Genomic DNA, 105,479 nt, shown 5'->3' on the forward strand with positions numbered 1-105,479 from the left:
CCATCTGCCTTTACGCTCAGGGGATATTCGGCAAGGCCTGCGATGGTCTCGGCATCGCCGGTGCGCATCGCCTGGACGAGCTGGCGCAGCGGCCGGTCGAAGCCGGCGGCATCGCCGTGCAATTCCTCGATGCGGTTATAGACTTCACTATCCGACCGCGCGGCGGCGCGACCGGTGAAGGGCGTCGTTGCCAGGAGCATCGCTCCGGCCAGGAGAAGAGCAGCAGGTAGACGCGACATAGAAGGCTCCCGGCAAATGACATTATGCAGCATTATGGAATCTCAATCCGGTGTCCGCCTATCCAATTCTGGTGCGCCACCAGCCTTTCCCGTATAAAAATCTGCCGGGCCTGCTTGACGGCCTGATCGGATTGCCGCATAAAGGTTGCGAACCGTACCGTACGGTACGTATATGGGAGCCGTGACCGTGTCCGTCGATATTGCTGAGCCGAGCGAATTTTCGTCGCGCCAGAACGCCGTTCTGGAGCAGGCGCTGCGGCTGCTCGTTGATGGCGGCGAGAAGGCGCTGACGACCTCGGGTGTTGCGCGCGCCGCCAATTGCTCGAAGGAAAGCCTCTACAAGTGGTTCGGCGATCGCGACGGCTTATTGTCTGCGATGATCGCCTATCAGGCGAGCAAGGTGCGCACCTTCGAGCGCAACGGCGAACGGCTTACGGCGACGAGCCTGCACGACCATGTCGTCATCTTCGCCCGCGACCTGCTGGAAGTGCTCGCCGGCGACGTCTCGCTGGCGCTGAACCGGCTGGCGATCGGCCAATCCCACCGCGACGGCTCGAAGCTCGGCAAGCTCCTGCTCGAACGCGGCCGCCGCCAGATTGACCGGCGCGCCATGGCGCTGATCGATGCCGGCAAGAGGGCAGGGCTCCTGCGCTTTGCCGATGCCGACGAAGCCTATCACACGCTTTACGGCCTTGTAGTTTCCGACCTGCATGTGCGCATGCTGCTCGGCGAACCGGGCCTCAAGGATACCGCACGCCAGGCGGAGAGGGCGGTGACCGCCTTCCTCCGGCTTTACGGCACGGAGAAGGTTCTGGCGGAGATGCCGGCTCTCGGCTGATTTCGCCTTAATGACAGTCAACAGGACAAGCACAAGGGAAGGAACTTCAAATGCGCGTCTATTACGATCGTGATGCCGATCTCAACCTCATCAAGGCCAAGAAGGTCGCCGTCATCGGCTACGGCTCGCAGGGCCGCGCCCATGCGCTGAATCTGAAGGACAGCGGCGCCCAGAACCTAGTCATCGCTCTCAAGGCCGGTTCGCCCACGATCAAGAAGGCCGAGGCCGATGGCTTCAAGGTCATGACCGTCGCCGAAGCCGCCGGATGGGCCGACCTGATGATGATGGCGACGCCGGACGAACTCCAGGCCGACATCTACAAGTCGGACATCGCTCCGAATATCCGCGACGGCGCTGCCATCGCTTTCGCCCACGGTCTCAACGTTCACTTCGGCCTGATCGAGCCGAAGGCTTCCGTCGACGTCGTCATGATCGCCCCGAAGGGCCCGGGCCACACGGTTCGCGGCGAATACCAAAAGGGCGGCGGCGTTCCCTGCCTCGTTGCCGTTCATCAGAACGCCTCCGGCAACGCCCTTGAACTCGCTCTCTCCTACGCCTGCGGCGTCGGCGGCGGCCGTTCGGGTATTATCGAAACCAATTTCCGCGAAGAATGCGAAACCGACCTTTTCGGCGAACAGGTCGTTCTCTGCGGCGGCCTCGTCGAGCTCATCCGCGCCGGTTTCGAAACGCTGGTTGAAGCCGGCTATGCGCCTGAAATGGCCTATTTCGAGTGCCTGCACGAAGTGAAGCTGATCGTCGACTTGATCTATGAAGGCGGCATCGCCAACATGAACTACTCGATCTCCAACACGGCCGAGTGGGGCGAATACGTCACCGGCCCGCGCATTATCACCGAAGAAACCAAGGCTGAGATGAAGCGCGTGCTCAAGGACATCCAGACCGGCAAGTTCACCTCCGAGTGGATGCAGGAATACCGGTCGGGTGCGGCCCGCTTCAAGGGCATCCGCCGCAACAACGACAGCCATCAGATCGAGGAAGTCGGCGCCAAGCTGCGCGGCATGATGCCCTGGATCGGCAAGAACAAGCTGGTCGACAAATCGGTCAACTAAGCTGTTTCAGCGAAGCAAAACGGAAAGGCCGGAGTAAAAGCTCCAGCCTCCAGACTGCAGATAACCCCCGGCTGAGCTGGGGGTTATCTGATTCATTGCGACATACTGAAGAAGGCTGCTCCCGAACCAAGAGGCGAGCTGCGGTTTGTTGGGAACGGAACTGGAGTTGGTCGGTTAGTGGAATCTATTCGATCTGCTTCAGGGACCAGATGTCTAAGGCCGGAATTCTTACCTTTCATCGCTGCATAAATTATGGCTCCTATTGGCAGGCACGCTGTCTGGCAGAAGGCCTCGCGTCCATGGGAGTAGAAGCCGTTCTTCTGGAACACATGTCTGATCGCGTGAACCGCGCGGAATGGCAATGCGCGCTGCAACCGCTGCTTCCTGCCGCAACGCCGAAGGAAGACTACCCGCTCTACAAAGCGAAGATCCGGAAATTCTTTCAATCGTTTGCGAGCTTGCCTCTTTCATCGCCTTTTCCCTTGGAGAACCCAGCCGCGATGGACGACTATTCGCTCATCGTCGTCGGCAGCGACGAGGTGTGGAACCTTCGCCATCCCTGGTATGGCGGGTATCCGGTGTTTTATGGAGAAGGCCTGCGATGCGGGCGTCTTGTCTCCTATGCCGCGACGTTTGGAAGTCTGACATCGTCGGAGCGACTGGAGGGGTGGGCGGAAAAGCTGCGAAAGTTCTCTCATATTTCTGTCCGGGACCTCCATTCGGAGCGGATCATCCGCGAGACATTGGGAATAGAGCCCGAACTCGTTCTCGACCCCTGCCTGCAATTTCCGCAGACGATGAAGGCGAGCCGGCATGACGGGGAGGCGGCAGGCTATATAGCCGTCTACGGCCACAGTTTTCCCACATGGTTTCAGGATACCGTGCGCCGGTGGGCAGGAGACCGGGAATATCCGCTCGTCAGCATCGGCTATCGGAACGATTGGGCCGATGAGCAATGGATTGACGCCGGCCCGGAGGACTTCGCCAGCTTTATTTCCGAAGCAAAGGCTGTCGTGACGAACTTCTTTCATGGATGCGTGTTCTCGCTTGTCAACGAGAAGCCGTTTGCATGCGTCCTCTCCGATTACCGTTCCAACAAGATTCGCGATCTAACGCGGCTCGTCCGAGCTGATGATCATGTTCTGACCGAAGATACGACTTCCACGCATCTGGATGGCATCCTCGGTAATCCCCTTCCTATGGGCATTTCGCAGCGGATATCTTCGCTGCGCGACACATCCAACGCCTATCTCAGCCATGCCTTGCAATAGCTCCGGTCAAAAGAATCGGCTCGCGCCGGGCATCGCTCCCAAGGATATTGCAGGCTCCGGCTGCTGCATCGGCTGCGGCTCCTGTGTCGCAAGGTCAGCGCGACCTGATGTGCACATGGAACTCGACCGGTACGGGCAGATGAAGCCGGCAGGCCCGAAGACGTGGTTGCAGGCCCTTGATGAAGATTTTGCGCGAATTTGCCCGTTTTCACCGGTGGCCCGGGACGAGGATGAATTGACGGCCGAATGTTTTGCCGGTGCGAAAAACCGAGACCCTCTGCTGGGTCGTTACGAGGCTGCCTTTGTCGGCCATGTCGAGGAAGGGGAATACCGTTCGAACGGCAGCTCCGGCGGCATGGTCACCTGGGTGGCAGCGGAATTGCTGCGCCTGGGGCTTGTTGACGGTGTTGCTCACGTCAAGGAGAGCGATGATCCGCAATCGGAACGGCGCCTGTTTCATTATTCGCTGTCACGTGATCTGCAGGAACTTCAGGCGGGTGCTAAATCTCGATATTATCCAGTCGAGCTTTCCGGAGTACTTCAGTCCATTCGCGAGGCGCCGGGCCGGTATGCCGTGGTTGGGATTCCTTGTTTCATCAAGGCGGTGCGACTGGCCTGTGCCGATGACCCAGTATTGAAGGAGCGAATTGCGTTCACGCTTGGGCTGTTTTGTGGCCACATGAAAAGCGCGCGAATGGCCGAGAGCTTCGCATGGCAGATGGGGCAGGACATTGGGAAGGTTAGACGGCTCGACTACAGGAAGAAAACCCAGGATCGGCCTGCGAATTGGTATCGGGCTCAGCTGACACTCGAAAACGGCGAGACGTGCGCCCAGGACTGGTGGCATCTGGTCGATGGGGACTGGGGTGCGGGTTTCTTTCAGAACTCCGCCTGCAATTTCTGCGACGACGTCGTGGCAGAAACCGCAGATATCGCTTTCGGGGATGCCTGGAAGGAGCCCTACTCCTCTGATGGAAGAGGAACGAACGTGGTGATCGTCCGCTCAACAGCACTTCTAGATGTGATCCATGCGGGGATTGCAGAGAAGAGGATCGCACTGTCTTACGTCGATTCCGACTTTGTCGTAGCCACCCAGGCCGCCGGATTCCGCCAGCGTCGTGAGGGTCTCGCATTCCGGCTGAGCTGGCCTCGTATGGGCATGCGCCCGCGAAAACGCGCCCGTCCCGGCAGACATGGCTTGTCCCGGCAGCGCATGGCGGTCTATGTCATGCGCTACTGGATCAGCTTCTGGAGTCATCGCGTCTTTGCAATTGCCCACTTCTTGCACAGCCCCAGACTTTACATTTGGTGGGCTCGTGCTGCCTTGGCATGCTATCAGGGGGTCGCCTATTCCCGAGGACCGATCGGCAGGATAGCCCAGAGCCTGGGTTTAGCCGGCTCCGAGGGACGCACGTGATTCAAGCCCCCAGCAGTCGAACTGCTGACTTGGCAACGCGCGACACATATCCGCTATCTCTGTGTGGTGCGTAACGTTCGACCATTTCTTCGCAGAAGCCGGCGAATTCTTCGGGCACCAGGGGCGCACTGGTATGGTGCGGCGCGATACCTCTATGCTCCGGCGTGAAGCAGAACGTCACCGTTACGTCGAAATCTTCGAGGGCCTGCATCTGCCGGTCGAACCAATCGAGGGCGTTGGGCCGGAATCGGTCCGCCCAGGAAAGTCCGGTGCGCACAGATTTCACGCCTAACCGCCTCATCCAGGCAGCAGCCTCATCCAGCCGCGGGTCTTCGAAGTGGAACCATTGCACCAGCCCTAAATCAGGCGTGTGTTTGGCAAACTCCTCAAGCGCCGGTTTGGGCGTTCCGTCTTCGCGCAGAATGCCCATATAGTAGTGCCGATAGTAGGAGGAGCCTTCGGCTTCGCGATGACGCGTTGTTGCCTCCCATGATCGAGGGAGGTCGTAGAGGCTGTACCATTGGCAGCGCTCGACTTTGCCCTTGAGCAACTCGGCAGTTCGTTGCAGGCCCCACAATTGCACTTCCTCCGCACCGAAGGTCGAGACGCCCACTTCGCTGACCCAGATCGGCAGATCGGTGACAGCGCGTATTTCGTTGATTTTCTCCGGCCACTCATGAATTTGCCAGAGATTCCAGTCGAGGGGAAAACCATGCAGCGCGACGGCATCGAGGTGATCGAGCACGCCGTAATTCTTCATGCGGCTGAGGAAGAAGGGGTCGATTGGAGATATTCCGCCGAGCACCTTCGTCAGTTCCGGATTTTTGGCTGCGATTGCATCGGCCGCCAGGATTGCCATTTGCGCAAACAGGCTCCATTCAGGATCGATCTCCGGATCCCAGTGCGATTTATTGTTCGGCTCGTTCCAGATCATCGTGGCTTCGATCATTTGACTTCCCCGGGCAGGATTTAACGAACGGGTTATAAGGTCACTTCGTTGAGCGTCATCACTTTTGCACCCCAGTCGCCGACCACAACGGTGGTGACGGAGGCCGGTGCAATATCAAATCTGGGCCAAGCGTCGATTGGCAGTCCCAGAACATGGCTGACAGCCGCCTTGATGACATCGGCATGAGACACCAGCGCTAAGCGCCTATCGTTGCCGCGACGGGCCAATGTCTCTATGAGCCCGAAAATCCGAGTTTGGACGTCCAGCATCGTCTCGCCTCCTGGCGTGCGGACGAGGCTGCGTGTGGTATTCCATCGGCGCCAAAGGGGATCATCATTGAGAACTTCGAAGGTTTTTCCGGACCAGTTGCCAAAATTCACTTCGTCCAAAGCATCGTCTGTTTGCGGCAGAGACAGGCCACAGGCTGATGCGATACCTACTGCAGTCTCCCGTGTTCGTTCGCGCGGGCTGGTGTAGATCTCATTGATGTCCTCTCGGCGCAGCCTCTCCCCGAGACGCTGAACTTGCGAGCGTCCGGATTCGCCAAGCGAAATACCGGCTGTACGGCCCGCCAGGAAATTCCCGACATTGTCGTGCGCTGCGTGACGAACCAGGAAGAAAGTTGCCGTCATTCCGCGGCTCCGCGCAGAACTTCCTCCTCATCGTCGATGAAATTCTGCGTCCGGCGGCGGGCCTCGTAATCGGTGAACTGCTGCGGCGGCGATTTCATGAAATAGCTCGACGGCCCTGTCAGAGCTCCGCCCAGGCCTCGGTCGAGGGCGAGTTTCGCGCAGCGTATTGCATCGATGACAACGCCGGCTGAATTGGGCGAGTCCCACACTTCAAGCTTGAGCTCCGCATTGAGCGGCACGCCCCCGAAAGTGGTGCCCTCGAGCCTGATATAAGCCCATTTACGATCGGTGAGCCAGGGGACGTGGTCACTTGGTCCGACATGTACATCGTCGGCAGGAAGCGGAATATCCAATTGGCTGGTGACCGACTGGGTCTTTGAGATCTTCTTTGATTCCAGCCGCTCGCGCTCCAGCATATTGAGAAAATCAGTGTTTCCGCCGAAATTGAGCTGATAGGTGCGATCCACTCGGACGCCCCGTTCGCGGAAGAGATTGACGAGCATTCGGTGGACGATCGTTGCCCCCACCTGGCTCTTGATATCGTCGCCAATGATCGGCAGCTTCCGGGCGGCGAACTTCTGCTGCCATTCCGGTTTGGAGGCTATGAATACCGGAATGCAATTGATAAAAGCGCAACCTGCCGCCAGCGCCTGTTCGGCATACCACTTGGTTGCTTCTTCCGAGCCAACGGGAAGATAGGAAACTAGCACCTCCGTCCCGGTTTGCCTGAGGATTTTCGCCACATCCGCCGGCGGCTCCGCCGATTCCTCGATCCGATCCTGGAGATACTTCCCTATCCCATCCATCGTCCTGCCGCGTTTCACCTCGACGCCAAGCGGAGCGACATCTGCGAAACGCTGCGTGTTGTTTGGTTCGGCGTATATCGCCTCCGCGACATCGCGCCCTACTTTTGAAGCGGCGACGTCGAAGGCCGCGGATATCTCAATATCGTGCACATGATATCCGCCGAGATCAATGTGCATGAGGCCTGGAACCGGCTCGTTTTCCCGGGCGTTATCATAGTAGGTAAGTCCTTGAACCAATGACGAGGCGCAATTGCCAACTCCCACCAATCCAACGCGAATGGATTTCGAACGCATGGTTCCCTCCAAGGGCTGCTTGCTGAGGCATCTACAAAGCTAACAAGCGGGAACTGCGCCGGTTCCCGACCTTCCCGTTTTTTTCGATCGCGTCTGACGATGATCCAACCAGCTCGGGCAGGCATTGCTGCAAGGAAGGAGGACCGGATGCTGGTCTATGGCGATGTCGAGCACATCGAGAACGCAGCAGCAGTACGCGCATTGATTTCAAGAATGATGATGGCGTGCATCGAAATGCAGCCGAGCCGGCAGCGCCACGAAACCCTGGTTCGAGCATTCATCCTGACTGGAGAACTGGTTCAGGGACTGGCCGATCAGGAATTCGGGGGAAAAGGCGCGGACGATATCTCCGAGCTTCAGGATGCAGGCGCGAAATTTCTGCGCATGCAGGCACGGGAGATCATGCGATCGTGGCGAAACGGATTTTCCGGCAGTTTGTCCTTTCCAGAGGATTGGACAACCAAACTCGAATCTCTCGCCAGCGCCGATCCGGTGCGAATGAAGCGCGCAGAGGGCTACGCCTTTTATGCTTTGTATCCCGAGAGCTATATCGAGGCGGCTTCGATCTCAAACTTGACGTCTAAAACAGTCGTCATCGGGATCCGAAGCATCGGGACCGGACTCGCGGCTCTGGTTTCTGCAGCCTTGGATGCCGAGCCGGCCTATTCGCTGCGCCCGACTGGCCACCCCTTCGAGCGGTACGTAAGCGTCACACCGGCTCTTTCCGAGCGGATTCTCGCCGACCATGGCACCGATTTTGCCATCGTCGATGAGGGGCCGGGGCTATCGGGGAGCTCGTTCGGCTGCGTTGCGGACTGGTTGCAGGCCAACGGCGTGGCGTCTGATCGGCTTCATTTTTTCCCGAGCCACACGGGTGAACTTGGCCCGCATGCAAGCAAGCCGCATCGGACCCGTTGGCGGGATCGGCTACGCCATGTCGTCAGCTTCGACGATCTTGCCCTCAAGACCCAAGATCCAAAACATCGTCTGCAGACATGGGCGGCCGATGTTGTCGGCGTTGCGCGTTCGTCCTGGCGGGACCTCTCCGGTGGCGCATGGCGCGCGGTTCGGTATCGTGATCCTTCACATTGGCCGCCGAGCTATATGCAGATGGAAAAACGCAAATTCCTGATGGAAGCCGAAGGAGGGGCGTGGCTTGTCAAGTTTGCCGGGCTTGGCGGGAGCGACTCGGACAAGGCCAGAAGAGGCTCCTTGCTAAGCGAAGCCGGTTTTGTTCCGAAGGTTGCCGGTACCTGTTACGGATTTGTCATCGACGAATGGCTGGATGGAACGCCGCTCGACAATAGTGGTGCAAGCAGGCGCGACATCGCGGATCACCTCGGACGTTATCTCGGTTTTCGTGCCCGTCACCTCCCGGCGCAAAATGGCGGCGCGTCGATCCAGAAACTGTGTGAGATGGCGATTTTCAATATTGCGGAAGCGGCAGGATCGGATACGGCAGAAAAATTGGGGTGCGTGATAAGCACGCCCGAGCGGCTAGCCGGACGATTGCGACGGGTCGATACGGACAACCGGCTTCACCCATGGGAATGGCTGACGACCACCAGCGGGCGCATCGTGAAGACGGATGCGCTCGATCACAACGCGGCCCACGATCTGATCGGGTGCCAGGACATTGCCTGGGACGTCGTGGGCGCCTGCGTCGAATTCGAACTATCGAGTAAGGAGCGTTATCGTCTTGTCGATCTCGTCGCTCAGGAAGCGGACTGCGATTTGCGCGATGATGTGCTCAAGCTTTTCGAGGCATGTTATCTCGGTTTCCAGATAGGTTTGTGGTCGCAGGCGAGGGCGAGCGTCGATGACGCCGAGAGGGAGCGGATTGAAAGCACCATCAAACGCTACCTGGACCGCCTGCCGCAGTTGATCGGAGCCTGACTGCGGAAGCGGTCTGGATCCGAAGTTTTTCAGCAAAGTGACGGAGGCGGTTCCGCCATCGGATGGCGGCTTCCATGTTCCACCAGATAAACTTCCCGTTCCGGATTGGCACGAATGACAAACCCGGCGCTTCTCAGCATCGCTTCGACCGCCGCCTTGTTCGGAATGAACCAATTTGTGGGGTCGCCAGCGTAACGTTCTTCCCAAGAAATACACTTTGGGAAAGCCGCGCTGCTCAAATATTGTCGTGTTGAAGAAGTCGTAATTTTCGCCGAGTGCCGCGATTTCCTCTTCACCCCGCTGCATGCATTGAAACAGCATCTGGCCGCCGACGACATGCTCATGCAGAAGGTCGAGTGCCAGCAGCGGATGCCGCAGGTGATAAAGGACACTCATGAAAAGGACCAGGTCAAATCTCTCCTTCAGTTTTTCCACCTCGTACACCGACATCAGCTTGAACTCGATATCCTCACCTGTCTGTCTGGCTGCGAACTCGGCTTGCCTGAGATAATGCGGGTCGGAGTCGATTCCGACGACCCGTCCGGCATTTCTTCTTTTCATTTCAAGCGAATAGAATCCGGCGTTGCAGCCGATGTCGAGAACGCTGCACCCCCCGAGATCTTCAGGCACAACCTGCTGAAAGTGGGCCCATTTGAAGGACGGGTAGTCACCAAGAAAATGATCAGGCGCGGTCTGAACGCCGCTAATTCGCAGGTTGTGAAACCATGGCCTCAGGGCTGCGATGTCCCTTTCCAGTCGAGCCTCTCGTTCATTCCGTACTCCAATCCGCAGCGTCGATCATTGCTTCGACTGCGCCGCCGAGACGTGTGTCCGGTTACGTTTGAATTTTCTGATCGCCGACCGTATCTGCTCGACGGACCGGGGGCCGATCCCCGCGAGCTTGAGGAGTTCGGCATTCTTCATATCTGCCAATTGGCTCATTCGGTGAATTCCGCTTCTGGCGAGCGAACGGGCGATCCATCCAGGGAGACAGGTGGTCAATAAGGGATCTTCGGTATCTCCCCCTCCAGTCTTCGTCCGCTTTTGAGATACCTGCGGCATGTTCAGCTTGAGCCGGCTTCGTCAGATGTGGTCGAACCCTCTTGATGGTTTTCGGTTCCCGCTGAAGAAGAAAAACCCGCCAATTGTGTGCGAGATTGTCCTTCTCGGCCGACACAAAGATCTCTGGACGGTGAACTTAGTCATCAGAATTGTGCGACGGATTGGTGTTGGGCGGCATATCTCCCGGACGGATGATGCGCGAATTACCGGTGTCGGGCGCCGGTTCCACCATTTCGGCGTCGCCGATGGGAGGGGGCCTAAGTTCGCCGTTGCAGTCATCCAGCTTCTTGGAGAGATCTTGATGGTCATCCGCTGAACCGCCACCCTGGTTTGGTTGGGACGGGGCGACGCATTTGTCAGGCGGCGCCTGTGCGTTCGCTTGGAGCGGTAAGGAAAGGATCGCCACGGCCAGCGACAGCACGGTGAGGAGTCGCTTGAACTTCCGGGATGTGCTCGGCATGAGGATGACGAGGTAGAGAAGCACCGACGGGAAAGCCGACCGCAGCGGACGGGTGCGGGGCCGTGCGAGGTCACTCAAACCAGGCAGAATCGCAATCAGGCCGAACGCCAGGCCAGCGCACAATAGCCAGGCGGAGAAGTTCTGCCACATGAGGTTGTTGCTCTGCCAGAAGGCGATATCGGTGGCGAACGCAAGCGTGAAGCAGACGAAAGGTAACGGGACAAAGAGCGACTGTATCGGATAGGCGGCCACGTCTCGATCGCTGGGAAAAATTACAGCCATGGCATGCTCCGAGAAGGCAAGAGCGCAGATATACGATCCAACCGTGGAGGCAGCGGATGGTTCCGATGCAGCGGCACTGGCTTGTCGACCGCCACATCGACAAATTGCGGCGGCCGCCTTTCGCATGCACTACCGGAGTGACCATGTAGGGAGACACTTACTCTCCGTTCCGTCATTCCTGTGAAAGGTGCGGGAGGAAGGAAGAGAGGAGGGTGGAAGGCGGATTTTCGCCTAAAAGCGCGATGGCGCCAAGACTGCCGTCGGACACGGGGCGAAGCTCCGACCTTTATCGTTGCGCACTCACGATGAGCCAGCGGGTCGGCTTGCCGTCATATCCGCCGCCATCGCTTTCCTCGACGGCGAGGTTGCGCCAGCCGCCTGCCGTCAGAAGCGCCGAAAGCCAATGGGCGGATGGATAGTTGTAATAGCGCCCGAAGCCATCATGCCCTTCGGCTTCTCCCGACTTGAAGCTTGCGTGGAGGATGCCGCCGGTTCTGAGCGCGCGGTGAATGCGGGCGAAGACGTCGGCCAGGGTCGTTCTCGGGACATGAAGGAGGCTCGCTTCGGCCCAGACGCCGTCGAACGCGGCCTCGGCGTTGAGATCCTCAAAGAGCATGACCCTGACCTCCCTGCCGATTCGCGCCTCGGCTTGTGCCGCGAGTTCGGGTGAACCGTCGGTTGGCGTCACATCGAAGCCTTGAGAGAGCATGTAGGCACTGTCCTGTCCGCCGCCGCAGCCAAGTTCGAGGATCGCGGCCCCCGGCGCAAGTCGGGCAAGAAAAGTGTCGAGCTTCTGTTTCGGCAGGCTGCGCGCGCGATTGGCGTATATCGCTGCGTTATTGTCGTAGAAGGCGGAGGTGCTGTCATGGGGTATGGGGAGCGGCCGGTCCGGATCGTCGGTTGGATTGGAGATGCCTTTCGGCAAGCCGGTCGGCGCCGATGATGTCGATGACGAGGATGCCGTCGGGTATTTGCCGGTAGAAGGCGACATGACGCATGTGGAGGAGGCGGCGCAGGCCGGCGCCAAGTGCGTCGCACTCATCGCCCATGGAGGGCACGCGCGAAAGAAGTATTAAAATCCGATCCCAGTCAAGAAGATAGGCATCCGCCTGCGCCTCGCCGAAATGTAGATTGGCATATTCGTCGATGCCTGACAGTACGGCGTCGGCCGTTCGGGTCAGCCTATAGGTTGATGTCACGCAGCTTCACCTTCGTTTCCAACAAAATGTCGGGAATGCGCCGGTCGCTGATACCGCTCTGCTCGGCCTGCCTCAGGATCTCGCGCAGTTCGTCGTCCTCAAGCTTACGATGGTCCTGGTCCTTCGCGATCAGCTCCGCCAGGAATGCGTCGGCGCTGTCGTATCTGCCGCTTGCGACACGGCGCGAGATGTAATCCGCCAGATTATCCGGAAGCGAGATCGTCATTTTCGCCATTGAATTCCTGCCGTCGGTGCGTGCCGGTTCAGCTGTCCCTGGTGCCTGTTACGATTCCCCACCCCGTGATAGAAGCGTTGCCGCCCGCCGTCGAGCGCTTGGGTCACATGAGGGTCAGTCTTCTTTAATGATTGCATCGCGTCGGCGAGTTCGAGAACTGTCGTCAGCCCGGCTGCTTTGAAGGCGAGGCCGAGAGCGGCGCCCACCATGTCAGTGCTGGCGCCGCCGTTCGCGTGAAAGGTCTGAAGGTCAGGCCGGGATCAGGCGCGTCCAGCCGTGCTCATCGTTCGTTACGCCCTTCTGCAGACTGACGAGCTGCTGTCGCAGTTCGCTGGTCAGCTTGCCAGTCTGTCCGTCTCCGACCAGAAACTCGCCGCCGGCATGTCGAACGAGGCCGATGCCCGCCAGGACTGCGGCAGTGCCGCAAGCGAACGCTTCGACAAGCCTGCCGCTGGCGGCATCCTCCTGCCATTCCGCGAAGGAATAGGGACGCTGCTCCACGCGCAAGCCCCTTTCTTCTGCGAGCACGATGACGGAAGCCCGAGTGATGCCCGGCAGGATCGTGCCGCCAAGGGGCGGGGTCACCATCGATCCATCATTCATCACGAAGAAGACGTTCATGCCGCCGAGTTCTTCGACCCAGCGATGCTCCGCGGCATCCAGGAAGACGACCTGATCGCAACCCCTCTTCGCGGCTTCCGCTTGCGCCACGAGGCTGGCTGCGTAGTTTCCGCCGCATTTTGCAGCGCCGGTGCCGCCGCTGGCTGCACGGGTGTATTCGGTTTCGACCCAAAGAGAGACGGCCTTCGCGCCGCCCTTGAAGTAGGCGCCGACCGGTGAGGCGATGATGCAGAAGATATATTCCTGAGCCGGACGAACGCCGAGAAACGCCTCGTTGGCGAACATGAAGGGGCGAAGGTAGAGGCTGGCGTCTCCAGCCGGAATCCAGGCCTTGTCGACGCGGACCAGTGCTTCGACCGCCTTCAAAAAGAGTTCTTCGGGCACGGGAGGCATCGCCATGCGGGTTGCCGATTGCGCGAAGCGGCGTGCGTTCTCTTCAGGCCGAAAGAGCAGAATCCGGCCATCGTCTGCCTTGTAGGCTTTCATGCCTTCGAAGATTTCCTGAGCGTAATGCAGCACGGCGCTCGCAGGATCGAGCTCCAGGGGTCGCCGGGGCGTAACCTTCGTATCATGCCAGCCCTTGTCGGCCGTCCATCGCGCCAGGACCATGTGATCCGTGAAGATCTTGCCGAAGCCGGGCGTCTCCAGTGCCTGGATGCGGTCGGCGTCCGAGACGGGGGTCTTGTGGAGTTCGATTTTGATTTCAGGAGAGGCCGACATCACGGTCATTGCTGGCACCTTGATAGTAAATTGAATAGTGGTGGCGACACTACCGCCGCCGAGCCGGTTTTGGAAAGGTCTGAAGCAGCCGGTTTCGGCTTGATCAGAGGAATAATCGCTTGAGGTGGCTGACGTCGAGCAACAAATTCGGAATCGAGCGCCTGCGATCGAGAATGGCGTCACCATCGGTCGATTCGGGAACTTCATTCTTATCGGGAATGACGTTCGCGAATTTCATACCCAGGCTTTGGAATATGTGATCTCCAACTTATCGCTATGACAAGAAAATAGGTCAGCATTATTGACATAATTTCCGCCGCATGATTTGTCGGCGGTACAGAAAATACGAGGAAACCTCCATGCTGAACTGGGACACCATGTTTGCGTCGCGCTCATCGCGCATGCGCGCATCCGAAATCCGCGAGCTCCTGAAGCTTCTCGACCAGCCCGACATCATTTCCTTTGCCGGCGGCATTCCGGATCCGGCGCTGTTTCCGGCCGAGGAATTCCAGCGGGCCTATGCCGATATCTTCGCAGGTGCCGCCGTCAATTCGGCGCTGCAATATTCGGTCAGCGAAGGCTACAAGCCGCTGCGCGAATGGCTGGTCAAGCAGATGGCCGCCCTCGGCATTCCCTGCGAGCTCGACAATGTCTTCATTGTCTCCGGCTCACAGCAGGGGCTCGATTATCTCGGCAAGCTCTTTCTTTCGCCCAATGATACCGCGCTCGTGACCTGGCCGACCTATCTTGGCGCGCTGCAGGCCTTCAATGCCTATGAGCCGGCCTATGACCAACTGACGCCGAGCGGCAACCGGACGCCCGAGTCCTACCGCGTGGCGGCTGCGGCTGCCGGCGGCAAGGTGAAATTCGCCTATCTCTCCGCAGATTTCTCCAATCCGACCGGCGAAACCGTCGATCTCGCCGGCCGCAAGCGGGTGCTGGCGCTCGCCGAAGAGCTCGACATTGCCGTCATCGAGGATGCCGCCTACCAGTCGCTGCGTTACTACGGCGAGCCGATCCCGCCGATCCTGGCGCTGGAGATCGCCGAGAAGGGCCATATCAACGACACGCGAACGATCTATTGCGGCAGCTTTTCCAAGACGCTGGCGCCCGGCCTTCGAGTCGGCTTCATCGTCGCCAATGCGCCTGTCATCCGCAAGCTGGTGCTGATGAAGCAGGCGGCCGATCTGCATTCCTCAACGATCAATCAGATGGCGATATCCGATGTCGCCGTGCGCGGTTTCGACAAGCAGGTTGCCAAGATTAAAGCGGCCTACAGCCATCGCCGCGACTGCATGCTGGCGGCGCTCGAGAAGTACATGCCCAAGGGCACGAGCTGGACGAAGCCGGAAGGCGGCATGTTCATCTGGATCACGCTGCCGGAAGGCATGGACGGCGCCAAGCTGCTGGCGAAATCGCTCGAGACCGCCAAGGTCGCCTTCGTGCCCGGCAAAGCCTTCTTCGCCGACGGCTCCGGCGCCAACACCTTCCGCGTCAGCTTCTCCTGCGCGAATGAGCAGATGATCGAGGATGGGATCAGCCGGCTGGGGAAGCTGATTTCAGCGGAGATTGGTGGGTGAGTGTTGGGAGTGGGGTGCAACAAAACTGTTGTGCCGTATGGCCCTATCCGACCCCTCGGGCCATCGACCGGGGTTGAGCCACGGGTCTCAACCCGTCCTTCGGACCCCCGCTGGGGAGAAGATGGAGCAAGCCGCTCGCTTCTCTTTCCACTGCAGACGCTTCTAGGAAACGAGACGATTCCGCTTCTCCCCGTCGGGGAGAAGATGCCGGAAGGCAGATGAGGGGCTGCATGGCACGCCCTCTCATCCCTCATTCCTGTGCTCGTCACAGGAATCCAGCCACGGCGCGTCCGCGCCGTGATTGAACTCCTATTCGTGAAAGACTCCCTCGTGCCCAAGGACTTGGGCACGCTGGACTCCTGTGACGAGCACAGGAATGAGGGAGGGGAGGGAACTGCTTCCGCCTTCTTCTCTGAGGAAAGGACCTGTCTTTCACCGTGTCATGCCTGATCTTCTCTCGCTATTACTGCAGGTGCGGGCCGAAAAGCTCGAGGTCGGCTTCGCCGAGCCGGTCGCTCGCCGTATTCAGCTGGTGCCAATAGGGATAGATCACCGGCGGCAGGCTGACTGCGTCGAGACGCTTGCGCTCCTCATCCGTGAGTTTCAGCTCGGCAGCGGCGATGTTGTCACGGAACTGGGCTTCGGTGCGCCCGCCGATGATGACCGAGGTGACCGCCTTGCGGCCGATCAACCAGGCAAGCGCCACCTGGGCCGCCGAGACGCCGCGCTCTTCGCCGATTGCCACCAGCGTCTCGACGATGTTCCAGAGGCGGTTTTCGTCGCGGATCGGCGGCTCGGTCCAGCCGGCGAACTGGCGCGTTCCCTCGGGAGCGGCCTGGTTGCGGCGGTGTTTGCCGGAAAGCAGGCCGCCGGCAAGCGGGCTCCAGACCAGCACGCCGAGGCCCTGGTCGATCGAAATCGGCAGCAGCTCGTATTCGGCCTCGCGCGCTTCGAGCGTGTAATGGATCTGCTGGCTGACGAAGCGCTGATAGCGATGCTCATTGGCGATGCCGAGCGCCTTCATAATGTGCCAGCCGGAGTAGTTCGAGCAGCCGACATAGCGCACCTTTCCCTGCTTGATCAGCGTGTCGAGCGCTTCCATCGTCTCTTCGAGCGGCGTCTGGCCGTCCCATTCATGCACCTGGTAGAGGTCGATGACGTCGGTCTTCAGGCGCTTGAGGCTCGCCTCGCATTCGCGGATCAGGTGGTAGCGCGACAGGCCGCGGTCGTTCGGACCGTCGCCCATGCCGAAGCGCGCCTTGGTAGCGAGCAGCACGCCCTGCGGCCGCTTGCCGGCGAGCGCCTCGCCGATGATGTTTTCGCATTCGCCATTGGAATAGACATTGGCGGTGTCGATCAGGTTGATGCCGGCATCGATGCACATGTCGATCATTTTCTTTGCATCGGAGACGCCGAGATCGCCGACCATCTTTGCCCAGCCGACGCCGCCGAACGTCATCGTACCCATGGTCAAAGTCGAAACCTTCAGGCCGGAACGGCCGAGCAGACGATATTCCATTGAAACTCCTCCTTCATCGGAACGCGATTGACGTACCTCAACGCGATAGAATGACAATGGCGGCGTGCTCACGCCTGCGTGAGGGGTAGGCGAGTTTGCGGCCGCCCGAGGCTGCGATTGATCGCGGGGCGCTCGGCCCCGAGCAGATCGTACAATATGCGATCGGCTTGTCGACGGAAATCGTCCTGACGTGGCGACGACGCGACGGGCGCCGCCTCGCGTCAGGTCTCGTTCCTGTCCTTCTTGTGAATGTTGTCGCGGAGGGAAGCGATCGTGTCCCGAATCTTGCCGACGGTGTCGGCGTCGAGGCCGACGGCCTTGCCGATGCAATCGAACACGTGGGCGGCACCGCTCTTGAGGGCGTGTCCCTTCTTCGTCAGGCGCAAGAGCACTTGTCGCTCGTCGGCGGGATTCCGGTTGCGGGTGACGAGGCCGACATTTTCCAGCCGCTTCAGCAGCGGGGTGAGGGTGCTGGAATCCAGGAAAAGCGTCTCGCCGAGATCCTTCACCGTGCGGTCGTCACGCGCCCACAAGGCGGTCATGACCAGGAATTGCGGATAGGTCAGATCCAGCTCGTCGAGCAGGGGGCGGTAAAGCTGATTGAAGGCGTGGCTTGCGGAATAGATTGAAAAGCAAAGCATCTCATCGATCTTCGGCACGTCGGCGAGGTCATTCATTAGGGTGTCTTTCATCACGCTCTCCTCTACAATCAATATAATTTGTGCGCGATCTGTTTGCAAGCTATTGACGTCGCGCATGAGGCTGGCTATTTATATTGCGTACAAATAAATCGTCTACAAATTACACGAAAGACGGGACTTGAAAGCACGTGAACGCCCCGTGCGGTTCGCGCTTCTGCTCCCAAGAAACTCAACCGACCAAAGGAATTGACCCATGTTCAAGTTTGCTGCTGTTGTCGCCCTGGCGGGCGCTCTTCTGTCCGGTGCTGCCTTCGCTCAGCCGGCCAAGCCGACCGTCGTCCTCGTCCACGGCGCCTTTGCCGATTCATCCAGCTGGAACGGCGTCGTTGAAATTCTCCGCAAGGACGGCTTTTCGGTCGTGGCTGCCGCCAATCCGCTGCGCAGCGTCTCGAGCGACGCCGCCTATGTGTCCGACGTCGTCGGCAGCATTGCCGGCCCTGTGGTCCTGGTCGGCCATTCCTACGGCGGGCAGGTGATCTCGACCGCGGCGAACGGCCATGACAACGTCAAGTCCCTGGTCTATGTCGCGGCCTTCGCGCCGGAGGCCGGGGAATCGGTTGCCGACCTCGCTGGCAAATTTCCCGGCGGCACCCTGGGCGCAGCGCTTGCAGCTCCGGTGAAGCTCAGCGCAGGCGGCGTCGATCTCTACATCGACCAGGCCAAGTTCCATGACCAGTTCGCAAGTGACGTGCCGGCTGAACAGGCGGCCCTGATGGCGGCGGCTCAACGGCCGATCACCGAAGCGGCACTGACCGAAAAATCCGGCGAGCCCGCTTGGAAGAAGCTGCCGTCGTGGTTCGTCTACGGCACCGGCGACAAGAACATCCCGGCGGCAGCCCTTGGCTTCATGGCCGAGCGGGCAGGCTCCAAGCGGACCGTCGTGGTCGAGGGCGCTTCCCACGTCGTGATGGTTTCGCAGCCGCAGAAGGTGGCGGAACTTATCGAAGAGGCCGCGAAGTAACGCCAGCGCAGTGGTGCAGAGTGCGGCGCAGCCGCTGCGCCCTGTCACATCTCTGTCAACGACCCCTAATATGGGAGGGGTACCGCAATTCCGAGGATCCCTCCCATGAAAACGATCGTTTCCGCCGCAGCACTTCTTGCCGCGTGCCTTTTTGCCGTTCCGGCTTCGGCCGCAAGCCTCGTTCTCTACACCAGCCAGCCTAACGAAGACGCGCAGGCGACGGTCGACGGCTTCATGGCCGCCAATTCCGATATCAAGGTCGACTGGGTACGCGACGGCACGCCGAAGATCATCGCCAAGCTTCAGGCCGAGATCCAGGCCGGCAATCCGGTCGCCGACGTCCTCCTCATCGCCGACATGGTGACGCTGGAGCGCCTCAAGGAAGACGGCAAGCTGCTCGCTTACAAGTCGCCGGAAGCCGCAGGATACGACGCCAGCCTCTATGACGCCGACGGCTATTATTACTCGACCAAGCTGATCACGACAGGCATCATGTACAACACCTCTGCCGCGATAAAGCCGACGAGCTGGAAGGACCTGACGAAGCCTGAGGCCAAGGGCTTCGTCACCATGCCGAGCCCGCTCGCTTCGGGTGCTGCGCTGATCCACGCCCAGACGCTGGCCGCGGTTCCCGGCCTCGGCTGGGATTATTACAAGGCGCTCGCCGAAAACGGCGCGATCGCTGCCGGCGGCAACGGCGCCGTCCTGAAGTCGGTCGCCTCCGGCGAGAAGGCCTACGGCATGGTCGTCGACTATCTGCCGATCCGCGAGAAGGCCAAGGGCGCACCCGTCGAATTTGTCTTCCCGAGCGAAGGCGTTTCGGCCGTCACCGAGCCGGTCGGCATCCTTGCCAGCACCAAGAATGCAGAGGCTGCCAAGAAGTTCGTCGATTACGTGCTCTCGGAAAAGGGCCAGGAAGGCTTCCTGAAGCTCGGCTATATCCCGGCCCGCAACGGCATGAAGCTGCCGGAAGGTTTGCCGGCGCGCGATACCATCAAGGTCCTGCCGATCAAGGCAGCGGAAGCGTTGAAAAATACCGATCAGGATCTGAAGACCTTCTCCGGTATTTACGGCTCGAACTGATCAAGCCATGCAAGGATATGTGAGACCGGGAAACAGCCAGCCTGGCTGGCTGTTTCCTTTTATCGTCATATCAGTCCTGATCTTCAGCGTGCTGCCGCTCGCCCGCATTGCCATGGTCGGGATCGCGGCCTTCGCCAGCGGCGGCGTCATCGATGTGCTGAGCGAACCGTCGCTCTGGCAGGCCACCTATTACACCATCGTCACTGCGGTTCTGGGCACGATTATTTCCCTTGCCATCGGCTGCCTCTTCGCCTTCGTGCTGACGCTGACCGATATCAGCGGCAAGGGGTTGCTCAGCTTCTTCTTCGTGCTGCCGATGATGATCCCGCCGCAGGTGACGGCACTTGCCTGGGTGCAGATGTCGGGGCCGTCGAGCCCGCTGTTGAAGGCGCTCTCGCTTGCGCCGCCGCTGGGTTCGCCGCAGCCGCTCTATTCGGTGGGCGGCATTGCGCTGCTCTACGGCGTGCAGCATGCGCCGCTGGTCTATCTGGCGCTGCGCGCCGGGCTGATGAAGCTGCCGCGCGACGGTGTCGAGGCCCCGCGGCTTTCCGGCGCCTCGAGCCTCAGGGTATTCCGCGACATCATCCTGCCGCTGTCGCTGCCCGGCATCATCGCGGGAGCGGCGATCTCCTTCGTCTCCTGCACCGGCAATTTCGGCATTCCCGCCATTCTCGGCATCCCGGCCTCGATCTACACGCTGCCGACGCTCATCTTCACCAAATTCTCTGCCTTCACCAGCCGTACCTTCGGCGATGTCGCCGTGCTCTCCGGCATCATCGCCATGATCTCGGTCGCAGGCTTGATGATCCAGGACCGGGCGCTCAGAGGCCGCGACTATCGCGTCATCGGCCTGTCGGGGGCAAGTGCCGTCTTCGAGTTCGGCCCCTGGCGCTTCGCCTTCACGCCGCTCCTCTGGGCGATCCTGTTCTTCATGCTGGCCGCCCCCTTCTTCGCGCTTGTTGCCGGTGCGCTGGTGCCGGCTTATGGCGTACCACTCACCTTCAAGACCATGTCGCTGCATGCCTTTCAGGAGATCCTATTCCGGCAGGCGGTGACACGCACGGCCTTTATCAATTCCCTGTCGCTTGCCGGCGCCACGGCCTTTGGTCTCCTTGTCGTGACGGTGCTTGCGGCCTATGCACTGACGCGACGCAGAGACATGGCGTCGCGGATCGTTTCCAGCCTGATCGAGATACCCTATTCGCTGCCAGGCATCGTCATGGCGGTCTCCTTCATTCTCGTCTTCGCGGCACCGATCCCCGTCCTGCACATCTCGCTGTACGGCACGATCTGGATCATCCTTATTGCCTATTTTTCCTCCTTCTTCGCCGTCAGCCTAAAGCCTGTCGTCAGCGCCTTCCATCAGCTCGATCCGGCGCTGGAGGAGGCCGCACGGCTTTCCGGCGCCGGCTTCTTCCGCAGGCTTTCCGATATCATAGTGCCGCTGATCGCGCCGGCCGCCGGCGCTTCCGTCATCCTCGTCTTTCTCATCGCCTGCAACGAGCTGACGATCTCGGCGCTGCTCTGGTCGGCCGGCACCCAGACGCTCGGCGTCGCGATCTACAATCTCGAGGACAGCGGCAGTTCCGACCTTGCCTCGGCACTTTCAGTACTCGTCGTGCTGATGGTCGCCGTCCTGATGCTGCTCTTGGAACTCCTGTCCAAACGCCTGCCGAAAGGGGTGGTCCCGTGGCGCAACTGATCCTCAACCAGGTGGCCAAGGATTTCGGCACCGGGCGGGCGGCCGTCAGCGGCTTTTCGCTCGATGTGCGCGATGGCGGCTTCCTGGCGCTGCTCGGGCCTTCCGGCTGCGGCAAGACGACGGTGCTGCGGATGATCGCTGGTTTCGAGACCCCCTCCGACGGCTCGATTCATCTCGGTGAGCGGCTGCTGGCAGATGCCGCCCAGTCGCTGCCGCCCGAGAAGCGCAACATGGCGATGGTCTTCCAGTCCTATGCGCTCTGGCCGCATATGAGCGTCGCCGACAATGTCGGCTATCCCCTGAAGGTGCGCGGCGTCTCGGGCGAGGCATACCGGGCGAAGGTCGGCGAGGCGCTTTCCACCGTGCGGCTTGCCGATCATGCCGGGCGCCGGCCGGCCGATCTCTCCGGCGGCCAGCGCCAGCGTGTGGCGCTCGCCCGCTGCCTGGTGACGTCGCCCAACGTCGTGCTACTCGACGAGCCGCTCGCCAATCTCGACCGGCACCTCAAGCAGGAGATGGAAGAGACTTTTCGCGAATTCCATCAGCGCTCGGGCGCGACGATGATCTACGTTACCCATGACCAGAGCGAGGCGATGGCGCTGGCGACCGACGTCGCCGTCATGTCCGAAGGGCGCCTGCTGCAGGTCGCGCCGCCAGCCGAGATCTATGCCCGCCCGGAAGGACGAATCGTCGGCGGGCTGATCGGGCGCGGCGCTATCCTGACCTTGTCTGTCATGGGCGGCGAACGCCATCTGGAATGGGACGAGCTGAAGGATGCGCTGCAGGCGGCCAATACCGATGGCGCCGATATTCTGGTGCGGCCGGAGGATGTGATCATCGGAGGAGAGGGGGCTCCCGCGACCGTCGACTCGTCACTTTTCGAAGGCGAGCGTTACGCCGTCAAACTGACGCTCGGAAACGGCCAGACGTTGCGCGCCTTCAGCCGCGCCGTTGTCGGGGCCGGCGAGACGATACGCGTCGTCATCCGCTCCGGGTGGCGGCTTTGACGGAGGCGAGTGACCTCACGGTCGTTGAAGCTTGACGATAATGTTGAAAGTCGCCGGTGCCTCGTTCCGAATCGCGAAGGGTCGAGCAACAGCAGCTCGTCCAGCAGTCCTGACGGCGGACACAGCCAACCTCACGATAACGCCACCTCAAGCCCACCAGCGGTATTTAAGCGCCGTGGAAAAACGCGTTGAGGCGATCTGTTCGCCGGGCATGCATTATTTTAGTTCGGATATTTGCGGGCTGTCGGGGCTTGTAGCCTACCAGACCCGCAGCCGTGCGGAACCGGATGCCGACGCGGCTTGTTTCGGTCCTGGAAGCCAAGCTTATCCGCAATTTTCTTGGCTCTGCCATCTTTTCCTGCGGCGATTGCCGGATAAGGTACTGCGCGCAACCGGACCTTTCTCATGTCGCTCCGCCTCGCCACCTTCAACGTCGAAAACCTGCTGACCCGTTTCGATTTCACGGGTTTTCGCAACCAGCTGCGCCAGGATCGCGTCATCAAGCTTTTCGAGGTGAACAGCGAGGGCGTCTACCAGCAGCTCGAGCAAGCGCGCGTGATCGCCGCCACCGATGATACGAGGCAGATGACGGCGCTGGCGATCGCGGATGCCGACGCCGATATTCTCTGCCTGCAGGAAATCGACAATATGGCCGCCCTTCAGGCGTTCGAATACGGTTATCTCTTCCGCATGGTCGGAAATGGGTATCGGCAGAAATTCCTGGTCGAGGGCAATGACAGCCGCGGCATCGATGTCGCCGTGCTGATGCGCGAGGAAACGCGCGATGGCCAGAAGATCGAGCTTAGAGATATCAGAAGCCATGCGATGACGACCTATCGCGACTTCGATCTCTTCGACGAGGAACTGGCGCTTACCAATCGTATCGACGACAAGATATTCAAGCGCGACTGCCTGGAACTCGACCTCCTGATCGGCGGCAGGCCTTTCTTGCTCTATGTCGTGCATTTCAAGTCGATGGGCAGTGCGCGCGACGGCCTGGACGGGCGGCAATCGACACTGCCGCTCCGTCGCGCCGAGGCGCGCGCCGTGCGCCGCGTCATCGAGGACCGCTTCGGCGCCGGCCACACAGCCTCGAAGAGCTTTGCCATATGCGGCGACATGAATGACTATCAGGAGCGCGTCGACGTCATTGGGCGGCGTGGCGCCGGCTATCGTTTCGAGCATCAGGTGGAGACCGAAAGCGCGCTCGACGTCTTCAGCCATGACAGCTTTGCTGAAAATGTCGTCCGCCGTCGTCAGCCCCTCGACCGCTGGACGCTTTATCATGCGCGCGGGCCGCAGGAGCAGCACCTCTGCCAGCTCGATTATATCTGGCTTTCGCCCGCACTTGCCGCCCTTAATGCAGGACGCCTGCCTGAGATCATCCGCAGCGGCCAACCCTACCGCACCATCTTCCCGCCGGGGCAGGAGGTGGAGCGTTATCCTCGTACCGGCTGGGACCGGCCGAAGGCCTCCGACCATTGCCCCGTCGTCATGACACTGGATCTCCCATGAAAACGAATTTGAAGATAAATTTTGCAAACACTGATTTTCCTGATGATTTCGCCGGCTGGCCGCCGGAAGCTACGGTCTTCCCCATCGCAGCCGTCGATCTCCGCGTCCTGCCCGGCACTCATCCTTTCGTCGCCGCCGAGGAAACGGCGATCCGCGAGAATTGGCTGAGGGAGATCGCCGCCAACCCGGCGCTCTTCGACGGGCGCCTGATCTTCCAGCAGCGGCTGTCGCTCGGCGAGGAGGGAATTTCGGGTGAGGGCTACGTCACGCCTTTTTCCGCCTTCATGTACTGGCGCCGCCAGCCGCAGCGCCAAGGCGGGCTGCACATCTTCGCCTATCCCGTGCTCGAAAGCTCCGACGGCGCGCTGGTTGCGATCCGCATGGGTGCGCACACCGCCAATCCCGGCCAGGTCTATTTCGCCGCCGGCTCGCTGGAACCCGAGGATATCTTCGACGGGCGCTGCGACATCGAGGCCAACATGCGCCGCGAGGTGCTCGAGGAAACCGGCCTCAATCTTTCCGATTCGGTGGCGGGGCAGGGGCTCTTTGCCAGCCACGCCAGGCGTACGGTGACGTTGCTGAGGCTCTTCCGTTTCGACCTGACGGCCGACGAGATGGTCGAGCGGATCGAGGCCCACATGCTGGTCGCCGAAGACAAGGAGATCGCGGGTGCGGTGGCGATCCGTTCGGCTGATCGGAACGCTTATCCGTATAACATCGCGATGCTGCCGGTGATTGACTGGTATTTCGGGAAGAGGGGCGCATAGGGCGCGGCAATCAGAGGCCGACCTCGTCCTTCGAGACCCCTTTCGGGGGGTACCACACTCGTCAAGCGCTTCCGAGAAAAATCGATTTTCATTAACGATCCCGCGCAAATTGCCGAGTGCAGACGTCTCCGGCCGGCGACGGGTTGTTCTTACCCGAGTTAGCGCCTTGCACTCGGTCGCACGGTCGGGCAGGTTGACGGCCCGACGATCGATTCAAGGAGGCCGATGTGGCGCGAAGCTACAGCGTCTATGACGTGTTCACCGATCGAAAGCTTGCGGGCAACCCACTCGCAGTGGTTTTCGACGGCGACAATCTCAGCGACGAGGCGATGCAGGCGATCACCCGGGAGATTAATCTCTCCGAAACGGTTTTCGTGCAGCCTTCGACCAATCCCGCCTACGCGGCGAAGCTCAGAATCTTCACGCCGGGCCGGGAGCTGCCCTTTGCCGGCCATCCCACGGTCGGCACTGCGGTGGCGCTGGCCGAGCGGGCTCATGGCGCAGCGGCGCTCGATCTCGTCATGGTGCTCGAGGAAAACGTCGGGCCGGTGCGTTGCGCCGTGCGGCTGAGGCAGGGTGAGGCGAGCTTTGCCGAATTTGACCTGCCGCGCAAATCGCAGCAGGCCGTCATGCCGCTCGACAAGCTCGGCATCGCCGATGCGCTGTCGCTGAAGGTCACCGAAATCGGCTTTGAAAATCACGTCCCCTCGGTCTGGAGCGCCGGCGTTCCGTTTCTGCTCATTCCGGTGCACGATGTCGGCACGGCTCAGCGGGTGGAATTCGATCCGCAGCTTTGGGAGAAGATCGTGCCCTTCGCCGATGGCGCGCTTGCCTCGGCCTATGTCTATTGCCGCGGCGGCGTCAACCACGTTGCGAAGTTCCATGCGCGCATGTTCGCCAGCGGCATGGGCATCGTCGAGGATCCGGCCACCGGCGCGGCGGCGGCGGCGCTCTCCGGAGCAATCCGCCATTTTGACCGGCTAACGGACGGGCACCACCCGATCATGATTGAGCAGGGCGTCGAGATGGGTCGTCCGTCCTTCATCCACCTGCATATCGATGTCGAAGGCGGGACGATTTCCAACGCGCGGATCGGCGGCCAGGCGGTGCGGCTGGCGAGCGGCACACTTGAGCTTTGAGTTTGCGAGAGCGCCGCGCTCCGTCAGCCGGGACGCTCTATCACCTTGAATTGGCGCATCATCCTTCTCGAAGATCGATTCCGAGTTCTAGGAGTGTGTGCCGCATTTCGGCGCTGCGGAAAAATCTTTGAGATTAACCAAAGAATTTTCGCTGATGCGCTGGACAAGCCTGCCGATCCTGTTTATACGCCCCGTCACACCGCGCAGCCAAGCGCGAACGGGTGATTAGCTCAGTTGGTAGAGCAGCTGACTCTTAATCAGCGGGTCGTAGGTTCGAGCCCTACATCACCCACCAAATCTCTTGATAAGATTGATTGAATAGCGTCAGCGCATGGTCTTGTTTCTAGGCCGACCGCATGTTTCGGCATGACTGGCCGTGTCGACCTGCGCACCCTATCTCTCCCCTATTAACGGGAGGGGTCATGAGAACCGTCATATTCATCGTGGCTTTATCCTTGCCGCTGCCGGCCTTTGCAGCGAGCGCAGTGGAGGTCAAAGCGGGGGACCACAGCTGCAGCGAGCTTGCGCAGATCATCCGGCAGAACAAGAAGGTCTTTGTCCGTGTCGGCCTCGGCGGCCGCAGCTTCCGCTACCCGCCGGCGCAGTGCGACATGGGCGACAAGCGCAGCACGACAAGCGTTGGCGATGCCGAAGGGAGGACTTGCGTTCTGGATTATGCCTGCGTGTTTGACCCGGCGTCGCCCTATAATTTCCCCTGAAGAATTCGTTCTCAGTTGCGTGGGATATCATCCAAAACCGCTCACGTTTTTTGTCGTTCATCACGCTCTCGCCTCCAGGAGTTCCCATGAAAAGCCTCTTTTTGGCCTTCGCCCTGTTGTTTCCGTCCGCAGCCCTTGCCGCCGAGGCGGTAGAGGTCAATGCCAGGGATCACAGCTGCAAGGAGCTTGCGCAAATCATCCGTAAGGACAAAGCCGTTTTCGTGCGCATGGGCATCGGCGGTCGCAGCTTCCGTTATCCGCCGGCCCGATGCAATCTGGGTGACAAGTACGACACTGCAACGGTGAGGGATAGAGACGGGAAGATGTGCGTTCTCGACTACGAGTGCGTGTACGATCCGCAATCCTTCTACAACAGGATTCCCAACTAACATCGGGCTGCAGGGGCGCTTCACGCGGCGAGCGTGAAATCGCCCGGTCTTCCCCGACAGGCCAAGAAAAAAGGCCGGGCGAAACTCGCACCGACCTTCCTCGATCTGTCTCAATGACGGCTGCCAGTACATCCGTGGTCAGCCGTCAGAGACAAATTTAATAATCTCTAAATAAGTGCCGATTTGCGGTTATTCAAGGGCCGGCCGTAGATAAGAAGCCGTGCCGGCGCGTCACCAGTTCCCCGGGACCATTGCATAGATCCTCCTTGGCGTGTCCTGCCGGATACGCCAAGGAGGCATCTAGCGCGACTCCTTACGACCGGGCAGCGATTACTGCTGGGCAGGAGCGGCCGGCGGGGTGGCCGGTGCAGGTGCCGGAGCAGGCGTTGCGCTGTTATCGGTCGGAGCGATCGGCTTAGCCGGGGCCGGCTCGGACTGGGTCGTGGAGGCTGTCGTATCCGGCGAAGTGCCGGGAGATGTGCTGCTCCACTGCGAATAGGCGAATGCAGCAACAGCGATCACGGCCAATGCAGCAACCCAAACAACCCACGTATTGCTGCTGCGCGCCGGCGGCGTCGTGCGCAGGTCCAGGTTCGGGTTCAGCGGGCGGTTCGGATCGTTGGCATTATTGGGGTCGTACGTCATGGTACTTTCTCCTCTTTCGGTGTGTGAGAAATGGACGAGCGGGACTTTTGTTCCATTCTGGGGGCGAAGCGTTTGTATTGCCGGGGTTTTTGGGGTTGGAGCGGCTTCTCGAGCGGCAGCGAAAGGCAATTGCGGGGGATGACACCTGAGGAGATCGCTGGCTGTCATATGTACGGCACAGCCGCCGTATAGACGGACCTAACCGCAGCGGAAGCGTCGTCCTTGACAGGACGGGGTGTCTTTGCCAATGCTTTGGTTCTGGGGTTGCGATCACCCCACGAGGCGACATGCTGAAGAATCGCGTCCGGTACAACCGATCAACGGAGGGACGCGTGATGCCGTCATTTCTCGAGATATCTCCCGACAAGCTCAGCCGCCTCATCGGAACACCCGGTGCGCCCTGCATCATCGACGTCCGCACGGACGAGGATTTCGCGCTCGATCCGCGCCTGGTGCCGGGCTCGATCCGGCGCGACCACGCCGAGGTTGCGTCGTGGGCTGATGGCATCGATGCCGATGCCGTCGTCGTGGTCTGCCACAGGGGAGCCAAACTCAGCCATGGCGTCGCCGCCTATCTCAGGCATGCGGGGATTGAGGCGGAAAGCCTCGAAGGCGGTTTCGAAGCCTGGGCCGCGGCCGGACCAGCGGTACCCGAGGCGAAGCTGCCGCGCCGCGACGGGCTGGGGCGCACCGTGTGGGTGACCAGGGCGCGGCCGAAAATCGACCGCATCGCCTGTCCTTGGCTGATCCGGCGCTTCGTCGATCCGAGCGCTGTCTTCCTGTTCGTGCCGGCCCCTGAGGTTGTCGCCGTCGGCGAGCGCTTCGGAGCTGCGCCCTTCGATATCGAGGACGTGTTCTGGAGCCATCGCGGCGAGCTCTGCACATTCGACGTGATGGTCGAGGAATTCGGGTTGGCGTCCGAACCGCTCTTGCGCCTGGCACGGATCGTCAGGGCGGCGGATACGGCCAGGCTCGATCTGGCACCCGAGGCGTCCGGTCTGCTTGCCGCCTCGCTCGGCCTCTCCAGAATGTATTCCGACGATCTGGAGCAACTCGAGGCCGGAATGCTTCTCTACGATGCCTTCTTCCGCTGGTGCCGTGATGCGACCGACGAGACCCACAACTGGCCCGCGCCGAAAAAGAGGGCATGAGATGGTCGATATGACGGAGAACGCGCCCGCCGGACAGGCGGGCAAGAAGGATGCGGGCGAGGGGCATCACCACGGCGTTTCGTTCGGGGAGGCCTTCCGGGTGTGGCTGCGCGTCGCCGCCTTGAGCTTCGGCGGCCCGGCCGGCCAGATCGCCGTCATGCACCGGATCATCGTCGACGAAAAGCGATGGATCGGCGAGCACCGCTTCCTGCATGCCCTGAATTATTGCATGCTGCTTCCTGGGCCGGAGGCCCAGCAGCTCGCCGTCTATATCGGCTGGCTGATGCACCGCACATTGGGGGGGCTCGTCGCCGGCGCGCTCTTCGTGCTGCCGGGCTTCCTGTCGATCCTTGGCCTCAGCTATATCTACGCGGCTTACGGCAGCATCGGCATCGTCGCCGGCCTGTTCTTCGGCCTGAAGGCGGCCGTCCTTGCCGTCGTCGTGCAGGCAGTCATCCGCATCGGCAGCCGCGCGCTGAGGAACCGCGTCATGCTTGCCATCGCGGCCGTGGCCTTCGTCGCCATCTTCTTCTTCCACGTGCCGTTCCCGCTGATCGTGCTGGCCGCCGGCATCGGGGGTTTCCTCGGCGGCCAGTTCGGGCTTGCTGCCTTTAGTCCGGGCGGCGGCCACAAGGCCGCAAGCGACGCGGTGCTGTCGGATGCCGAATCGGCGCTGGGCGAGGGTATTCCCGCGCATGCGCGCGCCAACCTCGCCTGGTCGCTGCGCATATCGGCCATACTGCTCGCCCTCTGGCTGGTGCCGGTCGCCGCCCTTTACGCGTTCTTCGGACAAGGTGACGTCTTCAGCCAGATCGGCCTGTTCTTCAGCAAGATGGCGGTCGTCACCTTCGGCGGCGCCTATGCCGCGCTCGCCTATGTCGCGCAGCAGGCCGTGCAGCATTTCGGCTGGCTGAAACCCGGCGAGATGCTGGACGGTCTCGGAATGGCCGAGACCACGCCGGGGCCGCTGATCATGGTGCTCCAGTTCGTCGGCTTCATGGCCGCCTTTCGCAATCCCGGCTCGCTCGATCCGATGCTTGCCGCCACCCTTGCCGCGATACTGACGACATGGGTGACCTTCGTGCCCTGTTTCCTCTGGATATTCCTCGGCGCGCCCTTCATCGAAAAGCTGCGCGGCAATGTGGCGCTTGCCGGGGCAATGTCGGCGATCACGGCAGCGGTGGTCGGAGTCATTCTCAACCTCGCCATCTGGTTCGGGCTGCATACGCTGTTTGCCGAAGTCGCGCAGGTCAGTTTCGGCAACCTGCGGCTCGATATTCCAGAGCTGCAATCTGCCGTACCGGCGGCAATCGCGCTTTCCGCCGCCGCCGCCATCGCGCTCTTCCGCTTCAAGACCTCGGTTATCACGACGCTCTTCGGCTGTGCGATCGCCGGCATGCTATGGACACTGGCGATGAATTGATCAGGCCTCTGCTCCCTCGACGGGAATGCGGGTCGCGAGCATCTTGTCGATGCGCATGCCGTCCATGTCGAGTACCTCGAAGCGCCAGTCTTCGAAGAGGAAGGTTTCGCCGGCTTCCGGGATATGTTGAAGCTGATGCAGCGCGAAGCCCGCCAGCGTATGGAAATCGGCGTCGGGGCGATCCTTGAGGCCGAGCCGTTCGAAGGCATCGAAGGCCGGCATCATTGCGTCGATCAGCAGCGAACCGTCTTCCCGCACGACGATGTCGGGCTCCTCGTCGGCGCCCGGCAGATCGCCGGCGATGGCCTCGAGCAGGTCGGTCTGGGTGACGATACCCTCGAGACTGCCGTATTCGTCGACGACGATGGCGAGGCGTACGGGCGATGCCTTGAAGCTGTCGATGACGCGTACGACCTTGGTACCCTCATGCAGCACCAGTGGCTGCTTGATCACCTCCAGCGGCCTGACCTTGCCGCCGTCGAGGACCTGATCGAGAAGATCCTTCTTCAATACCATGCCGATCGGTTCGTCGATCGAGCCGCGGGCGACCAGCAACTGCTCATGGCTGCACTCTCGGATCGTCTTCAGAATCTCCGCCTCGCTGTCGTCGGCATCGAACCATTCGATGTCGAGACGCGGTGTCATGATGTCGGAGATCGGCCGGTCGCCGATGTTGAATACCCGCTCGACGAGTTGCTGCTGCACCTGGTTCAGAAGACCCGCCTCCTGGCTCTCGGCGACCAACAGCTTCAACTCCTGCGGTGAGTGGAACGAGGATTCTCCGGTTCCGGCGCGAAGGCCGACGGCTCGCAGCACAAGGTTGCCCATGCCGTTCAAGGTGAAGATCGCCGGCTTGAACAATAGCAGGAAGAGGCCGAGGGGCCGCACGACCGCAAGCGAGGTGGCCTCGCTGCGCTGCAGCGCCAGACTTTTGGGCGCGAGCTCGCCGAGCACGATATGCAGCGCCGTGATGATGACGAAAGCGATGACGATGGCGACGGTATGGGCGCCGGTCGTTACCCATGGCTCAGGCAGCCAGGAGAGCAGCGGTTCGATCAGGTGGGCGAGTGCCGGCTCGCCGACCCAGCCCAGAGCCAGCGACGAGATGGTGATGCCGAGCTGGGTGGCGGCGAGATTGGCGTCGAGATTGTCGATGGCGCGCTGGAGAGCGGAGGCATTCATGCGACCGGCCGCGACGAGCTCGGCAACACGGCTGCGCCTCATCGAAACCAGTGCGAATTCGGCGGCGACGAAGAAGCCATTGGCAGCGACGAGAAAGAACACGGCTAGTATCCCGACAAAGTCGAAGAGCCCGCCCGCGGATTCGGACATATTTTGCTTACCCCTGAATTGATGCGAGTCCGAAACTACACGCTCGCACAGAGCTGGCAAGGCGCGGCCGCCATTCTTGCGATGCCGCGGCGCTTATCGCTTCGGCGCTTCGAAGAGCTCGACAGGGTTTCCGGCCGGGTCTTCCAGCAGGATCTGCTTGCCGCCGATGCCCTGGACTATGTCGTTGCGAAAATGCGCGCCCGCCTGGCGCAGCTTGGTGACTTCGGCTTGGAGGTCGGCGACTTCGATCTGGATGCGGTTCCATCCGCCGGGCTCCGGTTTTCGTCCGTCGGGCATTGCCTGGGAGGCGCCGCCCGGTCCGGTCGTGCCACTGACGAGCAGACGAAAACCGTCCCTCGTCAGAATGGCGAAGCCTGGGGCCGGGTGAAGCGCGACCGAGAAGCCGAGATGCCGAGTGTAGAATTCCAACGCGGCGTCGACGTCGTCAACGATATAACGCATGCTGATGCCAGGCATGATTTCCTCCATCATCTCTTAAGTCGAGCGATCCCATGCGGCGGGTCCAACGGCGCCCGCGCTCGAGCGAAGGCGCGGAGCAACGCTCCGTCATTTGAATCTGCGCCTAATTCCGCAGAAAATCGAATCTCGATCTTCGGGGCTATGCGTGGATTGCGTCGTGTCGGGAAAAGGGCTGTCCGCTGGAATGTATAAGATTGAACTAAAATATGAGGACAACCCTGCAGGCGCCGGATTCCATTACCAAAAGTTAAATTAAGTTTCAGTTTCGGTTTATGTTTTCGGGCCTAATTTGCTCCTGCGCCCAACATGAGGAACCCCACATGAAAAAGCTCTTCGCAGCTCTTCTTTCCGCTTCCTTCCTTCTCTCGCCGATCATCGCCTCCCAAGCCAGCGCGGATGATTTTCGCCGCCCGCCTGTCGTCGTCCAGAAGAAGGTGATCGTCGAAAAGACCGTCGTGCGGCCGCATTGGAAGAAGGGATATCGCGTCAATGCCCGCGAACGTCGCCAGTTTCGCGACGTCAACGACTATCGCCGCTACCGCTTGGCGCCTCCGCCCCGCGGCTATCGCTGGGTGGCACCGACAACGATTTCCTGCTGATCGGCGTTACCAGCGGGGTGATCTCCAGCATTATCGTCGGACGCTGATTGGGAATGGATGAGGGCGGCGGAGGCCGTCCTTTCCGGCTTTGGGGAGAGAGGAGAGGACGTGCCGTGTGGCCCCCTCCGGCCTGCCGGCCATCTCCCCCACAGGTGGTAGATCGGCTGGGCGCGACGGCTTCCCCAAGCAACTCAAGTATGGTGATTGTCGATGCCGTTGGAGAGGGAGCGATGGTCAAGCCTCCTGCCGATCTCCCCCCTTGTGGGGAGATGGCCGGCAGGCCAGAGGGGGGTGCCAAGCACGCCGAGGCTGGCGGAAGGAAAGGCATGGTGTTTAGCGGTGATACGCCTTTCCAATCCTCCAGCATCTCCTCATCACCCCCGCCTGCATGGCACCACCCGCTCCGCGATAATGCCGAGCAATCCCCTTGCTTTACGCCCCGGCTCATCGGCAGCCTCATGCGTCAACGGATGCAGCCCCTCGATCGGCGGCAATGGATCGCATTCTTCGCAGACGCAGCGATAGGGTTTGATCGCTGTCGCCTTCATGCCGCCTGCCGGCTCCAGCTGGCGAAGGGGTCGGGCAGGTTGCGCCAGAGTTCAGGTGTGAAGGCATCGCTTTTCACCAGACAGGCGTCGAGTTCGCTCCTGATCCACGCCTCGTCCATCGGGTCAGCGCCGATGAAGACGATTTCTTGGCGGCGGTCGCCCCAGACGGGGTCGAGATAGGGGCCGATGGCGCTGATGAAGCAGGGTTCCTCGGGCCATTGTTCGCGCGGCACAGAAGCCCACCACAGGCCTATCTTGGAGGTGCGGACGATCGCGCCCGCCTGGCTGACCTCGCCGACATGGTGCGGCCGCGTCGCCAGCCAGAAGAAGCCCTTGGCGCGCACCACGCCCGGCCATGTCCTGTCGAGAAAGGCCTGCAATTTTGCCGGATGGAAGGGCCGCTTCTCGCGATAAACGAAGGAGCGAATGCCGTATTCCTCGGTCTCCGGCACGTGATCCCTGAAGCCGTGCAGTTCCTTGTACCAAAGCGGATGGGTCTCGGCCCTCCCGATGTGGAAACGGTCGGTGCCGAGCACCTCCTTCAGCGCAACCTTGCCGAAATCCGCCTCGATCAGTTTGATGTCCGGATTGAGGCCGACGATGATCTTGCGCGCGGCGTCGCGCTGTTCCTCGCTTGCCGTGCCAATCTTGTTCAGCACCACCACATCGGCGAATTCGATCTGCTCGACCAGCAGGTCGACGATCGTCCTGTTGTCCCCGTCGCCCGCGGTTTCGCCGCGGTCGGCGAGAAAATCGGCCGAGGCGTAATCGGCGAGCAGATTGGCGGCATCGACGACGGTCACCATCGTGTCCAGCCTTGCAACGTCGGACAGGCTTTCGCCATTCTCGTCGCGAAATTCGAAGGTGGTGGCGACGGGCAGGGGCTCAGCGATGCCTGTGGATTCGATCAGCAGGTAATCGAAGCGGCCCTGATCGGCGAGAGCGCGCACCTCCTTCAACAGGTCGTCACGCAGCGCGTGCAGCAGATGCAGCCATTGGTCATCTCGACCAGCTGTTCCTCGGTGCGCGAGAGATTGGCGCCACCATCGCGCACGAGTCTGGCGTCGATGTTCACCTCGCTCATATCGTTGACGATGACGGCGACGCGCAGGCCCTCACGATTGGTGAGCACATGGTTGAGCAGCGTGGTCTTGCCGGCGCCGAGAAAGCCGGAGAGCACCGTGACCGGAAGTCTGTTGTCCATGGGAACCTCATTTCCGTTAATGTTATATCATTACAAAGGTGGTGACGAAAAAAGGCGGAACGGGGTCATCCGCCTCTTTCCGCCTCAGCATTCTCCAGAGCGTCGCATAAGAGTCATGCGCTGGAGAGGCAAGCCTTCATGCTGTCGGCGATGCCGCGCATGAGGGTGAAGTAGAGATCGGGGCCGGCCTTGAGGGTCGCGGCTTCGGGGTCGAGTATGCCCGATTTGGCGCTCGTGCCTTCGATGACGACCTTGACGAGGCGCGGCTCGAACTGCGGCTCGGCAAAAACGCAGGTTGCGCCGAGTTCGCCGACCTTACGGTGGATTTCCGATACGCGCTCGGCGCCGGGAATGGTTTCCGGGCTGACTGTGATCGAGCCGGCGACGCGGATGCCGTAACGGTGCTCGAAATACTGGTAGGCGTCGTGGAAGACGACGAAGGGCTTGTCCTTGACGGGGGCGACGGTGGCGGCGATCTCCGTGTCCAGCGCCGTCAGCTTGTCATCAAGCACCTTGGCATTGGCCTGATAGGTCAGTGCATTGGCGGGATCGGCGGCGACCAGCGTGGTGGTGATGACAGTGGCCATCGCCTTCGCATTCATCGGATCGAGCCAGAGATGCGTATCGAAGGCGCCGTGTCCGTGCTCATGCTCTTCATGATCATCGTGATGCGCGTGGCCATCGTCACGTCCGGGCTCAGCCGCATGATCGTGACCATGATCATCTCCGGAGGCATTTTCATGGTCCCCGTCGTCATGCGGCTCGAAGGCGCCGCCTTCGCGGAAGGGCAGCTTGGTCAGGCCTGGCGCATTGTCGAGTTCGACGACGCTGGCGTTCGAGCCCAAAGCTTCGAGCGGCTTTTCGAGAAAAGCCTCCAGGTTCGGGCCGACCCAGAAGATGACCTTGGCCTCCTGTAGCGAGCGCGCGTTCGAAGGCTTCATGCTGTAGGTGTGCGGGGAGGAGGCGCCATCGACGATCAGCGCCGGCTCACCCACGCCCTCCATGATCGCCGCAACCAGCGAATGGATCGGCTTGATCGAGGTGACGACGACGGGCGCATCGGCGGCCCGCATCGTGCCGGCAAAGAGCAGGGCGGGGATCGCAAGGGCCGGGATGGCGAGGGCAGCCGGTATTCTGAGGGCCAGGCTGTCCAGGGCAGGCCCCAAGGCGCGTTTCATCGTATGCTCCGCTTGAATTGCAAATGTTATGTTATTACATCAATTGCGTTATGCTATAACGTGTGCAATAGCAGGATGCAACAGCGCTGTCGGAAAATTTGATGCTCTCTCCCGCAAATACCAAGGGCGAACGGCTGGTTTCGCTCGAAAATGTCGGCGTTCTGCGCGGCGGCCGCTGGCTGGTGCGCGGCGTCGAATTTTCCGTTTCGCGCGGCGAGATCGTCACGCTGATCGGCCCGAACGGCTCGGGCAAGTCGACGAGCGCCAAGGCCGCGATCGGTGTTCTGAAGCCGGATGAGGGCAGGGTGGAGCGACGCCCGGGCCTCAAGGTGGGCTATGTTCCGCAGAAGCTTTCGATCGACTGGACGCTGCCGCTGACGGTGCGCCGGCTGATGACGCTGACGGGGCCGCTGCCGGAGCGCGACATCCAGGCAGCGCTCGAAGCCGCCGGCGTCGCCCATATGATAGGCGCCGAGGTTCAGCATCTCTCCGGCGGCGAGTTCCAGCGGGCGCTGATGGCCCGGGCGATTGCCCGCAAGCCCGACCTGCTGGTGCTCGACGAGCCGGTGCAGGGGGTGGATTTCTCCGGTGAGATCGCGCTTTACGACCTCATCAAATCGATCCGCAACGCCAGCGGCTGCGGCATCCTGCTGATTTCCCACGATCTCCACGTGGTGATGGCCGAGACCGATACGGTGATCTGCCTCAACGGCCATGTCTGCTGCCGCGGAACGCCCGAGACCGTCAGCCGCAGCCCGGAATATGTGCGCCTGTTCGGCAGCCGGGCAGCCCAGACGCTTGCGGTCTACAGCCATCACCACGATCATACCCACCTGCCGGACGGCCGAGTGCGTCATGCCGACGGCACTGTGACGGATCATTGCTATCCCGAGGATGGGCATCATGCTCATGCGGGCCATGAACACGCGCATGACCACGGGCATGAGCACGCACATGGCTCCCATGAGCACGGGCATGACCACGCTCACGACGATCGTCACGGGCACGATCATGCGCATGAACACGCCCATTCCCGCAGCGGGGAGGGCCGCCATGCTTGACGATTTCTTCGTGCGCGCCATCCTTGCCGGCGTCGGGCTGGCGCTGACGACGGGGCCGCTCGGCTGCTTCATCATCTGGCGGCGCATGGCCTATTTCGGCGATACGATCGCCCATTCGGCGCTTCTCGGCGTCGCGCTGTCGCTGTTGTTCGAACTCAACCTGACGCTGGCCGTCTTCGCCGTCGCCGCGCTCGTATCGGTGTTGCTGCTCTTCCTGCAGAAGCGCCAGGCGCTCTCGGCCGATGCGCTGCTCGGCATCCTCTCTCATGCCACGCTGGCGATCGGCCTCGTCATGGTCGCCTTCATGAGCTGGGTCCGGATCGATCTCATCGCGTTCCTGTTCGGCGATATCCTTGCCGTGTCCACATCGGACATCGCGCTGATCTGGGGCGGCGGGCTCTTCGTGCTGGCGGCGATCGCCTGGCTCTGGCGGCCGCTGCTCGCGGCCACCGTCAATGCCGAGCTTGCCGAGGCCGAGGGGCTGCGGCCCGAGCGGGCGCGGCTCTTCTTCATGCTGCTGATGGCGGTCGTCATCGCCATTGCCATGAAAATCGTCGGCATCATGCTGATCACTTCGCTGCTGATCATTCCGGCGGCCGCGGCACGACGCTTCTCGGTCACACCGGAGATCATGGCGGTGCTCGCCTCGCTGATCGGGGCAGCCGCCGTCGTCGGCGGGCTGTTCGGCTCGCTCACCTACGACACGCCGTCCGGTCCCTCGATCGTGGTCGCGGCGCTGATCCTCTTCATTCTCAGCCTGCTTCCCGTCAGGCGCCGCGCGCTCGCGCAAGGACAAGGCTCATGACAACACCGCAGCTCACCAAGAACCAGTCGCTGGTTTTCGAGGTGCTTGAGAAGGCCGAGGGGCCGCTCAGCGCCTATACTATTCTCGACAAGCTGCGCGACCACGGTTTTCGTGCGCCGCTGCAGGTCTACCGGGCGCTGGAGAAGCTGCTCGAATACGGCGTCGTGCACCGACTCGAAAGCATCAATTCCTTCGTCGCCTGCGCCCATCCCGGCGACAATTGCCATAGCCACGGTATCGTCGCTTTCGCCATCTGCGAAAGCTGCGGCCAGGTGATGGAATTCCACGACCACGAGGTCGACCACCGGCTGATGGGCTGGGTGCGCGGGCAGAAGTTCAAGCCCGAGAAGACCACGATCGAGATCCGCGGATTGTGCGAGGCGTGCGCTGCGTGAGGCGGGGAGCTCCGTCCCGCTACAAAGGACACGGCATTCAATAACATAGGGCCGCAAACCGGCCCTCCGTTTATTAACAACCTTTTCCGTCCGGGTCATCCTCGCGCTGGCTTGGAGGATCTGCTTCGTGTCGACCCTACGGAGATGCTCGCGACAATCGCGAGCATCAGGAAAGGGGGGGCGCCCGCTCTGCCCGCCAGCTGAGTGGCGGGGCCAAGCCGCCTTAACCGTTCCGATCAGTTTTTGCCGGAATCACCCTTGCCGGCACCGTCATTGCCGCCCTTTCCGGCCCTATCGCTGCCTGCGTTGCCCGCGCCGTTGTTGCCGCCCCTGCCGGCATCGCCGTTGCTGCCGCTGCCGGCACCGTTGTTGCCTCCGCTGTCCGCGCCGTCCTGACCGCCTTTGCCAGCACCGTCATTGCCTGCGCTGCCTGCGCTGTCGTTGCCGCTCTTGCCGGCACCGTCATTGCCTCCGCTGCCCGCGCCGTCGTTGCCGCCCTTGCCGGCACCGCCGTTGCCGCCCTTGCCGGCACCGCCGTTGCCGCCGCTGCCCGTGCCGTCGTTGCCGCTCTTGCCGGCATCGCTATTGCCGCCGCTGCCCGCGCCGTCATTGCCGCCCTTGCCGGCACCGCCGTTACCGCCGCTGCCTGCACCGCCGTTACCGCCGCTGCCTGCACCGTCATTGCCGCCCTTGCCGTCATCACCGTTGCCTCCGCTGCCCGCGCCGTCGTTGCCGCCTTTGTCGGAACCGCCGTTGCCGCCCTTGCCATGGGCGTGATCTTCCCCGTCCTTGCTGCCGCTGTGATGGTCTTTCCCACCCTTACCGGGTTCATCGCTGGCGTGGTCGTGATCCTTTCCGCCTTTGTCGCGGCCGTGATGATCGTGGCCCTTGTCGCCCTTGTCGCCCTTGTCGCCCTTGTCGCCCTTGCCGCCCTTGCCGCCCTTGTCGCCCTTGCCGCCCTTGCCGCCCTTGTCGCCCTTGTCGCCCTTGCCGTCCTTATCGCCCTTGTCGCCCTTGCCGTCCTTATCGCCCTTGTCGCCCTTGTCGCCCTTATCGCCCTTGTCGCCCTTGCCGCCCTTGTCGCCCTTGTCGCCCTGGTCACCGCTGCCGCCCTCGTCGCCGCTGCCGCCCTGGTCGCCGCTGCCGCCCTGGTCGCCACTGCCGCCCTGGTCGCCACTGCCGCCCTGGTCGCCGCTGCCGCCCTCGTCGCCGCTGCCGCCCTGGTCACCGCTGCTGCCCTGGTCGCCGCTGCTGCCCTGGTCGCCGCTGCCGCCCTGGTCGCCGCCGCCGCCCTGGTCGCCGCTGCCACCCTGGTCACCACTGCCGCCCTGATCACCGCTACCGCCTTGGTCGCCGCTGCCGCCACTTTGGCCGACGTCTTTGCTGTCACCGTCATCGCTACCGTTGCCATTGCTGACGTGCGAGTTGGTGTTGGATATCTTCTTGCCACCGACGTCACGGCTGCTGCGATCCTTATCATTCGGACCGAACTTGTTATCAGCCGTTACTGCGCGGGTGGGCATGCACAGCCTGTATTCGAGGCTACCGCGGACTGCGGCCTTGCAATTAACAACTGTGGGGGCTGCCGTCGCCAAGCTGCTGCTTGCCAGAAGGGACGCCACAGCAAGGCTGAACTTCGCTGCTCTGCTGATCATTTCACTGGTCTCCCAAGGTTAACTAACCGTTAATTGGGAGAATATTTATACTAACAAGGAATTAATATGAAGAACAAACCAGGATTAACCTGTTCCTTTCATATAATACGGTTAAATTCGCAAGTATAAAATTTTAATAAATTTTTATACTGGCTGTGCTATTCTCTGAAGACGAACTGAGGGAATCGGCTATGAAGCGTCTCCTTTCTCTTGCCTTCTTTTGGGTGATTTTATCGCATTTTCATGCAGTTGCCGGATCGTCACTGCCTGTGACGCGAAGCATCGGCGCGCCGGTGGGATTCGCTGCCGCCTGTGCCAAATACAGGTGGCTTTGCGGCAGGATGGCGTCACAACAGTTCGACGAGCAGGCTGGGATTGGGCTTCTTCAAAAGATCAATCGTGCCGCAAATCGGCGTATCGTTTCGGCAGAAGATCGCTCTCCCTCCGGAAACGGGGATGTTTGGTCTTTGCCGGTGGCCGGCCGTGGCGACTGTGAGGACTACGCCCTTCAGAAAATGAAGGACCTGGTCGACGCCGGTTTTCCATCGAACAGGCTGGCACTTTCCGTGGTGATTGGACCACACGATCAAAACCATGTCGTTCTGATTGCCCGCACGGCTCAGGGCGATTATGTGCTCGACAATCTCACCAGCGCCGTTAAGCCTTGGCGCACGACGGGTTATACGTTTCTGGCCACCCAGGATTTCCAGTCGCGCACCGGCTGGCGCGTGACGCTTGCCGGTCCGCGCGCCGGTGAGTTCTCGTGATCTGCAAGCCGCAAGGCGGCGCGCGCGCTATCTTTGCCGAAAGCTCAGCCGAGCCAGGAGCGGGCCCGTGACCAAAACCGAACTTGCCGATCTCTATCGCGGCTACATCGCCTGCCTGAACCGGCAGGACTGGCTCAATCTCGGCCAGTTTGTCGATGACGGTGCGGTTCATAACGGCCGGCGGCTTGGACTTGCGGGCTACATCGCCATGCTGGAGCGGGATTTCGATGAGATTCCCGATCTTTCTTTCAGCGTGCGGATGCTTCTTAGCGATCCGCCTTACGTTGCTTGCCGGCTGGGCTTCGACTGTTCGCCGAAAGGAAAGTTTCTCGGGCTTGATGTGAACGGGAGGCGCCTCTCCTTCGCCGAGAACGTGATCTACGAGTTTCGCGGTGGGAAGATCATCGAGGTTTGGTCGGTCATCGACAAGCCGACGATCGAGGCCCAACTTGGGGACGGGCTTTGACCGAGCGGAGCGGGACTTCGTCAGATGATGGCGACGCGCTCGCCGAAGGGCGTGTCCGCGTCGAAATTGCCGGTGCCGATCCGATCGCTTTCACCGGACAATAGCCGCTGTTCCGTCGCGTCTTCGCCGCTTTCTTCCCCTTCGCCGGATGGGGCGTGCCCATGCCGCTTTTCTGGATGTTCGTCTTGGTCGACGAGAAGATCCGCATGCGGAACAAGATTGCCCGCACCATTCGTGTCCGCAACTCCCTTCGATGCCTGCTGGTCAGCGGTGATACGCGACTGGCGGGCGGCAACCCAGGCATTGTCGGGTTCCGAGCCGATCGAGGTGCTGATGCCGAGCTTGGTGGGCTCCGACTCGGCGGTGGAGGAGATGCGGTTGACGGCTTCGACCATGGGGCACTCCTGCTGGTGTGAACCGGCGGACCAGTTGAGCCGTCATCCGACCGCTGATTGGCCGATCCGGGATTCAAATATTGGGCCTCAGCGGGAAAACGCAAGACGGCATGGCTACTCCCGGAAAGGCGGAATCAGGTGCAAAGGCGGGAAATTCGACGATGGATTGCATGGCTGGCAAGCTGCCTGGTGCGTGCAAGATGTAAGAATCAGAAACACTTTGTGACTAAGTTACTACAAAAGCTGCGCTTTTCGACTTGCGGGGCAAGTAGAGATGACGGATATTGCTCACATGTTGAGGACGCTCTCATGATCCGAATGATAGAAGACCCTGCCGAACTGGCTGGCGAAGACATCACTGGCAAATATATTCTCCGGAAGCTGAATTATCATTGGTTCGCTTACGGCAAGGCGGCCATCGTGACCGCCTGTAAAGGCACGATCCTCCATCTCGATCGGGAGGAAACGGTGTATTCCGAGCGCTGGGGTCGTCGTGCCTATACCGGGAGCGGTAAGCGTTATCCCGGCGGTATCTGTCCCATTTCGGCGGTCGCCTGCGTTTGCGATACCCCCGATGACGTCAATGCCGTCATTCAGCTGGATGTCGAAGCGCAGGACGAATTCTATCAGCTGATCGCCAAGACGGAAGCCAGAGTTCGGGCGCTTGCCGCTTCGTCGGGAGAGAACCAGTTTCTGGAAGCGGCCGAATAGGCGTTTTTCAACAATATCCAATATTGCCGCAACGACAGTCTGCGGCCACGCAACTTCGGAAACAATGACGTCTGTTATCAGGGGGGCGGGTCCGTTTGCGTCTTGCCACGGGTTGTTGCGGGCGTATCACCTCCTAAGTCAGGCATAAGACTGTCAGACTTTTGCGGCCGCTGCCGACAGCAGAAGGCGCTCGCCCCGGTGGAACGGAAAAACCGTCATGACGCAGGACCACAGCCAGCCGCGTCGCTCGTTTGCGGCGGCGCCATCGGTCAGATCGCTCGCGATAACCGTCGCAGTGATGGTTGTCGCACTGTTCTGGCCCGCCGGCACGTTCGCCTGGCCACGCGGCTGGATCTTTCTCGGCCTTTTCCTGGCGCTGACTGCAATCGCGCTCGTCTGGATCTGGCGGACGAATCCGGAATTGTTTGCGGCGCGTAGCCGATATCAGAAGGGAACCAAGCGCTGGGACGCCGTGGTCGCGACGCTGACGATCATTCTCTTTGCTGCCATTCTTCCGGTCGGCGCGTTCGACGACGGCCGTTTCCACTGGTCGCCGCAACCCTGGTGGGTCGTTGTCCTCGGCTATCTCCTGATGAGCGCGGGCTATCTCGGCCTCACCTGGGCGCAATCGGTCAACCGGCATTTCGAGCCGACGGTGCGCATCCAAACCGATCGCGACCACAAGGTGATCGACAGCGGGCCCTACGCCGTGATCCGCCACCCCGGCTATGCAACCGCCATTTTTCTCGCCGCCGGAGCGGCGCTGTCACTCGGGTCGCTCTATGCTTTGATTCCCGTGGGGCTGCTCGTCGTGGTGCTCTTTGGCCGGACGCTCGGAGAGGAGGCGGAGTTGCGCAAGGGGCTTGAAGGATATGCGGAGTATGTGGAACGGGTACGCTGGCGCTGGATCCCGGGTGTCTGGTGAGGGGACCGTAATATCCGATTACTTGCCCTTCACTTGCGCTCCTTGCAATCGCTCCTGTCGTCGCTCACCCCCTCATCTGCCTGCCGGCATCTTCTCCCCGCTGGGGATGCCCGTCAGGCAGATGAGGGGGTGAGGAGCGGAAGCGACGCACGCCTTGAGCGTAAGCGAAAGGTAAATGAGGCATATTTTCCTGGAAGAGGCGTCCTCTCAATCACCCAATCACCCTGAGATCCCGCGCAAACCGCTGCCAATTCGCCACATAATTTTCCGCCGAGCGGCGAATACCCTCGACAGCCGCTTCGTCAAGCACCCGCACCACACGGGCGGGCGCGCCGACGATTAACGAGTTGTCAGGGAATTCCTTGCCCTCCGTCACCAGCGCATTGGCGCCGACGAGGCAGTTGTTGCCGATCTTTGCGCCGTTGAGAATGGTCGCTCCCATGCCGATCAGCACGTTGTCGCCGAGCGTGCAGCCATGGAGAATGGCGTGGTGGCCGATGGTACAGCCCTTTCCCGTCGTCAGCGGAAAGCCCATGTCGGTATGGGCCATGACGCCTTCCTGGATGTTGGTGCCGGCGCCGATGGTGATCCTCTCATTGTCGCCGCGCAGCACCGAGCCGAACCAGATGCCGACATTTTCGCCAAGTTCGATATCGCCGATCACATGCGCATCCGGCGCGATCCAGTGGAGGCCGGCGGGCGGCAGTTTGGGGGTCAATCCGCCAAGCGCATAGACGGGCATCGGTCTCTCCTTAGATAATGTCGACCGAGAGCGTCGCAACACCGTCGATGCCGCAGGTGATGCGGTCGCCCCTCGCAACCGCGCCGACGCCGGCCGGCGTGCCGGTCATGATCACGTCGCCGGGCGCCAGCACGAAGAGCTTCGAGAGTTCGGCGATGATTTCCGGCACCTTCCAGATCATCTGGTTGAGGTTGCCGTCCTGGACACGTCGGCCGTTCTGCTCCAGCCAGATCCGGCCTTCAGTGGGATGGCCGAGGCGGCTTGCCGGGACGATTGCGGAGACCGGGGCGGATTGCTCGAAGGCCTTGGCAAGCTCCCAGGGACGGCCGAGCTTCTTGGCCTCGCCCTGCAGGTCGCGGCGGGTGAAATCAATGCCGACGGCATAGCCATAGATGCAGCCGAGCGCATCGGCGGCCTGAATGTTCGCCCCGCCCAATTTCAGCGCCAGCACACATTCGACCTCGTAATGCACGTCGTTCGACAGCGGCGGGTAAGGGAAAGCATTGCCAGCCGGCAGCAGGTTGTCGGGGTTCTTTTGGAAGAAGAAGGGCGGTTCGCGAGAGGGATCGTGACCCATCTCGATCGCATGGTCGGCATAATTGCGCCCGACGCAATAGACGCGGCGCACCGGAAAGCGCTCGTCGCTGCCTTCAACCGGCAGCAGAACCGGTGCGGGACGCGGGATGACGGTGGCGGGATGGGGCATAGCGGGCCTTTCCAGTACTTATCGAGTCTTTGGCTCATCTTAGACGGAAAACCGCACGGCGGGGAAGCGTTCCCGGCAGATTGACGCTGCCGCCGCAGGGCGATATCGTTTCTGCCATGAGCCGGATTTTCGCAGTCTGCACGACGTCTACGACCACCGTTTGGCGGTGGGTGGCAGACGCGTGAACTGATCCGTTCATTGCAGAAGACACCAACCTGCCGGAAACGAGCGGGTTTTTTTGTTGCCGCTCGTCTCCCGCATTCGAGGACGAGATCGTGGACGAACTCCAGAAACAGAATCTTGCCGAGCGGGCGCTTGCCGCTGCCGGCTGTTGTCTCGCCAGCCGCTATGCGGGGGCTGCCTTTGCATATGTCACCGGCTCCATCATGCGCGGTGAGGGGACCACGTTTTCGGACATCGATCTCGTCGTGGTGTTTCCGTCGCTCCAGACAGCCTGGCGGGAATCGTTCACCGAAGACGGTTTTCCGGTCGAGGCCTTCGTCCACGATCCGCAGACGCTGGCGCATTATCTCCATGCAGATGCGGAGAGCGGCTGTCCGATCATGGTCAATATGGTTGCGACGGGCAGCATCGTAGGGCCGAATATCGAGCGCGCCCGCGCTATCCAGGCAAAGGCGGCGAAAGTGCTGGCGGCAGGGCCGAAACCTCTCGACGGCCCAAGCTACGATATGCTGCGCTATCAGGTCACGGATCTCGCCGACGATCTGCGCGGCGCCCGCCCGCCCGAAGAGATCGCCGCTATCTCAGCACTTCTCTACCAGAAGCTAGCCGACCTCATCCTGCTCGGGCGCGGCGCATGGACCGGCCGCGGCAAGTGGGCGCCGCGCCTCATCAGGAAGCTCGAGCCGCAATTGGCGGCCGAATTCGATATTGCGTTCAGGCTTGCGGTGCAGGGTAACAACGGCCGGTTCCTCGCCTTGGCCGACAGGGAGCTCGACTTACACGGCGGGCGCTGTTTCAATGGCTTCAAGCAGGAGGCTCCGGTGGCGGCGCGGCGGTCGGAAGAGTATCTGTAACATTGGCGAGTGTTCGAGATTGGATGGAAGATGTTTGCGACCGAATTCAAGAATGCCTCTCAGCCGCGAGTGAGGCGTACCGGCAGATTGCTGCTCAGAATTCCCATGCAACGGGATCTCGAGTTCCTCACTCGACTTTTTTCGCGGCCGGAAGTGGTCGCGCATCGACCCGTGCCCCGGCCCGATACGCCGGAGGAAAGTGCAGCACGGCTTGCGCGTGACATCGGCCATTGGAAAGATCATGGGTTCGGGCGTTGGGCGGTCGAGTCAGACAATGCCCTTATAGGATTTGGCGGCGTAACCGTTTCCAAGGAATTCGAGGGCGTCAATCTTTCCTATCATCTGCAACCTGATAGCTGGGGACGCGGATATGCCACGGAATTGGTCAGGGAAACGCTGACCTTTGCCTTCGACGATCTGCAGGCGGAGAAGGTGATCGGATTGGTTCGAACCGCCAATGCCGCTTCGAGACGCATTCTTGAGAAATGCGGCTTCTGTTTCGAGCGCGAGGTGATCCTGCACGGCGCGCCCACCAACATGTACATGTTCGCGAGGTCGTCCAGACGCCCACAGTAACAGTGCGCAGGCCCAGGACGATCTCTGCTTGGCACCAGAAGCGGTCACTATGAAAGCCATTTCGCTCGTCCTCAGCCCTTGGTCGCCTCGACTCTGGTCGTTGGCTTCAGCAGGAAAAGGCGAGGATCGATCCGATCACCTGCCAGCGTCCCATCGGCTCAGCCAGAATGAACCGTGCAAGAATCATGGTGATGATCGGGATCAGGGCGATGATAATGCCGGCGGTGGTGGCATCGGCATATTCGAGGCCGACAAAGATCAGCCCCTGGCAGATGGCGAGCCCCATTTCGCCGATGACGAGCAGTTCGAGGCCGCGGGCCCGCACGAGTGCCACCATCGCGCCGAAATGCCGGTGCAAGATCGGCATCAGGATCGCCCAGGCGATCAGCACCCGCCAGAAGCAAAGCGCTCAGGGCGGCATCTCCGAAGAAACCCATTTCGCGGCGATATAGACGCCGGCCGACAGCAGCCAGCAGACCCCCCCACGGAATAGGTGCCTGCAAGCGAACCGCTCGCCGCCTGTTCCGTCTCGACCGTGTCGCGATGGACCGCCAAGACATGTATCGCCATGGCCCAGTTATGCCAAAATTCCCGAGGGCTGCACGATGAAGGCAACGGCACTTCGCCTGTTGCGCGAGGACGACGTTCAGCGTCGGCGGGCCGGCTACGATGAAAACGCAGCATTTCCCGATCGCTGGGCGCTTGGGCCGATCGCCGACGAGCCTCGGCCGCTTCGCGCCATAAGCCGCCATTCCGCCTCACGCGGGTGATTAGATCACGAATTCCTCTTGGTACGCCTGTGGCTCAGGGACGACCGTAACCTCCACCGGAACGATCCAATTTGCCACGTAGCTTTCGCAGTCGGAACGCTGGAGGTCGGGCTGCACGCACCCCGCCGCATCGACCGCGCGACATCGTAGCGTATATCGCCCCACTTCTTCAGGGGTCCACATGTACTCCCACAAGCGCCATGCAAAGGGGCGTTCTGTTTCGAGAAGCCTTGCCTCGCGCCAGCCCCTGCCATCTCCGGTGCAGACCTGAACCTGCCGGACAGCAGCCTCTCCGCTCCAGGCGGCTCCGAAAATCCGGTACGGTTGGCCGACGATGAGATGCGCCCCCTGTACGGGGCGCGCGATCTGCGCTTTGACCTCCATCTCCGCAAGGGGGACCAGCGTAGGTTCCCCGAGGCTGCGCTCCCAACGGAAATAGTCGCGCGCTTGCCAATAGCCAAGGAAGGGTTGCTCCACGACCGTGATATGCGTGATCCACTTGACCCAAGCCATGCCGTACCAGCCACCCACGACCGCGCGTAGCGGGTGGCCGTGATCGCGCGTCAACGGCTCCTCGTTCATCGAATAGGCAAGGATCGTGCTGTCAGCGATGGCCTTCTCAAGCGGTAAACTGCGCGCAAAAGCGATGGGGCCGGGAGAAGCCGTTTTCTTGTTCGTGTCGACGACGCCGCTGTCGGCGCCAATGAGCAGAACCTCACGTGCGGTTCGCTTAATACCGGCCAGTTCCAGAATCTCGCGCAGAAGAACACCTGTCCACGCGGCATTGCCGACGGCGCCGTTCTGCCACTGCAGCCCCTCCCGTGGCGGCACATAGTAGACGCGCCCGTTCCCCGCGCATTCGACGACTGCGGTGAATTTCGTGCTCCGCATCGCCTTGATGCTGTCGAGGTCAAGTTCGATCGGCCGCTCCACCGCCCCGTCAATACGCAATCTCCAGTCTCGCGCATCGAGCTCCGGTGACGGAAAATGGTTTCGCACGAAGAACAGCTCGGTTGGGATTAGCCCATCGGAGAGCGACGCAAACGGAAACTCGATGTTTGGTGGGGACTTCTGTCGAACTATCAGACTGGGTTGCTGTGGTGTCGGCATCGTCCTCGTCTCCCCTTCCAAGAGCACAACGTCGGCTCTCCATTGCGCGAATTCCCTCGGTCACATCGCTCCTCGCAGTGCGTCTGTCGCATTCCGCCTAAGGGCAGCATTCTAGCACATACCGCACCTTGCTCGGACCGACCTCGACCGGCAGCAAAGGGCCGATAGTGGTCAACGCGTCACGGCAATTTTGTACCAGCCGCGGACACCGCGCCCCCGCAAAGGACCAAACTAACCAAGAGCCCCTTGCTCCGCGCAAATCCTGTCGATCAGTGCATCGAGTTCACCTCTCGGCGGGCGGCTTTTGGCCAGCCGCTGCTTGAGGTGCATGATCGGTTCGGCGAGGATTTCATCGAGGCTCTCGGCACAGGTGAAGTCGCCCGCCACACGCTTGACCTTGGAATTGTCGAAAATTGCCGTCCAAGCCTTGTCGCCGAGGAGGGAGCCGATCCATTCCGGATTGTACTTGATCAACGTGTCCGTCGGCACATGGACGATCTTCGCCTCCACGCCGAGCAATCTTGCGATCGTCATTTGAATATCGTCCCAGATGTGGGCTCTGTCCGAGGTGATGTGGAAAATCTCATTCAGCGCGGCCTTTTTACCGAAAAGCCCGACGAAGGGCACGGCGAAGTCGACTGAGCGGGTGAGCGTCCAGGGCGTGTGGCCGTCCCCGGCCACGATGATGGGGTCGCCGTCGAGCATTCGCCTTGCCATGATATCGCTGTCGCCCATCATGATCGGCAGGCCGGTGCGGACGGTGTGGCTGGGGCGGACGATCGTCCACGCAAGATCGCCGGATTTCCTGAGCAGTTCCTCGCAGGCGATCTTGGCCTGGCTGTAGGGCCAGTAAGGATTCATCGCCGGGGTCTCCTCGGAGATCACGTAATGACGCGGCGGCTTTTCGTAGACCGAGGCCGATGAGATGAAGATGTATTGGCCGCAATTGCTCGAAAAGACCCCGATGTCACGCGACACTTGATCCGGCGTGAAGGCGATGAACTGGCAGACGACGTCGTAATTCGCCCTGGCGAGATCGACATAGGCGGCCGATCCAAGTTCGCCGACGATCGAGGTTACCCCCTCAGGCAAGGCGGCGCTTCTCAGGCCGCGATTGAAGACGCTGACATGATGGCCTTCGGCAACGGAGCGTTCGACGCATGGATGGGAGATCTGGCCGGTGCCGCCAATGAAGAGGACTTTCAAAGCCATGGAGTGACCTCAGGGTCTGTGGGCGGGATATGCGGTCACTCTTCATAGCGCGAAAGAGCTTGATCGTCTTCCGCAAATCGCAGGCCACACTGGCGGTCGGCCTTTCAACGGCGGCAAGCGGCTTCGTGCTTGCCGCCGCAGGACCGACAGCGTCTATGCTTGCGCCTTGCGATAGGATGCGACGACGAGCCAGATTGCCGAAAGCAGAAAGTAGAATGCTCCGAATGCCGCATAGGGGACGATATCCAGGATCGTCGGCGCCGTGGTGCCGAGGGACTGGCTGATCATGAAGCCGCCGGCAAGGGCCGATTGGGCGCCGCTCAGGATCATCACCCATTGGGCGCCGTAGAGGCGCCAGCGCCTGACGCCGGTATAGAGTTGCAACAGGCCGGAGAAGATCGCCCAAACGCCGAACGCGGCAAGAACCGCATAGGTGCTGCTGCTGACGGCGATGATGACGGTGAGTGTCATGATCGTGCTGACCACGACATTCAGCGCCTGGGACGGGTTGGCCTTCAGGCCGCCGTTAACACGGGCGTCGACCAGATCGGCCAGCGCATCCCATAGAGGGTAGGTCACCAGCAGAAAGGCGGCGGGGCCAGACTGACGCCCCAACAGAATGGCGGTGGCAATCCAGCTGACGGAGAATGCGGCACGTGTGAAATAATAGGATGGCAGCCAGTTGGACTGGCTTGAGGAAAAGCTTTGCATCGGCGGGTTCCTTGTGTTTGCCTACCTACTAGTAGGAAGTCTACTGTATCGAGTCAACGCATGGCCGGACACCTTCTTGTGAGGGATGAGGATTAGCAATAGGCTTGACAATCTGCCTACCAGAAGGTAGGCGACGCTATGAAATCAATGGCTTCTACTTCCGATAAAATCCTCGACATCGCGCAGTCTCTCATTGTTGCGGGAGGCTATAACGGCTTCAGCTATGCCGATATCTCGGCTGCCATCGGCATCAGGAAGGCGAGCATCCACCATCATTTTCCCACGAAGGCCGACCTCGTCTCGGCGCTGGTGGATCGCTACATCAAGCAGGCGCAGGCGGGTCTGCAGTCGCTGCGCGAGCAGGCCGCAAGCCCGGCCGATCAGCTGCAGTTCTATATCGACTATTGGCACACATGCATTCGGGATGCCTCGCAGCCCTTCTGCGTCTGCGCGATGCTGGCGAGCGAAATGCAAATGCTGCCGGAAGAAGTCGCATTCCGCGTCCGGACGCATTTCCAGAACCTCGCGGGCTGGCTTACTTCGGTGCTGCAGGCTGGGGTCGAGCAAGGCCTGTTTCAGCTGGACAAGCGGCCGGAGGAGCAGGCGCAAATGCTGATGGCATCGGTCCATGGGGCGATGCTGTCGGCGAGGGCTTTCGGCAATGCCGAGGTGTTCATCGCAGTCGTTGCCCCTGAGTTTGCGAGGCTGCGGTCAGCGGATCGCTAGGATTAACCCCTGGTCCGAAGCCGCCTGCTGGTGAAATCTAGTCCCTCAGGTCATTCCTTTCCATCGGCGGCCAGCCCATCCCGCACGATCGCGTAATAGCCGGCAAGCTCGGGAATATCGGCAGCCAGCTTGTCGAAGACCGGGTCCGACGGGGCGAGCGCGGCGGCATATTTGGCGTCGACGAATGCCTGGTGGGCGGCCAGCACTTTGGCGTCGGCCTTGTGCACGACGGTGAAGACGGGTGAGGGGGCGGTGCGGCCCTTGACGATGATGCGGTCGAGTTCGACGACGATATAGGTGTCAGCGACCAGCCTTGCGGTTTCCTCGCCGAGCAGCAGCGCCACGCCGTAATTCTTCGAGGCGCCTTCGAGGCGGGAGGCGAGGTTGACGCTGTCGCCAAGGCAGGAATAATCGAACCGGCGGGTCGAGCCCATGTTGCCGACGATGCACTCGCCGGTGTTGATGCCGACGCCCATCTTCAAGACATGCGGCTTGCGGCCGAGTGCGGCCGCCTCCCGCTCCAGCTGACCGTTCAGACGCGAAATCGCCGCCTGCATGGCGAGCGAGGCGCGCACGGCGTGAAGCGCATGGTCGGGGTCGTCGAGCGGCGCATTCCAGAAGGCCATGATGCAGTCGCCCATATATTTGTCGATCGTGCCACCGTGATCCATTACCACGTCTGAAAGCGGCGTCAGCAACCGGTTGATCAGGCCGGTCAGCTGCTCCGGATCATCTTTCAGCGTCTCGGCGATCGTGGTGAAGCCGCGCACGTCTGAGAACAGAACCGAAAGCGTGCGTCGCTCGCCGCCGAGCTTCAGCTGCGAGGGGTCACTCGACAGACGCTTGACGAGATCGGGCGAGATGTATTGGGCGAAGGCGCGGGTGATCTGGCGCTTGTTGCGACGCTCCTCGGCGAAATCGAAGGCGGCCTGGCCGAAGACGACAGAGATATAGGCGACGGTCGGGCCGAGCGGTGAAACGAATACATGAGTGAGCCGGATGCCGGCGGCACTGACTGCCGCGAAGGCGAGGAGGGCCGCCACACTGTTCACGACCGTCAGCCATCCGGTCGACCGCCAGACGGTGGCGGCAGCAAGCAGCACCGATATCAGGATGCAGGCAGCGACCGTCGGCAGCCGGGCTTCTGCGATCGACAGGCTTTTGCGGATATTGTCGTAGATCGTCGCCTGGATCTCGACGCCGGAGACGAGCTTGCCGGTGTGAACCGTATAGGGTGTAGCGAAGGCATCGACGCCGCCCTTGTCGATCGCAGGTGCGTTCTGCAGACTTAAACCGACGAGCACGACGCGGTCCTTGAAGTAGCCCGGCGGCAGCAGGTTCTGCGGGTCAAGCGCCTGGTAATAGGAGACCGTGGGATAGCTGCGGGCCGGGCCGAAGGATTGGATAAGCCGGCCGGCTGGCAGCGCTTCGGGCGCCACGCCCGAGGCCTTTGCCAGCATCGCCGCGAAGCCATCCTCATAGCCCGGGATGCGCCGGAAGATGCCGTCACCGCTCAGATCGATCGAGGCGATGCCGGTCACCGCGCCCGCTTCGGTCAATTGCGGCAGGGGTGTCGCCCGGATCAGTTGCGATGCCTGCGGCGTCTCGATCAGCGTCTCGTCGCCGGCCAGCACGACATCGGGGCCGACGGCCCTGGTGATCGCCGCGTCATTATCCGGTGCTGAGGGTTCGGCCATGATGATATCGAGGCCGATGACGCGGGCGCCGGCGGCGCGCAACTGGCTGATGAGCTCGGCATGCAGGCTGCGCGGCCAGGGCCATTGCGCGTTGATATCGGCAAGCGAGGGTTCGTCGATGGCGACGATGACCGGCCCGCCGGGTGGCGGACGGGGATCGTCGACGGTCGACAGATAGTCGAAGCTTCTGAGCTCCAGCAGCGACCAGGCGGGGAGGCGCGACAGGAGCGAGATGGCGATCAGCGTGGTCAGCGACAGCACCAGCAGCCTCAGGTGACGGCTCCTGATCTGCCTGGCCTGTCGGTGCTGGTCCCGCAACCGCATCAGAAGCGGACTTTGAGCGTGCCCTTGAAGGCGCGGCCCCAGCCGGGCACGCCGGGCGTGATCTCGAAGTCCTCGTCGAGGAGGTTATAGGCGGCTGCCTCCAACTCGACGCGCTTGTCGAACGGTTCCCAGACCAGGTGGGCGTCGAGGGTCCAGTAATCGTCGAGCTTGGTGCCAAACCGATCGCCGTCGCGCTCGCCGATATAGTTGGCGGCAACCGTCGCCTTGACCTTGGCTTCGTTGACCCAGGTTAGGGCAATCTGTCCGGAATTCTGCGGTATGAAGGGAAGGGGGCCACCGTAGATCGGCTCGAGCGGATCCCTATTCTTCGAATCCATATAGGCATAGGTCGCCGAAAGACCGAAACCGTGGCCGAGCGCGACGTTGGCAGTGACGGCAGCGCGATCGATGCTGCCGCGCGAAATCGGCAAGCTGGTATCCGAGGGAAGCGAGATCAGCGGAAAATCGATCGAGAAATCGTGGAGTTCCTGATGCTCGTACTCCACCGAAGTGAAGAAGCGGTCAGTCCATTCGGCATCCCATTGCAGGGCGAGCGTATCCGTATAGCCTTGTGGATTGGTGGAAAACTGATTGGCCTGCAGCCCGAGTATGCCGATCGGGGCAAGGGTCGGCACGGTAGTGTCAAAGCTCTGACGCATGAAGGCTGCACGAAGCCAGTGGTTTTGAACCGGCGCCCAGGCGAGGCCGAAGCGCGGTTCCAGCCGGCTGACATCGATGCCATCACCCTCGAGGTGCGTGGCAAACAAGGCGTATTCGCCCTTGAGATCGGGCGTGATCTCGTGAAGCACATCGACATAAGCGCGGCCGATATCGATGGTGCTCTCGGTGTGATCGAGAGGAGCTGTCAAGCCCAGGAGTGTCGTATCGACCGTGCTGCTGACATCCATCCAGCCGCCTTCGATACCGTAACGCCATGTCAAAGGTCCGGCGCCGATGGAATGGCTCAAGGCGCCGATATAGGTTTGGGATTCAGTCTCTTGGGTGACGTCGCTAAAGGGAATGATGAAGGGAACGCCTGCCCGAATAAATAGTGGGTCCAGGTCGACATCGAGCGCGCTGTCCGTATTCGATTTGATTCCTGAATAAAGCAGTGCTCCGTTCAACACGTTTTCATACGCAAACGTGTGGCTCCAGCCGATGCCGGCGAATGTGGCCTGGCTGACGGTCTCCTGTGTCGTGTAAAGAGGCAGCGGGAGAGGCACGCCGAACACGAGTTCCATAAACGCGGTGTTTGACGACAACGCGCTCAAGGACCCATCATTCTTGCCGTGGTTGACGAAGGCCACCATGCGATCATCAGGTGTGACCGTCGCGGTCAGATAACCGTTGGCGGCCAGCAACTTGTTATCAGTCTGAACGCCGCCGAAGTCCCGATAATCGCGATCGAGCGCCAGTTCTTCCCAGGTCAGATTACCGTAGAAGCTGATCGGAATGATCTCGTTGGAATAACCCTGAATATCCGCTTCGCCGATGCGCCTGGTGTGGCCGTCGACGCTATTGATGCCGCCGCCGAGCGAGCCTTCGATGAAGGGCACATCGAACAGCGTCGCAGAGCGCGAACGACCGGAGAGCATGTGCGGAGAGATCAGCAGGCCTTGGATGAACGAGGAATAGCTCGAGGCATCGCCGCGGTTCTGGATGATGTTGTCGTCGCTGAAATTCGTCGCGTTGACGAAAGGAAAGATGCTGCCCTTGATCGATTGGTCGATATAGCCGCTGCCTTTGAACGGATCGAAAACCGCATCGCCGTAATAGCGGCCCCAGGCATCCAGCCCCTGCAGGCGGAAGGCGTCGTTGAGTGTCGATCCGGCGCTCGCATTGGCGCCGAGGGCGCTGTAATCGCCGCCGCGGGCGCGCGAGCGGCGCAGAAACTCCTGCGCATTGCCGATCGCGCCGTCGGCGTCGTACTCGTCGATATCGACGGCGGTGCGGAAAGCCGAGATGGCCGGGTCGTTCTTGTCGAGCCGGTCGGCATTGTCGAGTGCCTGCTGTGAGGGGATGCGGTCGCCCTTTTCGTAATGGGCGGCCGCGAGCATCATCTGCGACTGCGAATGCGCCGGATTGGCCGTGCTTGCGGCGAGCAGATCTTGCAGCGCCTTATCGCGCTCGCCGATTTGCAGGTAATAGCGGCCGCGGACAAATAGAGCGATATCGAAGGATGGATCGAGGGCAACCGCGGTGTCGATCTCGCGCTTGGCTTCCTTCATACGCGACTGATCGAGATAGAGCATCGCCAGGTTCGCGTGCAGCAGCGGATCCTGGGGATCAAGCTCGATCGCCTTCTTAAACGCCTCTTCCGCTTCACCGTTGGCATCACGCGAGCTCTGCAACAGGCCGATCGAGTTCAGCGTGCCCGGCGAGCCGGGAGCAAGCTCGACAGCGCGGTTCAGATCGGAAAGCGCACCTTTGAGATCGCTCTGGTAGATTGCCTTGTAATTCGCGCGGGCGGAGAGCGCCATCGGGTGATCGGGATCGAGCGCCAGCGAGCGTTCTATCGCCTCCTTCATTTGCTCACGGTCATCGGTGAGCTGCGCCAGCTGGGCGTGAACCGCCGGCAGAGTCGGATCCTCGGGATAGCGCTGTTCCGCCTCTTTGATAATCTCAAGTGCTGCGCGAGGGTTTTCCAGGAACCCCGCGGTATAGGCTTTCATGATCGCGCCGTAGGGGCCGACGGTATTGGCCGGCGGTGGTTCGGTATGAGTGGGATCGGCAAGCGAACGGGCGAAATAGCCGCCATATTGCGCCATGTTGCGGCGTGTCGGATCGAGATGCGGCAGGGCCTTCTGGAAGAGCTTCGCGGCATCGCCATAGCGCTTCTCCGAGCCGGCGATGGTGGCGTCAATCAGGTCGACGCGTGCCTGTTGGGCGGCCGTCAGCTTGCGGCCGCGGATATTCTCCAGCGTTGCGGCCGCGGCCTGCCGTCCGTCGAAGGCGCTCTGCACTTCGGCCAGTTCCAGCCAGTCTTCAATCGTGCGGCGCTCCGGCGGCAGCGCCAGCAGGCGGCGGCGCTCCGTCGCCATGCGGTCGACCCGCAGCGGCGACGTCGGCATCAGGTCGAAGCCGTCGCGCAGATCGAGATAGAAGAGCATCTGCTCGCGGTCGTCGGGATTGACGCTGATGATCTTGTGCGGCGCCTGGCCGATGGTGGCGGCCGCCCCTTCGCCCGCGTTCACCTCGACGCTGCCCTGCGGGTTGCTGAGCGCTACGCGACCTTCCAGCACGATCATCGAGGTCTTGGCGCCTTCGACGGTCATCGTCCAGTCGGTGCCGCGGATAGCTGCTGCGGCAGCCGGTGTTTCCACAGTCAGGCCCTGGCCGCCGCGCTCGGCGCGTGCCCAGATGGTGCCGGATTGGAGATTGAGCACCGTATCGCCGCTCGCCGCCATCTTTTTGACCTGCAGCGATGAATTGCGGCCGAGGCGGACCTGCGTGTGATCGGAAAAGACAATGGCGAGCTGGCCGTTGGCATTGGTGCGCAGCACGTCGCCGGTGAGGAGATCCTGATTGATGTCAACGACACGCCAGTCCGACACGTCGATGAATCGCACTTCCTCACCGGTCTTGCGGGCAATGACTGAGCCGGCGACCGGCGTGGCGCGTGGCACTGGATCGGCCATTGCCGGCAGTCCGAAACCAGGCACGGCAAATGCAAGCGCCACCCCGATGCGACAGATGTTACTGGAATAACCCCGCATGTCCTCGACCCCATACCCCGCTTCCCCTTTGTCCGCGTAGAGTGGAAAAGTCAAGCATGTTGCACACGTGTTCTTGCTTTCGCCAACAACTGTAATATCAGGGAAACACTTTGAGGTATGGAGTATTCAGGTGAGCGAATTTGAAAGTGTCACTGAGGTAATGCTGAGCAATCCCTCGAGCGGGGACGTCAGTACCGAGTATTTCGATCATATCAAGAAAATCAATGACATATTTTATGATCAGATCAAGATATCCGATCAGAAGGCGGCTTATATCTTTACTTTCATGCTCGCCTTTCTGGTAAGCTCCAGCGAGGTGAGGGCCGTCTTCAGCCTGGGGCGCTACACCGGCGGTACGCCGGGCAGCATACTGTTCTCCGGCCTGCTTGCCGCAGCTTCGGTCTTCTCAATGCTGTCGGCGATTCTCGTGGTGCTGCCGCGGCGTCTCGGCACCTCCACGTCGCTGTTCTGGGGCGCCTGGCCCAAGCATCGCGACATGTTCTTCGAGGCGGCTGTCCGCCGTGACGAGCGCTACCTCTTCGACCAGTATTTCGAAAACGCCAACATCCTCTCCGCCATCGCCTGCAACAAGTATCGCTGCGTCACCTTTGCCTTTCGCGGGCTGATGGTGAGCGTGATCGCCTATGTGCTGCTCTTGGCGGCGGGGTGAGAGTGAGGCGGCGACCTCAGGGAGGCAGGGCGCGCCGAGGCACGCCCTGACCATTCAATCCTCGACTTCGAGGACGAGCTCGATCTCGATCGGCACACCTAACGGCAGGCTTGCGACGCCGAGGACGACGCGGCCGGAGAGTCTTTCCTCGCCGAAGACCTGGAGCAGCATTTCGGATGCTCCATCAGCGACCTTCGGGTGGTCGCGGAAATCGCCTTCGGTCGCGATATAGACGCCGAGCTTGACGACACTGACGACCCTGTCCAGCGAGCCGAGGTACTCTCTGGCGGCGGCGAGGGCGCTGAGCGTCGCTGTTTCGGCGGCCTTCCTGCCGTCCTCTGATGTCAACGCGCCGCCGACGCGGCCGATATACCGCGGCTTGCGGTCGACGACCGGCAGCATGCCGCTGAAGAAGATGAGATTGCCTGTCCGGATCGCCTCGACATAGGCCCCGAAGGGCGTCGGCGGCGGGGGAAGCGTGATGCCGAGGTCCCGCAGCCGCTGTTCCGCGCCGGCTGCCTGCGCTTTTTGATGGTTTACCATTTGCCCAGATGTGCGCCGCCGTCGACGTGCAGCACCTCCCCGGTGATGCGCGGGGCTTCCGTCAGGAAGAGGACCGCTTCGACGATCTCATTGACATTGGAAATGCCTGCTATCGGAGAGAGCGTGCTCAGGAAATCCTTCGGATTGTCCTTGTGCAGTGGCGTGTCCACGACACCGGGAGCGACGATATTGAAGCGAATTTTCTCGTTCGCATATTCCATCGCCAAGTTTTTGGAGATGGCGTTGATGCCGCCTTTCGTCATCATCGACACCGAAGCGGAGAAGCCGGCGATCGGATGATCGGTCAATGGCGTCGTGATGCTGACGACGCTGCCGCCTGACTTCTGCGCGCGCATCTGTCTGACTGCCAGCTGGGTCAGATGGATGAAACCTTCGAGATTGGTCGAAGACAACGTCCGGAAATCCGTCATCGTGAAATCAACAAACGGCTTGGCCAAGAAGATGCCGGCATTGTTGACGAGCGCGTCGATCGAGCCGAAGCGGTCGATCGCGGTCTTTGCAACCCGCGCCGCGGTTTCGGCATCGCCAATGTCGCCATCGACGAGAGCCAGCCGGTCGGAGGCCTCGAAGGCGTCCGAGGCGCTGACCTGGCGCGAGGTGGCGACGACATTGTAGCCGCGCGCGATAAAGGCGTTGACGAGGCCTGCGCCGATACCCTGGGAGGCGCCCGTAACGATGACAGTCTTATTCGTAGTCATGTTGAACTCCATGATCTGGTTCGGGCAACGTCGCCTGATCGGCCGGGTCGCTCGAGATGGGGCCGCCGCGATCGCGCCGCCATCTGGGTTGTGGTTGTTTTCGCAAAGTGAATATGGCGAAAACTCCATTCCCCGATTAGATGGAAATATCTGGATTCTCTTTTGCATCAATGCAAAAATGGGCGCATGGCCGATCTCAACGACATCGCCGTTTTCGTGAAGGTGGCGCAGTATGGCAGCTTCAGCCGTGCGGCCTATTCCCTCGGCATGCCGGTTTCAACCGTCAGCCGGAAGGTGACGTCGCTTGAAGAGCAGCTCGGCGTGACGCTGCTGCAGCGCACGACCCGCAAGCTCAGCCTTACCGCGCAGGGTCGAGCCTATTACGACAGGTGCAGCGAACCGCTCGCCCATCTTATGGACGCCGAGCAGGCGCTGACGGAGACGCAGAGGAAGCCGGAAGGCCTGCTGAAGATCTCCGTGCCCGTCATCTTCGGGCAGGACGTCTTCTACGAATTCATCTCGTCCTTCCTGAGGACATATCCCGATATCCAGATCGATCTCTTCGTCACCAACCTTTTCCTCGATCTGGTCGCCGAGAATGTCGATCTCGCCATTCGTTTCGGCGAACTCAAGGATTCTTCCATCGTCGCGCAGCGGCTCGGCCGGAGTGTGCGCTATCTGGTTGCGACGCCCGACTATCTCGAGGGCAGGGCCCTTCCATTAAAGCCCGAAGACCTGAAGGATCATCGATGCGTGCTCCTGAACGGCCGCAACGGCGAGGCGGATTGGCATCTCGTCAGCGGCCGCAAGTCGGCCCACGTGCGCGTGTCCGGGCCGGTCTCCAGTCGGGACTTCGAGGCGGTCAGCGCCTTTACCTATCGCGGCCACGGTATCGGGCTGCTGCCTTCGACCTATTGCGACGAAGGGATCAACCGAGGCGAGCTCATTCGCCTGCTGCCGGACTGGTCCTCGCCGGAAATCTTCGTGCACGCCGTCTATCCCACCCGCCGCTTCCTGCCGCTGCGCCTGCAGGTTTTTCTGGAAGCGCTGAAGGCGTGGAAGAACCCTTTATGGGCGCCTTTGCGTTGAGGTCCTGGAAAGCTGCATGGCAGGAGAGTCTCTCTGTGAGTTCCCCGCAGCGGCCTCAAGGGACAAGGCAGGCGCTCCTGATATCACCGAAAATTGAAACCCCGCACGAGGCCGGGCGTCCTTCGCGGGCCAAGTTGTGTTACATTTCCCTGCTCGATGCGCGGGGATTTGCCGATGCTGACCACGCTTGCGGTACTCATGGGTCTTACCGGAGTCGTGCCGACAGTTGGGGCGGGCGCAAACGAGGTTGATGTGACGCTGGTGCTTGCCGTCGACACCTCGCGGTCAATGGATTTCGAAGAGATCGGCATTCAGCGCGACGGTTATGTCGAGGCGCTCAAGCACAAGGAATTCATCGATGCGGTCAAAGGCGGGCTCACCGGCCGCATCGCCATCAGCTATTTCGAATGGGCGGGCTATGTCGTCCAGGATTCGATGATCGACTGGCAGGTGATTGAGACGGAAGCGGATGCGATCGCCTTCGCCGATAAGCTTGACGCCCGGCCGATAGCCACGCAACGGCGCACCTCGATCTCAACAGCCATCGATCAGGGCGCCAGCATGATCACCACCGGACCCTTTCGCGGCAGGCGTGAGGTGATCGACGTCTCCGGCGACGGTCCGAACAATTCCGGCAGCCCGGTGACGGCCACCAGGGACAAGGCGGTGGCGTCGGGCATGATCATCAACGGGCTGGCGATCATGCTGCGTCCTTCCGATGCTCCCGGAGGGCTCGACAAATATTACGCCGATTGCGTGATCGGCGGCCCCGGCAGCTTCGTGCTGCCGGTCCACAGGATTGAGGATTTCGCCATCGCCGTGCGCCGCAAGCTGGTGCTCGAGATCAGCGGCATTTCACCCTCGCCGACGGTGGAGAGGATAGCCGCCGACGCGCCGACGGCGGACTGTCTGATCGGCGAGAAGCAGTGGCGGGATATATTCGATCGGTGAGTCGCGACCTGATGAGCCCGGAGAGGGTATGCCGTGTGGTTGTCACATGGCATACCGACAAAGCAAAGAAGAAAGCATCTGCCGCTCGAAGAGCCTCACCTTGAGGTGCCGACGGGCAAGGCGGCTGCTCCGTGCCGCCACCTATAACGGCAGCTGCCTGCCGGCCTGTTCGCTGACCATGTATTCGGCGTACCAGTCCGGCCAGTTCTCGTCGTGTTTGCCTCCATTGCGCTTCTCGTGTTCGCCGTGGGCCTCGGCGGCGCGGCGGAGGGCGGCGGCGAGGTCGCTCGATGTCGAGAAGGCGGTCTCATCGGCGTCGATGCGTCCCGGCAGGCGTGTGGTGACTTCCTGGAACAGCCAGCCGTTGCCATCGGGATCCTTGAACGAGGCGAAGGAACGATAGCTGCGGTGGTCGGGGTCGCGGCCGGCGATGCGCAGGCGCCCGAAGAGATAGGGCTCGTCCTTGCCGGCGTAGACGCCTGAAGCATCGTGGAAGACCTCGCTCACCTCGACGCCGCGGGCGATGAGATCGCGCCTTGCGGCCTCGACGTCGGAGACGATGAGATAGAGGCCTTGGGCGGAGCCGGGAGCGGCGGCGGTGACATTCTTGCCGAAGATGATCGCGCAACCGGAGCCCGGTGGGGTGAACTGGATCACGCGGAAATCGGCATCATTGGCGAAATCGGCGTCTAGCCTCCAGCCAAGGCTCTCGTAAAAACGTTTGGCGCGGTCGACGTCGGAAACGGGAATGACGACCACTTCGAGCTTGGTGTCGACCGGTCGTGTTTTCATGGATTCGGTTGGGGGTTCACTGCGCATTGCATTGCTCATCTTCAGCTCCCTTGAGGTTTGGACGCATTAAGAATGGCGATACATGTCAGGATCGAGTGGACCACAGCGCGGGTGGAGCGTCGAATCAATTCTTCAGTCGACATGAAGAAGACGGCGGGCCATCCCGCCGTCTGTTGCGCTAGCTTTTAAGCAGCAAGGGCAGCGCGCGTTTTGCCGATCATCAGAGCGGCGCGCGCAGCCTCACGGCCCTTCTCGACGAAATGAGCGCGGTAGATCTGCGTGTGATGCTCGGTTTCCTGATAGTGATGCGGTGTCAGTGAGACCGACAGCACCGGCACGCCGGTATCCATGCCGGCGCGCATCAGGCCATCGACCACGGCCTGGGCGACGAATTCGTGGCGGTAGATCCCGCCATCGACGACGAAGGCGGCGGCAATGACGGCGGCATAGCGCCCGCTCGCGGCAAGATCGCGCGACAGCAGCGGCATTTCGAAGGCGCCGGGGACGTCGAATACGTCGATCTGTTCGGCGGGAACAAGCTGTTGGAAACCTTCGAGCGCACGGTCGACGATATCGGCGTGCCAGCCGGCTTTGACGAAGGCATAACGGGTGGGTGTCATGGTAATCTCCTTTGGCGTACAGACACATCACCCAAGGCGATCACGAGCATCCGCAGCCAGCCCGGAGGGCAGCAGCAGCGCACGTTCTCTTTCATCCGGACTATGACCGTCGGCTCAGGCATCTCACCTGATCTGCTGACCCTTCCGAGGAAGGCGCTCGCGGGCTCGCAATCGAAACTGCATACCGCCGGTAGGGACTTTCACCCCGCCCTGAGAACGGCGCGGACAATAGGGCCAAGGCGGCGGGCTGGCAATAGGGAAGACGTTTTCGTCCGAAGGGCACGTGCCCCATCGCCCTTGCGCAGCGTGCGCATCCACCTACATGCTTCCGCTGAGGACATCCATGTCGAAAAAGCATGCTGCTCGGCCTCATTGAGGGGTAGAGCAGCAACCATGGGAGAGAGCGATGCCAGAATCTTTCGTCGTGCGCCGCGAGGCGCATCTTGCGGCGCCGCCGGCGGCGGTGTTTGCACTGATGACCGATCCGGAGAAGATCCTGCGCTGGATGGGGACGGAGGCCGAGGTCGAGCCGGAGCCGGGTGGGCTCTATCTCGTCAACGTCACCGGCGCCCGTTTTGCGCGCGGCTCCTTCCGCGAGGTGGTGCCGGTGCATCGGCTTGCCTACAGCTTCGGCTGGGATGGCAGCGAGGTGGTGCCGCCGGGATCGAGCCTGGTCGAGATCGATCTGATCGAGCAAGGAGGCGGAACGCTTTTGCGGCTCACCCATAGCGGTCTGCCGAGTGCGGAGCAATGCGCCGGTCATGAGGAGGGCTGGGCGCATTATCTCGGCCGGCTCACGGAAGTCGCGGCCGGGCGGGACCCGGGTCCAGATCCTTTTTACGGAAGGACATGAACGGTTTTCGGCAGGCGACGGGATGCTCCCCAAGCGCTTGACCCTACGGGAAGAACGGTCCGCTGCGGTCAAAAAAAGTGCTGCTTTATCGTCCGCAAACATGAACGCGCAGTTCATCTCCAGTTCAATTTGGCGGTCCTAAGGTGATTGCGGCTGGATGAAATGGAGTTTTCGATGAAGGCACTTTCTATCGCGGCTGCCTTGCTCGCTGGCAGCCTCTCGATTGGCACAGCTCAGGCGATGCCGATCGGGGCAATCAAGGTTGAGAGCACTGTCACAAAGGTCGACTACGCCTGTGGTCGCGGCTGGCATCTGACCCGCTGGGGCGAATGCCGGCGCAACTGGCGCCGCCCGCCGCCTGTAGCTTTCTATGGCGGTCCGCCCCGCTGGGGCTGGGAGCGGCGTCATCGCGATTGGGATGGCCCGCGCTGGCGCTATGAGGGGCGCTGGGACCGCGAACGCCGCTGGCGCGATGACTACTAAAACTTTTGACAGAGGGAGACGAACGAGGGCCGGTGCGATGTTTCGCCCGGCCTTTATCAGCTGAAATAACGCTGCGCTCAGATGCGGCTGACGAGCCAGTGCTTTCCGTCGATCAGCTCTTCGAGCTCGGCCGGATCCTTGACACCGAACTCGAACCATTCGACGAGTTCCTTCGCCTTCCGTTTGCTTTCTTCGGCTGTAAACTCGATCCCATAACGCGCGCACCAGCGCCGAAGGATCGACGTCAGCAGGGTCATGTCATTCCCGTCCAGCGGGTCTTTCGGCCAGTATGTCGTGCCCATAGCAACCCCTCAATCGCTAGTGACAAGTTCGCACATAAACGAACGAATGTCGCGCAATTTAAAAGTGTTTATCGGGTTGTTTTCCACCATGATGAATGGTTTTCCACAGAGTTGTTGGGAGGTAGGGTTGACAGGGTTGCGGAGGGACTCGGCGGGGGCAAGTGCCGATAGGAAATCCACCACAGGTGTCCTGAGTGGGCCGATGAAGTCAGTCATGCTCTGCATTTGGCCAGGGCAATCATTAACAGAAAACCTTTATTTACATTTTCTTAACTGGATCGCCGCAGATCCTCTGCACAAGTCCTACGATGTCGTTGCGCATTTTTGGTTGGCAACAGGCGAATACCGGAGACCTCCTGAGAGGCCGCAGGAGTCTCCGTGGGGCTGATGTCGCGGGGTTGCCCCCGTCCTGTTGCAATGCCAATGTTAACCCATGGATCTGCCTTCCTCCATTGCCTGGCTGATTGACGAGGCTGCGGCTTCGCCCGGCCCCGAACGGTTTCTGGCCGAGCTCGGGCGCCGGCTGCTGGCCGACGGCCTGGAGCTTTCCGGCGGCGCGCTGACACTTTCGGTGCCGCATCCGATCATAGCGCGGCGTAGCTGGCTGTGGCGGGCGGAAACCGGAGCCGTCATCGAGGCGCTGGGGTTTGCCGCCGCACCGCAAAGCGATGCCGGGCGCGAATGGCTAGCCGGGCTCGGGCCGGTTTGGGAGGAGAGGATTGGAGCTTCGCGGGACGGCGCCGTGCTCGGCTGGGCGGGCATCGGCAAGGGGGCAGGGGCGGACGAATTTTCTCCTGATGAAGCCGCGCGGCTGCAGGACGTCGCGCGTTTTGCTGCGGCGCCACTCGCAGTCCTTGCTGCGCGGGAAGCGCAGGCGGCGCTGCTGGAAGCCTACCTCGGCCGGCGCAGTGCGGCTCGCGTTCAGGCGGGTGCGCTTGCCCGGGGCACCGGCGAAACCATTCGCGCCGCTCTTCTCTGCGCCGATTTGCGGGATTTCACCGCGCTTTCCCAAGTGACGGAGCCGCAGGCGATGATATCCGCGCTCGACGCTTATTTCGACCGCGTCGCCGGCGCCGTGCATGCCTTCGGCGGCGAGGTGCTGAAATTCATCGGCGACGGCGTGCTGGCGATCTTTCCCGTCACTGCTGCTTCCGGCAACGGGGCCGGAGCTGATCGAGAGGCCTGTGAGGCGGCGCTTCGGGCTGTAGCCGCCTGCCGCGCCGGCATGGTTCATCTCGATCGGATGCGTGAGGCTGAGGGGCTGGCGCCGCTGCCCTTCGGGGCCGCCCTGCATTTCGGCGAAATCCTCTGGGGCAATATCGGCGCCGCCGACAGGCTTGACTTCACCGCCATCGGCCCGGCGGTCAATCTGGTCAGCCGGCTGGAAGGGCTCTGCAAGCCGCTCGGCCACAGCGTGCTGATCTCAGGCGCCGTGGCGGCGAATACCCAGGCTGCGCTGACGCCGCTCGGCGAGCACGCCCTGCGCGGCATCGCCGAGCCGTGCGCCGTCTTCACTTTGGCTGAGGATTGAGCCTGAGATGGGAACTGACCGCTTGTGCAGGCAGTGCCGTCCCTTCCCAGAAACAGCGCAAAAGAATCATGATTGTTAAACTCCGCTTTTTTGGCTAAAGCCTCTGCCGGTCAGAGGGGAGTTTTCAGATATGACTCGATACGCACATAAATTTTTCTCGGCCCTCGGACTGTCCGCAATGCTCGTGGCAGGGGCCGCGCCGGCCGACGACGGCAAGAAAGTCTCGGTCGTCGACGATCGTGGCGTCACCGTCGAAGTTCCGGCACAGCCGAAGCGCCTTGCCTCGATTTCCTATTTCGCAGATGACGTCGCGCTGGCACTCGGCATCAAGCCGGTCGCCAGCACCTATATGACGAAAGGCCGCGAGCCCGAATTCCTGCTGGGCCTGACTTCCGGAATGAAGCAGATCGGCCAGCGCGCTAAGCCCAATCTGGAACTTCTCTCCGAAGCCAAGCCGGATCTGATCGTCGCGATCCGCCGCTATACGGTCGGCAATGCGGCGCAGCTTCAAAACATCGCGCCCTACGTCGCCTATAATATGGAACTGCTCGAAGAGAGCTACAGCGAGACCGCCGCCCTTTCTAAGCTGCTCGGCCAGCCCGAACGCGGCGAGCAGCTGAACGCCGAATTCCGCAAGCATCTTGCGGAATTTGCCGCCAAGGCGCCGAAGGGCGTTCACCCGCGCTTCCTGATCATGTGGGGCGGCGCGACACCCTTCGCCTTCCACACGGAAAATACCTCGGCCTCGATCGTCGCCGCGATCGGCGGCGACAATGTTCCGGGGCCGAAAAATCCGGGCGGCGAGTTCGGCATCGACCTCAGCCTCGAAACCATGCTCGAGAAGGATCCGGAGGTCATCTTCGTCTATGATTCGGGCCCGGATCGCCCGCATGAGAGCAACCCGATCTGGTCGCAGCTGTCGGCAGTCAAGAACAACCGCGTCTTCTACGTCGGCGACCAGTGGGTCGAGACCAACGGCCCGATCGCCCGCGAAATCGTGCTGCGCGAGGCTGCGCACTACCTCTACCCCGACACGTTCCCGGCTGTCGATGTCAAGGCCGAGGCTGCCAAGCTGATCCCGGCCGAACTGCAGAACTAAGTTCAAGGAAAAGGCCTGCGATGAGCCCCCGGCAATCATTCCTGGCCATAGGGCTCATTGTCGCCGCCGCGATGCTGGCGACGATGCTCGGCTTGCTGGTTGGCGCCAAGACGCTTTCGGTCGAGACAGCGCTGCGCGTGCTTCTGGCGCCCGACGGCAAGCTCGAATCTGTCCTCGTCTGGACGCTGCGGCTGCCGCGCAGCCTGGCGGCGGCCGCCGGCGGGGCGGGCCTTGCCGTTTCCGGCTACTTGCTGCAGACGCTGACGCGCAATCCGCTGGCCGATCCCGGCATTACCGGCGTGACATCCGGGGCGGTCGCGCCGATCGTCTGCTGCTTCGTTTTTCTGCCCTGGCTTTCACCTGCCTATTATCCCTTCATCGGCCTTGCCGGCGGGGTCTTGGCTGCCTCGGTGACATTCTGGGTTTCGCGCGGCGGGCAGGGGCGGCCGCTGCAGCTTGCGCTCGGCGGCGTCAGCGTCTCGCTGTTCTTAAGCGCGATCACCACCTATGTGCTGCTCTTGACAGGGCCGCAATCGGCATCGCTGCTCTTCTGGCTCGCCGGCGGCTTCCAGGGGCGCAGCTGGTCACATGTCCTCTATATGCTGCCCTGGACGTTCGCCGGGGTTGCCGGGACGCTCCTTCTGCGGCGGGTCATCGGCATGTTCATGCTGAGCGATCATGCGGCGGCCGGCATGGGCCTGCAGCTCGGCCTGTGGAAGCCGCTCGTTCTCATCCTTGCCGTCATTCCGGTCGCGGGCGTTGCGCCCGTCGCCGGGCCGGTCGCCTTCGTCGGTCTTGCCGCTCCCCACATCGCCCGGCTGCTGAAACCCCGCGGCACGGGTTGGGAGATCGGGTTGAGCGCTTCGCTCGGCGCGCTGATCGTGACGGTCGCCGATGTTTTCGCGCGCAGCATCGCCATCCCGCGTGAACTGCCCGTCGGCATCGTCACCGCAATGCTTGGCGGCCCGATCTTCATCTATCTCGTCCAGCGCGGGCGGCTGAGCCTTGCCGGTGAGACGCCATGAGCGCGCCGGCATCGATATTGGCCGGTCAGGCAAGCTTCGGCATGACAGCTGCGCTCGCCGTATTAACGGTCCTCTCAATTGCGGCGGCGATCTTTCTCGGCGTCGCCGACATTCCCATGGGAGACGTCGCGGCCGTTCTGAGCGGCGGCGGCTCGGCGGAGGCGCGGCTGATCATTCTGGATATCCGGCTGCCGCGCATCGCCACCGGCATCCTAGCCGGCATTCATTTTTCGCTGGCGGGATATCTCTTGCAGACCATCACCCGCAATCCGCTTGCCGATCCCTCGCTGATGGGCGTGTCGCAGGGAGCGACACTGTCGGTAACGATCTTTCTGCTGTTTACCGTCTATATTTTCGAGCCCGGCTCGAACACGCTGGCCGAACTGCCGGTCGCATGGCTGCCGGCGGCAGGGCTTGCCGGCGGCCTACTCGCCGGCGGCGTCATCTATCTGCTCGCCTTCCGCCTCGGCCTCAGCGCGCTACGCATCACGCTCTGCGGCGTGGCGGTCGGCGCGGTGCTGCATGCGGTGGCGATCGGCCTCATCGCCGGATGGGGATCGGCCCGCATCGAGATCATTCTCGAATGGCTGTCCGGCAGCCTTTACGCCCGCAGTTGGGATCATGCGCTCTTCCTGCTGCCCTTCACCATCGCCGGCCTCGCCATGCTGCCGGTGATCTACCGGCCGTTGATGCTGCTGCAGTTCGATGCGCCCGTCGCCCGGTCCTTCGGGCTCGGTTATCGCAGGCAGTTCTCGATCGTGCTGGTCGTCTCCTGCGCGCTTGCGGCAAGTGCCGTCGGCGCGGTCGGGCCGATCGTCTTCGTCGGCCTCATCGTGCCCCATCTCGCTCGCTTCCTGGCCGGGCGGAATTTTAGGCTGTCGCTGGCGCTGACGATCGTGCTCGGCGCCGTCGTCGTCGCGCTCGGTGATCTCATTGGCCGGCTACTCGGCCATGCCGAGGAAATCCCGATCGGCGTGGTCACGGCCGTTTTCGGCGTGCCGCTTCTGCTGGCGCTGCTGCGCAAAACCATGTGAGGCCGAAATGCCATTGTCCTGTTCCGACCTCTCGGTGATGTACAACAAGCGCAAAGCTCTCGACAGCTTCAGCCTTTCGCTCGAAAAGGGGGAGATCCGGGCGCTGATCGGGCCGAACGGCTCTGGCAAGAGCACGGCGTTGCATGCGCTGGCCGGCCTCATCCGGCCGGCGGAGGGCAGGGCGTCGCTCGACGGCGTTGCCGTCGCTTCCATGTCGCGCCGGATGCTGGCGAAGAAGCTTGCTTTCCTGCCGCAGCAGCCGACCGCGCCCGACGAGATGACCGTCGCCCAGCTCGTGCGCCAGGGCCGCTATCCCCATGTCGGTCTGTTCCGCTCTTACGACAGCCGCGACGAAGAGGCGATCGAATGGGCGCTCGAAAGCACCGGCCTGTCTGATCTGGCTGATCGCAGCCTGCGCGAATTGTCCGGAGGGGAGCGACAGAGGGCGTGGATTTCGGCCGCTCTCGCCCAGGAGGCGGAAATCCTGCTGCTCGACGAGCCGACCTCCTTCCTCGATATCGGCTATCAGGTCGAAGTGCTCGATCTCGTACATCGGCTGAGCCGCGAAAAGGGCGTCACCGTCGTCATGGCGATCCACGACATAAACCAGGCGATCGCCGTCAGCGACCGCATCTCGCTGCTCGAAAAGGGGCAGCTCAGGTTCGACGGCGCGCCGCGCGAGCTTGCGGAGTGCGGCCTCGTCCAGGAAATCTTCCGCGTCAGGGGCCGTTTCGTCCAGCTCGCTCCGAATAGTCCGCCGCATTTCGATGTGGAGCTGATGAAACTTCAGCCAGCAGTGTTTAGCGCTTGACCAGCCTGAAGACGATTTTTGTTTGCGTGTAGTAATTCAGCGCATCGGCAAAGTCCGGCGTCCAGCCATCCGCGACGAAGGGAATGAATCCGTCATATTCGAGTTTGCGGGCGGAGACGTCGAAGCCTGCCTTTTCGAAGGCGCGGCCGTAATCGGTGATCGACCGATCCTGAACAACGGTATTGGTGCGGTTGGCGACGAGCTCGCGCCATTTCGGCCAGAGCGGATTGTCCGTGTGGCAGCCGGTCACCGCATAATAGACGCCGCCCGGTTTCAGTGCCTGGCGAATATCGGCAGCGTGCGCGTCGATGTCGGGGACGAGGTAAATGACCTCGTGGCTGAGGGCGAGATCGAATTCGTCGCTCCAGCACTCCAGCCTGCCGCCGACCTGATGCTGGATCGGCAGATTGCCTTTCAGCGTCTCGGCCTTGGCAATAGAAGTTTCGGCGATGTCGATACCCAGCGCCTTGCGGAATGGGCGGATCGCATAGAGATGCCGCAGCAGGCCGCCCTGGTTGCAGCCGAAATCGAGCACGCTCTTTTCGGAAAGGTCCCGCTCGAGCATGAGATCGATCAGGTGGCGCCAGATCGGAGCATGCCCATCGGCCATCCTGTCTTCGGCATCGGGGTCGATATACCACGTGCCGATGTTTTTCTGCGCTTCCTCAGCCATCCCTTGCCCCTTGTTCATGCGGATCGTGGCGATGCTCTTAGGGCGCGTGATGATGCTTGACTAGGGCCGAAGCCGGTTTTCAAGCGCCTTTCGGAGGTGGATAGTTTTGCAACGGATTATTTGCAAAGATATGTTTGCAATTATATGATGGGTCATGAAAGAGCAGAAGTCCGAACCCGCCGCCGATGCTGTTGCCTCGCGCACCGTCAGCCGTGTCGTGCCCGAACCGACCGCGCTGAAGGCGCTGGCGCATCCGGTTCGGCTGCGCATGCTCGGCATGCTGAGGATCGACGGTCCCGCCACGGCGACGCAGCTCGCCGTTCGGCTAGGCCTGAACAGCGGCGCGACCAGCTATCACCTGCGCCAGCTCGCCCAATACGGTTTCATCGAGGAAGCGCCGCATGTCTCGCGGCGCGACCGCTGGTGGCGTGCCCGCCACGAACTGACCTCGGTTCCCCCGAGCGAATCCGAAGGCGAGGCGCTCGATCTCGACATGGCCTTCAACCAGGCGGCTCTCTCGCTGCAGGTCGGCCAGATGCAGCAGGCGCTGGAGGAATATGCCGAGCTGCCGGCGGAATGGCGCAGGGCGACAACGGCCGACGACATCATCATCCCGATGACGGCGGAACAAGCCGAGGCCCTGACGAAGCGGCTGACAGGCATCATCCTTGAAGCGATGCGGGCCGCCCCGCCGCTGGGGGAGGCGGCGTCCCGGAATCCTGGCATGGTTCCTTTCTATGTCATGCTGCACGCCTTCCCCTATCCGGGCCGGCTGCCGCACCGCGAGTGGGAGGACGAGCGGTGAGAGAAGGCAGGCCATTCCTGGCGCTTGCCGCCGCAGAGACACTTTCACTTTCTGGCACCCGGCTATCGACCATCGCCATCCCCTGGCTCGTGCTGAGCGCCACAGGCAGCCCGGTGCTGACCGGGCTGACGGCGATGATGGAGATGCTGCCTTATGTGCTCGCCAAGGCGCTCGGCGGGCCGCTGATCGACCGCATCGGCGCCAAGCGCATCGCGATCATCTGCGACACGGCCTCCGTGATCACGGTAGGGCTGGTGCCGCTTCTCGATCTCTTCGCTGTGCTGACCGTGCCGGTGCTGCTGCCCCTCGTCTTTGCCATGGGTGTGCTGCGCGGGCCTTCCGATGCCGCCAAGCAGGCCATGGTTCCCGATATCGCGACCCTCGCCGAAGTGCCGCTCGAACGGGTGACCGGCGTCTCCAGCGCCATCGAGCGGCTGGCCTCGACGGTGGGTGCGGCCGGCGCGGGCGCGCTGATCGGACTGATCGGCCCGGGTCAGGCGCTCCTCGTCAACGCCGCCACCTTCGCTGCGGCTGCCTTGGTCGTTGCATCAGGCATACCCGGCACCCGCCGCGTTCCCAAGATCCCCGCCGCGCCCGACTCGCGGCCTGGCAGAACGTCGTCCTATCTCGACGATCTTCGGGCAGGCTGGCGTTTTCTGCGCAGCGACGCCGTGCTCGTCAGCATTGTCACCATGGTGGCGATCACCAATCTGCTCGATCAGGCCTATCACGCCGTGCTGCTGCCCGTCTGGACGAAGAATGCCGGGCATGGGCCGGAGCTGCTCGGAGCGATGTTCGCCGCCTTCTCCGGCGCTTCCATCGCGGGCGCGGTGATTGCCGCTGTTATCGGCGAGCGCATGCCGCGTCTGATCGTCTATACCGTGGCCTTCCTCCTGACCGGATTTCCGCGCTTCCTGGTGCTCGCGGTGGATGCGCCGCTCGGCTCCGTGTTTGCAACACTCGCAATCGCAGGCTTTGCCTCCGGTTTCCTCAACCCGATCCTGTCGGCGGTGATCTTCGAGCGGATCCCCAAACCGCTGTCCGGGCGCGTCACCGCGATGAACACCGCCCTGTGCTTTGCCCTCATTCCCTTCGGCGGCCTCGTCGGTGGCGCGCTGATCAGCACAATCGGGCTTGGCGCGGCGCTGCTTCTCTGCGGCCTCGCTTACCTCGCCGCCACCCTCTCTCCGCTGGCGCTCAAGAGCTTTCGCGGTTTTGACAAGGCGGTGGCATCAGCGCCGCGCGGGCCTAGCCTTGACCTCCGAATTCCTCGATCAACAGATCGATGAAGCAGCGGACGCGCGGCTCCAACACGCCTTTGTCGGAATAATGCGCCAAGATTTTGGTGTCGTCGGTTTCTAGATCAGGGAGGACTTGCCGGAGACGGCCGGCGGTCAAATCGGCGGCAATGATGAAGTTCGGCAGGAGAGCGATCCCGAAGCCGGCCAGGGCAGCGTCGTGGAGGGCTTCACCGCTGTCGAGCCTCAGGCGGCTGCGCCCCTGCGCCTTGATCCAGCCGCCACCGCTGCGAAAGCGCCAGCCCTGCCTTTGGCCGCGGCTGGTGACGAACAGGCAGTCATGGGCGGCCAGATCCGCCATATCATTGGGGACGCCGCGTTCGGTGAGATAGGAGGGCGAGGCGCAGAGCAGCACCTTGTCACTCGCGATCACGCGCGTGATCAATCGGCTGTCGGCGGCCGACGACTTCGCGCCAATTCCGATCGCCAGATCGAAGCCATCCTCGACGATGTCGGCCGCGTGATCGGTGAAGCTCACTTCGACCTGCACGTCGGGCCACGTGCGAAGATATTTTTCGAGTAAAGGGAGCATGACCAGCGGCCCGAAGACATCGGGAACGGCAAGTCTGAGAACGCCTCGCGGCAAACCACTTCGCCCCGCAATGCTCGCCTCCGCCTCGTCGACCGATGCCAGGATCTGCAGCCCCTGGTCATAGAACACTCGTCCTTCATCAGTCAGGCTGAGTGTCCTCGTCGTACGGTTGAGCAGGCGCGCGCCGAGCCGCTCCTCGAGGCGGGTGACGGCCTTTCCCGCCGCCGAACGGGAGAGGCCCATGGCCTGCCCCCCGGCGATAAAGCTTCCGGCATCGACGACGGCCATGAAGATCAGGATGTCGTTCAGGTTCGTGCGCGGCATGAGGCAACTCGAGCGATTCGACTGCAGCCTTAAGTCGGTCGCGACGTGACCGATTCAAGGCTCGCATCATCAACGCCGACCGCGCCAGTTAGGTCCCGGGCGCATCGAAATGATGCCGGCCCAACGACAGCTGCCGTTTCGCATTACCACAGCGCATTCGAAGGCTCGCGCCAACCCTCGCCGTCAGCGCCAGCCGAGGGCCGGAGCGACGTGAGCGAGGATCGCCTCGATGACGTGGGCGTTGTAGTCGACGCCGAGCTGGTTGGGCACGGTGAGCAGCAGTGTGTCGGCCTCAGCAATCGCCTCGTCTTCCGCAAGCTGCTTGACGAGCACGTCAGGTTCGGCAGCGTAGCTGCGACCGAAGATCGCCCGCGTCTTCTCGTCGATGAAGCCGATCTTGTCGCTTTCGTCGTTGCCGTAGCCGAAATAGGCGCGGTCTCGGTCGTCGACCAGCGCGAAAATGCTGCGGCTGACCGAAACGCGCGGCTGGCGCGTGTGGCCGGCTTCCTTCCAGGCTTGACGATAGGCGCGGATCTGGCTGGCCTGCTGGACGTGGAAAGGCTCACCGGTCTCGTCGTCCTTCAGCGTCGAGCTCTGCAGGTTCATGCCCAGCTTGGCCGCCCAGACGGCGGTGGCGTTGGAGCTTGCGCCCCACCAGATACGCTCGCGCAAGCCTTCCGAATGCGGCTCGAGGCGCAGCAGGCCCGGCGGGTTTGGAAACATCGGCCGCGGGCTCGGTTTGGCGAAGCCTTCGCCGCGCAGCACTTCGAGGAAGACTTCGGCATGATGCCTGGCCATGTCGGCCTCGCTCTGACCTTCCGGCGGCGCATAGCCAAAATGGCGCCAGCCGTCGATCACCTGTTCGGGCGAGCCGCGGCTGATGCCGAGTTGCAGCCGCCCGCCGGCGATAAGATCGGCAGCACCGGCATCCTCGGCCATGTAAAGCGGGTTCTCATAGCGCATGTCGATAACCGCCGTGCCGATCTCGATCCGGCTGGTCTTGGCGCCGGCGGCGGCAAGCAGCGGAAAGGGCGCGGCGAGCTGCCGGGCGAAATGGTGCACGCGGAAATAAGCCCCATCGGCGCCGAGCTCCTCGGCCGCAACGGCAAGGTCGATCGACTGCAGCAGCGCATCACCTGCCGAGCGCGTCTGCGATTGGGGCGAGGGCGTCCAGTGCCCGAACGAGAGAAAACCGATCTTCTTCATGGCGCGCCTTTTATCCGTTGCATCTCTTGGTGGATTGGTCATCGCATAGTTTCGGTGCGCAAGACAATCGTAACCGGATGGAACGCTGCGCTTGGCCGGCGACTCTTGCAGAAGCGGGATGCGAGACAATGCTCGCAAATATCGGGAAACGAGTCGCTTTTCCGGGGCCGAGTATGCAGGCAGCGGTCGTCATTCGGGAACTCCGCTTTCACGGAGGTCTTTGATGGATGCGCGCTGTGGCGCCGGCGCTTTCCCCAGGCAGAGAGGCGGAACGATGTCTATCAATCTCGAAAATGCAGTGGTCGTCATTACGGGAGCATCGAGCGGCATCGGTCAGGCCACTGCCGAGGCATTCGCTCGGCGCGGAAGCAGGCTGGTGCTGGCGGCCCGCAACGGCGAGGCCTTGGAAAAGGTTGCCGAGACGTGCCGGGGTCTGGGTGCGGAGGCGATTTCCGTTGTTACCGACGTTACCGAGCCTGCTGCCGTGCGGTCGCTGGCCGACAGGGCAAAGGCTCTCGGCGATATCGACGTCTGGGTGAGCAATGTCGGCGTCGGCGCGGTCGGTCGGTTCGAGGAAACGCCGATCGAGGCGCATGAGCAGATCATCCGCACCAATCTGATCGGCCACATGAACGATGCCCATGCGGTGCTGCCGATCTTCTTGAAGCAGGACAGGGGCGTCTTTATCAACATGATTTCGCTCGGCGGCTTTGCGGCGGCACCTTTCGCGGCCGCCTATAGCGCCAGCAAATTCGGCCTGCGCGGCTTCTCCGAGGCGCTGCGGGCGGAGGTCGCCGACAAGCCGCGCATTCATGTCTGCGACGTCTATCCCGCCTTCGTCGATACGCCTGGCCTCAGGCACGGCGCCAATTATGTCGGCCGCCAGGTTTCCGCGCCGCCGCCGGTGCTCGATGCGCGCCGGGTCGCCGAGGCGATCGTCGGCGTCGCCAGATCGCCACGCGCAACCACCACCGTCGGCGTGGTCACAACTGCGACGCGGCTCGCCCATCTGCTGGCGCCTAATCTCGCCGCCAGGACGCTCGGCCGGCTGATGGCTGCCTATTTCAAGCGGGCGCCGCGCGCCGTCGAAAGCGACGGCAATCTCTACCGGCCCTCCACCGATACCGCCCGCATTGACGGCGGACTGCGATCGCCGCGCCGATATTCGGCGCCGCTCCTCCTCGGCCTTGTCGCTGTCGCCGTGCTGGCGCTTGCGGCTGCTGGGCCGAGGACGTACCCGCGCCGGCGGCTGGCCTTGGGCAGTCGGCACAGGTTTTGGTAGACAGGTTAGATGGCGTGGGTGCTTTGCCCACGCCATAAACGGACTTGTGAGGGCTGAACCATCATCTGCGGCCCAGCCTTTGACTGCCGGCGAGCCTTAGCCACGGAGCCAGATGAAAGCCGCTCATCAGCAGGTACATCGGCACCATCCCGCCGATCGGGAGGGCATCCGGCGTGGTCATGCAGATCATGTCGGGGCTGCCGGTTGCGGCCGTCAGCAGTGCCATGATGGCAAATGTCGGGGCGGCGGCAAGCGAGAGGTAGTCGGAGGCAGCCAGCGCCATGACGGTCACTCCTTGCCGTAGCGGTCGTGGTGGCGCCACCAGATGCCGGTTTCGTTGCGGCCTTTGGGCGCGCGGTCGAGCCATTGGTACATGCCCCAGAGCCCGTCGAGTCCGCGCGCATAGCTGGAATAGCTGTGGTAGACGGCGCCGTCGATCAGTTCGAAGGCGCTGACGCCGGGACGGTCGCGGGTATAGGTGGAAACGTCGGTGCCGGTCATGGACGCGATCTGGACGATGGGCTCCTCGCTGCCGCGCGGCTGCCATTCCGGCACTGCCTTGCCCGCCGGCGCTTGAGGGGCGGGCGGTTCGCGGCGGTAGTTATATTCGATCTCGCCCCGGCGCTGCTGCTCCGGGCTGAACCAGACGCTGAAATCGGCATTGAAATCGCTGCCGGCCGACGAGGCCCACGGAAAGCTCCAGTCCATCCGCTGCCGGAACGCCAGAAGCTTTGCGAGCGGCGCGCGCGAGACGGCCCAGAAGGCGACATCGTGGTTTTCCAGATGGACGAAGAAGCCGTTGAAACCGTCGGCGATCGAGGAGCAGGAGGGGCATCCGGCGCTGTAATCCGGCCCGAACATGAAATGGTAGATCAGAAGCTGCGAGCGTCCGCCGAAAAGATCCTTCAGCGAGGCTTGCCCGCCTTCGGTGTCGAAGCGGTAGTCCTTGTCGATGCGAACACGGGGCAACTGCTGGCGTTTGGCCGCCAGTGCATCGCTTCGCCGCGTCAGTTCCTTTTCTTCCTCGAGCAGATCGAGTCTCGCGGCCAGCCATTGCTCGCGGGTTGCGTTGAGCACTGCCGTCATGGTCTTCTCCTTTGCCTGTCTCTCGTCGTAGCATCCGGCGCGGATTGCCTGCCGGTCGAGAGAAGATTACGGCCGGACGGGCGAATGGTGGAGTGACAAGTATGACGGGATTTAAATGGACTCGCTGATCACGGCCGCCGCACTGGCGCTGGCATCGGGCGACGCGCTCGGTGCCCTGAAACGGGTGGCGCTGCGCGACGATGCGCCTGCTTTGGCCCTGCGCGGCATCGCCATGGCACAGCTCGGCGATCTCGTCCGCGCCAAGGCGCTGTTGAAGAGCGCGGCGCGCGCCTTCGGGCCGCGCGAGGCGGTGGCGCGGGCCCGCTGCGTCGTCGCCGAGGCGGAGATCGCCCTCGTCTCGCGCGACCTCACCTGGCCGGTCAAGGCGCTGGAAGCGGCGCGCAAGGTTTTGGAAGCGCATGGCGACAGGGTCAATGCCGCTCATGCCGGCAATGTCGCCATACGCCGGCTGGTGCTGATCGGCAGGCTCGACGAGGCCGAGCAGGCGCTTGGCCGCCTCGACCCAATGCCCTTGCCGCCAAAGTTGCGGGCCGCCCACGAGTTGGTCGCATCGGGCATCGCGGTCCGGCGCCTGAAGACGCAGGCGGCGCGCGCCGCCATCGACCGGGCACGGCTTGCGGCGCGGCAGGCCGATATCCCCGCCCTATCGGCGGAGGTCGAAACCGCAGCCCATGTGCTCGATACGCCGGCCGCGCGGCTGATTTCACGCGGAGACGAGCGCCCGCTGCTGCTCGGGCAGGTGGAGGCGCTCTTTTCGAGCGGCGCGCTCGTCGTCGACGCCTGCCGCCATGTCGTGCGCGATGCCGGTGCTGTCGTGCCGCTGGCGAGCCGGCCGGTCCTGTTTGCGCTCGCCCGCATCCTGGCCGAGGCCTGGCCTGCGGATGTGGCGCGGGGCACGCTGATTGCGCGCGCCTTTCGCGGCAAACATGCCGATGAATCGCATCGTGCCCGGCTGCGCGTCGAGATCGGCCGGCTGCGTGCCGCGCTTGCCGGGCTGGCGGAAGTCTCGGCGACGAAACGCGGTTTTGCCATTTCGCCCGGCCGCGCCGGCGAGATTGCCGTGCTCGCACCCCTCATGGAAGGACCGCACGGAGCGGTGCTCGCCTTTCTGGCCGATGGCGAGGCGTGGTCGAGTTCGGCGCTTTCGATCGCGCTCGGCGCCAGCCCGCGGACCGTGCAGCGGGCGCTGGATTCGCTCGCCGGCGAGGGCAAGGCACAGGCGATCGGGCGCGGGCGGGCGCGCCGCTGGATGAGCCCGCCGCTCTCCTTTTTCCCGACGATCTTGTTACTCCCCGGGCCGTTGCCGAGCGACTAGTATGGGCAACTCACAAGGAGGAAGAGATGAAGACATCGGCTGCAACGATCCTGCGTGAATATGGACCCTTTCCGGATGCCGACCGCGTCAACGGCGTCACCTTCGACGGCAGGCATGTCTGGTTCGCCTCGGGCGATAGGCTGAACGAACTCGATCCCGACAGCGGCGAGGTGGTGCGTTCCATCGAGGTCGCCTCCCATGCCGGCACGGCCTTTGACGGGCAATTCCTTTATCAGATCGCCGAGACCGTCATTCACAAGGTCGATCCGAAGACCGGCCAGATCCTTTCCACCATTCCCGCGCCCGGCAATGGCGGCGATTCCGGCCTCGCCTGGGCCGAAGGCACGCTTTGGGTCGGCCAGCATCGCGGCCGCCGGATCCATCAGATCGATCCCGAGACCGGCAAGATCCTGCGCACCATCGAATCCAACCGCGTCGTCACAGGCGTCACCTGGGTCGACGGCCAGCTCTGGCACGGCACCTGGGAGGGCGACGACAGCGACGTCAGGCGCATCGATCCCGAGACGGGCGAAGTGCTGGAGCGGATCGACATGCCCGAGGGCACCGGCGTCTCGGGCCTCGAATCCGACGGCGCCGGCCGCTTCTTCTGCGGCGGAGGCGGCAGCGGCAAGATCCGCGCCATCAGCCGGCCGAAGGGCAAATAGCCGAAGGGGCCGATACGGCATATCTTTTCCAGCGACGGTCAGCTCGCGGACAATTCGGCTGCCAAGTCGGAAGTCCGCATCAAGCGTCACGTTGTCAGAATTTCGATCGGGTGAGCGATTGATTTCGCCACCCGACGATCTAGTTTCGCGGCAGTGTCAAGGCTTTGTCGGGGGAGAAGACTCTGAAACATCTGCGCACGACGCTCGGGCCCAAGAGCAAATCCGAACTTGGGATGATCCTCCCGCACGAGCACGTCTTCGTCGACCTCCGAACACCGGACCAGCCGGGTTATGCCGAGGCAGAGATCGAAGACGTTGTTCGGCTGATGGCCCCCGAAATCGAGAAGATCAAGAAGCTCGGGGTGACCGCACTTGTGGAATGCTCGACGGGCGGTGTCGGACGCCGTGCGGATATCGATCTTGCCGTGTCGCTCGCGACGGATTTTCCGATCGTCGTTCCCACTGGCAATTACCGCGAGCCCTGGATTCCCGAATGGGTCCGCCATGCTTCCGAGAAGGAGCTGGAGACGTGGATGCTGCGCGAACTGACGGATGGCATCGGCGAGACCGGGTTCCAGGCAGGCTGGATCAAGCTCAGCGCCGGCGATGACGGCATGACGGCGCTCGAGACGAAAATCCTGCGCGCAGCCGCGCGCGCTGCGGCGCAGACAGGTGCGGTCATCGGCAGCCATACGATCAGGGGACGGGTCGTCATGGATCAGCTCGACGTCATCGAGGCGGAAGGCTATCGGGCCGACAGGTTCATCTCGATCCACACGCAGGAAGAGAAGGACTTCGGCTATAATGTCGCCGTTGCCGAGCGAGGCGCCTGGATCGAATATGACCATGTCGGCCGCGCCGGGGACGACGAGGTGGCCGAGCTGGTGATCAAGGCGCTGGAGGCGGGCTGCGGCGACCGCCTGTTGTTGAGCCATGACCGGGGCTGGTTCGATCCGGCGCTGCCGATGGGCGGGACACCCAAGCCGTACACCCATCTTTCCACGGTCTTGCTGCCGGAGCTGAAACGGCGGGGCGTGGACGACGGGACTCTGATGCGCCTGACCCACGAGAATCCGTTCGAGGCTTTCGCCAGATAGGGGGAGTGGCAACGTCCACAAGCTCTCCTTGGAAGATAGCGAGACACCCGGACTGGAGCGCATAATTCACTCTCCGTCAACTTTTGCGTGTCAATTTTCAGGCAACGGGCACCATCAAAAGGTTGCGAGTATTGAAGGTCGGGCTTACATCGCACATCACGCTCGTTCTGGTGGCACTCACCTGCGCGGCGGCCGTGTTGCTGTGCGGATTTGCCTGGCTCGCCGCGGTGAAGGTCGATGATTTCTACCTGCGCCGGCAGGCCGATTTCGTCCGCCAGGGATTGGCAGAGCAGATCAACGCGCTTCCCCGGGAGCAGGAAAGCGTCGCCAAATGGGGCGACGCCTTCCTTTATTCCAAGCAGCGGAACCATGAATGGTTGCTTGACAATGTCGGCCGCTGGACGAGCCAATATTTCGGACACGACAGAACCTATATCTTCGACGATAGCAATCGCCTGCTGTTTGCGTTTCGCGACGGGACGGACACCATGCCGCCGCGCCTCGGCAGCGACGACGGCGAGGAAATGACGGCCCTGGCCGGCGAGATGCGGGCGGCTCTCGTCGAGCGCAAAAGGACCGGTGACGAACCGCTTGGCCACCTGGCCAGGGTACGCACGATCATGATCGGCAACAGACCGGCGATAACAAGTCAGGCCGAGCTCACCCACCACCGCAACCATCTGGAAGAGATGGTGGCGGACCGAACGGCCGAAATCGAAAGACAAAGGCAGGAGCTGGACCGCCTGCTGGTGCACGAACGCCAGGTGAATGCGCTGCAGCGCCAGTTCGTCGCCATGGCTTCGCACGAATTTCGAACGCCGCTTGCCATCATCGACGCGGCCGCCCAGCGGCTCTGCCGCTCGACGACCAACGTCAGCGGTGAGTATGTTCACGAAAAAGCCGGAGTGATCCGCAGCGCGGTGGTGCGCATGGTCGATCTCATGGAGAGCATCCTTGCCAGCGGCCGGCTCGAAACTGGACAGATCATACTGAAGCGGAGCGAGGGTGATCTGAAAGTCTTGCTCATCACCTGCTGCGATCGACAGCGCGAGCTTAGCCCTTCGCATGTCTTTCATCTCGATCTCGAGCTCATACCTGGCATATTGACCTTCGACCGAAGCGCGATGGAGCAGGTCTTCACCAATCTGATTTCGAACGCCGTCAAATATTCGCCCGATCAGCCTGATATTTATGTGCGCGCGGGTTGACGAGAAAATGGTGGAAATCACCATTACCGATAGCGGCATCGGCATGGACGCGGATGATCTGCCGAAACTGTTTCAACCTTATTATCGCGCCCGCAGCGCGACGGGCATTGCCGGAACCGGCCTTGGCCTCAACGTCGTCAAGCAGGTCGTCGAGCTCCACGGCGGCACCGTCGAGGTGACGAGCGAGCTTGGCAAGGGCACTACATTTGCCATTTCTCTGCCAATAGAATCTCTATTGTCGGATCAACAAGTCGCAGCTTAAGGAAGAGCTTATGGTTACAGTCCTGTGCATAGAAGACGAAGTCGAGATCCGGAATCTCCTCGTCGAAGAGTTGAACGAAGCTGGCTACAGGACGCTCGAGGCCTCGAACGGCGCCGAAGGCCTGGAAATGATCCTGTCGAAATGGCCGGATATCGTCATCAGCGACATTTCCATGCCTGTTATGGATGGGCATCAGCTTCTGGCGGAAATCCAGATCAATCATCCGGAGCTCTCCAACATTCCCTTCATCATGCTGACGGCGCTGACAGACCGGGAAAACACGCTCGCCGGCCTGCGGGCCGGGGCGGCGGATTATCTGACGAAGCCGCTCGACTTCGACCTGCTGCTTGCCAAGCTGGAGGGCTGCGTGACGCGGCTGGAGAACGATAAGGCGCTCAATCGGTCGTTTTGATGGGTGGGCGAGACCAGCGCGTCCGAAATCGTTGGCTGATTCTACCGGCGTGCTGTGTGGCACCCCCTCTGGCCTGCCGGCTATCTCCCCCACAAGGGTGGAGATCGGCAGGAGGCCAGACCTTCGCGCATCACTAACGTTGCGCAGTTTGCGGCGCTTATTGTTTGGGGAAGCCGGCGCTTCCAGCCAATCTCCCTCATTGTGGGAGAGATGGCCGGCAGGTCAGAGGGGAGTGTCCCACTGCATGACCTTTCGGTCGCTCTGATGTCCTCACCGTTTTTCCGAGGGATGTGTTGTAAGCTTTATCGTGCGGCCTTTCCCAACACGTCCCCCAACGCCGCAAACACTCTCTCATCCAGCGTCTGCGACACATTGAACCGCATGAAATTCGTCGCCGATTGCGACAGGCTGAACGCATTGCCCGGCGCCAGCACGATCCGCTTTTGCAACGCCGCCCGCGCGACATCAGCTGCGTCGAGGCCGTCCGGCAGTCGGCACCAGAGGAACATGCCGGCCTGGGGCTCAAGCCAGGGTTTTATCCCCAAACTCTTTAGGCGCGCGGAGACTTCGCTCATGGCGCGCGCCAGCCGCTGCCTGAGCATTTCCATGTGTTTGCGGTAGCCGCCGTCGCTCAGGACGTTGAGCACCAGCTCGGCCATCATCCGGCCGCCGCCGAAGGAGGTGGCGATCTTGAGGTCGGTGAGGCCCTCGATCCATTCGGGCCTGGTGGCGATGAAGCCGCAGCGGGCGGAGGCCGAAAGCGTTTTGGAAAAGCTCCCGATATGGATGACCCGCTCGAGCCCGTCGAAAGCGGCGAGGCGGGGCGCGGCCACATATTCGAAATCGGCGAAGATATCGTCCTCGACGATGGTGAGATCGAACTGGTCGGCGAATTTCAGGAGCCGGTGGGCCGTGACGGGAGAGAGTGTCGCGCCTGTGGGATTGTGGATGGCCGAATTGGTGATGTAGAGCCGGGGCCGATGTTCGGCGAGCGTCTGTGCGAAGAGTTCGAGATCGGGGCCTGACGGTGTATAGGGCACGCTGACGATCTTCGCCCGGTGGGCGCGCAGCAGTGCGTGAAAGTTGAAATAGCAGGGGTCGTCGACCAGCACCGTGTCGCCGGGTTCGAGCAGGAAACGGCAGAGAAGGTCGATGGCCTGCGTGCCGGACTCGGCGAGCAGGATCTGATCCGGCGAGGCCTCGATGCCACGCTCGCCCATGCGCCGCGAAATCAGCTGGCGCAGCGGCGGCAGACCGAGCGGCGAGCCGTAATCGGCAAGGGCCTTCCCCTCGGCGCGCGCAAGCGTTCTGAGCGCCCGGCGCACGCCCTCGCCGGGTAGCCAGGAGGGCGGCAGCCAGCCGCAGCCGGGCTTCAGATCGGCTTCATCCGCCTCCAGCGATTGCCGCGAAATCCAGAAGGGGTCGACGGCGCGGTCGAGCTTCGGTCCGGCCTCGGTCAGTGCGAAGGGGGCAGCCTGATTGGCGACATAGAAGCCGGAGCCCGGCCGGGACATGATCGCGCCCTCGGCGACCAGACGCTCATAGGCGTCGACGACGGTCGAAGTCGAGAGCTTCATGCTGGCTGCGAGGCCGCGCACCGAGGGCAGCCTTGCCCCCGGCGTCAGGCTGCGACCGGCAATGCGCTGCCGGATCGTCGTCATCACCATCTCGACGCGCGTGCGGCCCGTTATCTCTTCCTTCATCCGTACTGCCTTTTGAACCATAACAGTTTTGCAAAATCGTATCAGACCGTCACTGTCGGGCTATCGGTGTTGGCGAATAAGACTGGACGGCCCGTTCTTGCGAATTCGATTCAACTAACGCGCCTCAGCTTATTGTTTATGCATGCCGTTCTCTCAAGGCCGCAGGGTTTCGACGGCATGCATCTCGGAAGGAATGCATGATGGAGCGAATGACGGCAGGGTGGGTCAATGGTTTGATCGGTGTGGTGATCTTCAGCGGTTCGCTGCCGGCGACGCGCGTGGCGGTGGCGCAATTCGATCCCGTCTTCCTGACCGTTGCGCGCGCGGCGATCGCCGGGCTGCTGGCGCTCTGCCTGCTGATCGTCTTTCGTGAGAGGCGGCCGGCCGGGCGCGATATCCTCTCGCTCGCCGTTGTCGCGCTCGGCGTCGTGGTGGGCTTTCCGCTGCTGACCGCGCTGGCGCTGCAGCATGTCACGTCAGCCCATTCGATCGTCTTCGTCGGTCTGCTGCCTCTTGCAACGGCCACCTTCGGCGTCATCCGCGGCGGCGAGCGGCCGAAGCCGGCCTTCTGGTTGTTCTCAATACTCGGCAGTACGCTCGTGGCGGGCTTTGCCCTGACGCAAGGCCTGACGGCCTCGCCGGTCGGCGACCTGCTGATGCTTGCGGCAATCCTTGCCTGCGGTCTCGGTTATGCCGAGGGCGGCAGGCTGTCGCGCACGCTCGGCGGCTGGCAGGTGATTTCCTGGGCGCTGGTCTTGTCGCTGCCGATCATGATCGCCGTCGCGTTCATCTACCGGCCGGCAAGTTTCGCCGGAATAGAAACGCCGGCGCTTGTCGGCCTTGCCTATGTCTCGCTGTTCTCGATGCTGATCGGCTTCATCTTCTGGTATCGCGGCCTCTCGCAGGGCGGCATCGCCGCCGTCGGCCAGTTGCAGCTGCTCCAGCCCTTCTTCGGTCTGGCGCTCGCCGCCACCCTGCTGCACGAGCCGGTGACGTGGGCCATGCTCGGCGTGACGGTTGCGGTCATTCTCTGCGTGATGGGCGCGCGGAAGTTCGCGAGGTAGTGGCTGCCTCAGGCCACAAAGCTGCCGCTCAATCGTCAGCAAATGGCCCTGTTATCGCCGCACCGAGCCCTTTTCAGCCTTCATCGTTGCGACCTCGCCAGCCTTTTGAGCGGCTGAGCGATCGACCGAGGCGGTCTTGCTGCCGTCCAAAATCACCGGAAAAGGAATGAAAATGATCACTCGTTATACATCCCTCGCAACGATGACGGCCGCGGTGCTCAGCCTGCTTGCTCTCAGCCCGGCATCTGCGACCGAGCTTGCCCAGGCACAACAGCAGCCGCCGGCACAGGGCCAGGCGCCCATGCAAGGACAGGGCGGTACCGGTGCGGCTTCCCCTGTCAGTGATCAGAAACTTGAGGCCTTTGCCGTTGCCTACGTGCAGGTCGATAAAGTCAGGCAGGAATATTCCGCCAAGATCGACGCTACGAAGGATCAGGCTTCGAAGCAGAAGCTGCAGGATGAAGCCAAGAAGCAGATGGTCGAAACCGTCCAGGCCTCTCCCGACATCTCCGTCGAGGAATATTCCTCGATCCTGACCGCCGCGCAAAGCGACCCGGCGCTCGCCAAGAAGGTTCTGGAAAAGATCGGCACCCCGCCGCCGGCGCAGCAGCAGCGATAGGCTGCCGTCTAAGGCGCAGTGCCCCGCCATTTGGCCGGGCGCTGCTTCGGCCCGGTCCGCAGCGCCGGTCGAAAACCTCGGCACGCAGTTTTCCAATCCTCGGGCGTGAAATGACCGAAATCGAAGTGGCGGACCGAGTTCCAAGCGCCCGCCCTAATCTCACGTGACCTCACTTGGCAGGCACGACGAGCGCCTCACCCTTGCGCACGATATAGGTCGCCAATTCCGATGCCTTGCCGCTGCCAACGTTCTTTGCCGAGTGCACCACGCCGGAGGGAATGAACAGGGACTGGCCGGCCTTCAGCGTTACCGGCTCCCTGCCTTCTAGCTTATATTCCAGCGTGCCCTCGAGCACGAAGGCGACCTCTTCGCCGGGATGCGAGTGGTTCGGTGCGAGCACGCCCGGAGCGATATCGACGCGCACCTGGACGACTTCGTGGCCCGGCACGTCGATATCGTTCTTGATGAGGTCGGTGCGCTCTATCGGCTGCTCCGCATGCGCTGCCGCCGCGCCGCCGAGAGCAAGGGCGAGCACCATGGCCTGGATCGTTTTCATTGTGTCATCCTTCCTGAATTGGTCGTTTCCGGCTCGTTGGCCGCGACGCCATTTCAGTCGATGATTGAACCAGGCATGTGTCGAAGAACCCGTATTTTTGTATGCTTGTGTATCTGCGAGTTACGCAAACCGCATCGCGGATCTCGCGCGCGCCTTCGCCGCCACTTCCTCGCGATCGCGAGGCGGTTGAGACGTCTCCATTGAATCGAGCATTTCGCGGGCGCAGGCAGCGATCGAGCTGACCGCGCGTTCGAACGCGGCCTCATTGCGCTTCGACGGCTTGGTCGTTCCACTGAGCTTGCGCACGAACTGGAGCGCGGCATCATGAATCTCTTCGTCCGTCGCCGGCGGATCGAAATTGAACAGGGGTTTTATGTTTCGGCACATGGCTTTGCTCACGGTCGTTTCTGCTTGCCGCTGAGGGGAGAGGGGCCTCGTATGAAAGGTAGTCGCATGGGCGTGAATTGCAACTGGCTTTCTGGGATGATAGAGGGGACACAATGTCCCCCTAGTTGCCCCAGCCGATTTGGAACCGATCAAATCGAAGCTCGCTCAACGGCCGGTTGGAGGGGTTTAGCCTTACCGAACGAAGAACGAGATGAAGCTCGGGGGAATAGTATTGTTCGAAAATAATCGGAGGCAATTCCGCCAATTTCAGACGGCTGTTGATGGCCCAGACTTTGTAGGAACAAGATCCAATCGTTTCCTCTCCGAAGCCGTCGAACCTAAGAGACGTCGTCCCGGAAACGGATTTTTTGCCATTGATGAAAAGCGTGGTGCCGGATTGCCAGTTCTTCTTCTCTGGTAGATCGTCCAACGCAATCGCATTCGCGTATTTCAGCTCATGCGTCCCGTTGGCAGTCACTCTCTTTTCGACGAGCAAGGGGTGGAGATAGACAACCGATGCCGGCTGCAGCGAACGGTCACGCTCCATCAGTCGTTGTTCGGTGAGGACCGGGCCGTCCGGCTTGTAGAAGACGGAATAGAAAGGCTCTTCTCTGGTCAGCAGCACGCCCTGTTTGGTCTCATTGGCGGTCAAGCAATTGCCAAGGGCCGGCACCGCTAAAGTTATTCCGACCAGAAGCGACAGATTTCTTAGCAAGATCGACATCCCAGATATCTCTCATGCAAATCCGCTACCATGGTGCTTCGGTCAAATTGCTCCATCTTGTTCAAGCCGTCCCATCCACTCCGCTGTCTTCGTCCAGATCATGAACCGGCGGATACGCATTCTTATCCAATAATCCGCCAACTGCTACCGTCCACCACCGACACAGTGTTTGATAATTCCATCAGACCAAAGTAAAAAATTTCGTCAAAAAAGAGCTTATCGCCACCGCAAAAGCATCGCGATAATAAACTTCGCTTTCGGCTTCGCAGGAGGCGATCATGTTCATAAGTTCCCCGGAGGATTGTTGGTGCGCAGCTCGGTGCTTGTTTTTCTGCTCGTTGGATGGGCGGGCGCAGCGGTGGCCGATGAGAGCGGCTTCAACGAGGAAACGTTCGAATATTACGCCTCGATCATCCGTCAGTTGCAGGAGACGCACAGCCGTCTCATCGACAACTGCGCGAAAAAGGCAATCGCGAAGATGGATGGCGATATGAAGGCCGAGGTCGAGCGCGAGACATCTCAACCGGTTGGGCAGGCGACGAGGGAAGTTTGCCGCAGAATGGTCAAAGGGATCGCTTCGGGCGCGGTGACCTACGAGATCTATCGAGCTTGGTACGACACGCCGGAAGGGAACGTCAGGATCCCCGATTACCAGTGAGTATCTGGGCACTGGCTGCTTCTCGCTGGAGACGCCGTGCTCCTCTCACCCTCGACAAGAGCTTCATGGCCGAGGTTGAAAGCAATGCCCAATCCAGGCGATCGTCCGGGCCATCCTCGCGCTCGGGGTGGGAGTGCAGCCCCTCATCCGGCTGCCGCCACCTTCTCCCCCTTTTTGACGGGGAGAAGGGACAAGGGGCGACCTCCCCGTTTCCACTCGCTCTCGAAGGGCACGTCCCCTCGCCCCGCAAGCGCGGGTCCGAAGGACGGGGTTGAGACGAGTGGCTCGACCCTGGTAAGGTTAGGGTGAGGGGCGGCCTTTGACACCTAGATCGAAAGCCCGCCGGCGATATTGATCTGCTCGCCATTGATATACCCCGCATGCGGGCCGGCGAGGAAGCAGATGGTTTGGGCGACTTCTTCAAGGGTCGCGATGCGGCGGATCGGGTGCAGGTCGAGGATGGCGTCGCGGTTCGGCAGTTCGCCGGCGACCTCTGCTGCCATGTCGGTCGGCATGATGCCGGGCTGGACGATGTTGACGGTGATGTTGCGCGGGCCGAGCTCGCGGGCGATGCCCTTGGCATAACCGACGAGCGCCCACTTGGTGCCGGCATAATCGGCAACGCCGGGGAAGGGCACGTAGGAGCCGAGCAGCGAGCCGACGAAGATGATGCGGCCGCCATCTGTCAGTCTCGGCGCTGCCGCCCGTGTGTTGGCGATCGTGCCGAGCACATTGACCTGCCATTGGCGGTTATATTTCTCCCCGTCGAGCGCAGGATCGTCGATATTCTGGCCCTGGATGGCAATGGCGGCATTGTTGACGAGGATATCGAGCCTGCCGAACTCTGCGATGACCCGGTCGATCAGCGGCTTGGCGGAGGCGAGGTCTGCCTGGTCGCTCTTGACCGCGATGGCGCGAACGCCCTTCGCCCTCAGCTTCTCCACTACCGCTGCAGCCTTGTCGGCCGAGGCGGCGTAGCTGATGGCGACATCAGCGCCGTGATCGGCGAAGGCTTCCGTGGTTGCGGCGCCGAGGCCGCGCGATCCGCCGGTCACCAGCACAACCTTGCCATTGAGTATATCAGACATGAGAATCCGTCCTTCATAGTGGCGGCGCCTGAGTTCGTCAGGTCGCCGCCTGTTTCATAACGAATGTTACGATAACGATCGGTATGAAATTTGACATCTTACGTCAAGAGATTTAATAACGGCTATTATGAAATTGCCCGAGCCGAGCTGATGGGACGCCATCGCGAATTTGACGTGGGAAAAGCGATCGATGCCGTCCTCTGCGTTTTCTGGCGCAAGGGTTACGAAGGCGCGTCCTATGCCGACCTGACCGAGGCGGCGGGAGTCGAAAGACCGGCGCTCTATTCCGCCTTCGGCAACAAGGAAGCGATGTTCCGCCAGGCGCTGGCGCGCTATTACGAGCGCCATCTGGATTATGTCCCGGCCGCGCTGGAGCTACCGACAGCGCGGGAGGTTGCCGCCCATATCCTCCGCAGCGCCGTCGATCTCAACACGCGCTTTGCCGACCACCGGGGCTGTCTCGTCATCAATGGCGTGCTGGCCGGATCGGATGAGGCCGAACCCATACGGCAGGCCCTGATCGAAGCGCGCGCTGCGAGCGAGGCCCAGCTTCGCGAGCGCTTCGAAAGGGCGAAAGCCGAGGGCGACCTGCCGGAGACCGCCAAACCCGACGTGCTTGCGGCCTTCCTTATGGCGGTGCTGCACGGCATGGCGGTCCAGGCCAAAGCCGGCTTCACCCGAGATACGCTCGAGGCTGTCGCCGAGCAGGCGCTGTCGACGTGGCCGGTGGGGCGGTGAGCCGATGTGCGCAGCCCGAGAGGGCGGAGCCTCGAAGCACGCCCTTCAACGCTGCTCCAGGCATCCGTCAACCGAGCGCCTGTCGGCACTTTGCGCCTTCTGTTGACAGTTGGGTGGAAGAGAAAAGGCGCACCCATCTGAAAGCTGAGCTGGCCCATGCGTAATGGCTGATAAGGAAGGCTTGGGCCGCCGGCAAACTGGCAAAAAAATAGAGCATTTCCGGACGCAGAGAGAAACGGAAATGCTCTCCTAGTTCGGTGCGAAGCAATGTCGGCTTCGCACCTCTCGCATCTCGCCAGGTGGCTATTCGTCTGGCGCCGCCGACGCGGCGTTTTCCAGCGAGCTGCGGATCTGATCAATCTTGCCGTCGGCATCGCCGACCCCGAGAATGGTCTTGGCTTTATCCAGGACCGCCGGGCTGACCTGACCGGTTTTCGTTGCGGAAGCCAAGGCGTCCTCCAGCGCCTGATCGCCCAGCAGGGGATCGTCGGCCGCAGGCTCGATACCGTTGTCAATTTCATACTGGGCATAAGCCACGGCATAGGCCGATATGGCAGCCATGCGCGGGTCCGATGTATGCATCAACGCCCTGTAATTTCGTTTCAAGGAATTCAGGCCGGCAAGCTGCGCCGACAGGTTCTTCTCCTTGGTGCTGGTCGTTGCGGTGTCTGACTTGCCAGATTTGGACTTGCCCGGTGCCTCGGACGATTTGCCTCTCACGGCTGACGAGTTGGAATTGCCGTGGTTTGAACCGCTGTTGTGGCCGCCACCGTTTCCGTGGCCGCCGCCGTTACCGCCGCCGTTGCCACCACCATTGCCGCCGCCGTTCCCGCCGTCCTTTGCCAGTGCGCTCATGTCGAGCCCCGCAATCGTTGCCGGGCTTGCTGCAAGCGTCAGCGAAAGCACGGCCAGGGACGCTAAAGTTGGTATCCGCATCGTTTCCTCCAATGAGACCAGATGCCGTGCAACTGCACGACGAGATCTGACTTGGAGGATAGATTGCTATCGCGCTCTGCACATCGGACGGAGGTCTGGCGAAGGGCCCCGGCTATGGTCCCAGAAGAAGCATACGAGACTCGGCCTGCGGGCGGCCATGGTCGAAGCTCTCGAAGGCGCGAGAACCGGTTCAGGGAAGACTATCGCGAGCTTTCCAGGTGGCTCTCGCTACGCAGAAGGTTCAGCCAGGCCTGCGACACTTTCTCTCCGGCTGTGCCCCCGAAGTGGCAATCGTCGTAGCGGTCGTCTCCATCGAGTAACGCGTCAGAATTGACGCCTTCTCGGATACCGTGGCCACTTCTTGATAGGGCCAGTTGCGCCCGTACGATCGCATTGTCGGGAATGTGCTCCTTGAAGCCGCCGTTGCTCGGTTCCAGGCATTTCGATGCGATCGAAATGTAAACGGGTGCTTCGACGCCGTGCTGACGCAATGTGTCGACCATCGACATGAAATGTTTTTGATAGGCTTCCCCGGTCGTGCCGTGAACGAGGTCTGCCTCTCCTTGCACCCAGAGGACGCTCGTTATCCGATAACCGGAATCGTGAAGCTGTTTCATTGTATCGACAAGCATAGAATTGAGGTCACCGCCTGTCGCCCATCGTGCGACCTCTGATCCGCCGTATGCGAGAGGTGCGAGGACGACGCTGTCGTTTTGTCCCGACGCGATCAATTTGTTCCCAAGAAGCGTCCAGTACTCTCCCTTGGTATTGGTCGAGCCAAGAAGCGGCGACGCCGCGATGAAGCACCGTTTGTCAAAGGCGTTTACAACGCGAGCGCCATAATCCGATCGGTGCCGTTGTCCACCGTAGTTGGCCGCGTTCGATTGGCCAAGAATGAGTAGGACAGCAGTTCGATCAGTTTGAGTCGGGCAGGTCACAGCGGTTTTTGATTCATCGGCAATGAGTCGTTCCTTATCGTCGAAAGTATAACGGCTTGGAGCTGCCGCCTGCTCTCCGGTTACCATTTTCTTCGCCGCGGAAAGTTGCGGCCAAGGAAAGATCTCATGTCTCGCGCTCGTGCCGCCGAGAAGGTACATGGCAATCAGGGCTGCCAGGCCGACTGCTACTGTTTTACGCATGTTGTTACCTTTAAAACATCATTCGGACTATTCGAAGCTAGTCCAGCCACGAAAGTTCCTTTACACCTGCCACATCTGCTTGCTCGGGCATGCTCTTTGCAAAAAGAGTTCTTCGCGAAATCCGAGCCCGATCGTCGACTAGTCGCGTGGCGTCGCCAAAAACCTGCTCTAAACTATAGATCGGACCAGTGATTACAATCATCCGGATGGGTGAGAAATCGTGCTCCGCAGCATCAGCTTCATGGAGAAAATTCCCGTTGCTCGTCCACTGAAAGACGATCACAGATTGTGGCCCGAGGACAACGTGGGAGCAGAGCACCGGCTATTCGTCGCGGCCAACTGGTGGGGTCGACGCGGGAGGGTCGATCTGGGAGGGCATCACCGCGGTCGTTGGCATTATTGCGCGCGACTGCATCTCCCGCGGGTCAGCCCGAGAGAGGAATGAAGAAGGAGAGTTGTTTGCCGCAAATCACGCCAGGCGTAAATCGAGCAGCGGGTGCAGCTTCTTCAGATTCGGCAGGGATTTTGCCTGCCACGGATGCTGATTAGTGCCTTTGACGATGAGCAGCAGGTCGTCCATCTTTCTGGCTTCGATGGTCAGCTTCGCCAGGAGGTTGATGCCCGAGGAGTTCAGGAATTCGAGGCCCGTCAGGTTGAACGTTACCTGTTTGTGTCCCTCACGGAGAAGGCCTGTTATCAATGAATAGATCGGCGCATAGGCGTCCGGTCCTGCCAGGCGGAAGACGCCATCGAAATACACCTCGTTTTTTTCCGCCCATACGCGGAAGCTTTCGTCGCTGATTTCCATTCTTCGCTCACCGATTGGAGGAGGGTGGCATCGCCACAGCTGCAGTCGTCGTCAGTATGATATGCTCGTCATTATTCTCTTCGAATGTCCATGCCATTCTCGCATCGTAATCGCTCAAAAGGGTGAGCAGGCCCAAACCGGAACCACTTTCCGGCGATATGGCGTTGGTTTCGATTTGCTCAAGAAGAAGTGCGCCGGGTTCCTTCGATTGAAGGCGCTGCAGGAGCTGCTGGAAGCGAGATGATGTCGCGCCGTCGATGGCATTCTTGACCCTGAACAGAAAGCTTCCATCGATAATGTCGGCTTCGATAAGGATCTCGCCAGGCTGTCGAAATTTGACGGCATTTTCGATCAGCTCGTTGCTGAGGTATCCGATATCATGATGCGCCTGCAGGTAATCTTTCCTCGACCGGGAATAGGGCAGCGCCATGATCTCCGCTATGAAGTCCGAAGTCATTCCTGAATGCTTCCATCCAAGCTGAAGCGGCCCATCACTCAATGTCAGGCGAGCGCCAGAATCCAGGCTTATCTCCGCCAAAGATTCGATGCCATATATTTTGGGCGCCATGTCTCACCTATGCCGTACTGCGAGAAGCGTGATGTCGTCGTAGATCTTCTGCGATCCGATGAAGTGCATCAGTGTCGTGACAATGCCGGAAACGACCTTCTCGGCGCTTTGACCCTTCAAGCGAAGCGCTTCGCTGCAGAGACGTTCGATGCCAAACATTTCCCCCGCGCCGTTCGCTGCTTCCGTTACGCCGTCGGTATGCAGGAGGATGAGGTCGCCTTTCTCGAACGTTATTTCACGAGTTTTGATGAATGCAGAAATATCGGCGTCCAAGCCGATCGGTATGCCGAGATCCATGGTGTCGACGCGTTGGATCTCACCGTTCGCCCGCACGATGACGACTTCTTCGTGCTGCCCGGACAAGATCATCTCCTTGCCGTCATAGTCGAGAAAGGCCAGGGTGAGATGCTTGTCTATTCTCGTCCTTACTAAGTTCTTGAACAGGGCGCTGTTTAGATCCGCCAGAAATTTGACGGCGTCGGTGTTCCCCGCCTCCTGAAGGGCGCGGGCGACAGACTGGACCATCAGCATCAACACGCCGCTTTCGAGCCCGTGACCGGTGACGTCGCCGATCCCGATCTTCAACCGCTTTCCGTTCTTCAAGACGTCGTAATAATCGCCGCCGACTTCTTCCGCAGGTCTCATATAGGCTGCGATCTCGATGTCCTGAAATTCCTCCAGCTCCTGTTGCAACGGAAGAACCATGAGCTGGATTCTTTCAGCGACGGCCACCTCTGTTCCGAGACGGCGATTTTCTCGCTGGAGCTGTGCATTCAACGCCGAGATCTCTTCCTTCTGATCTGCGATCTGGGCCGTTCGTTCTTCGACGAGTTGCTCGAGATTTTCGGTGTGATAGCTGATCTGTTCGGCCATCCGATTGAATGCTTCACCGGCAGCACCGACCTCATCCTTGCTTGTTATCGCCACTCTGACCGAATAGTCCTGCGCCTGAATCCGCTTGGCGGCCCCCGCAAGTGCGCTGATCCCGCTCGTTATGCGTTTCGAAGCCGCAAACACAGCGATCGTCACAATCAGCAGCGACATCAAGATCGCCAGGATCTGATAGATCACGATCCGGTTGGTGGCCTCGGAAATTTTCGCCTGGGCGGCATAGAGCGAGGCATCGATTTCCCGTTCCGGCACAACCACTCCCAGCAACATCGCCTCCTGCCGAACCGGGCCGCTGGACCAGAGATTCGTCGCAGGCAGTTTCTTGACGATGACGATATAGGGGACCTCGTTGCCGTCGCGCTGCAGCAGCAGATGTTGAATGCCCTGTTCCCGGTCGAGAGCCAGTTTCGCTATTGCAGGCTGCGCGCTTCCTTTCAAGGAACGCTCCAGCCCGGTCACGCCGGTTCCGCTCGCACCGCTCGCAGAACGCAGGCCGAGCGTCTGTTCGCCTGTGCCGTTGATCGCAACCACGTTTCCGTCGGACATGGCCAGGAAGCCGAAGCCGGACTGGGCCACTTTCACATTTTCAACCGTCTGGGCGAGCTGGTCGAGCGTGATATCGGCGCCGGCCGTCCCCGCGACGTCCTTGCGGTCGGCGGTCCAGAGCGGATGAAAGAAACTGACGATTAGCTTGCCGGTAATGGCATCCGTATAGGGAGCCGTCTGCGTGATATCGTCCGCGACGGGTCGCGTTTTCATGTCCCTGGCCCATCCCTGCCAGGACTCATACAGGCCGGGAAAAAAGAAGTTCCAGAAATCAGCTTCGTTATGCCCGGGATAAAGGCGGTCGAAGGTCTGAGCCTGATCGGTATAGGGCGCCGTCCTGAAGATCGGTCGTTCCCTCGGTCCGATGTAATACATCTGCAGCTTTGAAGCGCCGTGCTGTAGCAGGCTCGGCGCAACGAGATCGAGAACCGCGCTTGTCTCTATATCGCGCCTGATTTCGGGTTTCGGCTGATGGTCCTCACCGAGCAGGTAACCCCAGACGCTGACGACCGAAGCGGAGCCGGGGGCATTTTGCGACCATTTCCCCTTCTCATCGTAAGACAGACTGACACTGTCCGGCGATGTGCGGGCGATTGCCGCGCCGACATCGGAATTGCGCACGGGATTGTCGATCTGCGCCTGCAGCACGCCTGCCAAGGTGTCGACGTCGTTGTGAACCTGCCTCAGGAGCAGGTTCACCTGGGCTGCGGTCGAATCGGCATAGGTGCGGATATATTCCTGGCTTGCAGCTTCGAGGCCCTGGCCGACTTCCAGCGTTGCGTCACGCGACAGCCTCTGAACATTCCAAAGCGCCAGCCCGCCGCTGACCAATAAGTCGAAGAGAACGGCTCCACCGACGACCAGGATGAATTTCGCCCGAAACGAGCTCAGTCCAACCGGTCTTTTCGATGATTCCCTATCCATTATAGCGGCTTTCGACCAGAGGCTGCCCAGATCGGCCAGCCTGCATAACCCTTGGGGTGAAGAGCGGCAAAGACATGATCCTTGAACCCTTGCCGGAATTTGCGAATGAAATCCGGCGGGTCGCCGCGGCGCACCGCCATCTCACCCGCATAGACATTTTCCCACGCTTCGATGATATCTGCGAAATCCTGGGGGTCGCCGTCAAGGTTCGTCACCATGAAGCAGTCGACCTTGATGTCCTCGAAGCCGGCATTGAGGAGGAGATGGCGGCTTTTCGGGCCCATCTCGACGTCCATGTCGAAGTGCCTGAACAATTTTGCCACTTCCTCGTAGGTCCATCTTATCGAGTCGGCATGCGGCTCGCCCAAACAATGCGAATTCTTTTCATTTGTGATGTAGACACGGCCGCCGGGCTTGCAGATACGATAAAGCTCCCGCAGCAGCATCTCGGGGCGGTCGAAAATCTGTAGCGAGTGCCGGCAGGTTACAAAATCGAATTGATTGTCTCGAAGCAGCATCTGTGATGCATCGCCATAGGTGTACTCGATGCCATCCATGCCGAACTCGGCGGCGACCTTGCGGGCATAGTCGAGACTGCGCACGGAGTGGTCCAGTGCGACAAGGCGCGTCGGGTTGAATTCCCGTTGAACCAGAGCCGCAAAATCACCAATGCCACAACAGATATCGGCCATGACCTGACCGTTGCGCAGACCGTGGCGTGGTAAGAGTTCGCGTTCGTGCCGCCATGTCATTTTCGTCTGCGTGCGCAGAATGGGAATGAAGCTCTCGTCCTCGACAAAGCTTTGCCCGGGATAAAAGGCCGAATCATAGACTTCAACCGACAGGTTGGGTTGCGATGTCGTCAACGTCTCGAACAGCGAGGCAGACCACGCCATCACGCTCGACGTAATGATCCTGATCTGCCGTTCCGGCCTGGTTCGGCAGGCTGCCGCTACGACATCGGAGAGGGCGGCGAAGGCCGTCATATTGATGTGCGTCAGGCGTTTCACATTGAGGTAAACGATGCCGCTGTATCTTTCCAAACTTTGCCGCATCAGTTCGAGGGCATCGGCAATCTCGGCGGTGCTTTCGGGCCGCATCTTGCCGGACAACACGAGCTCCTGGTTTGTCGGATCAAACCGCACGGTGTAGGGCAGGGGAGGCAGGCTCATTGGAAATCCTCGGCCGAGGGGAAATCGGCAATGATTTCGATCCCGTCCTCGCCGTCTCTCTCGATGCGGATACCGGCGCCTAATATCGTCGCCAGGTTACTGAGCAAGGCCTCATTGGGCTTGGTAACCAGGTGACCGGAGCCGTTGTCGAGGCCAGGCTCTGTTTCGCTTGATCCTACCTTGGTGTGTTTGCGGCGGAATTCCTCATCACAAGGAAAGGCAATTCTCAGCCGGTTGAACGTCGCGTTGCGTGAGAGGCTGAAACGTATCTTTCCCCGTTCGTTTGTCGCGCGGAAGGCGAGCTCTATGAGCTCGTTTGCAGCGACCGAAAGAAAGTTGGAATAGCGAGCCGGATCGCTATGACCCTGGCCGAGGATATCGGAGAGATATTCGGTAATCTCGTCGCAAAACTGCCATTGAGATTTGAACATCGCAACGTTCATTTCCAGTGACACCATCGGCACAAATGCGTGGTCGTCGAAGCGGGATGCTTCCTCTTCCAATATGTCCTCCGTTCGTCTGTCAGGAGCGTTGGATCTGCATGCAATGTAGAAGCACGGCGAAAAGTTTCGAGCACTATCGTCGGGCGCGGTTTTTGAATGCTTCTGCCCCTTTGATGAATTCGTCAATTGCCTCGACGGGAAGCGGTCTGCTCAGCAGGTAGCCCTGAAGCCGGTCGCAGCCCACGCTGTGCAGCCATTCCGCCTGACCCGGCATTTCAACTCCCTCGGCTGTCACCTGCATGTCGAGGTCATGTGCAAGGTTTACGATGCAGCGGACGATTGCCTGACTTTTCAGATCGGTTTCGAGATCAGTGATAAAGTATTTGTCGATCTTGATCGTGTCGAACGGAAATGTCTTGAGATAGCTCAGGGACGAATATTCCGTGCCGAAGTCGTCAAGCGAAATTCGTATGCCCAGCACATTGAGCGTGTTGAGCGTATCAATGTTGTTGACGGTCCGCTCGAGCAGTACGCTCTCGGTTATTTCGAGCTCCAGACGCTCGGGCGGCAGTCCGACCAGGTCCAGCGTCTGGGAAATCCGGTCGGTCAGGCCGCTTGTCAAGAATTCAGCCGCGGACACATTGACGGCGACGAGGTAGTTGTCCGGCCATTTCATCGCCTCGCGACATGACTGTTCCAACACCCACGCCCCAATATCCGGCATCATTCCGTCCGCCTCGGCCATTGGAATGAATACCGACGGTGGAATTTTTCCAAGCAGGGGGTGGTGCCATCTCAGCAACGCCTCGAAGCCGACAATGCAGCCGCCCTCGGCAATCGGCTGGTATTCGACATAGAATTGCTGTTGGTCGAGTGCCATGCGCAGACTGCGGCGAAGCAGTTCCCGCTGCTCCAGCAATTCTAGCATTGTTGGGTCATAGGCTTTTGCCCGACCACGCCCCTCTTTCTTGGCGGCGTAGAGTGCGAGGTCGGAAGCCTTCATCAGCTGTTCCGGACTCGTGCCGTCCGACGGAGCGGTGGATATGCCGATGCTGGTGCCGACAAAGAGCGCAATGCCGTCTATCGTGAAGGGTTTTTTGAACGCGGCAACCAGATCTTCGGCCAGGAGGTGCGCTTTGGCAGGATGTCCTCCGCCAAGGGAGATCACCGTGAATTCGTCGCCAGCCAATCGATAGGCCCTGTCATCGCTGGAGAGGCAGGCTTGGATACGCCTTGCAGCCGATTGAAGAAGCTGGTCGCCCGCCGCGTGCCCGAGCGTGTCGTTTACGGGCTTGAAATCGTCGAGGTCGAGTTGCATCAATGAAAGAGTTTCGTTCGAGCTTGCAGTCTCCTGCAACAGCGCGCTCAGGTCCTCGCTGAACTGGCGCCGGTTCGGCAGTCCAGTCAGCGGATCATGTGTGGCGAGATGCAAAAGTGTTGCGCGCTCGTCGTCAACCTGTTCCTCGGATTGGAGCACGGCAAACAGATCACCGATCCGATAGATCGTCAGGTCATGTGATCCGCCGAGCGCGTCTGTTATTCGCAACGGCTGGGCGCTGTCACCCAGTGAACGGAAAGCCAGCATGACTGCTGATTTGTCCAGCTCCGGAAAATGCTCCCAGAAGGAGGCGGCTGGTTTTAAGGAGGTGGGCAGCGCATTGCCAAGCAAATTTTCAACGGGATTGAAATCGCGATCAAAGAACATAAGCCGGTCGACCGGGCCCCCCGAATCGATTGTCTCCGTTTTTTCGAGGGCCAAGCTGGCAGCAGGAATTTTCCGCATGTCGGAGGCTCTCCCTGATTGAATGTCCTACCAGATATTATAGCAACTTAACTGCCGCACAACTTGTGCACGTTAAGAAATACATTAGGCATTTCTGATTAACAATCCCCAACCTTTGCCAACGCACTCACCGCTGTGGACGCGCCTGCACTGATCTGACGGAGTCATTGGCCGCCACCTCAGAGTGGCGGCGGGGGTGACGAGAGAACGAATTGCCGCACGATTGTTCGTGCGCTGTGGCTCAGGCAATGGCAGCCCATAGTTCGCGCACCATCTGGCGCAGCGCCAGCGCCTCGGCCCATCTGTCCGTCGAGTCGTTGCCGTCTCTGGCGGTGATCGCATAGGGTTTGGGGCCCAATTCGCAGGTAAAGACCAGTTCGGCCTGATCGGCTGCGCGTGATCGCCAATGGCGAAAGCCGTAGTCCCACCACTGCAGGAAGAGATCGACCCAGGGCCGGTGATGCGCAAAGGAGATTTCGATCTGCACCTGTTCGCGTGAAGCGACGCGGCCGTGAAATGCATGGGCATTCTGCAGGATGCGCCTGATATGCGCGTGATTTTCCTCATCGACCGGAAAGGCGAATTCGCGCCCGACCAGGAAATGCGACAGATCCGCCAGCAACGGCAGATCGGGACGTCGATCGAGCAGATCGAGCGTGAAGAACAGGTCCGTCGTCATCCTGTCGCGATGGGTTTCGATGAATACCGGAATACCGGCATTTTCGGCGAGCCGCATCCAGCCATCGAGAATCGGCAGGCAATCCTCGATCCGGCGGGGGCGGATATTGGGCTGCAGGTTGATGTGGCTGACCGGAAAGGCCGCGGCAAGTTCCAGCGGCAGACGCAAATCCTCGATGCTGCGGGGAAAGCAGACCGCCTCGATCTTCAAGCCGGTGCCCCGAATGGCCTTGTTGAGGCGGATGACATCGTCGCGGTTGGTATAGTGCGCACTGATGCCATCGAAGCCCGCTTCGCAGATCGCAGCGATATTGTCGTCGAGGCTCGGCTCGAACCCGTCGGTGTGCCGGCGCTCCATGGCCCAGAGTGACTGGAAGATCAGGAGCTTCTGCATCATGCGGCCCGCGCGCCTTTCAGAAGGGTCTTGAGGTTCACGCCCGGATCGGCCAATGCTGCAGGCTCGGGACAGATACAAGCGGCGATCAGCATTTCGGCCAGCTTGATATGCTTGGCCAGGCCATTGCCGATGCCAAGACCCGCGGCAGCCACCAATCGCCCGTCATCGAGATAGAATTCGAGCTCTCCCTCTGGCGCCGATCGCCGGACGCTCTGATGCGCGGGCAGCGGCTGCCCCGCCACCTGGAGGCCGAGATCGTATTGGTCGGACCAGAACCAGGGAATGGCAGCGAAAGTCTCGGCGGCGCCGGCCATGTTCCGTGCTGCGGTCTCGGCCTGCGTTCTGGCGTTGCGCCAGCTTTCATAGCGGATGTGTCCTCCGCCGGGTTGGGCCACCGCGGCGCAATCGCCTGCGGCAAATATGTTCGCCGCGCTGGTGCGAAGACATGCGTCCGTCAGAATTCCGTTGCCCGTGGCCAGCCCCGATGCTTCCGCCAAAGTGGTTTCAGGCTGGACCCCGATGGCGCTGACGACGAGGTCAGCAGGCAGGATGGTGCCATCGCTCAAGACGACACTGTCCTTGCCGATCTCCGCAACGCTCCGATCAAAGTGGAAGCGCACACCTTCGGCGGCATGTCGGGCATGCAGCTTGTCGGCGAAGCGGGCAGGGACGGCGCGGCCTAAAGGTTTCGGCGCGGCCTCGATCACATCAACCGTAACGTCCTTTGCGCGAAGGACGGATGCGAGTTCCATCCCGATCAGACCCGCGCCGATGATCGCGACGCGTCGGCCGGGCGCGACATTGGAGAAGATCGCTTCGGCGTCGGCGTGGGTGCGAAAATCGAGCGCACGTTCCGCACCCGCGCATGCAAGCCGCCTCGGCCGTGCGCCGGTGGTCAGCAGCAGCTTTTCGTAATTCAATACCCGCCCGTCGCTCAAGCTTACGGTCGCGGCGGCGGGATCCAGCTTGGAGACCGAGCAGCCCTTGAGATAGGTGATGCCGGCCGCCTCCAGCGCTTCTTTCGGGCAGATCAGTTTCATCCGCACCATGCCATCGGGAGTTTTCGACAGAGGTGGCCGTTCATAAGGCAGATGAGGCTCGGCTCCGACCAGCGTGACGGCTCCGGAATAACCCGCCTCGCGCAGGGTGAAGGCCGCCCGGGTTCCGGACTCGCCTGCACCGATGATGACGATACCGTCCATTGCATTCTCCAGTAGAAAGAGCAGCCGGCGCTGGTGAGGAGGAGACGCCGGCCGGGGAGGATCAGTTCTTCTTGGCGGATTCCGCCAGGTTCTTTGGCCACCTAACCGAGGGCCACGCGCACTTCTCCGTCGACGACCTCCGCCGGATAGGTCTTCAGGTTCTCGCAGGCCGGCAGCCTCAGCGCTTCACCTGTTCGGTAATCGAAAGCGCCGGAATGCTTCGGACATTCGACCTCGAAATCCATGACCAGTCCGTCGGCGAGGTGGATCGCCTCGTGTGTGCAGAGCCCGGCCGTGCAGTAGACGCTGTCATCCGGGCCCCGGTAAATCGCGTAGGTGCGTCCGCCATGATCGAAACGGATGGCGCCTTCCTGTTCGATGTCGTCAAGTCTGCCAGCTGAAACCCAGGTCATTCGGCGGCTCCTTCCGTTTCGAGGCGAGCCTTGCGGGCTTGGAGCTTTTGCTTTCGCCTGCGGTAGCGTTCCTGCATCTGCGCTTCGCCTTCGGGGGAACCGTCGTGCCAGGTGCCGAACCACTTATCGAGCGGGATCAGGGCATCGCCGTAATTCACCTCGAAATATTTGTGGTGGAGGTAATGCGCATAGGCGTGACTATCGACCAGCCTCTCCTTGCCGACCTCGACCTTGTCGAAGCCGACATGGCCGGGAATCGCCCCGAAGCCGGCATAGTGCAGCTGATAGAGCATGATGACCGGGTTGGAGGGCAGGATCAGGTGGTAAAACGCCGTTCCCAGATAGAGCAGATGCTCGGCCGGATGCATCGACAGCGATGACCAGGGCGAAGGGTTGACGGAGTTGTGGTGGACCGAATGCACCCATTTATAGAGAAAGGGTGTGTGGATGAGCCTGTGAATGCAGAAGAAGTGGAACTCGTGAATGATCGGAACCACGAGCGCGACGAGCGCCAGCGTCCAGGGGTTTTCGGCAAAGCCGAGCCACGGCGCATAGCCGTTGGCATAGGCCCAGAGCATGCCGACCTCGATGGCGGTCCAGATGACGACGCCCGAAAGGAAAGTGCGCAGAATATTGTCGAGGTTCTGGTTCTGGAACCAAAAGGCGCTGTTTTTCTGTTCGGCGGGGAATTTGCAATTGTATTTGAAGCGATTTTCCTGGCGTTTCAGAACATAGAGATGCAACTCGAAGGCGCCATAGAACAGGAAGACGCAGACGGCATTTACGGCGTACAACCACGAGATCCAGCCGAGGCTCAGCGTCTGCATCGTCGCGACCGGGGGAATGATCCAGGCCCAATAGGCGATCGCAGACACCGCAAAAATGAGATTCCAGGGAAGGAAGTAGTGCGGCAGCCATTTCAGGATAGCCGTCAGTTGCGGGGGCAAGACGAAAAGCGGCGCGGTTTCGACCGGCTGGTTCGGCGCCCAATCGCCGCGCTTGTTACGCTTGCCGAAGTTCAGATCATCCATTGGCATCTCCTCCGGGCGCCTGATGTCTCGGTGCCCGCACACATTTTTAGTAAAGGTGAGCGCGGCTCACGCGCCTTGATCCGATGCGGCTCCTTGCGCGCCGGATCTTCTCCTGACGCAAAAGTTAGCAGGGTGCGTTTCGAACGGCGAAGGCTTCTTTGATCTAATTAGATCAAAGCCCTTCCTTGGTGATGGTGATGAAGTGGATCGGGCTCCGGTCCGGCTCGATCTCGGTCAAGCCGATGCGGCGCAGGATATGGTCGAGCGCCCTCCGCGCCTGAGCTTCCGGCGCCTGGTCAAGTACCACATCCATGATGCCGTCCTTCAGGGCCGCGCGGGTATAGTCCGTCAATTCATGTCCAACGAAGAAGACGTTGCCGCCGCGCGGATGGCGGCGAAGCACTTCGATCAGGGCGGAATTGGCGCCGCCGGCATTGTAGAGGCCGGCAAGGCCGGGATACATCTCCAGGGCCGACCACAAGAGATCGGCGCTGGCCCGCTCCTCATCGCCACCGAATCCTAGCCATTCGAAATTGGAGGCGCCGGGATGATCGCGAAAATAGTCGGAAAAGCCGCGGATCCGGTCGCGATGCACCTGATAGATGGGATGGCAGATCGCAACCACAGGCCCGGCTCGAACGGCCATTCGGCTGATATAGAGCGCAGCTGTCCGGCCAGCGGCATTGTTGTCGATGCCGACGAATTCTCCGACGCGGTCGGAAGCGCGGGTGACGACGTGGACCACGGGCAGGCCTTGCGAATTTACCTTTTCCACCGCGGCGCTGATCACCTGGCTGCTCGGCACGGCAAGAATCAAGCCGGCGCGTGAAAGGTCGGTGGACAGGATGCGTCGGGCAATTCCCTCCGGATTCATCTCGTCGGTGAAACTTCGGTGCACGACGACCAAGGGATCGAGGGTTGCCGCAATCCTTTCGAAGGCGTGGGAAAGGCGACGATAGAAGCTCGTTTCCGGACGAACCATCAGCACTTCGATCCGGAGCAGGCCGCGATGGGCGTCGGGAAGCTTGCGTGGGTAATCGAGGCGACGCGCGGCGGATATGACCTTCTCGACCAGTTCCGGCCGAACGCCCCCGCGTCCGTTCAGGACCCGCTCGACCGTGGCCGTTCCAACGCCGGCGTGGCGGGCGATATCCCGATAATTCGGCTTGCTCACTTCCAAGTCCTTCGGATGCTAACGCGATGTGGTTGATCCTATGGGCAATCTGTCGTTCTTCATACACCTGAGCCCCAAGACTCGCAGAGCTTGTAACGTGGGTGCAGCCGATCTATGGTTTTTCCCAGTTCAGCATGAGATTGCAGGCAGTATTTCACCATTAAACCGGACGCGAGAATTTTGTCCTCCGGCCGGGTCGAAGGAGCTGAGCAATGAAAATTCTCATGGTTCTCACATCGCATGATCAGCTGGGAAATACCGGCAAGAAAACCGGCTTCTGGCTCGAGGAGCTCGCCGCCCCTTACTTCGTTTTCCGTGACGCCGGGGCCGAGGTCGTGCTCGCGTCGCCGAAAGGAGGCCAGCCTCCGCTCGATCCGAAGAGCAATGAGCCGGCGTTTCAGACGGACGATACGAGGCGATTTGAAAAGGACCCGGCCGCGACGGCTGCGCTTGCCAATACGTTGCGACTGTCCGATATCGACCAGGCCGATTATGACACCGTGTTCTTCCCCGGTGGCCATGGCCCGCTTTGGGACCTGACGAACGACCGCAATGCGCACGCGCTGATCGAGGAGACGCTTGCGGCGGGAAAGCCGCTGGCGCTCGTTTGCCACGCGCCGGGAATCCTGACCAATGTCAAGGCGCCAGACGGCGGCCCGATCGCGAAGGGGCGGACGGTGACCGGCTTTACCAATTCCGAGGAGGCGGCCGTGCAGCTCGTCGAGGTCGTGCCCTATCTGCTCGAAGACGTGTTGAGGGGGCAGGGGGCGAAGTTTTCGGCGACCGAGGACTGGGCCGTGCATGTCGTCCAGGACGGGCTGCTGATCACCGGACAGAACCCGGCATCGTCGAAGCAGGCCGCACGGCTGCTGCTCAACGCAGTGGGGGAGCAGGCGGCTGCATGACGCGAACGGGGAAGCGTATTTGCGGTGCGGTGCAGTTCGGACGTGAGTGATTTTTTCTTAAAGAAAATTTCGGCTCACTGTCGGATCGGCGAAGACTTGTCCGTCCTTAGCTCGTTCATTCCGTCCAGACAAGGATCACCACTATGCCAAGCACCATACGACTGCACCGCGTTTTCGCCACGAGCCCGGAGAAGGTCTATCGCGCCTTCATCGAGGCAGATGCGCTCGCAAAATGGCTTCCGCCGAACGGCTTCCTCTGCACAGTGCATCACCTGGAGCCGGCCGTCGGCGGCACCTTCAGAATGTCTTTCCGTAACTTCACCACTGGCAATAGCCACGCCTTCGGCGGCGAATTTCGTGAGCTCGTCCCGGGCGAACGCGTGCGTTATACGGACAAGTTCGACGACCCGAACCTGCCGGGCGAAATGGAAGTCACGGTGACGCTGAAGAAAGTCTCGGTCGGCACTGAGGTGGATATCACCCAGGCCGGCGTGCCCGATCTCATCCCGCCCGAAGCCTGCTATCTCGGCTGGCAGGAGTCGCTACGCAATCTGGCTAGGGTCGTCGAGCCCGACATCAACGAATAATGCAATTGCGCGAAACTTGACGAGCGGCGGCGCGCAGGCGCTTGCCGCCGCTCTGCCCTTCATTCCACAAATATTCCGTGGTGGGGGCGGAGATCGCATGGGCTGGGGGCGTGGTCGGCCGCAGTCAGCCGAAGTTGCTAAGCGTAATCCGCGCTTTGCTTGATCGAGCCGATCGTCTCGCGTGCGGGCAGCAGCGAAGACAGCCAGAGGGAATAGGTCAGGGATATACCCGTCGACCACAGGATCATCGGCAGTGTCATCACTTCGGAGATCAGTTTGGCCAGTTCCGGCGGATCGATCTCCCAGGAGAACAACGCGGCGGCCGGCTCCGGCTGACGGGTCTCCGTGCTTGCTTTCTGCATGTCTTCGAGCACGGACGCAGTGGCGGGTTGTTCGGCTGCTGACGGGTTCTGAACTGGAACGATGGCGGTTTTTCCATTATTTTCGGCTTCGCCGGACATTGGGAGCTCCTTGTTTGGCTTCGTTGTAGAAAGCCGATCCCCAGCTAGAAGTTTCATGACATGTCGATGAAATGATCGGCGTGGACTCAGCCGTGCTGACCTGATCGATCGAGGAAGAGTGGAAACGCTCTGAAGCTTGAGCCTGCGCTTCACCAACGCCTCGCGCCGCCGTCACACCCCATTGCTCATTACGATCGACGTCTGCGATTTCAGCCTCGGCAATCGCCGTCGCGCGCGTGCCGCGCTGACAAGAGGCCTTCTCTCGTAGCGAATTCGAGGAGAAATTAACCGTCGCAAGAAAATCGTCTTTTATTTCATAGTATATATGTTAACACTTTATTAGGAGTGGGGAGTATTCCGGTTCTGAATCAAGAAATATGGTGTTTGCCTCGACAATACCGGGGCGGCGGCGTGTTCCTTCGTGTCGTCTTAGCCTTAATATTCTTAAATCGGTTCCGGATTACCTGTTTTGAGTCATGGGGGTATTTTAATGGCTACGCAAAGCACCGGCGGTGGCAGCACGACTTCTTTCACCAATGCGCCACAGGCGAAGGATGACTCTTACATCTGGACGGAAGATCAGCTGCTCAGTCTTCAGCTCTACAATGCGGCCACCAAAACGATAACCCTTGACGTGATGTCGAATGATCTTGGCGGGAATGCCAAATCCCTCTTCTCGGTCGATGACGGAGATGGCAATCCAATTACAACTGATTATGAGCTTATTTCGAAAGACGTCGGAGCGAATGGGGCATCTGCCTGGGAGACGACCCTGCTCGGCAATTGGGTCAGGATCAACAATGGAAAGATTGAATACCGCATTAGCGATGGAAGCGGCATCGCGGGCTCGGGCGCGGATATCAATACGCTGTCTGCCGGTGAAATCCTCAAAGATAGTTTTGTCTATGCGATACGGCTCGGCAATGGCACGCTGAGCGAGGCCAATGTCTCGATCTCACTCACCGGCGCCAACGATGCGGCTGCGATCGTCGTCGATGCGACGGTGACCGACGACCGGGCGACGGTCGAGGCGGGT

The 105,479-nt window shown here is 61.3% G+C and carries 103 protein-coding genes, 1 tRNA gene, 7 pseudogenes and 1 riboswitch (1 of these 112 running past the window's edge); of the genes and pseudogenes, 55 read left to right on the top strand and 56 right to left on the bottom strand.

Annotated elements, in window-relative coordinates; genetic code table 11:
• Window positions 1–239, bottom strand: partial view of a hypothetical protein gene (locus tag CO660_RS06380; protein WP_097598032.1) — the 5' portion only. The gene continues 220 nt to the left of window position 1, outside the view; the window shows 239 of its 459 coding nt (coding positions 1–239); the start codon lies at window positions 237–239; its stop codon lies beyond the left edge, outside the window.
• A 172-nt stretch (window positions 240–411) separates the two neighbouring features.
• On the opposite strand from CO660_RS06380, the gene CO660_RS06385 reads away from it, so the two are divergent.
• The 4 genes from CO660_RS06385 (at window position 412) to CO660_RS06400 (ending at window position 4,835) form a co-directional block, all read left to right on the top strand.
• Window positions 412–1,077: a TetR/AcrR family transcriptional regulator C-terminal domain-containing protein gene (locus tag CO660_RS06385; protein WP_176536237.1), complete on the top strand. Its 666-nt coding sequence runs from the start codon at window positions 412–414 to the stop codon at window positions 1,075–1,077.
• Between the two features lie 50 nt (window positions 1,078–1,127).
• Entirely contained in the window at window positions 1,128–2,147 is a 1,020-nt protein-coding gene (ilvC, locus tag CO660_RS06390) for a ketol-acid reductoisomerase (RefSeq protein WP_097598033.1), read from the top strand.
• Window positions 2,148–2,356: 209 nt separating this feature from the next.
• Window positions 2,357–3,418: a polysaccharide pyruvyl transferase family protein gene (locus CO660_RS06395; RefSeq protein WP_097598034.1), complete on the top strand. Its 1,062-nt coding sequence runs from the start codon at window positions 2,357–2,359 to the stop codon at window positions 3,416–3,418.
• Window positions 3,419–3,533: 115 nt separating this feature from the next.
• Window positions 3,534–4,835: a Coenzyme F420 hydrogenase/dehydrogenase, beta subunit C-terminal domain gene (locus CO660_RS06400; RefSeq protein ID WP_097598035.1), complete on the top strand. Its 1,302-nt coding sequence runs from the start codon at window positions 3,534–3,536 to the stop codon at window positions 4,833–4,835.
• A 1-nt stretch (window position 4,836) separates the two neighbouring features.
• Here CO660_RS06400 and CO660_RS06405 read toward each other — a convergent pair whose 3' ends face one another.
• From CO660_RS06405 to CO660_RS06415, 3 genes are read right to left on the bottom strand one after another with little or no spacing between them, the layout of a single operon-like run.
• Window positions 4,837–5,784, bottom strand: a complete 948-nt coding sequence (locus tag CO660_RS06405; protein WP_097598036.1) for a beta-xylosidase — start codon at window positions 5,782–5,784, stop codon at window positions 4,837–4,839.
• Between the two features lie 32 nt (window positions 5,785–5,816).
• A complete protein-coding gene (locus CO660_RS06410) occupies window positions 5,817–6,416 on the bottom strand; it encodes a histidine phosphatase family protein (RefSeq protein WP_097598037.1) in 600 nt (199 codons plus the stop codon).
• A complete protein-coding gene (locus tag CO660_RS06415) occupies window positions 6,413–7,516 on the bottom strand; it encodes an inositol-3-phosphate synthase (RefSeq protein ID WP_097598038.1) in 1,104 nt (367 codons plus the stop codon). The genes CO660_RS06410 and CO660_RS06415 overlap by 4 nt, the downstream gene beginning before the upstream one ends.
• A gap of 147 nt (window positions 7,517–7,663) precedes the next feature.
• On the opposite strand from CO660_RS06415, the gene CO660_RS06420 reads away from it, so the two are divergent.
• A complete protein-coding gene (locus CO660_RS06420; protein WP_097598039.1) occupies window positions 7,664–9,412 on the top strand; it encodes a hypothetical protein in 1,749 nt (582 codons plus the stop codon).
• A 29-nt stretch (window positions 9,413–9,441) separates the two neighbouring features.
• Here CO660_RS06420 and CO660_RS06425 read toward each other — a convergent pair.
• The 6 genes and pseudogenes from CO660_RS06425 to CO660_RS06455 all read right to left on the bottom strand — a co-directional run bounded on the left by CO660_RS06425 (window position 9,442) and on the right by CO660_RS06455 (window position 14,000).
• Window positions 9,442–10,198 (bottom strand): annotated as a pseudogene (locus CO660_RS06425) (TIGR04290 family methyltransferase).
• Between the two features lie 736 nt (window positions 10,199–10,934).
• Window positions 10,935–11,216 (bottom strand): annotated as a pseudogene (locus tag CO660_RS06435) (DUF2231 domain-containing protein); the annotation flags it as partial.
• A gap of 286 nt (window positions 11,217–11,502) precedes the next feature.
• Entirely contained in the window at window positions 11,503–12,090 is a 588-nt protein-coding gene (locus CO660_RS06440; RefSeq protein WP_097598127.1) for a class I SAM-dependent methyltransferase, read from the bottom strand.
• Window positions 12,080–12,415 carry a type II toxin-antitoxin system RelE/ParE family toxin gene (locus CO660_RS06445; RefSeq protein ID WP_097598040.1) on the bottom strand — a complete coding sequence of 112 codons (336 nt, stop codon included), beginning with the start codon at window positions 12,413–12,415 and terminating at the stop codon, window positions 12,080–12,082. The genes CO660_RS06440 and CO660_RS06445 overlap by 11 nt, the downstream gene beginning before the upstream one ends.
• Complete coding sequence (locus CO660_RS06450) at window positions 12,399–12,650, bottom strand: transcriptional regulator (protein ID WP_097598041.1); 252 nt, start codon at window positions 12,648–12,650, stop codon at window positions 12,399–12,401. Before CO660_RS06450 ends, CO660_RS06445 begins: the two co-directional genes overlap by 17 nt.
• 249 nt (window positions 12,651–12,899) lie before the next feature.
• A complete protein-coding gene (locus CO660_RS06455; RefSeq protein ID WP_085778677.1) occupies window positions 12,900–14,000 on the bottom strand; it encodes a branched-chain amino acid aminotransferase in 1,101 nt (366 codons plus the stop codon).
• 350 nt (window positions 14,001–14,350) lie between these two features.
• Between CO660_RS06455 and CO660_RS06460 the strand changes: the two genes are divergently transcribed.
• Entirely contained in the window at window positions 14,351–15,571 is a 1,221-nt protein-coding gene (locus tag CO660_RS06460) for a PLP-dependent aminotransferase family protein (RefSeq protein WP_097598042.1), read from the top strand.
• Window positions 15,572–16,034: 463 nt separating this feature from the next.
• Here the strand turns inward: CO660_RS06460 and CO660_RS06470 are convergent, their stop codons facing one another.
• Both CO660_RS06470 and CO660_RS06475 read right to left on the bottom strand, forming a co-directional pair.
• Window positions 16,035–17,090: an aldo/keto reductase gene (locus CO660_RS06470; RefSeq protein WP_097598044.1), complete on the bottom strand. Its 1,056-nt coding sequence runs from the start codon at window positions 17,088–17,090 to the stop codon at window positions 16,035–16,037.
• A gap of 221 nt (window positions 17,091–17,311) precedes the next feature.
• Window positions 17,312–17,782, bottom strand: a complete 471-nt coding sequence (locus CO660_RS06475) for a MarR family transcriptional regulator (RefSeq protein WP_097598045.1) — start codon at window positions 17,780–17,782, stop codon at window positions 17,312–17,314.
• A 202-nt stretch (window positions 17,783–17,984) separates the two neighbouring features.
• On the opposite strand from CO660_RS06475, the gene CO660_RS06480 reads away from it, so the two are divergent.
• From CO660_RS06480 to CO660_RS06525, 10 genes are all read left to right on the top strand, one after another.
• Entirely contained in the window at window positions 17,985–18,752 is a 768-nt protein-coding gene (locus tag CO660_RS06480) for an alpha/beta hydrolase (RefSeq protein WP_097598046.1), read from the top strand.
• 105 nt (window positions 18,753–18,857) lie between these two features.
• On the top strand, window positions 18,858–19,835 hold the full coding sequence (locus tag CO660_RS06485; RefSeq protein WP_097598047.1) for an ABC transporter substrate-binding protein: 978 nt from the start codon (window positions 18,858–18,860) through the stop codon (window positions 19,833–19,835).
• Window positions 19,836–19,842: 7 nt separating this feature from the next.
• Window positions 19,843–21,537, top strand: a complete 1,695-nt coding sequence (locus tag CO660_RS06490) for an iron ABC transporter permease (RefSeq protein ID WP_097598048.1) — start codon at window positions 19,843–19,845, stop codon at window positions 21,535–21,537.
• Window positions 21,525–22,544, top strand: coding sequence for an ABC transporter ATP-binding protein (locus tag CO660_RS06495; protein WP_097598049.1), 1,020 nt, complete (start codon window positions 21,525–21,527; stop codon window positions 22,542–22,544). The genes CO660_RS06490 and CO660_RS06495 overlap by 13 nt, the downstream gene beginning before the upstream one ends.
• Before the next feature lie 405 nt (window positions 22,545–22,949).
• A complete protein-coding gene (locus CO660_RS06500) occupies window positions 22,950–24,059 on the top strand; it encodes an endonuclease/exonuclease/phosphatase family protein (protein WP_097598050.1) in 1,110 nt (369 codons plus the stop codon).
• Window positions 24,056–24,826 carry an NUDIX hydrolase gene (locus CO660_RS06505; RefSeq protein WP_097598051.1) on the top strand — a complete coding sequence of 257 codons (771 nt, stop codon included), beginning with the start codon at window positions 24,056–24,058 and terminating at the stop codon, window positions 24,824–24,826. Before CO660_RS06500 ends, CO660_RS06505 begins: the two co-directional genes overlap by 4 nt.
• 227 nt (window positions 24,827–25,053) lie before the next feature.
• Entirely contained in the window at window positions 25,054–25,965 is a 912-nt protein-coding gene (locus CO660_RS06510; RefSeq protein WP_097598052.1) for a PhzF family phenazine biosynthesis protein, read from the top strand.
• Window positions 25,966–26,184: 219 nt separating this feature from the next.
• A tRNA-Lys gene (locus tag CO660_RS06515) sits at window positions 26,185–26,260 on the top strand.
• 127 nt (window positions 26,261–26,387) lie between these two features.
• Window positions 26,388–26,684, top strand: coding sequence for a hypothetical protein (locus CO660_RS06520; protein WP_085778665.1), 297 nt, complete (start codon window positions 26,388–26,390; stop codon window positions 26,682–26,684).
• Between the two features lie 86 nt (window positions 26,685–26,770).
• Window positions 26,771–27,073: a hypothetical protein gene (locus tag CO660_RS06525; RefSeq protein ID WP_085778664.1), complete on the top strand. Its 303-nt coding sequence runs from the start codon at window positions 26,771–26,773 to the stop codon at window positions 27,071–27,073.
• 330 nt (window positions 27,074–27,403) lie between these two features.
• On the opposite strand, the gene CO660_RS06530 is transcribed toward CO660_RS06525, so the two are convergent.
• Entirely contained in the window at window positions 27,404–27,718 is a 315-nt protein-coding gene (locus tag CO660_RS06530) for a hypothetical protein (RefSeq protein ID WP_085778663.1), read from the bottom strand.
• A gap of 335 nt (window positions 27,719–28,053) precedes the next feature.
• Here CO660_RS06530 and CO660_RS06535 point away from each other — a divergent pair, with 335 nt between their 5' ends.
• Together CO660_RS06535 and chrA are read left to right on the top strand one after the other, a co-directional pair.
• Window positions 28,054–28,869, top strand: a complete 816-nt coding sequence (locus tag CO660_RS06535; protein WP_097598053.1) for a sulfurtransferase/chromate resistance protein — start codon at window positions 28,054–28,056, stop codon at window positions 28,867–28,869.
• 1 nt (window position 28,870) lies between these two features.
• Window positions 28,871–30,292, top strand: a complete 1,422-nt coding sequence (gene chrA / locus CO660_RS06540) for a chromate efflux transporter (protein WP_097598054.1) — start codon at window positions 28,871–28,873, stop codon at window positions 30,290–30,292.
• On the opposite strand, the gene CO660_RS06545 is transcribed toward chrA, so the two are convergent.
• Both CO660_RS06545 and CO660_RS06550 read right to left on the bottom strand, forming a co-directional pair.
• Entirely contained in the window at window positions 30,293–31,624 is a 1,332-nt protein-coding gene (locus CO660_RS06545) for a hemolysin family protein (protein WP_097598055.1), read from the bottom strand. It lies immediately after the preceding gene.
• A 93-nt stretch (window positions 31,625–31,717) separates the two neighbouring features.
• Entirely contained in the window at window positions 31,718–32,101 is a 384-nt protein-coding gene (locus CO660_RS06550) for a VOC family protein (protein WP_097598056.1), read from the bottom strand.
• Window positions 32,102–32,424: 323 nt separating this feature from the next.
• Here CO660_RS06550 and CO660_RS06555 point away from each other — a divergent pair.
• A pseudogene (locus CO660_RS06555) lies at window positions 32,425–32,750 on the top strand (RcnB family protein).
• A gap of 497 nt (window positions 32,751–33,247) precedes the next feature.
• On the opposite strand, the pseudogene CO660_RS06560 reads toward CO660_RS06555, so the two are convergent.
• Both CO660_RS06560 and CO660_RS06565 read right to left on the bottom strand, forming a co-directional pair.
• Window positions 33,248–34,455 (bottom strand): annotated as a pseudogene (locus CO660_RS06560) (GTP-binding protein).
• Between the two features lie 113 nt (window positions 34,456–34,568).
• Window positions 34,569–35,633 carry a zinc ABC transporter substrate-binding protein gene (locus CO660_RS06565; RefSeq protein WP_097598057.1) on the bottom strand — a complete coding sequence of 355 codons (1,065 nt, stop codon included), beginning with the start codon at window positions 35,631–35,633 and terminating at the stop codon, window positions 34,569–34,571.
• 101 nt (window positions 35,634–35,734) lie between these two features.
• Between CO660_RS06565 and CO660_RS06570 the strand changes: the two genes are divergently transcribed.
• From CO660_RS06570 to CO660_RS06580, 3 genes are read left to right on the top strand one after another with little or no spacing between them, the layout of a single operon-like run.
• Window positions 35,735–36,694 carry a metal ABC transporter ATP-binding protein gene (locus tag CO660_RS06570; protein WP_097598058.1) on the top strand — a complete coding sequence of 320 codons (960 nt, stop codon included), beginning with the start codon at window positions 35,735–35,737 and terminating at the stop codon, window positions 36,692–36,694.
• Window positions 36,687–37,499: a zinc ABC transporter permease subunit ZnuB gene (znuB, locus tag CO660_RS06575; protein ID WP_088685340.1), complete on the top strand. Its 813-nt coding sequence runs from the start codon at window positions 36,687–36,689 to the stop codon at window positions 37,497–37,499. The genes CO660_RS06570 and znuB overlap by 8 nt, the downstream gene beginning before the upstream one ends.
• Window positions 37,496–37,894, top strand: a complete 399-nt coding sequence (locus tag CO660_RS06580) for a Fur family transcriptional regulator (protein WP_064694566.1) — start codon at window positions 37,496–37,498, stop codon at window positions 37,892–37,894. The genes znuB and CO660_RS06580 overlap by 4 nt, the downstream gene beginning before the upstream one ends.
• 236 nt (window positions 37,895–38,130) lie before the next feature.
• Here CO660_RS06580 and CO660_RS33745 read toward each other — a convergent pair whose 3' ends face one another.
• Window positions 38,131–39,549, bottom strand: coding sequence for a hypothetical protein (locus CO660_RS33745; RefSeq protein WP_245421299.1), 1,419 nt, complete (start codon window positions 39,547–39,549; stop codon window positions 38,131–38,133).
• Window positions 39,550–39,740: 191 nt separating this feature from the next.
• Here CO660_RS33745 and CO660_RS06595 point away from each other — a divergent pair, with 191 nt between their 5' ends.
• On the top strand, window positions 39,741–40,316 hold the full coding sequence (locus tag CO660_RS06595; protein WP_097598059.1) for a transglutaminase-like cysteine peptidase: 576 nt from the start codon (window positions 39,741–39,743) through the stop codon (window positions 40,314–40,316).
• 67 nt (window positions 40,317–40,383) lie between these two features.
• A complete protein-coding gene (locus tag CO660_RS06600; RefSeq protein ID WP_097598060.1) occupies window positions 40,384–40,782 on the top strand; it encodes an ester cyclase in 399 nt (132 codons plus the stop codon).
• A 20-nt stretch (window positions 40,783–40,802) separates the two neighbouring features.
• On the opposite strand, the gene CO660_RS06605 is transcribed toward CO660_RS06600, so the two are convergent.
• A complete protein-coding gene (locus tag CO660_RS06605) occupies window positions 40,803–41,177 on the bottom strand; it encodes a hypothetical protein (RefSeq protein WP_097598061.1) in 375 nt (124 codons plus the stop codon).
• Window positions 41,178–41,486: 309 nt separating this feature from the next.
• Here CO660_RS06605 and CO660_RS06610 point away from each other — a divergent pair, with 309 nt between their 5' ends.
• On the top strand, window positions 41,487–41,888 hold the full coding sequence (locus CO660_RS06610) for a hypothetical protein (protein WP_097598062.1): 402 nt from the start codon (window positions 41,487–41,489) through the stop codon (window positions 41,886–41,888).
• 217 nt (window positions 41,889–42,105) lie between these two features.
• A complete protein-coding gene (locus CO660_RS06615; protein ID WP_097598063.1) occupies window positions 42,106–42,813 on the top strand; it encodes an isoprenylcysteine carboxylmethyltransferase family protein in 708 nt (235 codons plus the stop codon).
• A 211-nt stretch (window positions 42,814–43,024) separates the two neighbouring features.
• Here the strand turns inward: CO660_RS06615 and CO660_RS06620 are convergent, their stop codons facing one another.
• Both CO660_RS06620 and CO660_RS06625 read right to left on the bottom strand, forming a co-directional pair.
• Window positions 43,025–43,555, bottom strand: coding sequence for a gamma carbonic anhydrase family protein (locus CO660_RS06620; protein ID WP_097598064.1), 531 nt, complete (start codon window positions 43,553–43,555; stop codon window positions 43,025–43,027).
• A gap of 10 nt (window positions 43,556–43,565) precedes the next feature.
• Window positions 43,566–44,261: a fumarylacetoacetate hydrolase family protein gene (locus tag CO660_RS06625; protein WP_085778646.1), complete on the bottom strand. Its 696-nt coding sequence runs from the start codon at window positions 44,259–44,261 to the stop codon at window positions 43,566–43,568.
• Between the two features lie 275 nt (window positions 44,262–44,536).
• Here CO660_RS06625 and CO660_RS06630 point away from each other — a divergent pair, with 275 nt between their 5' ends.
• Both CO660_RS06630 and CO660_RS06635 read left to right on the top strand, forming a co-directional pair.
• Window positions 44,537–45,298 carry a nucleotidyltransferase domain-containing protein gene (locus CO660_RS06630; protein WP_097598065.1) on the top strand — a complete coding sequence of 254 codons (762 nt, stop codon included), beginning with the start codon at window positions 44,537–44,539 and terminating at the stop codon, window positions 45,296–45,298.
• Window positions 45,299–45,328: 30 nt separating this feature from the next.
• Window positions 45,329–45,874, top strand: coding sequence for a GNAT family N-acetyltransferase (locus CO660_RS06635; RefSeq protein ID WP_097598128.1), 546 nt, complete (start codon window positions 45,329–45,331; stop codon window positions 45,872–45,874).
• A gap of 115 nt (window positions 45,875–45,989) precedes the next feature.
• Here CO660_RS06635 and CO660_RS06640 read toward each other — a convergent pair.
• Window positions 45,990–46,444: pseudogene (locus CO660_RS06640) on the bottom strand (DMT family transporter); the annotation flags it as partial.
• Between the two features lie 35 nt (window positions 46,445–46,479).
• Here CO660_RS06640 and CO660_RS33215 point away from each other — a divergent pair.
• On the top strand, window positions 46,480–46,644 hold the full coding sequence (locus CO660_RS33215; protein ID WP_176536239.1) for a hypothetical protein: 165 nt from the start codon (window positions 46,480–46,482) through the stop codon (window positions 46,642–46,644).
• On the opposite strand, the gene CO660_RS06645 is transcribed toward CO660_RS33215, so the two are convergent.
• The 3 genes from CO660_RS06645 to CO660_RS06655 all read right to left on the bottom strand — a co-directional run bounded on the left by CO660_RS06645 (window position 46,645) and on the right by CO660_RS06655 (window position 49,677).
• Entirely contained in the window at window positions 46,645–47,754 is a 1,110-nt protein-coding gene (locus CO660_RS06645) for a sulfite oxidase (protein WP_097598129.1), read from the bottom strand.
• A gap of 231 nt (window positions 47,755–47,985) precedes the next feature.
• Window positions 47,986–48,966: an SDR family oxidoreductase gene (locus CO660_RS06650; protein ID WP_097598066.1), complete on the bottom strand. Its 981-nt coding sequence runs from the start codon at window positions 48,964–48,966 to the stop codon at window positions 47,986–47,988.
• 153 nt (window positions 48,967–49,119) lie between these two features.
• Complete coding sequence (locus CO660_RS06655) at window positions 49,120–49,677, bottom strand: DUF308 domain-containing protein (RefSeq protein ID WP_097598067.1); 558 nt, start codon at window positions 49,675–49,677, stop codon at window positions 49,120–49,122.
• 138 nt (window positions 49,678–49,815) lie between these two features.
• On the opposite strand from CO660_RS06655, the gene CO660_RS06660 reads away from it, so the two are divergent.
• Entirely contained in the window at window positions 49,816–50,403 is a 588-nt protein-coding gene (locus tag CO660_RS06660; protein WP_097598068.1) for a TetR/AcrR family transcriptional regulator, read from the top strand.
• 50 nt (window positions 50,404–50,453) lie between these two features.
• Here the strand turns inward: CO660_RS06660 and CO660_RS06665 are convergent, their stop codons facing one another.
• Window positions 50,454–52,424, bottom strand: coding sequence for an adenylate/guanylate cyclase domain-containing protein (locus CO660_RS06665; RefSeq protein ID WP_097598069.1), 1,971 nt, complete (start codon window positions 52,422–52,424; stop codon window positions 50,454–50,456).
• Entirely contained in the window at window positions 52,424–56,140 is a 3,717-nt protein-coding gene (locus CO660_RS06670) for a FecR domain-containing protein (RefSeq protein ID WP_097598070.1), read from the bottom strand. Before CO660_RS06670 ends, CO660_RS06665 begins: the two co-directional genes overlap by 1 nt.
• Before the next feature lie 130 nt (window positions 56,141–56,270).
• On the opposite strand from CO660_RS06670, the gene CO660_RS06675 reads away from it, so the two are divergent.
• The gene (locus CO660_RS06675) at window positions 56,271–56,810 is read left to right on the top strand and encodes a Pycsar system effector family protein (RefSeq protein ID WP_097598071.1); all 540 of its coding nucleotides are present in this window, start codon (window positions 56,271–56,273) and stop codon (window positions 56,808–56,810) included.
• A 54-nt stretch (window positions 56,811–56,864) separates the two neighbouring features.
• Here CO660_RS06675 and CO660_RS06680 read toward each other — a convergent pair whose 3' ends face one another.
• Both CO660_RS06680 and CO660_RS06685 read right to left on the bottom strand, forming a co-directional pair.
• Window positions 56,865–57,353, bottom strand: a complete 489-nt coding sequence (locus tag CO660_RS06680; protein WP_097598072.1) for a RidA family protein — start codon at window positions 57,351–57,353, stop codon at window positions 56,865–56,867.
• Entirely contained in the window at window positions 57,347–58,072 is a 726-nt protein-coding gene (locus CO660_RS06685; RefSeq protein ID WP_097598130.1) for an SDR family oxidoreductase, read from the bottom strand. The genes CO660_RS06680 and CO660_RS06685 overlap by 7 nt, the downstream gene beginning before the upstream one ends.
• 186 nt (window positions 58,073–58,258) lie before the next feature.
• Here CO660_RS06685 and CO660_RS06690 point away from each other — a divergent pair, with 186 nt between their 5' ends.
• Together CO660_RS06690 and CO660_RS06695 are read left to right on the top strand one after the other, a co-directional pair.
• Window positions 58,259–59,161, top strand: coding sequence for a LysR family transcriptional regulator (locus tag CO660_RS06690; protein ID WP_097598073.1), 903 nt, complete (start codon window positions 58,259–58,261; stop codon window positions 59,159–59,161).
• Window positions 59,162–59,335: 174 nt separating this feature from the next.
• Window positions 59,336–60,112: a DUF1194 domain-containing protein gene (locus CO660_RS06695; RefSeq protein WP_097598131.1), complete on the top strand. Its 777-nt coding sequence runs from the start codon at window positions 59,336–59,338 to the stop codon at window positions 60,110–60,112.
• Window positions 60,113–60,253: 141 nt separating this feature from the next.
• Here the strand turns inward: CO660_RS06695 and CO660_RS06700 are convergent, their stop codons facing one another.
• Together CO660_RS06700 and CO660_RS06705 are read right to left on the bottom strand one after the other, a co-directional pair.
• Window positions 60,254–60,943 (bottom strand): VOC family protein, encoded by a 690-nt coding sequence (locus CO660_RS06700; protein ID WP_085778637.1) that lies wholly within the window; start codon window positions 60,941–60,943, stop codon window positions 60,254–60,256.
• A 146-nt stretch (window positions 60,944–61,089) separates the two neighbouring features.
• Complete coding sequence (locus CO660_RS06705; protein WP_064694549.1) at window positions 61,090–61,524, bottom strand: 6,7-dimethyl-8-ribityllumazine synthase; 435 nt, start codon at window positions 61,522–61,524, stop codon at window positions 61,090–61,092.
• A 79-nt stretch (window positions 61,525–61,603) separates the two neighbouring features.
• Window positions 61,604–61,746: riboswitch (FMN riboswitch) on the bottom strand.
• A 184-nt stretch (window positions 61,747–61,930) separates the two neighbouring features.
• Between CO660_RS06705 and CO660_RS06710 the strand changes: the two genes are divergently transcribed.
• On the top strand, window positions 61,931–62,377 hold the full coding sequence (locus CO660_RS06710; protein WP_097598074.1) for an SRPBCC family protein: 447 nt from the start codon (window positions 61,931–61,933) through the stop codon (window positions 62,375–62,377).
• Window positions 62,378–62,551: 174 nt separating this feature from the next.
• Complete coding sequence (locus tag CO660_RS06715) at window positions 62,552–62,860, top strand: hypothetical protein (protein WP_097598132.1); 309 nt, start codon at window positions 62,552–62,554, stop codon at window positions 62,858–62,860.
• Between the two features lie 77 nt (window positions 62,861–62,937).
• Here the strand turns inward: CO660_RS06715 and CO660_RS06720 are convergent, their stop codons facing one another.
• Window positions 62,938–63,162: a hypothetical protein gene (locus tag CO660_RS06720; protein WP_064803538.1), complete on the bottom strand. Its 225-nt coding sequence runs from the start codon at window positions 63,160–63,162 to the stop codon at window positions 62,938–62,940.
• A 433-nt stretch (window positions 63,163–63,595) separates the two neighbouring features.
• Between CO660_RS06720 and CO660_RS06725 the strand changes: the two genes are divergently transcribed.
• The 5 genes from CO660_RS06725 (at window position 63,596) to CO660_RS06745 (ending at window position 68,662) form a co-directional block, all read left to right on the top strand.
• Complete coding sequence (locus CO660_RS06725) at window positions 63,596–64,693, top strand: adenylate/guanylate cyclase domain-containing protein (protein ID WP_097598075.1); 1,098 nt, start codon at window positions 63,596–63,598, stop codon at window positions 64,691–64,693.
• 130 nt (window positions 64,694–64,823) lie between these two features.
• Window positions 64,824–65,792 carry an ABC transporter substrate-binding protein gene (locus CO660_RS06730; protein WP_097598076.1) on the top strand — a complete coding sequence of 323 codons (969 nt, stop codon included), beginning with the start codon at window positions 64,824–64,826 and terminating at the stop codon, window positions 65,790–65,792.
• A 20-nt stretch (window positions 65,793–65,812) separates the two neighbouring features.
• Complete coding sequence (locus CO660_RS06735) at window positions 65,813–66,817, top strand: iron ABC transporter permease (RefSeq protein WP_097598077.1); 1,005 nt, start codon at window positions 65,813–65,815, stop codon at window positions 66,815–66,817.
• The gene (locus tag CO660_RS06740) at window positions 66,814–67,851 is read left to right on the top strand and encodes an iron ABC transporter permease (protein WP_097598078.1); all 1,038 of its coding nucleotides are present in this window, start codon (window positions 66,814–66,816) and stop codon (window positions 67,849–67,851) included. The genes CO660_RS06735 and CO660_RS06740 overlap by 4 nt, the downstream gene beginning before the upstream one ends.
• A gap of 7 nt (window positions 67,852–67,858) precedes the next feature.
• On the top strand, window positions 67,859–68,662 hold the full coding sequence (locus CO660_RS06745) for an ABC transporter ATP-binding protein (RefSeq protein ID WP_097598079.1): 804 nt from the start codon (window positions 67,859–67,861) through the stop codon (window positions 68,660–68,662).
• On the opposite strand, the gene CO660_RS06750 is transcribed toward CO660_RS06745, so the two are convergent.
• Window positions 68,652–69,335 carry a class I SAM-dependent methyltransferase gene (locus tag CO660_RS06750; RefSeq protein ID WP_097598080.1) on the bottom strand — a complete coding sequence of 228 codons (684 nt, stop codon included), beginning with the start codon at window positions 69,333–69,335 and terminating at the stop codon, window positions 68,652–68,654. The two genes, CO660_RS06745 and CO660_RS06750, sit on opposite strands and share 11 nt — an antisense overlap.
• 154 nt (window positions 69,336–69,489) lie before the next feature.
• On the opposite strand from CO660_RS06750, the gene CO660_RS06755 reads away from it, so the two are divergent.
• The gene (locus CO660_RS06755; RefSeq protein ID WP_097598081.1) at window positions 69,490–70,140 is read left to right on the top strand and encodes a helix-turn-helix domain-containing protein; all 651 of its coding nucleotides are present in this window, start codon (window positions 69,490–69,492) and stop codon (window positions 70,138–70,140) included.
• Window positions 70,137–71,429, top strand: coding sequence for an MFS transporter (locus tag CO660_RS06760; protein WP_097598082.1), 1,293 nt, complete (start codon window positions 70,137–70,139; stop codon window positions 71,427–71,429). Before CO660_RS06755 ends, CO660_RS06760 begins: the two co-directional genes overlap by 4 nt.
• Here CO660_RS06760 and CO660_RS06765 read toward each other — a convergent pair.
• Complete coding sequence (locus tag CO660_RS06765; RefSeq protein ID WP_097598083.1) at window positions 71,389–72,294, bottom strand: LysR family transcriptional regulator; 906 nt, start codon at window positions 72,292–72,294, stop codon at window positions 71,389–71,391. The two genes, CO660_RS06760 and CO660_RS06765, sit on opposite strands and share 41 nt — an antisense overlap.
• Window positions 72,295–72,477: 183 nt before the next feature.
• Window positions 72,478–73,500, bottom strand: coding sequence for an LLM class flavin-dependent oxidoreductase (locus CO660_RS06770; RefSeq protein ID WP_097598084.1), 1,023 nt, complete (start codon window positions 73,498–73,500; stop codon window positions 72,478–72,480).
• Window positions 73,501–73,774: 274 nt separating this feature from the next.
• Between CO660_RS06770 and CO660_RS06775 the strand changes: the two genes are divergently transcribed.
• On the top strand, window positions 73,775–74,782 hold the full coding sequence (locus CO660_RS06775) for an SDR family oxidoreductase (RefSeq protein WP_097598133.1): 1,008 nt from the start codon (window positions 73,775–73,777) through the stop codon (window positions 74,780–74,782).
• A gap of 61 nt (window positions 74,783–74,843) precedes the next feature.
• Here CO660_RS06775 and CO660_RS06780 read toward each other — a convergent pair.
• Window positions 74,844–75,050, bottom strand: a pseudogene (locus CO660_RS06780) (hypothetical protein); the annotation flags it as partial.
• Between the two features lie 20 nt (window positions 75,051–75,070).
• Entirely contained in the window at window positions 75,071–75,868 is a 798-nt protein-coding gene (locus CO660_RS06785; protein ID WP_097598085.1) for a thioredoxin family protein, read from the bottom strand.
• Window positions 75,869–75,983: 115 nt separating this feature from the next.
• Here CO660_RS06785 and CO660_RS06790 point away from each other — a divergent pair, with 115 nt between their 5' ends.
• The 5 genes and pseudogenes from CO660_RS06790 (at window position 75,984) to CO660_RS06810 (ending at window position 80,848) form a co-directional block, all read left to right on the top strand.
• On the top strand, window positions 75,984–77,204 hold the full coding sequence (locus CO660_RS06790) for a helix-turn-helix domain-containing protein (protein ID WP_097598086.1): 1,221 nt from the start codon (window positions 75,984–75,986) through the stop codon (window positions 77,202–77,204).
• A gap of 26 nt (window positions 77,205–77,230) precedes the next feature.
• Entirely contained in the window at window positions 77,231–77,869 is a 639-nt protein-coding gene (locus tag CO660_RS06795) for a PQQ-binding-like beta-propeller repeat protein (protein WP_097598087.1), read from the top strand.
• Between the two features lie 182 nt (window positions 77,870–78,051).
• The gene (locus CO660_RS06800) at window positions 78,052–78,966 is read left to right on the top strand and encodes an esterase (protein ID WP_097598134.1); all 915 of its coding nucleotides are present in this window, start codon (window positions 78,052–78,054) and stop codon (window positions 78,964–78,966) included.
• A gap of 83 nt (window positions 78,967–79,049) precedes the next feature.
• Window positions 79,050–80,436 (top strand): annotated as a pseudogene (locus CO660_RS06805) (ATP-binding protein).
• A 10-nt stretch (window positions 80,437–80,446) separates the two neighbouring features.
• A complete protein-coding gene (locus tag CO660_RS06810; RefSeq protein WP_085778621.1) occupies window positions 80,447–80,848 on the top strand; it encodes a response regulator in 402 nt (133 codons plus the stop codon).
• Window positions 80,849–81,150: 302 nt separating this feature from the next.
• Here the strand turns inward: CO660_RS06810 and CO660_RS06815 are convergent, their stop codons facing one another.
• The gene (locus CO660_RS06815; RefSeq protein ID WP_097598088.1) at window positions 81,151–82,572 is read right to left on the bottom strand and encodes a PLP-dependent aminotransferase family protein; all 1,422 of its coding nucleotides are present in this window, start codon (window positions 82,570–82,572) and stop codon (window positions 81,151–81,153) included.
• A gap of 179 nt (window positions 82,573–82,751) precedes the next feature.
• On the opposite strand from CO660_RS06815, the gene CO660_RS06820 reads away from it, so the two are divergent.
• A complete protein-coding gene (locus CO660_RS06820) occupies window positions 82,752–83,615 on the top strand; it encodes a DMT family transporter (RefSeq protein ID WP_097598135.1) in 864 nt (287 codons plus the stop codon).
• Window positions 83,616–83,787: 172 nt separating this feature from the next.
• Window positions 83,788–84,234, top strand: a complete 447-nt coding sequence (locus CO660_RS06825) for a DUF4168 domain-containing protein (protein WP_097598089.1) — start codon at window positions 83,788–83,790, stop codon at window positions 84,232–84,234.
• A gap of 169 nt (window positions 84,235–84,403) precedes the next feature.
• Here CO660_RS06825 and CO660_RS06830 read toward each other — a convergent pair whose 3' ends face one another.
• The 3 genes from CO660_RS06830 to CO660_RS06840 form a co-directional block, all read right to left on the bottom strand.
• A complete protein-coding gene (locus CO660_RS06830; protein WP_097598090.1) occupies window positions 84,404–84,790 on the bottom strand; it encodes a cupin domain-containing protein in 387 nt (128 codons plus the stop codon).
• A 120-nt stretch (window positions 84,791–84,910) separates the two neighbouring features.
• On the bottom strand, window positions 84,911–85,177 hold the full coding sequence (locus CO660_RS06835) for a DUF2277 domain-containing protein (RefSeq protein WP_097598091.1): 267 nt from the start codon (window positions 85,175–85,177) through the stop codon (window positions 84,911–84,913).
• Between the two features lie 121 nt (window positions 85,178–85,298).
• The gene (locus CO660_RS06840) at window positions 85,299–85,901 is read right to left on the bottom strand and encodes a hypothetical protein (RefSeq protein ID WP_097598092.1); all 603 of its coding nucleotides are present in this window, start codon (window positions 85,899–85,901) and stop codon (window positions 85,299–85,301) included.
• A 169-nt stretch (window positions 85,902–86,070) separates the two neighbouring features.
• On the opposite strand from CO660_RS06840, the gene CO660_RS06845 reads away from it, so the two are divergent.
• Complete coding sequence (locus CO660_RS06845) at window positions 86,071–86,559, top strand: hypothetical protein (RefSeq protein ID WP_176536240.1); 489 nt, start codon at window positions 86,071–86,073, stop codon at window positions 86,557–86,559.
• A 326-nt stretch (window positions 86,560–86,885) separates the two neighbouring features.
• On the opposite strand, the gene CO660_RS06850 is transcribed toward CO660_RS06845, so the two are convergent.
• The gene (locus tag CO660_RS06850; protein WP_097598094.1) at window positions 86,886–87,647 is read right to left on the bottom strand and encodes an SDR family oxidoreductase; all 762 of its coding nucleotides are present in this window, start codon (window positions 87,645–87,647) and stop codon (window positions 86,886–86,888) included.
• Between the two features lie 150 nt (window positions 87,648–87,797).
• Between CO660_RS06850 and CO660_RS06855 the strand changes: the two genes are divergently transcribed.
• The gene (locus CO660_RS06855) at window positions 87,798–88,385 is read left to right on the top strand and encodes a TetR/AcrR family transcriptional regulator (protein WP_097598095.1); all 588 of its coding nucleotides are present in this window, start codon (window positions 87,798–87,800) and stop codon (window positions 88,383–88,385) included.
• A 303-nt stretch (window positions 88,386–88,688) separates the two neighbouring features.
• Here CO660_RS06855 and CO660_RS06860 read toward each other — a convergent pair whose 3' ends face one another.
• From CO660_RS06860 to CO660_RS06920, 13 genes are all read right to left on the bottom strand, one after another.
• Window positions 88,689–89,321, bottom strand: a complete 633-nt coding sequence (locus CO660_RS06860; protein ID WP_097598096.1) for a hypothetical protein — start codon at window positions 89,319–89,321, stop codon at window positions 88,689–88,691.
• A 200-nt stretch (window positions 89,322–89,521) separates the two neighbouring features.
• Complete coding sequence (locus CO660_RS06865) at window positions 89,522–90,460, bottom strand: sialate O-acetylesterase (RefSeq protein WP_097598097.1); 939 nt, start codon at window positions 90,458–90,460, stop codon at window positions 89,522–89,524.
• A 469-nt stretch (window positions 90,461–90,929) separates the two neighbouring features.
• A complete protein-coding gene (locus CO660_RS06870) occupies window positions 90,930–91,268 on the bottom strand; it encodes a hypothetical protein (RefSeq protein WP_085778607.1) in 339 nt (112 codons plus the stop codon).
• A gap of 7 nt (window positions 91,269–91,275) precedes the next feature.
• Complete coding sequence (locus CO660_RS06875; protein WP_085778606.1) at window positions 91,276–91,836, bottom strand: hypothetical protein; 561 nt, start codon at window positions 91,834–91,836, stop codon at window positions 91,276–91,278.
• 3 nt (window positions 91,837–91,839) lie between these two features.
• Window positions 91,840–94,200 (bottom strand): SpoIIE family protein phosphatase, encoded by a 2,361-nt coding sequence (locus CO660_RS06880; protein WP_097598098.1) that lies wholly within the window; start codon window positions 94,198–94,200, stop codon window positions 91,840–91,842.
• Window positions 94,197–95,369, bottom strand: coding sequence for a class I SAM-dependent methyltransferase (locus CO660_RS06885; protein WP_097598099.1), 1,173 nt, complete (start codon window positions 95,367–95,369; stop codon window positions 94,197–94,199). Before CO660_RS06885 ends, CO660_RS06880 begins: the two co-directional genes overlap by 4 nt.
• Complete coding sequence (locus CO660_RS06890) at window positions 95,366–95,872, bottom strand: hypothetical protein (RefSeq protein ID WP_097598100.1); 507 nt, start codon at window positions 95,870–95,872, stop codon at window positions 95,366–95,368. The genes CO660_RS06885 and CO660_RS06890 overlap by 4 nt, the downstream gene beginning before the upstream one ends.
• A gap of 73 nt (window positions 95,873–95,945) precedes the next feature.
• Window positions 95,946–97,595 (bottom strand): EAL domain-containing protein, encoded by a 1,650-nt coding sequence (locus tag CO660_RS06895; protein WP_097598101.1) that lies wholly within the window; start codon window positions 97,593–97,595, stop codon window positions 95,946–95,948.
• A gap of 241 nt (window positions 97,596–97,836) precedes the next feature.
• Window positions 97,837–98,670, bottom strand: coding sequence for a sugar phosphate isomerase/epimerase (locus CO660_RS06900; protein WP_176536241.1), 834 nt, complete (start codon window positions 98,668–98,670; stop codon window positions 97,837–97,839).
• Entirely contained in the window at window positions 98,667–99,872 is a 1,206-nt protein-coding gene (locus CO660_RS06905) for an FAD-dependent oxidoreductase (protein WP_097598102.1), read from the bottom strand. The genes CO660_RS06900 and CO660_RS06905 overlap by 4 nt, the downstream gene beginning before the upstream one ends.
• A 101-nt stretch (window positions 99,873–99,973) precedes the next feature.
• Complete coding sequence (locus CO660_RS06910) at window positions 99,974–100,285, bottom strand: MocE family 2Fe-2S type ferredoxin (RefSeq protein ID WP_097598103.1); 312 nt, start codon at window positions 100,283–100,285, stop codon at window positions 99,974–99,976.
• On the bottom strand, window positions 100,282–101,316 hold the full coding sequence (locus tag CO660_RS06915) for a sterol desaturase family protein (RefSeq protein ID WP_097598104.1): 1,035 nt from the start codon (window positions 101,314–101,316) through the stop codon (window positions 100,282–100,284). Before CO660_RS06915 ends, CO660_RS06910 begins: the two co-directional genes overlap by 4 nt.
• A gap of 172 nt (window positions 101,317–101,488) precedes the next feature.
• Entirely contained in the window at window positions 101,489–102,490 is a 1,002-nt protein-coding gene (locus CO660_RS06920) for a LacI family DNA-binding transcriptional regulator (RefSeq protein WP_097598137.1), read from the bottom strand.
• Window positions 102,491–102,702: 212 nt separating this feature from the next.
• Here CO660_RS06920 and CO660_RS06925 point away from each other — a divergent pair, with 212 nt between their 5' ends.
• Complete coding sequence (locus CO660_RS06925; RefSeq protein ID WP_097598105.1) at window positions 102,703–103,395, top strand: type 1 glutamine amidotransferase domain-containing protein; 693 nt, start codon at window positions 102,703–102,705, stop codon at window positions 103,393–103,395.
• 143 nt (window positions 103,396–103,538) lie between these two features.
• Window positions 103,539–103,982: an SRPBCC family protein gene (locus tag CO660_RS06930; protein WP_064803462.1), complete on the top strand. Its 444-nt coding sequence runs from the start codon at window positions 103,539–103,541 to the stop codon at window positions 103,980–103,982.
• Between the two features lie 137 nt (window positions 103,983–104,119).
• Here CO660_RS06930 and CO660_RS06935 read toward each other — a convergent pair whose 3' ends face one another.
• A complete protein-coding gene (locus CO660_RS06935; protein ID WP_097598106.1) occupies window positions 104,120–104,443 on the bottom strand; it encodes a hypothetical protein in 324 nt (107 codons plus the stop codon).
• Window positions 104,444–104,933: 490 nt separating this feature from the next.
• Between CO660_RS06935 and CO660_RS06940 the strand changes: the two genes are divergently transcribed.
• Window positions 104,934–105,479: VCBS domain-containing protein (locus tag CO660_RS06940; protein WP_210421946.1), on the top strand; the 546-nt coding region annotated here is incomplete at its 3' end.

It is taken from the genome of Rhizobium sp. L9 (assembly GCF_002531885.1).
Taxonomy (GTDB): Bacteria; Pseudomonadota; Alphaproteobacteria; order Rhizobiales; family Rhizobiaceae; genus Rhizobium.

Bases quoted from the DNA above. Each gene is read 5' to 3' on its own strand.
- CO660_RS33745 (WP_245421299.1), bottom strand. From the start codon at position 39,549: ATGATCAGCAGAGCAGCGAAGTTCAGCCTTGCTGTGGCGTCCCTTCTG.
- CO660_RS06730 (WP_097598076.1), top strand. From the start codon at position 64,824: ATGACTCGATACGCACATAAATTTTTCTCGGCCCTCGGACTGTCCGCA.
- ilvC (WP_097598033.1), top strand. From the start codon at position 1,128: ATGCGCGTCTATTACGATCGTGATGCCGATCTCAACCTCATCAAGGCC.
- CO660_RS06415 (WP_097598038.1), bottom strand. From the start codon at position 7,516: ATGCGTTCGAAATCCATTCGCGTTGGATTGGTGGGAGTTGGCAATTGC.
- CO660_RS06825 (WP_097598089.1), top strand. From the start codon at position 83,788: ATGATCACTCGTTATACATCCCTCGCAACGATGACGGCCGCGGTGCTC.
- CO660_RS06815 (WP_097598088.1), bottom strand. From the start codon at position 82,572: ATGGTTCAAAAGGCAGTACGGATGAAGGAAGAGATAACGGGCCGCACG.
- CO660_RS06530 (WP_085778663.1), bottom strand. From the start codon at position 27,718: ATGACGTACGACCCCAATAATGCCAACGATCCGAACCGCCCGCTGAAC.
- CO660_RS06850 (WP_097598094.1), bottom strand. From the start codon at position 87,647: ATGTCTGATATACTCAATGGCAAGGTTGTGCTGGTGACCGGCGGATCG.
- CO660_RS06450 (WP_097598041.1), bottom strand. From the start codon at position 12,650: ATGGCGAAAATGACGATCTCGCTTCCGGATAATCTGGCGGATTACATC.
- CO660_RS06385 (WP_176536237.1), top strand. From the start codon at position 412: ATGGGAGCCGTGACCGTGTCCGTCGATATTGCTGAGCCGAGCGAATTT.
- CO660_RS06700 (WP_085778637.1), bottom strand. From the start codon at position 60,943: ATGAGCAATGCAATGCGCAGTGAACCCCCAACCGAATCCATGAAAACA.
- CO660_RS06545 (WP_097598055.1), bottom strand. From the start codon at position 31,624: ATGTCCGAATCCGCGGGCGGGCTCTTCGACTTTGTCGGGATACTAGCC.
- CO660_RS06740 (WP_097598078.1), top strand. From the start codon at position 66,814: ATGAGCGCGCCGGCATCGATATTGGCCGGTCAGGCAAGCTTCGGCATG.
- znuB (WP_088685340.1), top strand. From the start codon at position 36,687: ATGCTTGACGATTTCTTCGTGCGCGCCATCCTTGCCGGCGTCGGGCTG.
- CO660_RS06915 (WP_097598104.1), bottom strand. From the start codon at position 101,316: ATGGATGATCTGAACTTCGGCAAGCGTAACAAGCGCGGCGATTGGGCG.
- CO660_RS06875 (WP_085778606.1), bottom strand. From the start codon at position 91,836: ATGGCGCCCAAAATATATGGCATCGAATCTTTGGCGGAGATAAGCCTG.
- CO660_RS06605 (WP_097598061.1), bottom strand. From the start codon at position 41,177: ATGGTCGAAGCCGTCAACCGCATCTCCTCCACCGCCGAGTCGGAGCCC.
- CO660_RS06900 (WP_176536241.1), bottom strand. From the start codon at position 98,670: ATGATGCAGAAGCTCCTGATCTTCCAGTCACTCTGGGCCATGGAGCGC.
- CO660_RS06910 (WP_097598103.1), bottom strand. From the start codon at position 100,285: ATGACCTGGGTTTCAGCTGGCAGACTTGACGACATCGAACAGGAAGGC.
- CO660_RS06775 (WP_097598133.1), top strand. From the start codon at position 73,775: ATGTCTATCAATCTCGAAAATGCAGTGGTCGTCATTACGGGAGCATCG.
- CO660_RS06865 (WP_097598097.1), bottom strand. From the start codon at position 90,460: ATGCGTAAAACAGTAGCAGTCGGCCTGGCAGCCCTGATTGCCATGTAC.
- CO660_RS06820 (WP_097598135.1), top strand. From the start codon at position 82,752: ATGGAGCGAATGACGGCAGGGTGGGTCAATGGTTTGATCGGTGTGGTG.
- CO660_RS06935 (WP_097598106.1), bottom strand. From the start codon at position 104,443: ATGTCCGGCGAAGCCGAAAATAATGGAAAAACCGCCATCGTTCCAGTT.
- CO660_RS06420 (WP_097598039.1), top strand. From the start codon at position 7,664: ATGCTGGTCTATGGCGATGTCGAGCACATCGAGAACGCAGCAGCAGTA.
- CO660_RS06855 (WP_097598095.1), top strand. From the start codon at position 87,798: ATGGGACGCCATCGCGAATTTGACGTGGGAAAAGCGATCGATGCCGTC.
- CO660_RS06905 (WP_097598102.1), bottom strand. From the start codon at position 99,872: ATGGACGGTATCGTCATCATCGGTGCAGGCGAGTCCGGAACCCGGGCG.
- CO660_RS06635 (WP_097598128.1), top strand. From the start codon at position 45,329: ATGTTTGCGACCGAATTCAAGAATGCCTCTCAGCCGCGAGTGAGGCGT.
- CO660_RS33215 (WP_176536239.1), top strand. From the start codon at position 46,480: ATGAAGGCAACGGCACTTCGCCTGTTGCGCGAGGACGACGTTCAGCGT.
- CO660_RS06860 (WP_097598096.1), bottom strand. From the start codon at position 89,321: ATGCGGATACCAACTTTAGCGTCCCTGGCCGTGCTTTCGCTGACGCTT.
- CO660_RS06710 (WP_097598074.1), top strand. From the start codon at position 61,931: ATGCCAGAATCTTTCGTCGTGCGCCGCGAGGCGCATCTTGCGGCGCCG.
- CO660_RS06565 (WP_097598057.1), bottom strand. From the start codon at position 35,633: ATGAAACGCGCCTTGGGGCCTGCCCTGGACAGCCTGGCCCTCAGAATA.
- CO660_RS06670 (WP_097598070.1), bottom strand. From the start codon at position 56,140: ATGCGGGGTTATTCCAGTAACATCTGTCGCATCGGGGTGGCGCTTGCA.
- CO660_RS06795 (WP_097598087.1), top strand. From the start codon at position 77,231: ATGAAGACATCGGCTGCAACGATCCTGCGTGAATATGGACCCTTTCCG.
- CO660_RS06665 (WP_097598069.1), bottom strand. From the start codon at position 52,424: ATGCGGTTGCGGGACCAGCACCGACAGGCCAGGCAGATCAGGAGCCGT.
- CO660_RS06580 (WP_064694566.1), top strand. From the start codon at position 37,496: ATGACAACACCGCAGCTCACCAAGAACCAGTCGCTGGTTTTCGAGGTG.
- CO660_RS06895 (WP_097598101.1), bottom strand. From the start codon at position 97,595: ATGCGGAAAATTCCTGCTGCCAGCTTGGCCCTCGAAAAAACGGAGACA.
- CO660_RS06770 (WP_097598084.1), bottom strand. From the start codon at position 73,500: ATGAAGAAGATCGGTTTTCTCTCGTTCGGGCACTGGACGCCCTCGCCC.
- CO660_RS06620 (WP_097598064.1), bottom strand. From the start codon at position 43,555: ATGCCCGTCTATGCGCTTGGCGGATTGACCCCCAAACTGCCGCCCGCC.
- CO660_RS06930 (WP_064803462.1), top strand. From the start codon at position 103,539: ATGCCAAGCACCATACGACTGCACCGCGTTTTCGCCACGAGCCCGGAG.
- CO660_RS06645 (WP_097598129.1), bottom strand. From the start codon at position 47,754: ATGCCGACACCACAGCAACCCAGTCTGATAGTTCGACAGAAGTCCCCA.
- CO660_RS06725 (WP_097598075.1), top strand. From the start codon at position 63,596: ATGGATCTGCCTTCCTCCATTGCCTGGCTGATTGACGAGGCTGCGGCT.
- CO660_RS06480 (WP_097598046.1), top strand. From the start codon at position 17,985: ATGTTCAAGTTTGCTGCTGTTGTCGCCCTGGCGGGCGCTCTTCTGTCC.
- CO660_RS06690 (WP_097598073.1), top strand. From the start codon at position 58,259: ATGGCCGATCTCAACGACATCGCCGTTTTCGTGAAGGTGGCGCAGTAT.
- CO660_RS06840 (WP_097598092.1), bottom strand. From the start codon at position 85,901: ATGTCGATCTTGCTAAGAAATCTGTCGCTTCTGGTCGGAATAACTTTA.
- CO660_RS06405 (WP_097598036.1), bottom strand. From the start codon at position 5,784: ATGATCGAAGCCACGATGATCTGGAACGAGCCGAACAATAAATCGCAC.
- CO660_RS06765 (WP_097598083.1), bottom strand. From the start codon at position 72,294: ATGCCGCGCACGAACCTGAACGACATCCTGATCTTCATGGCCGTCGTC.
- CO660_RS06490 (WP_097598048.1), top strand. From the start codon at position 19,843: ATGCAAGGATATGTGAGACCGGGAAACAGCCAGCCTGGCTGGCTGTTT.
- CO660_RS06705 (WP_064694549.1), bottom strand. From the start codon at position 61,524: ATGACACCCACCCGTTATGCCTTCGTCAAAGCCGGCTGGCACGCCGAT.
- CO660_RS06750 (WP_097598080.1), bottom strand. From the start codon at position 69,335: ATGGCTGAGGAAGCGCAGAAAAACATCGGCACGTGGTATATCGACCCC.
- CO660_RS06610 (WP_097598062.1), top strand. From the start codon at position 41,487: ATGATCCGAATGATAGAAGACCCTGCCGAACTGGCTGGCGAAGACATC.
- CO660_RS06505 (WP_097598051.1), top strand. From the start codon at position 24,056: ATGAAAACGAATTTGAAGATAAATTTTGCAAACACTGATTTTCCTGAT.
- CO660_RS06835 (WP_097598091.1), bottom strand. From the start codon at position 85,177: ATGTGCCGAAACATAAAACCCCTGTTCAATTTCGATCCGCCGGCGACG.
- CO660_RS06785 (WP_097598085.1), bottom strand. From the start codon at position 75,868: ATGACGGCAGTGCTCAACGCAACCCGCGAGCAATGGCTGGCCGCGAGA.
- CO660_RS06650 (WP_097598066.1), bottom strand. From the start codon at position 48,966: ATGGCTTTGAAAGTCCTCTTCATTGGCGGCACCGGCCAGATCTCCCAT.
- CO660_RS06685 (WP_097598130.1), bottom strand. From the start codon at position 58,072: ATGACTACGAATAAGACTGTCATCGTTACGGGCGCCTCCCAGGGTATC.
- CO660_RS06870 (WP_085778607.1), bottom strand. From the start codon at position 91,268: ATGGAAATCAGCGACGAAAGCTTCCGCGTATGGGCGGAAAAAAACGAG.
- CO660_RS06735 (WP_097598077.1), top strand. From the start codon at position 65,813: ATGAGCCCCCGGCAATCATTCCTGGCCATAGGGCTCATTGTCGCCGCC.
- CO660_RS06520 (WP_085778665.1), top strand. From the start codon at position 26,388: ATGAGAACCGTCATATTCATCGTGGCTTTATCCTTGCCGCTGCCGGCC.
- CO660_RS06830 (WP_097598090.1), bottom strand. From the start codon at position 84,790: ATGAAAACGATCCAGGCCATGGTGCTCGCCCTTGCTCTCGGCGGCGCG.
- CO660_RS06745 (WP_097598079.1), top strand. From the start codon at position 67,859: ATGCCATTGTCCTGTTCCGACCTCTCGGTGATGTACAACAAGCGCAAA.
- CO660_RS06470 (WP_097598044.1), bottom strand. From the start codon at position 17,090: ATGGAATATCGTCTGCTCGGCCGTTCCGGCCTGAAGGTTTCGACTTTG.
- CO660_RS06615 (WP_097598063.1), top strand. From the start codon at position 42,106: ATGACGCAGGACCACAGCCAGCCGCGTCGCTCGTTTGCGGCGGCGCCA.
- CO660_RS06925 (WP_097598105.1), top strand. From the start codon at position 102,703: ATGAAAATTCTCATGGTTCTCACATCGCATGATCAGCTGGGAAATACC.
- CO660_RS06455 (WP_085778677.1), bottom strand. From the start codon at position 14,000: ATGACCGTGATGTCGGCCTCTCCTGAAATCAAAATCGAACTCCACAAG.
- CO660_RS06550 (WP_097598056.1), bottom strand. From the start codon at position 32,101: ATGCCTGGCATCAGCATGCGTTATATCGTTGACGACGTCGACGCCGCG.
- CO660_RS06810 (WP_085778621.1), top strand. From the start codon at position 80,447: ATGGTTACAGTCCTGTGCATAGAAGACGAAGTCGAGATCCGGAATCTC.
- CO660_RS06625 (WP_085778646.1), bottom strand. From the start codon at position 44,261: ATGCCCCATCCCGCCACCGTCATCCCGCGTCCCGCACCGGTTCTGCTG.
- CO660_RS06535 (WP_097598053.1), top strand. From the start codon at position 28,054: ATGCCGTCATTTCTCGAGATATCTCCCGACAAGCTCAGCCGCCTCATC.
- CO660_RS06595 (WP_097598059.1), top strand. From the start codon at position 39,741: ATGAAGCGTCTCCTTTCTCTTGCCTTCTTTTGGGTGATTTTATCGCAT.
- CO660_RS06680 (WP_097598072.1), bottom strand. From the start codon at position 57,353: ATGGTAAACCATCAAAAAGCGCAGGCAGCCGGCGCGGAACAGCGGCTG.
- CO660_RS06475 (WP_097598045.1), bottom strand. From the start codon at position 17,782: ATGAAAGACACCCTAATGAATGACCTCGCCGACGTGCCGAAGATCGAT.
- CO660_RS06790 (WP_097598086.1), top strand. From the start codon at position 75,984: ATGGACTCGCTGATCACGGCCGCCGCACTGGCGCTGGCATCGGGCGAC.
- CO660_RS06720 (WP_064803538.1), bottom strand. From the start codon at position 63,162: ATGGGCACGACATACTGGCCGAAAGACCCGCTGGACGGGAATGACATG.
- CO660_RS06525 (WP_085778664.1), top strand. From the start codon at position 26,771: ATGAAAAGCCTCTTTTTGGCCTTCGCCCTGTTGTTTCCGTCCGCAGCC.
- chrA (WP_097598054.1), top strand. From the start codon at position 28,871: ATGGTCGATATGACGGAGAACGCGCCCGCCGGACAGGCGGGCAAGAAG.
- CO660_RS06460 (WP_097598042.1), top strand. From the start codon at position 14,351: ATGCTGAACTGGGACACCATGTTTGCGTCGCGCTCATCGCGCATGCGC.
- CO660_RS06570 (WP_097598058.1), top strand. From the start codon at position 35,735: ATGCTCTCTCCCGCAAATACCAAGGGCGAACGGCTGGTTTCGCTCGAA.
- CO660_RS06655 (WP_097598067.1), bottom strand. From the start codon at position 49,677: ATGCAAAGCTTTTCCTCAAGCCAGTCCAACTGGCTGCCATCCTATTAT.
- CO660_RS06500 (WP_097598050.1), top strand. From the start codon at position 22,950: ATGTCGCTCCGCCTCGCCACCTTCAACGTCGAAAACCTGCTGACCCGT.
- CO660_RS06400 (WP_097598035.1), top strand. From the start codon at position 3,534: ATGGAACTCGACCGGTACGGGCAGATGAAGCCGGCAGGCCCGAAGACG.
- CO660_RS06660 (WP_097598068.1), top strand. From the start codon at position 49,816: ATGAAATCAATGGCTTCTACTTCCGATAAAATCCTCGACATCGCGCAG.
- CO660_RS06695 (WP_097598131.1), top strand. From the start codon at position 59,336: ATGCTGACCACGCTTGCGGTACTCATGGGTCTTACCGGAGTCGTGCCG.
- CO660_RS06755 (WP_097598081.1), top strand. From the start codon at position 69,490: ATGAAAGAGCAGAAGTCCGAACCCGCCGCCGATGCTGTTGCCTCGCGC.
- CO660_RS06485 (WP_097598047.1), top strand. From the start codon at position 18,858: ATGAAAACGATCGTTTCCGCCGCAGCACTTCTTGCCGCGTGCCTTTTT.
- CO660_RS06395 (WP_097598034.1), top strand. From the start codon at position 2,357: ATGTCTAAGGCCGGAATTCTTACCTTTCATCGCTGCATAAATTATGGC.
- CO660_RS06885 (WP_097598099.1), bottom strand. From the start codon at position 95,369: ATGAGCCTGCCTCCCCTGCCCTACACCGTGCGGTTTGATCCGACAAAC.
- CO660_RS06410 (WP_097598037.1), bottom strand. From the start codon at position 6,416: ATGACGGCAACTTTCTTCCTGGTTCGTCACGCAGCGCACGACAATGTC.
- CO660_RS06715 (WP_097598132.1), top strand. From the start codon at position 62,552: ATGAAGGCACTTTCTATCGCGGCTGCCTTGCTCGCTGGCAGCCTCTCG.